80 protein-coding genes and 1 pseudogene (2 of these 81 cut by a window edge) are annotated in these 115,343 nt (G+C 35.8%); 14 read left to right on the top strand and 67 right to left on the bottom strand.

The genetic code is table 11. From position 1 onward, the window contains the following. The 5 genes in view from C8N46_RS06805 to C8N46_RS06785 are tightly spaced (at most 47 nt apart) and all read right to left on the bottom strand, a layout consistent with a single transcriptional unit that may run on beyond the window. Positions 1 to 1,295: the 5' portion of a TolC family protein gene (locus tag C8N46_RS06805; RefSeq protein ID WP_108114113.1), read on the bottom strand. Its footprint begins 121 nt before the window's first position; 1,295 of the gene's 1,416 nt are visible here — the first part of the coding sequence; the start codon lies at positions 1,293 to 1,295; its stop codon lies beyond the left edge, outside the window. Positions 1,296 to 1,342: 47 nt separating this feature from the next. After that, the gene (locus C8N46_RS06800; RefSeq protein ID WP_108114112.1) at positions 1,343 to 3,754 is read right to left on the bottom strand and encodes an ABC transporter permease; all 2,412 of its coding nucleotides are present in this window, start codon (positions 3,752 to 3,754) and stop codon (positions 1,343 to 1,345) included. 10 nt (positions 3,755 to 3,764) lie between these two features. Then, entirely contained in the window at positions 3,765 to 4,442 is a 678-nt protein-coding gene (locus tag C8N46_RS06795) for an ABC transporter ATP-binding protein (RefSeq protein ID WP_108114111.1), read from the bottom strand. Between the two features lie 38 nt (positions 4,443 to 4,480). Beyond that, complete coding sequence (locus C8N46_RS06790; RefSeq protein WP_108114110.1) at positions 4,481 to 4,876, bottom strand: hypothetical protein; 396 nt, start codon at positions 4,874 to 4,876, stop codon at positions 4,481 to 4,483. 26 nt (positions 4,877 to 4,902) lie between these two features. After that, positions 4,903 to 6,150: an efflux RND transporter periplasmic adaptor subunit gene (locus C8N46_RS06785; protein WP_108114109.1), complete on the bottom strand. Its 1,248-nt coding sequence runs from the start codon at positions 6,148 to 6,150 to the stop codon at positions 4,903 to 4,905. Positions 6,151 to 6,350: 200 nt separating this feature from the next. On the opposite strand from C8N46_RS06785, the gene C8N46_RS06780 reads away from it, so the two are divergent. Both C8N46_RS06780 and C8N46_RS06775 read left to right on the top strand, forming a co-directional pair. Beyond that, positions 6,351 to 7,709 (top strand): sigma-54-dependent transcriptional regulator, encoded by a 1,359-nt coding sequence (locus tag C8N46_RS06780; protein WP_108114108.1) that lies wholly within the window; start codon positions 6,351 to 6,353, stop codon positions 7,707 to 7,709. Beyond that, positions 7,699 to 9,078, top strand: coding sequence for a sensor histidine kinase (locus C8N46_RS06775; protein ID WP_108114107.1), 1,380 nt, complete (start codon positions 7,699 to 7,701; stop codon positions 9,076 to 9,078). The genes C8N46_RS06780 and C8N46_RS06775 overlap by 11 nt, the downstream gene beginning before the upstream one ends. Here the strand turns inward: C8N46_RS06775 and C8N46_RS06770 are convergent. The 36 genes and pseudogenes from C8N46_RS06770 to C8N46_RS06595 all read right to left on the bottom strand — a co-directional run bounded on the left by C8N46_RS06770 (position 9,065) and on the right by C8N46_RS06595 (position 62,652). Further along, positions 9,065 to 9,871 (bottom strand): galactosyltransferase-related protein, encoded by an 807-nt coding sequence (locus C8N46_RS06770; protein WP_108114106.1) that lies wholly within the window; start codon positions 9,869 to 9,871, stop codon positions 9,065 to 9,067. The genes C8N46_RS06775 and C8N46_RS06770 overlap by 14 nt on opposite strands. A 211-nt stretch (positions 9,872 to 10,082) precedes the next feature. Further along, positions 10,083 to 10,844: a thioesterase II family protein gene (locus C8N46_RS06765; protein WP_108114105.1), complete on the bottom strand. Its 762-nt coding sequence runs from the start codon at positions 10,842 to 10,844 to the stop codon at positions 10,083 to 10,085. 69 nt (positions 10,845 to 10,913) lie between these two features. Next, on the bottom strand, positions 10,914 to 12,305 hold the full coding sequence (locus C8N46_RS06760; protein WP_108114104.1) for an FAD-binding oxidoreductase: 1,392 nt from the start codon (positions 12,303 to 12,305) through the stop codon (positions 10,914 to 10,916). A 6-nt stretch (positions 12,306 to 12,311) separates the two neighbouring features. After that, on the bottom strand, positions 12,312 to 13,424 hold the full coding sequence (locus tag C8N46_RS06755; protein ID WP_108114103.1) for a VOC family protein: 1,113 nt from the start codon (positions 13,422 to 13,424) through the stop codon (positions 12,312 to 12,314). A gap of 22 nt (positions 13,425 to 13,446) precedes the next feature. Beyond that, positions 13,447 to 14,721 carry an aminotransferase-like domain-containing protein gene (locus C8N46_RS06750; protein ID WP_108114102.1) on the bottom strand — a complete coding sequence of 425 codons (1,275 nt, stop codon included), beginning with the start codon at positions 14,719 to 14,721 and terminating at the stop codon, positions 13,447 to 13,449. Between the two features lie 39 nt (positions 14,722 to 14,760). Beyond that, positions 14,761 to 18,123, bottom strand: coding sequence for a non-ribosomal peptide synthetase (locus C8N46_RS06745; RefSeq protein WP_108114101.1), 3,363 nt, complete (start codon positions 18,121 to 18,123; stop codon positions 14,761 to 14,763). 479 nt (positions 18,124 to 18,602) lie between these two features. Continuing rightward, the gene (locus C8N46_RS06740; protein ID WP_108114100.1) at positions 18,603 to 19,127 is read right to left on the bottom strand and encodes a UpxY family transcription antiterminator; all 525 of its coding nucleotides are present in this window, start codon (positions 19,125 to 19,127) and stop codon (positions 18,603 to 18,605) included. A gap of 994 nt (positions 19,128 to 20,121) precedes the next feature. After that, on the bottom strand, positions 20,122 to 22,326 hold the full coding sequence (locus tag C8N46_RS06730; protein WP_108114098.1) for a peptidase domain-containing ABC transporter: 2,205 nt from the start codon (positions 22,324 to 22,326) through the stop codon (positions 20,122 to 20,124). A gap of 19 nt (positions 22,327 to 22,345) precedes the next feature. Further along, positions 22,346 to 23,602: a radical SAM protein gene (locus C8N46_RS06725; RefSeq protein ID WP_158269098.1), complete on the bottom strand. Its 1,257-nt coding sequence runs from the start codon at positions 23,600 to 23,602 to the stop codon at positions 22,346 to 22,348. A 69-nt stretch (positions 23,603 to 23,671) separates the two neighbouring features. Next, a complete protein-coding gene (locus tag C8N46_RS06720) occupies positions 23,672 to 23,860 on the bottom strand; it encodes a hypothetical protein (RefSeq protein ID WP_108114096.1) in 189 nt (62 codons plus the stop codon). 94 nt (positions 23,861 to 23,954) lie between these two features. Next, positions 23,955 to 26,330 (bottom strand): outer membrane beta-barrel protein, encoded by a 2,376-nt coding sequence (locus C8N46_RS06715; RefSeq protein ID WP_108114095.1) that lies wholly within the window; start codon positions 26,328 to 26,330, stop codon positions 23,955 to 23,957. 251 nt (positions 26,331 to 26,581) lie between these two features. Beyond that, positions 26,582 to 26,923: pseudogene (locus C8N46_RS06710) on the bottom strand (transposase); the annotation flags it as partial. A 119-nt stretch (positions 26,924 to 27,042) separates the two neighbouring features. Further along, entirely contained in the window at positions 27,043 to 28,581 is a 1,539-nt protein-coding gene (locus C8N46_RS06705; RefSeq protein WP_108114094.1) for a YifB family Mg chelatase-like AAA ATPase, read from the bottom strand. A gap of 363 nt (positions 28,582 to 28,944) precedes the next feature. Next, positions 28,945 to 30,249 (bottom strand): ATP-binding protein, encoded by a 1,305-nt coding sequence (locus tag C8N46_RS06700; RefSeq protein WP_108114093.1) that lies wholly within the window; start codon positions 30,247 to 30,249, stop codon positions 28,945 to 28,947. Between the two features lie 115 nt (positions 30,250 to 30,364). Next, the gene (locus C8N46_RS06695; RefSeq protein WP_108114092.1) at positions 30,365 to 33,160 is read right to left on the bottom strand and encodes a patatin-like phospholipase family protein; all 2,796 of its coding nucleotides are present in this window, start codon (positions 33,158 to 33,160) and stop codon (positions 30,365 to 30,367) included. An 80-nt stretch (positions 33,161 to 33,240) separates the two neighbouring features. After that, entirely contained in the window at positions 33,241 to 34,113 is an 873-nt protein-coding gene (locus C8N46_RS06690) for an Imm49 family immunity protein (RefSeq protein WP_108114091.1), read from the bottom strand. Positions 34,114 to 34,118: 5 nt separating this feature from the next. Further along, positions 34,119 to 38,450 (bottom strand): hypothetical protein, encoded by a 4,332-nt coding sequence (locus C8N46_RS06685; protein ID WP_108114090.1) that lies wholly within the window; start codon positions 38,448 to 38,450, stop codon positions 34,119 to 34,121. A gap of 27 nt (positions 38,451 to 38,477) precedes the next feature. Then, positions 38,478 to 40,232: a contractile injection system tape measure protein gene (locus tag C8N46_RS06680; RefSeq protein ID WP_108114089.1), complete on the bottom strand. Its 1,755-nt coding sequence runs from the start codon at positions 40,230 to 40,232 to the stop codon at positions 38,478 to 38,480. A 15-nt stretch (positions 40,233 to 40,247) separates the two neighbouring features. After that, positions 40,248 to 45,461, bottom strand: coding sequence for a hypothetical protein (locus C8N46_RS06675; RefSeq protein WP_108114088.1), 5,214 nt, complete (start codon positions 45,459 to 45,461; stop codon positions 40,248 to 40,250). 188 nt (positions 45,462 to 45,649) lie between these two features. Beyond that, a complete protein-coding gene (locus tag C8N46_RS06670) occupies positions 45,650 to 48,463 on the bottom strand; it encodes a hypothetical protein (RefSeq protein ID WP_108114087.1) in 2,814 nt (937 codons plus the stop codon). Next, a complete protein-coding gene (locus tag C8N46_RS06665) occupies positions 48,457 to 51,681 on the bottom strand; it encodes a baseplate J/gp47 family protein (RefSeq protein WP_108114086.1) in 3,225 nt (1,074 codons plus the stop codon). Before C8N46_RS06665 ends, C8N46_RS06670 begins: the two co-directional genes overlap by 7 nt. A gap of 2 nt (positions 51,682 to 51,683) precedes the next feature. Next, a complete protein-coding gene (locus C8N46_RS06660; protein WP_108114085.1) occupies positions 51,684 to 52,097 on the bottom strand; it encodes a GPW/gp25 family protein in 414 nt (137 codons plus the stop codon). A 4-nt stretch (positions 52,098 to 52,101) separates the two neighbouring features. Next, positions 52,102 to 52,389, bottom strand: coding sequence for a PAAR domain-containing protein (locus tag C8N46_RS06655; RefSeq protein ID WP_108114084.1), 288 nt, complete (start codon positions 52,387 to 52,389; stop codon positions 52,102 to 52,104). Between the two features lie 12 nt (positions 52,390 to 52,401). Further along, positions 52,402 to 54,144 carry a type VI secretion system tip protein VgrG gene (gene vgrG, locus C8N46_RS06650; protein WP_108114083.1) on the bottom strand — a complete coding sequence of 581 codons (1,743 nt, stop codon included), beginning with the start codon at positions 54,142 to 54,144 and terminating at the stop codon, positions 52,402 to 52,404. Beyond that, positions 54,141 to 54,896 (bottom strand): CIS tube protein, encoded by a 756-nt coding sequence (locus C8N46_RS06645; RefSeq protein WP_108114082.1) that lies wholly within the window; start codon positions 54,894 to 54,896, stop codon positions 54,141 to 54,143. The genes vgrG and C8N46_RS06645 overlap by 4 nt, the downstream gene beginning before the upstream one ends. 2 nt (positions 54,897 to 54,898) lie before the next feature. Then, the gene (locus tag C8N46_RS20395) at positions 54,899 to 55,054 is read right to left on the bottom strand and encodes a hypothetical protein (RefSeq protein ID WP_158269097.1); all 156 of its coding nucleotides are present in this window, start codon (positions 55,052 to 55,054) and stop codon (positions 54,899 to 54,901) included. A gap of 5 nt (positions 55,055 to 55,059) precedes the next feature. Further along, on the bottom strand, positions 55,060 to 55,518 hold the full coding sequence (locus C8N46_RS06640) for a phage tail protein (RefSeq protein ID WP_108114081.1): 459 nt from the start codon (positions 55,516 to 55,518) through the stop codon (positions 55,060 to 55,062). An 8-nt stretch (positions 55,519 to 55,526) separates the two neighbouring features. Further along, positions 55,527 to 55,958 carry a phage tail protein gene (locus C8N46_RS06635; RefSeq protein WP_108114080.1) on the bottom strand — a complete coding sequence of 144 codons (432 nt, stop codon included), beginning with the start codon at positions 55,956 to 55,958 and terminating at the stop codon, positions 55,527 to 55,529. Positions 55,959 to 56,010: 52 nt separating this feature from the next. After that, the gene (locus tag C8N46_RS06630; RefSeq protein ID WP_108114079.1) at positions 56,011 to 57,978 is read right to left on the bottom strand and encodes a phage tail sheath C-terminal domain-containing protein; all 1,968 of its coding nucleotides are present in this window, start codon (positions 57,976 to 57,978) and stop codon (positions 56,011 to 56,013) included. 89 nt (positions 57,979 to 58,067) lie between these two features. Beyond that, a complete protein-coding gene (locus C8N46_RS06625) occupies positions 58,068 to 58,622 on the bottom strand; it encodes a hypothetical protein (protein ID WP_108114078.1) in 555 nt (184 codons plus the stop codon). Then, positions 58,615 to 59,181, bottom strand: a complete 567-nt coding sequence (locus tag C8N46_RS06620; RefSeq protein ID WP_108114077.1) for a Pvc16 family protein — start codon at positions 59,179 to 59,181, stop codon at positions 58,615 to 58,617. Before C8N46_RS06620 ends, C8N46_RS06625 begins: the two co-directional genes overlap by 8 nt. Positions 59,182 to 59,422: 241 nt before the next feature. Beyond that, complete coding sequence (tmk, locus tag C8N46_RS06615) at positions 59,423 to 60,052, bottom strand: dTMP kinase (RefSeq protein ID WP_108114076.1); 630 nt, start codon at positions 60,050 to 60,052, stop codon at positions 59,423 to 59,425. An 84-nt stretch (positions 60,053 to 60,136) separates the two neighbouring features. After that, positions 60,137 to 60,817, bottom strand: a complete 681-nt coding sequence (locus tag C8N46_RS06610) for a response regulator transcription factor (protein ID WP_108114075.1) — start codon at positions 60,815 to 60,817, stop codon at positions 60,137 to 60,139. Positions 60,818 to 60,828: 11 nt separating this feature from the next. Further along, positions 60,829 to 61,623, bottom strand: a complete 795-nt coding sequence (locus tag C8N46_RS06605) for a sensor histidine kinase (protein ID WP_108114074.1) — start codon at positions 61,621 to 61,623, stop codon at positions 60,829 to 60,831. Positions 61,624 to 61,631: 8 nt separating this feature from the next. Next, the gene (locus C8N46_RS20800) at positions 61,632 to 61,955 is read right to left on the bottom strand and encodes a hypothetical protein (RefSeq protein ID WP_146169748.1); all 324 of its coding nucleotides are present in this window, start codon (positions 61,953 to 61,955) and stop codon (positions 61,632 to 61,634) included. A 322-nt stretch (positions 61,956 to 62,277) separates the two neighbouring features. Continuing rightward, a complete protein-coding gene (locus C8N46_RS06595; protein WP_108114072.1) occupies positions 62,278 to 62,652 on the bottom strand; it encodes a hypothetical protein in 375 nt (124 codons plus the stop codon). Positions 62,653 to 62,884: 232 nt separating this feature from the next. Here C8N46_RS06595 and C8N46_RS06590 point away from each other — a divergent pair, with 232 nt between their 5' ends. The 3 genes from C8N46_RS06590 (at position 62,885) to C8N46_RS06580 (ending at position 65,145) form a co-directional block, all read left to right on the top strand. Continuing rightward, a complete protein-coding gene (locus C8N46_RS06590) occupies positions 62,885 to 63,463 on the top strand; it encodes a phage tail protein (protein WP_108114071.1) in 579 nt (192 codons plus the stop codon). Between the two features lie 46 nt (positions 63,464 to 63,509). Beyond that, positions 63,510 to 64,088 carry a phage tail protein gene (locus C8N46_RS06585; RefSeq protein ID WP_108114070.1) on the top strand — a complete coding sequence of 193 codons (579 nt, stop codon included), beginning with the start codon at positions 63,510 to 63,512 and terminating at the stop codon, positions 64,086 to 64,088. 82 nt (positions 64,089 to 64,170) lie between these two features. Next, complete coding sequence (locus C8N46_RS06580) at positions 64,171 to 65,145, top strand: T9SS type A sorting domain-containing protein (protein WP_108114069.1); 975 nt, start codon at positions 64,171 to 64,173, stop codon at positions 65,143 to 65,145. 270 nt (positions 65,146 to 65,415) lie between these two features. On the opposite strand, the gene C8N46_RS06575 is transcribed toward C8N46_RS06580, so the two are convergent. The 9 genes from C8N46_RS06575 to C8N46_RS06535 all read right to left on the bottom strand — a co-directional run bounded on the left by C8N46_RS06575 (position 65,416) and on the right by C8N46_RS06535 (position 80,572). Then, positions 65,416 to 67,248 (bottom strand): DUF885 domain-containing protein, encoded by a 1,833-nt coding sequence (locus C8N46_RS06575; RefSeq protein WP_108114068.1) that lies wholly within the window; start codon positions 67,246 to 67,248, stop codon positions 65,416 to 65,418. Positions 67,249 to 67,265: 17 nt separating this feature from the next. Beyond that, a complete protein-coding gene (locus C8N46_RS06570; protein ID WP_108114067.1) occupies positions 67,266 to 69,710 on the bottom strand; it encodes a protein-disulfide reductase DsbD family protein in 2,445 nt (814 codons plus the stop codon). A 45-nt stretch (positions 69,711 to 69,755) separates the two neighbouring features. Next, a complete protein-coding gene (tilS, locus tag C8N46_RS06565; protein WP_108114066.1) occupies positions 69,756 to 71,066 on the bottom strand; it encodes a tRNA lysidine(34) synthetase TilS in 1,311 nt (436 codons plus the stop codon). 121 nt (positions 71,067 to 71,187) lie between these two features. Beyond that, the gene (gene pabB, locus C8N46_RS06560; protein WP_108114142.1) at positions 71,188 to 72,495 is read right to left on the bottom strand and encodes an aminodeoxychorismate synthase component I; all 1,308 of its coding nucleotides are present in this window, start codon (positions 72,493 to 72,495) and stop codon (positions 71,188 to 71,190) included. Positions 72,496 to 72,820: 325 nt separating this feature from the next. Beyond that, on the bottom strand, positions 72,821 to 75,091 hold the full coding sequence (locus tag C8N46_RS06555; protein WP_108114065.1) for an aconitate hydratase: 2,271 nt from the start codon (positions 75,089 to 75,091) through the stop codon (positions 72,821 to 72,823). A 244-nt stretch (positions 75,092 to 75,335) separates the two neighbouring features. After that, positions 75,336 to 76,289, bottom strand: a complete 954-nt coding sequence (locus C8N46_RS06550) for an AAA family ATPase (protein ID WP_108114064.1) — start codon at positions 76,287 to 76,289, stop codon at positions 75,336 to 75,338. A gap of 3 nt (positions 76,290 to 76,292) precedes the next feature. Next, positions 76,293 to 77,726 (bottom strand): peptidylprolyl isomerase, encoded by a 1,434-nt coding sequence (locus C8N46_RS06545; protein ID WP_245896747.1) that lies wholly within the window; start codon positions 77,724 to 77,726, stop codon positions 76,293 to 76,295. Position 77,727: 1 nt separating this feature from the next. Beyond that, on the bottom strand, positions 77,728 to 78,576 hold the full coding sequence (locus C8N46_RS06540) for a peptidylprolyl isomerase (protein WP_108114062.1): 849 nt from the start codon (positions 78,574 to 78,576) through the stop codon (positions 77,728 to 77,730). Between the two features lie 7 nt (positions 78,577 to 78,583). After that, positions 78,584 to 80,572 carry a peptidylprolyl isomerase gene (locus C8N46_RS06535; protein ID WP_158269096.1) on the bottom strand — a complete coding sequence of 663 codons (1,989 nt, stop codon included), beginning with the start codon at positions 80,570 to 80,572 and terminating at the stop codon, positions 78,584 to 78,586. A gap of 250 nt (positions 80,573 to 80,822) precedes the next feature. Here C8N46_RS06535 and C8N46_RS06530 point away from each other — a divergent pair, with 250 nt between their 5' ends. The 3 genes from C8N46_RS06530 (at position 80,823) to C8N46_RS06520 (ending at position 84,555) form a co-directional block, all read left to right on the top strand. Further along, on the top strand, positions 80,823 to 81,563 hold the full coding sequence (locus C8N46_RS06530; RefSeq protein ID WP_108114060.1) for a T9SS type A sorting domain-containing protein: 741 nt from the start codon (positions 80,823 to 80,825) through the stop codon (positions 81,561 to 81,563). Positions 81,564 to 81,728: 165 nt separating this feature from the next. Then, complete coding sequence (locus C8N46_RS06525) at positions 81,729 to 82,997, top strand: amidohydrolase (RefSeq protein WP_108114059.1); 1,269 nt, start codon at positions 81,729 to 81,731, stop codon at positions 82,995 to 82,997. Positions 82,998 to 83,004: 7 nt separating this feature from the next. Then, positions 83,005 to 84,555 (top strand): FMN-binding glutamate synthase family protein, encoded by a 1,551-nt coding sequence (locus tag C8N46_RS06520; RefSeq protein ID WP_108114058.1) that lies wholly within the window; start codon positions 83,005 to 83,007, stop codon positions 84,553 to 84,555. A gap of 132 nt (positions 84,556 to 84,687) precedes the next feature. On the opposite strand, the gene C8N46_RS20385 is transcribed toward C8N46_RS06520, so the two are convergent. Both C8N46_RS20385 and C8N46_RS06515 read right to left on the bottom strand, forming a co-directional pair. After that, a complete protein-coding gene (locus tag C8N46_RS20385; protein ID WP_158269095.1) occupies positions 84,688 to 84,843 on the bottom strand; it encodes a hypothetical protein in 156 nt (51 codons plus the stop codon). 190 nt (positions 84,844 to 85,033) lie between these two features. Then, positions 85,034 to 85,513 (bottom strand): hypothetical protein, encoded by a 480-nt coding sequence (locus C8N46_RS06515; protein WP_108114057.1) that lies wholly within the window; start codon positions 85,511 to 85,513, stop codon positions 85,034 to 85,036. A gap of 90 nt (positions 85,514 to 85,603) precedes the next feature. Here C8N46_RS06515 and C8N46_RS06510 point away from each other — a divergent pair, with 90 nt between their 5' ends. Then, positions 85,604 to 86,128 (top strand): DUF7935 family protein, encoded by a 525-nt coding sequence (locus C8N46_RS06510; protein ID WP_108114056.1) that lies wholly within the window; start codon positions 85,604 to 85,606, stop codon positions 86,126 to 86,128. Positions 86,129 to 86,493: 365 nt separating this feature from the next. On the opposite strand, the gene C8N46_RS06505 is transcribed toward C8N46_RS06510, so the two are convergent. Both C8N46_RS06505 and C8N46_RS06500 read right to left on the bottom strand, forming a co-directional pair. Beyond that, on the bottom strand, positions 86,494 to 87,411 hold the full coding sequence (locus C8N46_RS06505; protein WP_108114055.1) for a T9SS type A sorting domain-containing protein: 918 nt from the start codon (positions 87,409 to 87,411) through the stop codon (positions 86,494 to 86,496). Positions 87,412 to 87,502: 91 nt separating this feature from the next. After that, on the bottom strand, positions 87,503 to 89,683 hold the full coding sequence (locus C8N46_RS06500) for a M1 family metallopeptidase (protein WP_108114054.1): 2,181 nt from the start codon (positions 89,681 to 89,683) through the stop codon (positions 87,503 to 87,505). 197 nt (positions 89,684 to 89,880) lie between these two features. Between C8N46_RS06500 and C8N46_RS06495 the strand changes: the two genes are divergently transcribed. Then, positions 89,881 to 90,729, top strand: coding sequence for a hypothetical protein (locus C8N46_RS06495; protein ID WP_108114053.1), 849 nt, complete (start codon positions 89,881 to 89,883; stop codon positions 90,727 to 90,729). A gap of 17 nt (positions 90,730 to 90,746) precedes the next feature. Here C8N46_RS06495 and C8N46_RS06490 read toward each other — a convergent pair whose 3' ends face one another. The 3 genes from C8N46_RS06490 to C8N46_RS06480 form a co-directional block, all read right to left on the bottom strand. Continuing rightward, entirely contained in the window at positions 90,747 to 92,372 is a 1,626-nt protein-coding gene (locus tag C8N46_RS06490) for a PQQ-dependent sugar dehydrogenase (protein WP_158269094.1), read from the bottom strand. Positions 92,373 to 92,395: 23 nt separating this feature from the next. Continuing rightward, the gene (locus tag C8N46_RS06485; protein WP_108114052.1) at positions 92,396 to 94,693 is read right to left on the bottom strand and encodes a TonB-dependent receptor domain-containing protein; all 2,298 of its coding nucleotides are present in this window, start codon (positions 94,691 to 94,693) and stop codon (positions 92,396 to 92,398) included. A gap of 100 nt (positions 94,694 to 94,793) precedes the next feature. Next, positions 94,794 to 95,066, bottom strand: coding sequence for a hypothetical protein (locus tag C8N46_RS06480; protein WP_108114051.1), 273 nt, complete (start codon positions 95,064 to 95,066; stop codon positions 94,794 to 94,796). A 56-nt stretch (positions 95,067 to 95,122) separates the two neighbouring features. On the opposite strand from C8N46_RS06480, the gene C8N46_RS06475 reads away from it, so the two are divergent. The 4 genes from C8N46_RS06475 (at position 95,123) to C8N46_RS06465 (ending at position 98,195) form a co-directional block, all read left to right on the top strand. Next, positions 95,123 to 95,902: a HipA family kinase gene (locus C8N46_RS06475; RefSeq protein WP_108114050.1), complete on the top strand. Its 780-nt coding sequence runs from the start codon at positions 95,123 to 95,125 to the stop codon at positions 95,900 to 95,902. Further along, positions 95,892 to 96,275 (top strand): DUF3037 domain-containing protein, encoded by a 384-nt coding sequence (locus C8N46_RS06470; RefSeq protein ID WP_108114049.1) that lies wholly within the window; start codon positions 95,892 to 95,894, stop codon positions 96,273 to 96,275. Before C8N46_RS06475 ends, C8N46_RS06470 begins: the two co-directional genes overlap by 11 nt. A 411-nt stretch (positions 96,276 to 96,686) precedes the next feature. Continuing rightward, positions 96,687 to 96,920: a hypothetical protein gene (locus C8N46_RS20855; RefSeq protein WP_245896745.1), complete on the top strand. Its 234-nt coding sequence runs from the start codon at positions 96,687 to 96,689 to the stop codon at positions 96,918 to 96,920. Positions 96,921 to 96,977: 57 nt separating this feature from the next. After that, the gene (locus C8N46_RS06465) at positions 96,978 to 98,195 is read left to right on the top strand and encodes a M20/M25/M40 family metallo-hydrolase (protein ID WP_245896743.1); all 1,218 of its coding nucleotides are present in this window, start codon (positions 96,978 to 96,980) and stop codon (positions 98,193 to 98,195) included. A gap of 39 nt (positions 98,196 to 98,234) precedes the next feature. Here C8N46_RS06465 and C8N46_RS06460 read toward each other — a convergent pair whose 3' ends face one another. The 10 genes from C8N46_RS06460 to C8N46_RS06415 form a co-directional block, all read right to left on the bottom strand. Next, positions 98,235 to 99,518 (bottom strand): McrC family protein, encoded by a 1,284-nt coding sequence (locus C8N46_RS06460; RefSeq protein WP_108114048.1) that lies wholly within the window; start codon positions 99,516 to 99,518, stop codon positions 98,235 to 98,237. Between the two features lie 5 nt (positions 99,519 to 99,523). Next, entirely contained in the window at positions 99,524 to 102,124 is a 2,601-nt protein-coding gene (locus tag C8N46_RS06455) for an McrB family protein (protein ID WP_108114047.1), read from the bottom strand. 32 nt (positions 102,125 to 102,156) lie between these two features. Next, positions 102,157 to 105,432 (bottom strand): type I restriction endonuclease subunit R, encoded by a 3,276-nt coding sequence (locus C8N46_RS06450; protein ID WP_108114046.1) that lies wholly within the window; start codon positions 105,430 to 105,432, stop codon positions 102,157 to 102,159. A 534-nt stretch (positions 105,433 to 105,966) separates the two neighbouring features. Next, the gene (locus C8N46_RS06445) at positions 105,967 to 107,133 is read right to left on the bottom strand and encodes a restriction endonuclease subunit S (protein ID WP_158269093.1); all 1,167 of its coding nucleotides are present in this window, start codon (positions 107,131 to 107,133) and stop codon (positions 105,967 to 105,969) included. Between the two features lie 14 nt (positions 107,134 to 107,147). Further along, positions 107,148 to 109,307, bottom strand: coding sequence for a type I restriction-modification system subunit M (locus tag C8N46_RS06440; RefSeq protein WP_108114044.1), 2,160 nt, complete (start codon positions 109,305 to 109,307; stop codon positions 107,148 to 107,150). A gap of 356 nt (positions 109,308 to 109,663) precedes the next feature. Then, entirely contained in the window at positions 109,664 to 110,800 is a 1,137-nt protein-coding gene (locus C8N46_RS06435) for a PD-(D/E)XK nuclease family protein (protein ID WP_108114043.1), read from the bottom strand. 52 nt (positions 110,801 to 110,852) lie between these two features. Continuing rightward, a complete protein-coding gene (locus tag C8N46_RS06430; RefSeq protein ID WP_108114042.1) occupies positions 110,853 to 112,247 on the bottom strand; it encodes a hypothetical protein in 1,395 nt (464 codons plus the stop codon). 306 nt (positions 112,248 to 112,553) lie between these two features. Then, positions 112,554 to 113,807, bottom strand: coding sequence for a DUF6161 domain-containing protein (locus C8N46_RS06425; RefSeq protein ID WP_108114041.1), 1,254 nt, complete (start codon positions 113,805 to 113,807; stop codon positions 112,554 to 112,556). 144 nt (positions 113,808 to 113,951) lie between these two features. Continuing rightward, positions 113,952 to 114,335, bottom strand: a complete 384-nt coding sequence (locus C8N46_RS06420; protein WP_108114040.1) for an HU family DNA-binding protein — start codon at positions 114,333 to 114,335, stop codon at positions 113,952 to 113,954. Between the two features lie 993 nt (positions 114,336 to 115,328). Beyond that, a protein-coding gene (locus C8N46_RS06415; RefSeq protein WP_108114039.1) for an NAD-dependent succinate-semialdehyde dehydrogenase crosses the window boundary here: on the bottom strand, positions 115,329 to 115,343 show its end. It continues 1,353 nt past the right edge of the window; only the last 15 of its 1,368 coding nucleotides appear in the window; its start codon lies off the right edge, out of view; the stop codon is at positions 115,329 to 115,331.

The raw sequence follows: 115,343 nt of genomic DNA, 5'->3' as shown, positions 1-115,343 counted from the left end.
GACACACCTGCATTGAATTTAACTTCATTGATTCTAAAGGATTCTTCAGCGTATTCAATTTGTTCTTTTAGCAAGTTGTAACGTTCATAAGCCGCCTTCATGTTATTAAAAGCCTGATTGATAGCTTGTTTTAATCTATTTTTGATATTGGTAAGCTCTGCACTTCTTTCTTCTTTTTTTATTTTTTCTAACTGTACGTTATTTTTTGCAGTAAATCCGTTAAAAATAGGAATCCTAACAGAGAGTCCAACCACCACATTAAGGTTATTTTCAAATTGATTAGAGAAGGTGAGTCTTTCTGGAACCAATTGAGGAACATTACTAAATACTGGCAAATCGCTCCCATCTACGGTTACAAAAGCTCCTGTATCTTCTACTGAAACTCCCGTTTCTCTAAAGATTCGGGCAAGACTTGAATAGTTGGTGTTTAATTGTCCAAAAACGGAAATCTCTGGAAAGTAATTCGCCCTAGCCACCTTGATTCCTTTTTCTGCTGCATCTAATCGTAATTGCCTAGCTTGAACAGAACCTTGATTTTCTACGGCCTGATTGTATACTTCAGAAGGAGTTAATTGGTATTTTTCAAATGTGGTAGCATCAATGATATCTTCAAACAGAAAATTGACCTCATCATCAACGTTCATCAACTCAATTAATTTTGAGATATTGATATTTAAAGCATTTTTAGCTTCCACTAACGATATTTTGTTCAGTTTCATTTGCCACATGATATCGTTGTAATCTAATGGATCGCCTGCTTCTTGTTCTTTTAACTTATTTAAGCGTTGCAATTGTTTTTCTGTGGATTCCAGTTCTCTTTTCGCTAGTTCTAAGATTTCTTGTCCGTTAAGAATTTGAAGAAATAATAGCGTCACTTGTAAAACGAGATTTTGTCTTGCTTCAACAATTTCCATTTCGGAAGCTTCTTTATTTAACCGCATTTGCGCAAGGGTGTTTAATAATCGAAAGTTGTTAAACACTGTTACATTCAAATCGAGTCGGGCATTCGAAAATGTCAATTCCTGGTTGATAACATCATTTGTAAAAGGATCGATACTTCTACCATTGTTAACTCCATGCGTAAAATCTAAATTCATGGTAGGAAACATGTCCCATTTAGCTTGACGGTGATTGATGGTTTCGGAAGCGTTGTTGAACTCAGATTTTTGAACATCCAAATTGTTTTTGATAGCAATTTCAATACATTCTGATAATGTTATTCTTTGTTGCGACGCTTCTTGTCCGTATCCTGTTATAAAAGATATTAAAAAGATATGTATGATATATTTTTTCACACGTGTAAGCTTTAATAAAAATGTTAATGATAAGTTTTTCGTTTCTTTTATTCTGTTCGTAAGCTGTCTATAGGATTTGCATTTGCTGCTTTGACACTTCTAACAGTAATTGTTAATAGAGCTATGACAATAATTACGAATGCTGTCAAAATAAACATCATGACGCCAATATTAACTCTGTATGCAAAATCTTGCAACCACTTATTCATAAAGTAATATGCAATAGGAAATGCTATGACGAGCGATATCAGTATTAGCTTTAAAAAGTCACTTGCCAAGAGTGTTACTATCTGCGTAGTACTAGAGCCAAGTGTTTTCCGAATCCCGATTTCTTTAAATCGTTGTGCTGCTGTAAATGTTACCAGTCCAAATAATCCCAAACAGGCAATTATTATTGTCAGTAACGCAAATATTTTTAGAATGGTGCCCATTTTTTCTTCTATTTCATACTGTTCACTAAACGAATTTTCCATAATTGTATAGGAAAACGGTTCCCCTACTTTGAATTCGCTCCAAGTATTTCCTATTTTATTGATAAGACCTGATAAGTCACTTGTTTTAGATCGTATAATCAATCCGCCGAAAGGTCTATTCACCATGATTAATGGATCAATTTTTTTGTGTAACGATTTATAGTTAAAATCTTTAACGACACCTACAACCGTTAGCGTTTCAAGTCCAAAAGGCGTTTCGCGAGAGAGTGTTTTATTCAATGCTTCTTTTCCAAATCCTAATTCGGAAGCGGCTGTTTCATTAATGATGATGTTGAGAGAATCGGCAAAAGATTTGGAGAAATTACGTCCTTCTACCACCTTCATTTTTAGCGTAGGAATATAATTTTCGTCCACATTATACACATCAATAACACGATTGAATTTTTGATTTATAAAAATACCTGAACTACTGCTATTGGTTTCTCCCACAGGAACATACGACGAAATGGTCACATTTTCCACTCTAGGATCGTTTAATAGCTGATTTTTAAAAGCTTCTAAACCTGTTCTAAGATATTTTGCATTTCTGATAACAATGAGGTTTTCTTTTTCATATCCTACATCTTTGTCTTGAATGTACTGCATTTGCTTTCCGACCAGAATCGTTAACAAAATTAATCCCGAAGAAATCACAAATTGAAGTATCACTAAAATGCTACGAATTCCTTTTCCTTTTCCAGAGCCAGAAAATTTACTTTTCAATGCTTTGATTGGTTGAAATGAAGACATATAAAATGCTGGATAACCGCCTGCCATTATACTAACTAACACTATAAGCATTAGTACTATAAAAATTACTTTTGGAGTAAACATGAACGATAATTCTAGTTCTTTCCCCGAAAGATTATTGAATAAGCCTAGCGTAGCCAACACCACAACATAGCCTATAATTGTAGCAATTAATGTGATGATGAACGATTCGGCTAAAAACTGCAGTACAAGCTGTTTTTTATTGGAACCTAATACTTTCCTGATTCCTACTTCCTTAGATCTTTGTGTTGCCGTTGCAGTAGATAAGTTCATGAAATTTATACATGCCACCAGAAGCATAAAGAATGCGACAGAACCAAAAATGTAGAGCTTTTTAATATCTCCTCCAGATTCCAATTCTGTTTCTCCTGAAAAATCTGAGTATAAATGTATTTTTTCTAAAGGCTGCACAAAGAGTCCGAATTTGTTACCTGACTTTATAAATTCAGAAAAGGTAATTCCCATTTCTCTTTCCATTTGTGCTCCCATATATTTTTCTACAACTTTAGGAAGTTTTGATTCAAATGCTTCCGCAGAAACATCATCAGATAGTAATACATAGGTATGAAAATCAGAACTTGTCCAATTGTCATTGCTAGCATATTCTACTCCTGTTGTTGTGATGAAATGATCAAAATGAAAGTGAGAGTTTGTCGGTATTTTTTCAAAAACACCCGTAACTTTAAATGACTGTCCTGATTCTCCGTATTTTACAATTTTATTTAAAGGATTTTGATTTCCGAAATATTTTTTTGCTTGCTCTTCGTCAATAACTATTGAATTTGGTTCGTTGAGCGCTGTAGCGGCATTCCCTTTTACAAAAGGAATGGTAAATATTTGTAAAAAGCTAGGATCAATCATCGCTACTTTTCCATCTCTAAATGTATTGTTGCCATATACAATTTTAGTAGCTGTAAGCTTTCTAAGTCGCGCCGTATTTTTTACTTCTGGAAATTCTCTTTGTAATACATCAGCAATCGGCCCTTGTGTATGTGCCTGATTCATAATGTTGTCTCCAATTTTACCACGAGTTACAATTCGGACGATATTATCTGCATTTTCATGGTGTTTATCGTAGCTCAATTCGTCTACTACATAGAGCATTAAAATAAGAAAAGAAGCAATACCGATAGCCAATCCTAAAATATTGATTAAGAAAACCTCTTTGTTAGAGCGTAAATTTCGCCATGCTATTTTTAAGTAATTACCTATCATACCTCAAATTTTATACAAGACTGTTTTCAATTACTTTTTTACCATCAAGCATTCGTATGATTCGATGGCTGTATTTGGCGTCATTTTCACTGTGAGTTACCATGATAATGGTTGTTCCCTGATTGTTTAACTCGGTAAGCAAATCCATAACTTCATTACCATTAGCACTATCTAAGTTTCCTGTAGGCTCATCGGCTAAGATTAGTTTTGGATTATTCACTACTGCTCTCGCAACAGCAACTCTTTGTTGCTGTCCTCCAGATAGTTGTTGTGGAAAGTGATTTTTTCGGTGAAGAATTTGCATTTTATCCAAAGCTTCTTCCACAATTTGCTTTCGCTGGTCTTTTTTGAGTCCAACATATACCAAAGGAAGTTCTGCATTTTCAAAAACGGTTAATTGATCTATTAGATTAAAGTTCTGAAAAACAAAACCGATGTTCTTCTTTCGAATATCTGCTCTTTTTCGTTCGTTGTAATGAATTACTTCTTCGCCATTAAATTTATAGCTACCTCCATCGGCATTGTCAAGCAATCCAAGAATATTTAATAGTGTCGATTTACCACATCCTGAAGGTCCCATAATGGTTACGAATTCTCCTTGTTTTACTTCAAAAGACAAATCGTTCAACGCAATGGTATGGAGTTCTTCGGTTTTATAAATTTTCTTTAAATCTGTTATTTGTATCATAATAGCTATTGTATTAATTGCGAGAAATTGTTCAATTTTTAGTTATTGTCTTTTGCAACAAAATTTCCTTTGTCATCTTTTACCAACCATGTTCCATCAGCTTTTGCATAGTATCTTACTTTAGAACCATCACTTTCCATGCTTCCATCCAATCTGTACACACCATCATCGTTTACTGAAATTTTTTGAATATATGCATCAGGATATGTTTTCATAAGCGCTGATAATAATGTTCTTGGAACTTTTTCAGGTGCTACTTCTTTAAATCCATCACTTTCTTGCACGGTATTTTGAGCAGTGGCTTCACCAGCTTTATTTTTGGTAACTTCTACTGTTTTTTCATCATTTTTGACAGTATTTTTTGCTTTTGATTCTTCACAAGCTGTAAAGAAGATGAGTGAAGCAATTACGGTGTACAATACTTTTCTTTTCATGTTATTTATGTTTAAAATTTGTTTTTTTATTTGATTATAAGTTCTTCTTTATCTCCAAAATTGGCATAGCTCGAAGTAATTACTTTGTCTCCTGGCAACAAGCCTTCTAGCACTTCGTAGTATTCTGTATTTTGACTTCCTAGTTGAATAGGAACTCTAAATGCACTTTCTCCATCTTGACTAACTTTAAAAATCCAGTTTCCGCCTGTTTTTTGGTAAAAACCACCTTTTGGTATTCTTACGGTTTGCTTTTCAGCACTTAGTGCTAACAATATTTGTATTGTTTGTCCTCTTCGAATTCCTTCTGGATTTTCTCCAACAAATCCCATATCGACTTGAAATTTTCCGTTGGTTACTTGTATATATATTTTCTTTATTTCTAGTTCATAGTTTTTTCCGTTTAGTAAAAACGATCCTCTTTGTCCTATATGAACTTTAGAAACATAGTGTTCATCAATGTTTGCTGTTATTTTATAACCACTTAAAACATCTATTTGTCCTAAACGTTCTCCTTTGTTTTTTGACTCTCCAACTTCAGCATCTAATGAGGTTAACTGCCCATCTAAAGGAGCTCTTACTAACAAGTCTTCCACTTTTCTACGCATTAAATCCAAAGCTCTTTGCGTTCGTGCATACGAACTTTTAGCTTGACTCAATTCATTTTTATTGGAAATAGAATCTTGTTTTAAAATTTGATCTGATAATTCTTTTCTTCGCAATTGATATTCATAATCATTTTTTGACGATTTAAATTCCTGTCCACCAATAGCATTTTGCTCGTACAATTTCTTATTGAGTTCATAAATACGTTTAGCTTCTATCAAGGCATTTTCAACATCTGTTTGTTGATTGAGTCTACTAATGGTATTTTGTCGCGCTGCATTTTGAGAAATTTGCATTTGCGTAAGTAAATTGTAAACCGAAGTTTCTTGGTTAATCAAACTCAGTTCTAAATCGGTATTTGACAGTTTCAAAATAGGATCTCCTTTTTTCATAATAGCTCCATCTTCTACAAAAATTTCTTCTACTCTTCCACCTTCTAGTGCATCAAGAAAAATAGTTTTTATAGGAAGTACTGTTCCTGATACAGGTATATTTTCCTGAAAAGAACCTTCACTTACTTCACCAATTATAATATGTTCTGAATCAACGTTCAATTTAGAGCCCGTTCCAGACATAATAGCCATTACTGTAATAATGAGCAGTGCTATTATTGCCATGAGTATGAATAGGCGTTTTTTGTTAAATTTTTTCTTTTCGATTGGGATATCCATGTGTACAAAAGATTTTTATATGTTACTGTATAAAAGGATAATCGTGCCAAAACCATAAACACTTAACATCCAGATAATTAAATATTACTCAAACTTGCAAAGTGTTCGGTTTTGAGACACAATGTGTTCGGTTTTGGAACATTTTAAAAAAATTACTATGCTAGCTTTTAAGGTCTTCATTAATTTTGTAATATTACCTAATGAAATTGAAAAATGCTTCCATACTGGTTATTGATGACGATATTGATGTCCTTACTGCCATGTCAATGTTGTTAAAAATGCATGCTAAAAAAGTCATCACTGAAAAAAAACCAAGTGCCTTATATTCCATTTTACGCGAAACGCCATTTGACTTGATTATTTTGGATATGAATTTTGAAAGTCCAGTAAATACGGGGAACGAAGGACTTTATTGGTTAAATGAAATACAAAACATTAATGCAGACATTCCTGTCATTTTAATTACTGCGTATGCAGACATAGATTTGGCTATTAAATCACTGAAAAATGGTGCTAGTGATTTTATCGTTAAACCTTGGAAAAATAATCATCTTTTAGCTTCAATTCAAGAAATTTTAGACGGTCAAGCCAAGACAATACCTACAATTATACATAAATCAAACACGTTAAACGATTCTGAAATTATTGGGGAAAGTCCCGTTATGGAATCTCTTTTTGTAAAGTTGCAAAAAATTGCTCCAACAGATGCCAACGTCCTTATTCTTGGAGAAAATGGTACTGGTAAAGATTTAATTGCCAAAACCATTCATCAAAATTCGCTACGTAAAAATCAACCTTATGTAAAAGTTGATTTAGGAGCACTGACACCCAATTTATTTGAAAGTGAAATATTTGGGAGTAAAAAAGGTGCTTTTACCGATGCGCAACAAGACAGAGAAGGCCGATTTCAAATTGCGAATGGCGGCACTCTTTTTTTGGACGAAATTGGCAATGTAGACCTTCAACAACAAGCAAAATTATTAACTGTTTTACAAAATCGTTTCATTACTCCTTTAGGAACTAATGAACAAATTCCTATTGATATCCGACTCATTTGTGCAACCAATCAAAAAATAGATCGTTTGGCAGATGAATCTTATTTTCGAAAAGACCTTATCTACAGAATTAATACCGTAGAAATTTGGGTTCCTCCGTTACGTGAACGTGGCAAAGACGTTTTATTATTAGCAAAACACTTTTTAAAAGTATATGCTGAAAAATATTTTAAACCTTCCATGAAGTTTGATGCTAGTTTTATTAAAAAATTACAAGCACATTCTTTTCCAGGTAACGTACGAGAATTACAATTTATCATTGAACGCGCAGTGATTATGGCCGATTCTCAGGTGCTTACGGAACAAGATCTTGTGTTTTCTCCTATCGAACAACATTTAGCAAGTGATACGCATCAAAATCAAACCGTAAATTTGGACGAAGTTGAAAAAAATACTATTGTTCGCGTTATTGAAAAAAATAGCGGAAATATTTCTCAATCAGCAAAAGAGCTAGGAGTTACACGATCTGCACTGTACAGAAGAATGCAAAAATATGGGATATAAAAAACTTCGATTACGATTGTATGCTCAAATTGGAGCACTACTGTTGTGTACAGTATGTTTGACCTATTTCTTTTTAGATGCGTCCCTTGAAAAGAATATTTCTTTTGTGCTGTTTTATGTAGTTCCTTTTGTGATTATTATCTTTTTTATTATTCGTAATATAATTACAAGCTCTGTTAAGCGCTTGCGTGAAACATATACTTTTCTTGATGCTATAAAACACCGTGATTTTTCACGCTGGTTTCCCGAAAATCAAGGTTCAAGAGGAATACGAGAATTGCATACAAAATTTAACGATGCTAATACAACGATACACGCACTCGATACCGAACGAGAAACCCAACATTTATATTTACAAAAAGTACTTTCTTTATTAGACTCAGGAATCATTGCGTATGAAACGGAGTCGGGCAAAGTGTTATGGATGAATGATGCCTTTAAAAGAATTCTCCAACTACCTACGCTTAAGAACATTGATTTTATAAAAAAGAGGAAAAAAGAGATTTACGATACTTTTTTAGAAAAAGACTATCCTTCTAAAAGTGTTGTTCCGCTCACGCAACATGAGGAAGAAGGCGCTATTTTAATCACTTCCACTATTTTTAAAATGGACAATAGTACTTTTAAACTCGTGGTGCTTCAAAATATTAGTGAAACACTTACCAAAAATGAGAATGAATCATGGAACAAATTATTACGAGTGCTTACGCATGAAATTATGAATTCAATTGCTCCAATAGCTTCTCTGACAGAAACACTCCAAAATAAAATTGCACTTAGTACCGATGCTCCACAAGAGTATCCATTAGATATGGAAGATGTTACATTGATTCTTGAAAGTATTCAAAAACGCAGTGAAGGACTCATGCAATTTGCTAAAACATACCGCGGACTCAATAAAATAAATAGTATCAACCTCAAAAAGATTCAAGTAGCGGACTTATTTTCTTCTATCAATAACATATTACTACCATCGCTTAATAAAAAAAATATAGAACTCCATTTTTTCGAAAAAAACGCCAATGTTTACATCAATGCAGACGCGCATCTTTTAGAGCAGGTTTTAATCAATATCATATTGAATTCGGTTGAAGCCGAAGCAAGCGACCGACCATTGGTTATTAACGTCCATGCTGAAAAAACTATTGAAGGCACTACGGTGATTCGCATTCAAGACAACGGCAAAGGAATTGCTCCTGAGGTTATTGACAACGTATTTATTCCTTTCTTTTCTACCAAAAAAAGTGGCAGTGGAATTGGATTGAGCTTATGCAAACAAATTATGTTACTGCACGGTGGAAAAATACAGCTTAAAAGCGTTGAAAATAAAGGAACAACCACAAGTCTTATCTTTATTAATTCCTTCTAAACAAGTTCTTTAAGTCTGATAAGATAGCAAATGGTTTTCTTTTCCCCATTCCAGATATTAGGTACTTATGGTAATCTGCCACGTGTTTCATATACTGGTAGTTTTTATTTTCATTTTCAATTCTAATCAGTATGTTGGTGTAAAACTCGTGTTCTGTTTTTTCTAGTACTGTGTACTTTGTCGTGTTTAATCCTTCTTTTTTAGTTTGTTCTGGATGAATGGTTGAATTATCAAAGTGTATTTTATTTACTTGCGCACTTAATTCCTTCGATTTTCGAGTCATATCACCATGATTTTGCTTATCGAGTTCTTTATAGATTTTAGAGCGGAATCTTTCGGTAAAATTCTCTCGCATCAACTTAATTTTATGATAGTTTGCTCTAATTAAGAATTCAGTATCTTCATAACCCCATTTCCAAAACTTAGTAGAAAATCCATTTAATTTGAGATAAGTTTCTGGATTGATTACAATAATATTACTCAAACAATGCCAATGTCCATACGGATGAATGATACAATCTTTTGGTGGTTTGTTGTAATTGGCTTCGGTAGTTTTTGGAACTACATCTACATCGTGCAAACAAAAATAATCGCCTTTGGGAAGATCTTTGTTAACTTCCATAAAGCCTGCGTTTAGGATACAGCCTTTGTTAAAATCTTTTTCTTCGTTCTGTTCAATAACATAAATGTGAAACGAATCGTTTAGGTTTTCAGTTAAAAATTTATGCAATGTTTCTGTAAGAATCTTTTTTTGTCTTTCCCTGTTTCTGTAAGGTACAATAATGTGAAGCATGTTAAATCTATTTAGTTTTTGTTTTCTTTTTGTTTGCAGGAATTAATCAGCTTGTCTGCATCAAGCTATAGGATGTTTTCAGATTAAAATCGGTAGTCAACTACTTACGGGCAAGCCCACAAAGCATCTCGTAGAAACTATTAAAAGCATTTCGACGCAAGGGATTATTTGACTAAATAATTACTTAATACTAATTTTGTAGTGTAACTTTTTAAAGAGGAACTTCTGTTTTCTTGAATATATTAAATATGGTATTGATAATTTGTTTTGGATGCTTATGAATAAAAAAGTGATTTCCTTTAAAAAGTTCAAAACTACATTCTGCAATGGAATATCGGCTCCAGTTTTCAATATTTACGGATTCATCTTCATCAGATCCCATCATTGCATATATTGGACACAAGAGTTTTATGTTTAATTCGTTTGAAAGTGTATCTTTTTCTAAAATTTCAAAATCAGAGCGCATAATAGGTTCGAAAAAAGTGTACAGTTCCTCATTTTCCAATACTTCTTCAGGAATTCCTCCCAATTCTCGTAGTTCGTTCTTAAAGGTTTCATCATCCATGAGATAACGTTTTTCCTTTTTTGGTTTTCCTTTTATTTGTGGTGCTCCTGGTCCTGAGTTTCCAGATACGACCAAAAGTTGCGGTTGATCTTCTAAACGTTGCATTTCATAAGCAACCGATAATCCCAACGATGCTCCCATACTATGACCAAATATGATATATGGCAATGCTTGGTTTCTTTTGTTGTTTATTTGAGAAACATAATCATGAACCGCTTCTGCCCTCGATTTGATGAAATTATCATTGAACCTTCTTCCTCTTCCTGGTAATTCTAAAGGAATAAATTCAACATTATCGTGTAAATACGGTTTTAAGAATTCATAAGAATATGCATTTCCACCAGCAAAATGTAGTAAGAATAACTGTACTTTTCTTGTCATAGCTTTTTCTTCTCTGTTCTTATTCATTTCCTAATTTTCTATTTCTAGCTTTAATTTTTTTATTCCTAAAATTATAGTCCAACGAAGATCTAACTCCTAATTATTTAAAAATAGGTTGTTCGTGTTTAGAATATTTTTAGGGTCAAATACTTTTTTTATGCTTTTCATAAGATGCAAGTTTTGCTTTGCCGTAAATTCCTCAAAATAACTTTTATTTTGTGTGCCAACACCATGTTCTCCTGATATTTCTCCACCTAAAGCAATTACTTTTTCATATAAAGAAGAAATGCATATATCTATTTTTTCCATCCATACATTGCTGCTCACATTTACATCTTCAAAGACGTTGATATGAAAGTTTCCATCGCCAATATGTCCCACAACTATATATTCTAAATTAAGAGAAGAACAGATGTAATTTACAATGGTATAAATGTCACTACTTTTTGAGCGCGGTACAACAATATCTAAATCATGAAAAGGCTTGTGATTTAAGGCTGCTTCTCCAATTTTTTTGCGATATTTCCAGAGATTTTCAATGTCTTTTGGCGATTGTCCTATTAAAATATCCTGATTCGTATAGTTTGAGAGAATTGCATATAATGCTTCAATCTTTGCTAAATTTTGTGCATCTGTGTTAGATTCAAACTCAATCCATAATACACCTTGTATGTTTTTTTCATCAAATTTTTCATTCAAATATTTAAATACTAAACGACAGGCATTTTTATCTAAAAACTCTAAACTAGAGGCATTCATTCCCAACTTGAAAAATTCGTGTACGAAAGAAAATAATTTTTGAAGGTTATCAAATGGCACATATACAAGTGCCTCTTTTTTTATAGGAATTATTTGCAAAATCACTTTAGTAATAATCCCTAAAGTTCCTTCGCTTCCTACAAATAGTTGTGTTAAATTGTATCCTGTGGCATTTTTTTTAACGTTTTTCCCTGTCCAAATCACTTCTCCATTGGGCAATACCACTTCCAAATTAATCACATAATTTTTTGTGCTTCCATATTTGAGTGATTTTGGACTTCCGCTAGATACCGCTACATTTCCACCAATAAAACTCAAACTAGCACTGCTAATATTTTGTGGAAAACATAGTTTTTTATCAGATAGGCTATTTTGAAGCTCTTGCGTCACTACACCAGCTTCTGCAATTACATAACGATCAATTTCATTAATTTCAAGAATTCGATTAAGACGATCTAATGATAAGATAATGTTTGAATCATCTACCAAACAGCCGCCACTGACGCCACTTCCACCGCCTCTTACCGTGATTTTAAAACCCTGATCGTTACAAAGTTTTGCAATTTTGGAAACTTGGGCTGTAGATTCTGGTCGTACAATACATATTGGCGTCGCTACTCTTCCACTACTATAATCTTTAGTATATGTATAGAAATCGACTACATCAGTTATTACATATTTTTTTCCAACGATTACTGCTAACGCTTCAATAAATGTTGATACTTCCATCTATTACTATGATTTATTCATCATGATTTCTTCTTCCATAGCCGCAAATAGTGCATGTATATTATCTAAACCGAAACCTTCGTAGTAGTTGACTCTTTGTATGATTTCGTAAAAGAATGTTGCTCTATCGCCAATAGGTGCTGTAAATACTTGTAGTAAAAACGTATCGTCAATAACATCACACAATACGCCGTGTTTTTGCATTTTATCAACATCGAGCTTTGGATATTTTTTACGCAAATTGTTGTAATAAGAATCTGGAAACGATGTGAATTTCACACCGTTTTTACGAAGTATTTCTACCGATTTAAAGATGTTTGACGACGAAAATGCAATGTGCTGAATTCCCGAACCGTAATTTTGGTCAATGAATAATTGTACTTGTGTGTTTTTGTGTTGATCAGGTTCTACCAAAACGTTATTGACTTGTTTGTCATCCGTTTGTAACACTTTTAGATACATTCCTATTTTGTTTTCGCCATCTTTTTGGCGTTCGTCAAAACACGATACAGTTTTGGATGAGAAAATGTTGTTAAAGTAGGTTTCCCAAATTTTAATTTCATTGATTCGCAATGCGCTGGCAATATGGTCAATATCTTGCAAATAGGACTCTTCTTTGTCAAAATCCCACTCGCCGCTTTCTACAGGTTCAAACCCTGGCATAAAAACGCCGTCGTACTTATCATAATCTACAAAGACAATTTCGTTATCATCAAAAATCTTTACAGACGCCATATCAACTGAACCATGCGCATCTGAAATGGTGTACGGAAAACGCATCGGAACTGCGCCTTTTTCTAAAGCATTTTGATAAAAAGTTGGCACATCTTTAATTTTTACGCCAATTCTTTTGATTCCGTTTCCGTGCAAATCGACAAACGATACAATTTGATACGATTTTGGATTGGAAGCTGAGGTGATGACCAATTTGATGTCATTTTTTACGATGTAATACGAACATTGTTCCGGATAGCCAGTTTCTGGTCCGCAATAGGCTACGACTTCAAATCCGAGGGCTTTTACGTGCCAGTAGACGACCATTTTCGCCATCCCGACATAGTATTCTATAAAGTCATATTCGACTTTTAAGAAGTCTGATTCAATTAAATTTTTTTCCATGGTGTAATAAGGTTAATAAGTATTATGTATTGGTAATTTTTGTAGCGAGAAAATGTACCAAGTTTTCAATCGCTGTTTCTATTTGATTTATTTTGACATAACTGTATGCTATTCGGATTTGATTTTCACCTCCTTTAGAGAGATGAAAGAAAGACATCGGTGTAAAGATGACGTGATAGTTTTTTGCACAAGCAGTAACGTCTTCTTTGGTGATTTTAAAAGGTAATGTCAAGGTTAAAAAGTAGCCGCCTTCAGGAACATTCCATGTAACTGATTGCAGTTTTGTTTCTTTGGAAGCGTTGATATACTTGGTCAATGATGCCAATACACTATCTCGTTTTTGACGTACGTTGCGACACTTTTCTTCGTTGTATTTTTGAAGTGAATAGTTATTTTTTAATAGCACTCCCGCTAAAATTGCTTGTGGAATTGCAGGTGAATTTACGGTTGTGTAGCCTTTTATTTTGGCAATAATATCGCTCAGTTTTGTACCGTCTTCAAACACTTTGTCTGCAACCATCACGCCCATTCGCAAGGATGGATGCAAACTTTTAGAAAACGAGTGCAGATAGATTACATTTCCTTCTGTATCAAGCGATTTCAACGTTGGATAGGCTACGTCTTCAAATACAAAATCTCCGTAGGCATTGTCTTCAATAATCATGAAATTGTGCGTTGCTGCCATTTGCAACAGCTTTTTACGCTTTTCAATCGGTGTGCGAATTCCTGTAGGGTTTTGAAAATCGGGAATGACATATACGGCTTTGACGCATTTTTCTTTTTGTTTGGTTGCTTCAATGGTTTTTTCCAATGCTTCCAAATTGATTCCTTCTGCATCTACAGCTATTGGAGCGGTTTCGTAACCGTTAATCAACGCAAAGTGACTGATTCCCACATAGGAAGGATCTTCTACACAAAACACATCTTCATCACGATTCATCAGCGAAAGTAACGACAACACCATACTTTCTTGCGAACCTACATTTACAACGATATCCGCTGGTGAGCAATCAATTTGATAGTCATTTTTAAGATATTTGGCTACAATATCGTTGATGATTCCTTTGGTTCGGTTGTATTGTCCCAAACTTCTCAAAAAGGCTTCGGTGGAAACGTTCGTCTCCTTACTTCTAAAATTTACAAACGTGTTGATATATTCTTGAAGGTTTTGCAAATCGAAAAAAGATTCCTCGGGTCTTCCAGAAGCCATCGAAATAGCTTCTGGAAAATTGAGTTGTACTTCGTTTAGGAAGCCCATTACATCTTCTTCGAGCTTGTTGAGTGATTTGTTTGTCATTAGTAAAAGTAAGCTTTGTTTGTTTGCAAAATGCCGAAACTAAGGTTGTACCGTTAGTTTGTGTTGGTTGGAAATTGCTGATGCTAGTGATGTTATTGTTGGTTGGTGAAAAAAGAATCCTACGTTTATTTTGACACCGTATTTTTTATTGATATCCGAAATGATTCGGATTGCTTTTATACTATCGCCTCCTAGACTAAAAAAATTGTCATTGATACTCACTTTTCCGTGATGATGTAGTATGTTTTGCCAAAGAGTTGCCAGCGTTTCTTCAATATCGTTGGTAGGTGCTATATATTTCGCAGTAGCATTTAGGTCTACATCTGCTGGATTTGGCAATGCTTGCTTGTCTAGCTTTCCGTTTGCTGTTTGTGGAAATTCTTGTAATCTTATAAAGTACGAAGGAATCATATAGTTGGGCAACGTATTCGATAAGAAACTTCTTAATTCTAAAACATCTATGGTTTCTGAACTTACGATGTATGCTACCAATTCTTTTTGTTCCTGTATTCCTTTTACAAGTACAATTGCTTTGTCAATTTCAGATTTCGATTGCAAGCGTTTTACAATTTCTTCTAGTTCAATTCGATGTCCTCTGATTTTGACTTGATTGTCTCTTCTTCCCACGAAAGTGATATTTCCATCAGGAAGCCATTGAGCTAAATCGCCTGTTTTGTATATTTTTTCTGTTGGTTGAAAAGGATTTTGAATGAATTTCTCAGATGTTAATTTTTGATTGTTCAAATAGCCTTTCCCTACTTGAAAACCACCTATACAGAGTTCGCCTGTAACTCCAAATGGAACCGCATTTTCGTAATCGTCAAGAATGAAAATTTTAGAACAGATATTCGGAGTTCCAATTACAGCACCTTTAAAGTTTGTATTTTTGCGTTCGTAGTTTTTGGTAGTCACAAAAACGGTTCCTTCTGTAGGGCCATAAAATACATGAATGGTGGCATTGGGAAATACTTCGTACATATCTTCTAAAACATGCGTTGGTACTTCATCTCCACCTATGTATAATTCTTTTACATTGGCATACTTGTCTTTAATTTTATTTCGCTTTATGAATTGCACTATTTGCGTCATCAATACGGGAACTGCATGAAAAGCCGCGACATTTTCTAATACACTTAGCAAATAGTCTAAGTCCCTAACTTGTGTATCTTTTAGCAATATTGCTGTTCCTCCTGAAAGAAACGGATTAAATAATTCAAATAAGAAAATATCAAAGCCACTTGAAGCCAAGAGTGGTTGACTAGAAATATTTTTGAAATGTTCTTCCACATTCATCAAAAACGTTCCTAAGTTTTGATGACTTAAAACAACACCTTTCGGTTTTTCTGTAGTTCCTGATGTATAAATAATATATGCTTCTGAATCGCCTGATATTTTTTTGTTTGGATACCCTGAAGATATCAAAGCCAATTGTTCAAAATCAACATGTAAAATTTGCATTTCGCTTGATGGAACTATGTTGTTCTCCAGCGCGGGTTTTGTGACCAAATAATTTGCTTGAATATCATTCAGAATATATTGCATGCGCTCTTTAGGAAGGTGAACGTCAATTGGAATGTAAACAGCACCCGATTTAAAGATTCCCAAAATGCTTACAACCATTTCCAACGAACGCTCTATATACAACGGCACATAATCTCCTTTGGAAACTCCTTTACTGAGTAAATAATTCGCAAATTGATTTGATTTTTCATCAAGTTCTCTGTACGTAAGTGTTTCGCTTCCAACTGCTAATGCAATGGAATTGCTATGCTTTCGTGCATTTTTTTCAAAAAGTGTCGTAACGAACTCAATTTCAGGAAAAGCATTGGTTTGTTTGTTGAATTCTTCAATGTATGTTGTGGTTTCGCTTTCAATGAGAAAGTTTATTTTTCCTAATGTCTCCGTGGTTTGACTTAGTAACACTTCTAGCAATTGACAATAATTCGTCATTAATTGCTCAATAAAATTTTCTTTATAGATATCTTTATTATATGTTATACCAAGACGTAAACGTTCTCCTTCTACTTTGCGTATTTTGATATCCAAATCATACTTAGAAAAACTTGTTTGAGTTGTTGTTTCGTGGATTGAAGTTTCTTTTTCTGGAGTAATGGCAACTGATGCAGGAACATCTTCATCTAGTGTAAACATGACATCAAATAGTGGATTTCTGCTCACATCTCTCTCCAATTTCAAATCGCTCACCAAGTCATCAAACGGATAACTATCATGTAAAAAATCTAACAGCGTATGTTCCGTTATTTGTTTATATAAGGTTTTGAAGTTTGTCTCCCAATTTATTTTGGTACGTAAAGGCAATGCCTCCATGTAAAAACCAACCTGATTTTTTAAATCAACATGATTTCTATCTGACACCGTAGTTCCAATAATGATTTCATTTTGAGAAGCATATCTTGTCAAAAGCACATTCCATGCACTTAGTAAAAACAGAAAAAGTGTTCCGCCATTTTCAGCAACAAATTCAGTTGCTTTTTGCGTAACACTAGTATCGATTAAGGTATGTAAAATAGCTCCGTTATTGGTTAAGATTTTAGGACGAATATTTTTCGAGCCCAAATCTAACACGGGCAAATCTCCAGAAAACCGCTTTAACCAATATGATTGATGGGTAGTATATGTAGAAGATTCTTTATGATTTAGTTGCCAAACTGCATAATCTTTGTATTGAATTGGTAAAGGAGCTAATTGCGGAGTTTTGTTTTGTTGATAAGCCGCGTAGCACACCATGACATCATTCAACAATATGTGCATCGAAATAGCATCACTAATGATATGATGCATGTTGATATGAAACAGGAAATTTTTCGAGGAAAGCTGATACAGAGAAGTGCGCATTAAAGGCCCATTTTCTAAATCAAATGCCTTGTATTTCTCGGTTTCAATATGGTTTTTAGCAACATTTTCCGCAATATCTTTTGTTGTACAGTCAATAAGCGAAACTGTAAAATGTATGCTGCCAAAAGGCAAAATCCACTGACGGATTTCTCCATTTTCATCTTCCTTAAAAACAGTTCGTAGTGATTCGTGTCGTTCTATCACACTTGCAACAGACTTTTTAAAGATTTCAAAATCTACATGTTGTAAAAATTCTATGCTCGAAATAGTGTATGCTTTGGAATTATCGTCTATTTGACAAACTGTCCATAAACGTTTTTGTGCGTTTGTAAGCGGATAATTTTTTTGAATTTCAACAGGTATTAACTCGTTTTGAGTTCCTTCTACATTGTATTCTTTAAGAAGATGAATCAAGTCTTGTTTGTGCTGTTTTATCTTTTGAATAAATGCAGTATCCAGCTCATCTTCTGATATTACTTCTAACTCACCATCAACAACAGCTATTTGAATAGCCCTTGATTTAATTTCTGCAATAAGTTCTTTCATGATGGATGTTATTGTAAATACGATTGGTTATATTGTAGCAGTGAAGCTTTGATTTTCTTTACACTTAGTTGTTACTTTTACATGTAAATTTTCTTCAATAATTTGACTGTAGATATAGAAATAAGCCTTTTCAAAAAGAAGGAGATTTTTAATTTTACTTGATAATCTAAATTAAAAATGCTCTGACGCTTGCATGAAATGTTTTTAATCGTTTCTGCTAAATGCTTCGTGGGCTTGCCCCAAAGTAGTTGACTCAATACTTCCAATGATGGTTATCTGCTTTAACAGATTGGTTCCTGATTTAAAATAATCTTAATTTGACAGGAAAACATTTTCGAGTAATGAAATTATTTTTCATAGAAAAAATAAAACGCTAAAGCTTTATAGGTATGACTTCATTATTTCACTAATTGACCGTGAAAATTGTGATTTCAACACATCTCTTCCGCTATTTTCACAGCGTAAGACCTCACTCAAAATTAAGCACTAACAGGTTCTTTTTCAAAATAATACGAAGGAAGAATCGCAGTAATGTTTTGTTTTAATTGTTCTATTCTTACAACTATTTTATTGATATTATTTACTTTAAGAACTTCACATCGCAGACCACTTAAAGAGCCAAACTCAATTTTCCTAAATTCTCCAACTCTAGGAACTCGATCATCTACTTCCAAATTCATCACGTCTTCAGAGCCAACCAAAAGTTTTATCTTATTGATTTCCCTTTCAGGAACTTTTGCGTACGAACTTCCAAATCGGATATAAGCACATGCTCCATTGGCTGATAATGCCTTATGGAAATCCTGCGGTGATTTTAAGTTTACGAATATATAAGAAGGAATGAGAGGCAATTGGACAATCTTTATGCGATCACTCCATTTCTTCTTTGTTTTTACTAACGGTAGAAATGCTTCAAGAGACAATCTAGTTAAAGCATCTAAAACTTTCTTTTCATGACGAGACTTCACATACAAAACATGCCAGCCAGAATATTTGCAATCCATTTTTATAAACTTTTCTTCTGATTAATTTAATTTTTGAGCAAAGCTTCGCTTCCCTCAGTCACATGAGGTGCTCTTATTTTAAAGTTTTAAGCGGGGGGAATTTCTAAAATTACTTTTAGATCAATTCTGTATAAGCTGAATTGATGTATCATTTTTCATATACAATTATAGCTGTTTTTTTTATTGAAAAATATCTAAAAACGTATAAAAAAGGCAGAAAGGTAAAATGATTACGGTTAAACCATAAACTATTTAACTTGTTAATATTTAAATAACAAAAAAGCCATAAAACGTTTAAACTATGTGAAAAAAGTTAAAACACTTTAGTCTACTAATTTGATATACTTTTAGTCTTTAAAACAAAAAAGTAATCTTTTACACTATATTTAGTAAGTTTTTTATTTCAAAAAATATAATTATTCGTGAAAAATGATAGCATTGTGAATTTTTTAATTCTTAAAAAGATACAGTAACTCGATAATATGTGAATGTAATTAGAAAAAGTGTGTTAGATGTATTTTATGATTATCAATGCTACCCCAACCAACCTTCTCTATCCAAACTTCGGTATTGAATTGATTAGAAAAATTCTTTAAAAATTAATTGAAGGATATTTTTTTTTACTATGAATTTTATAGCGTTATTCTCTGATATTAAGTTTAATTGATGATTATGTTCTTGTAATTTTATGTAGAGATTTTTTTTATCATGGCTTAGACTTACATCTACAATCGGAATCAAATTGTCATTAAATTTGATATACTTTAAATTTTGATAATCATTTATAGAAGGGTTTACTATATTTAGCTCGGTGTTAGAAATGATTTTAGTACTTGAGTTTATCTTTTGATTAAAATTGAATTCAATTGATGAACTAAGAAAAAAGATAATTACAATAAAAAATGACAGTATTAATATACCATAACGTAACAAAAACCCCGGAATGTTTTTCATTCGATTTTTTACGTTTTCAGATCTATTTTCTAATAATTTATTAGTTTCCAAGTTCTAATTGATTTTTTATAAGTTCAAAATATTTTCCTTTTTTATCGATTAATTCTTTGTGATTTCCGATTTCATAAATTTTACCGTTATCCAAAACAATAATTTGATCTGCATTTCGAACAGTACTCAATCTATGCGCTACTACTAAAACGGTTTTTCCTTTAAAAAAAGAATTCAAGTTATCAACAATCACTTTTTCATTTTCAGCATCTAAAGAATTAGTCGCTTCATCAAAAAACAAAAAATTCGGGTTTTTATATACAGCTCTTGCAATTAATAATCGTTGTTTTTGCCCTTCACTTAAACCTTCTCCATTGCTACCTACTTTTGTTTCATACTTTTGTGGAAGGCTTTCAATAAAACGGTAGATATTTGCAATTTTAGCTGCTTTTATTATCTTTTCATCTTCAATATCGTTGTTATCTTTTTCGCACAAACCGATATTATTTTTTATAGTGTCTGAAAAAATGAAACTATCCTGTAGCACTGCTCCACAATAATCTCTCCAAGTTGACACATCGACATTTTCAAAATTGTTTTCTCCAAGGGAAATTTTTCCTGAAAATGGAGCATAAAACTTTAAAAGTAATTTTAGTAATGTAGTTTTACCGCTTCCACTCACGCCAACAATCGCAGTGGTTTTTCCTTTAGGAATATTCAAATTTATATCTTTTAATACCAATTGCTCATCACTATGTGAATATGAAAAATTCACGTTTTGTAGTTTTATATCATCATGAATTTTTCCATAATTTTTTTGTGTGATTTGTTGTTTTATTAAAACTTCATCTTCCTTTCCATTATGAATTTCTGTTAATCTTTCTAGACTCAACTTTGCTATTTGCCCTTCAACAAACAAATTTATTAGTTGCTTTATTGGTGAATTAATTTGTCCTAAGATGAATACTATTGCTAGCATAATTCCCAACGTCATTGAGCCTTTAATTACAAAGTAAGCGCATAAAAATATGATAAAAATGTTTCGTGCATAGGAAAAAAATTGTTCTCCACCTTCCCTAGATTGATCAAGTTTTAATCGAGCGATTGACAAATCCATTAATTTTACTTGTATTTCTTCCCATTCAAATCTTTTTTTAGTTTCAATATTATTAAGTTTTATTTCTTGGACACTTGATAATAATTCGAAAATTTTTTCTTGATCTTCTGCATATAAAGCGAAGCGTTTATTTTCAAATATAGCTATCTTATCTAAAAAATAGTTTGTCCATAATATTTCGATAGATGCTCCTGCAAGCAATACTAAAAATATGACTTTATTAAAAATGAAAAGTACTAGACTTAATACAAATAACTTGAATAGAGAGAAAAAACTTGACAATAAATTTTGACTTATAAATCGTTCTATTTTTTCATGATCGCGTATGCGCTGAGATAAATCTCCTATAACTTTTGTGTCAAAATATTTGATAGGTAGTTTGAATAGTTTTATTAAAAAATCAGAAATTATCAATGCATTCACTCTAGCACTAACATGGAGTAAAATTCTACGTCTCAAAAATGCAATCAGTACACTACTGATAAAAAAAACTATTTGAGCTAGTAATATAATTTTTAAAAAACCGATATCCTTATTAGCTATTCCGAAATCAACTATTGATTTTGTGAAAAAAGGAAATAAAATTTCAAGTATTCCACCGATAAGTAAACCTATAATAACTTGATAGAGATGAACTTTGTAAAGTTTAAAATATTGAAATATAAATTTAAAATTATATTTAAACCTTTGATTATTATCTTTTAAATTATAAAATTCTTCTGTAGGTTTTAAAAGTATTGCAACACCTTTATTTTCTTCGATTGTCCATAATTTCAAAAATTCTTCTTTATTATACGTTAGCAATCCTAAAGCAGGATCCGCGATAACTACCTTTTTTTTGGAAATTTTATATAGTACTACATAATGATTCTGTGTCCAATAGAGAATTGATGGTTTCGGAGATTGTAAAAGCTTTTCATAGTTTACTTGTACTGGAATTTGCTCAAAGCCAAATTTCTCAGCAAGTTTTCCCATATTTTTTACTGATATTCCTGTTCTATCAACAATTTTATAATCCAAAAAATCATTTGTTAAAAATGTTTTCCCATAATATTTACTTATCATTCGTAGGCATGTTATGCCACAATCAGCTGTATTTAGCTGTATATACAAAGGAAACTTTTTTTTAAAAATCATCAACGCTTTCTATACTTTATTAAAATGTTTCCAAATCTTTTTTATATTCAGGAACAGTCAAACTATCTAAATCCAAATTATCCATATATTCTCTTACTTCTGAGTAGCTAACCTTTTCAAATTCATTTTTTTCCAAATATTCATCAGAAAAACTATCAACAAGGGCATTTTGAATATGCAAAATTAATTTCATAAAATCATTACAATATATGGATGGATTGTCAAATCCATTTTCTTTACTGTATCTATGTGCAATGTGTCCACCTCCACAGACTTCGTTTATTGGACATGCAGTACATTTTTTTGGCAACATAAGATGTGCTTGATGATATAGTTTTGCCAAACTTGTTTCAAGAGCCTGCGCAAAAGTATGAGTGTTGATATTTGCACCCTGTTTGGTAAATCCATTACCACATAGTTTTAGTGCTCCAATAGATTCAATTCCTCCATCGGTTTCAATTAATAATACTGAATTTTCGGTATTACCAAAATTATCCGAACTTGAGTCTTTACCCAAAATCAATTTTATTAATGTATTAAAAACTTTAATGTTTAAACGTTCATCTATTGATTCTTTTCTCCAAATATCGAAAATTCTAATAAGCCAATCTGCATAAGGAGTTGCTTCAGAGATACCTAAAACTTTTGATTTTTTTTGAGGTGGTTTATCCGTAGTTGCATACGGAATTAAAAAATCTCCTGGAATAATATTTAATTCTTTAAAATGGTGATAAGTATCCTCTGGATCAGCATCAATATTAATTACACACAAGAATCCAGGTCTTTTCTTTGAAAATTTCTTTGCAATATCAAAACCTTTTAAAATATCGTCGTATGAACCTTCTCCTTTATGACCCACTCTGTACTTATCGTTATCTTCTCTTCTTCCATCCAGACTGATTCCCATGGAAATGTCTAGTTCGTTAAATATTTCACACCATTCTTGGGTAAGCAAAATCCCATTTGTTTGAAGTTGAAAAATACATGTAATATTATTTTCATCTCTCAAACGTTTATTTGCATTTTCTATGAAATAATAAAAGAACTCTTTTTTCATCAACAAAGGTTCTCCGCCATGAAAAACAAAATTAAATTGCTTTAGTTTTTTTCTTTTATGGTGGATTATAATCTTATCTAATATAGCATCTACAGTTTTATAAGACATAAATTTTGGTTGTTTCAAGTAGGTATTATCTCCTACATTATACATATAACAGTATGTACAATTGAGATTACATCTACTAGCCACTTTTAAAACTAAGGTATTGACTTTCATGATAGTGATTTTTAAGAGAGAAATCGACCCTCTAATAGAAACGATTTCTCTCATTTAATTTAATTTTCTTTAGATGTCTGATCTAACTGGTAGTCTGATAGACTCTGCCCAGGATTCTCCCCAAGACTCTCCCCAAGCTTCTTCCCAAGCTCTAATTCCTCCTTTTAAAGAGCCACTTAAATCTTGAATCGCATCATTTTTGAATGCATTCAAATCCAAAGACTCATCTTTGATTTTTAGTCTAAATTTGTTTTTCATAATAAAAAAATTTAAAGTTGATTAATTAATGTCCTGCGATTTGACACCCACAGGTAGATGCTTCTGCAAAAGGTTATTTATATCGTATATGTTTTTAAATTCGTTCTTTTTCATTTTGAATATCATCTCTTCTTTGAGATTCTTTATTTCTTTTAGAATTTCCGAATCTATACGAAAATCCAAATCTCAAAAATTGATTTTCTCTATCATCAAAAAAGACTTGATCTTGATCTTCATATCTAGTTTCCAAGTTAAAATCTGAACCATTAAAAATATCTCCAACGTAAATCGATAATCTAGCACGATTCTGTAAAATTTTGTGAGAAACTCCAAATGAAACTTCGTGTCTGGATTTTAATTCAAAAGCTCCTTGTATTTTGGGGGATAAATATCTCGTAAACAACTCTAAAGATGTTTTCTCTGATACATAGAAATTATTTGTAATGAATATGTCTAAATTCCAATTTGAATTGTTGATTGTTGTATTTTGTTGTGAAATAAAACTGTTTCGTTTGTAATATGAATTCCACTGCAAATTCAAAATCCACCATTTTTTCATATCAATTTTTGAAAATACTGATAACCCAGTGGAAAGGTTATTATTTAGATTTACCGCAAAATATCTATATGTTTCATTTTCTCCATCTTGAAATGATATTTGTGTAAAAGGATTGTCTGTATAATTGAAATAGTATTTAAAAAAATGTTTTCCCCTGTAGGAATAAGTAAAGCTAAAATTGTCAGTAAATGAAGGTTGTAGAAATGGATTTCCTTCAATAAAACTAAAAGGACTATAGTAAAATCTAAAAGGATTTAACAATCCAAAATTGGGTCTAGAAATTCTTCTTCCATAGGCAAACCGCAAAGAAGATCTTTTCCTTAAATTATAAGTTATATAAAATGTAGGAAACAACCTGAAATAATCAAACTCATTGACTTGATTCAATGTTTTAGAATCTCCCTCGGTTTCAGTAAATTCACCACGTAGTCCTAACTTTATAGAAATTTTTTCAAAATTCCTGGCATAGCTAAAATATGCTGCATAAGTGTTTTCACTATATAAGAAATCATTACTCCTTAAAGAGTCAAAGGTTTCCGCTGAACCATTTATATTAAAGTAATTAAGATTATTTTCTGAATCGGTAAAAGCTGCTTTAATCCCCATTTCTATTTTAGAAGCACTAATAATATTTACATAATCGATTTTTGCTGACGTAATATTTATTTTTTGTTTGGAATCTGACCTGAAATCATCTGTAGCGAAAAAGTTAGAGCCATCTGTTATGACTTTTTCATTAGATTTAGAATTGTAATTTGTATTTTCAATCTCAATGTTTAAACGATCTCTTTTATCAATTTTGAATTCATAAAAAAGACTATTAGATATATTCTCTGAAGTTGACAGTGTATTATTTAATGTATTTAAAAAATCGTTTGAAGAATTGGATACATTTAAAATATCTGTATTTGTAATGGTTCTTCTATCGGAATCAGGAATATTTCCATATGAGGTAAAACTAAGACTACTTCTTTTAGTTAATGCTAAATCTATAACCAACCTGAAATTATGTGTATTATCTCTGGATTTTATATTTGTATTTTCATCCCAAATAGAAATCAAATCACTTTGTTGGAAATAATTAGTTTCTCTTTCTTTTCTACCATTATTAGTACCTGATCCATAATTATAGGTTGAATAAATTCCAACTTTCCTTTTAAGATAATTAAGAGAAAAGCCATTATTAAATTTAGGGAAAATAGAAAATTTAGCTTGAGAGTTTATACTTCCATTAATACCAAGATCATTTTTACGTTTTGTCTTTATGTTAATAACTCCTCCACCCTGAGCATCATAATTAGAAGGTGGCGTATCTATAATTTCTAAACTACTTATATTGCTAGCACGCATACTTTCAAGCATGTTCATCAATTCTTCACCACCTAATCGAATAGGTTTGTTATCAATGTAAATTAAGACATTGTTTTTTCCGAACATTTGTATATCGCCATTATTTGAAGTCACAATACCAGGAGATTTACTTATGACATTCCATAAACTGCCGTCTGTAAGTACTGAATTTTCTATGTTGAATTCAATCCTATCTACTTTTTGTATAATTCGTGGTTTTCTTACTAAAATTTCTACTTGCTTTATTAGGTCTTTATCTCGGAAGATGAAAATCTCTCCTATATTGGTATCTTCTTTAATAGTAACCTTTTTCGTTAGAGAAACATACCCAATATATGAAATCATAAGCTCACAATCGACTTTTGATGTGGTCAGCTCAAATATTCCATTTTTATTAGTTGTTGTTCCTGAAATGATTTTTTTATCAGTATCATATAACACAACATTGGCAAATTCTACAAATCCCAAAGAATCTTTGACAACTCCAAATATTTTTTTTTGAGAATGTACAACAAACGGAAAAATTAAAAGTAATAATATAAGGTTTAGCTTGTTTTTCATTAAATTCAATATCAGAATTTTATATATAACACACTTATGTTTTTACCGTATTTTTTATAAGGTTTTATTTCAAAAAAAAAGCGTAAAAACCTATTTACTAGACATAATTAACCTACTTAAAACTTTTAAAATGTTATCAAAACTTGATTTGTTAGGTATGAACAAAATCATTATAAACAGATCTTCCATATATGAAATTCGTTACAGAATGACTTCAGTATTGTAATTTAGTTAAATAACCCGTTGTGCATTTAGGTAATATTAATTTTTAGATTATTGATATTTCTGTTAAACTCAAATTTATTAATGCATTGAATAACGGTCATTGCAGTAATTTTAGATAGAACTCTGTTTTTAAATCCATCGAAAGATTTAGCGTAGTTGCTTATTATCATGAATTGATCACACAATTGCGAGAATAGCGTTTCGATTCTTTTTCTAGATTTTCTAAAAATATAAGGTTGCTCTCTATAATCATTTTGATTCTTTCTCTTCGGTGTTTCTAGTCTAATATTTTGACTCTCAAACAAATTGATTTGATATTAAGCAGATAGGTAGCCTAAGTCGCCTAGTAACAAACAATTCTTCAATTGATATTTATTATCGTTAGGATTTCCAATTGTGAGTTCCTTTCTATTGGTCGAAAAAAAATAACGATTTTCAAAAGTCCAAACTGAAATTTATGAAGGGAAATACCCTAAGTATTCTTTAATTATCCCAACCAACCTTCTCTATCCAAACTTCGATATTGAATAGCTTCTGCAATGTGATTGGGTGAAATATCTGTTTCTTGAGCTAAATCGGCAATGGTTCTTGCTACTTTTAAAATTCTGTCATATGCTCTTGCGGATAAACTCAATCGTTCCATGGCATTTTTGAGTAAATTCAAGGCTTCAGCATCCAATTTGCAATACTTCCGAATTTGCTTCGTGTTCATTTGTGCATTGTAATGTAGAATTTCTGAATCTTGAAAACGTTTCGTTTGTACTTCTCGTGCTTTGATAACGCGTTGACGAATTTCAGCACTGGTTTCGCCTTTGCGTTCTTCTGAAAGTTTCTCAAAAGGAACTGGTGTCACTTCTATGTGAATGTCAATTCTGTCTAACAAAGGGCCAGAAATTTTGCCCATATAGCGTTGCATTTCCATCGGAGACGCTGCCATTGGCGAATTTGGATCATTGAAAAATCCACTCGGACTTGGATTCATACTTGCCACCAACATAAAACTACTTGGATAGGTAATGGTGAATCGTGCACGCGAAATCGTGACTTCTCTATCTTCCAACGGTTGCCGCATAACTTCTAAGACGCTACGTTTAAACTCAGGTAATTCATCCAGAAACAACACACCATTATGTGCTAACGAAATTTCTCCTGGTTGTGGATAGCTTCCTCCGCCCACTAGAGCAACGTCGGAGATTGTATGATGCGGATTTCGAAATGGTCGTTCGGAAATCAATCCTGATTTATCTTTAATATTTCCAACCACTGAATGAATTTTAGTTGTTTCTAAAGCTTCGTGTAACGTTAGTGGCGGTAAAATAGATGGCAAGCGCTTTGCCAACATCGTTTTTCCCGAACCTGGTGGTCCAATCAAAATGATGTTATGTCCGCCAGCCGCCGCAATTTCCATACAGCGTTTGATGCTTTCCTGCCCTTTTACATCTGAGAAATCAAATTCGGGAAAGGCTAAGTTTTTTAGGAATTCTGCGCGTGTGTCAATAATCGTTTGTTCTAAGGGTTCGCCAGCATCAAAGAAATTAATGACTTGCTTAATGTTTTGTACACCATAGACTTCCAAATTGTTGACGACAGCGGCTTCTTTGGCGTTTTGTTCTGGTAGAATAAAGCCTTTAAACCCTTCTTCACGCGCTTTAATTGCAATTGGTAACACGCCATTAATGGGCTGTAAGCTTCCGTCTAGCGATAATTCGCCCATTATCAAATAGTTTTCCAAATTTTCAGACTGAATTTGATTGGACGCTGCTAAAATTCCCAACGCTAAGGTTAAATCGTACGCGCTGCCTTCTTTTCGTAAATCGGCAGGCGCCATATTAATGGTGATTTTTTTTCCAGGAATTTTGTAGCCGTTATTTTGCAGTGCAGAAGCAATTCGGTAATTGCTTTCACGAATGGCATTATCGGGCAAACCTACCAAGTGATAACCTATTCCTTTTACCATATTCACTTCCACAGTGATTGTGGTAGCTTCAATTCCAAAAACGGCACTTCCATAAACTTTTTTAAGCATTTTAAAACAGTTTTGTATAAAACTATCTTTTTGTTTGTTGAAAGTGAAAAATTACTTTGTAAGCGTTGTGATTTTTTTGTGAGTGATGATTTCTAAGGTTCTATCTCCACAAACCCACACCGAAACGCATACGACACCAACTCTGAAACGGAATAATATTCAACTTACTAACAAGTTTTTTATGCGATTGTACCGTATTGACCAAAATGAACAAAGTATCTACGATTTCTTTGGTCTTGTTTTGTGAAGTAAATTAAAAGCATAAAAAAGACACAATCTCTGTTATATGTTGAAATTGCGTCTACTTTAATGTTGATTTGAATAACTTCCGTTAGAAGTTTTATTGAGAGTTTAGTTAGTTTTCTATACCATTCTCCCTTCCTTGATAAATTCCCTACGAATTGCATTCTCCAAAATTTCATTGGTCAATTGCGTGCCACCTTCTGCTAAGACTTGCAAACAAGCATATTGCACAATATTGACAATGTTTGCACCTGTAACTTCATAGGTTTCTGAAAGTTCTTGAAGATTAATTTCTTCCGACATAAACGCTTCTGGAATGTATTTTTGCCAAAGTTCTAAGCGCTCCGGAATTCCTGGACTTTCAAAATCGATGATGGATTGAAATCTTCTCGTAAATGCTTTGTCGATATTACTGCGATAGTTAGATGCTAAAATCACCAATCCTGAATGCGATTCAATGCGTTGTAGTAAGTATGATACTTCTTGGTTGGCGTATTTGTCATGCGCATCGCGAACGCCTGTACGTTTTCCAAAAATGGCGTCTGCTTCGTCAAAGAAGAGAATCCAGTCTTTGTTTTTGGCTTTGTTAAAGAGATTGGAAAGATTTTTTTCGGTTTCTCCAATATATTTTGAGATGACTAATGACAAATCGATGCGATAGACGTCTTTTCCTGTGTGTTTTCCCATCAAACTGGCAGTGAGCGTTTTTCCGACGCCTGGTGCACCAAAAAACATGACTTTGTAGCCTGGTTTTATTTTGTCAACCATATTAAAATCGTTGAGCAGCGTATTGTTGTGTTCCATCCAAACGAGCACATTGTTGACTTCTTTGAGTGTTTTTTCATTCAGTACTAAATCGTCCCATTCGAGTTGCGTTTCTAACAATTCTGCTGGGAAATTTTGGCTGAGTTTTGGCTTGGAAATTGAGCCGTATACAAATAGTTCTACGTATTCAAAATCTAACAATAACGTTCCGCTGATTTTCGGTTCGCCTTCAGGCACATCACTCAAGCGTAAAATTGATTTTTTAGCAAAAGCATGTTCTTCATTAAAAATAGAAATGATAAAATTTCGCGCTCTATAATTCGTCCCAACCACAATAAAAATAGCCGTTTCGCCCGTTGGAAGAATACCGCGATATTGTTTGCCTTTTACACCTCCAAATTCAGGAAAATCACTTCCTTCTGGAAAGTATTCGGAGAGAATGCTGGTTAAAAAACCTGGTGCAATGTATGGCAACATGGCAAGCAGCAAAATCAGTATTTCATAGATTTGAAAGTTGTTTTCCGTTACAAATTTGGAAAATTCCGAATCGTCATTGGCAAAGTCAAACGTTGGGAAATCAATGGTTTCGTCGCTTCCTGAAACTTCTGCCAAACGAAATCGCACCGCTTGTTTTATATAGTCTATGAGTTCTGTAGTCATGATATTGAAATTATGATACACGCAGATGCTGCGCGTTATAGCAGCATAAATAAAAGAATACTTGTGGATTTATGAAACCGTTGAAATCCTTTTTTTATGGGTGTTTTTCCCCTTTTTATTTTTTGTTTAATTCATCTTTGAGTTCTTGAATTCGTTCAATAATTGTGTCGTTATTTTTGAGAATTCTATCGTAATACTTAATGGTACTTGGGCTTAAATGTCGCGCCAATGTCGGTTCGTAAGTCTCCCAATTGCCAGATTCGGAAATATTTTCAGTGTCGTCGTATATTTCTTTATTTCGCTCTTTTAGAAATTTAATGAGACTGTCTCTCGCATGAATTTCTTTTCCTTTTGAATTGATAATCAACTCTTTAACATCTCCACCTACAAAACTTTCCACATCGTCTAACGTGATGACTCTAGGCAAATATATTGGAATGTATCTGATACTGAATTTATTGGCGTTATAAATAGAATCTTCTTGAAATTGAATTTCCTCTAGCGGTTTTCTACCTCGCTTTTCCAAACGTCGTATCAAATCACTAAAGTAATCTGGATTTTTGTCTAAATTCACGCCTGCGCTGATGACTGCTGACAGATTTCCTTGTTCTTCTTCTTCAAATTCTAAAAAGTCAATATCATATTTTTCTTTAAAAGCTCTTAGTAGATATTTGATATAATTCGATTTTCCATTGATGATTTCCACAAAAATGACGTTTGTTTCTGGCATAATCACTGGTTTGTCGCCGTTTTTAAGTCGGTCGTACCAATCCAAACTTGTCAATAATCCACTGTTGTCAATCGCGCCCGCGTCAATATAATGTCCATAACCCGAAATTTTTGCTGCGGGACTGAATCCAGGAAAACGGTTGGTACACGACAACGCTTGATAAAACGATACTACAGGACGCTTGCCGTCAACAATAGGTTGTAATTGCGCTAAATTATCTGCATTTAAAAATAAATCTTCATCATCATCATAACGAACGGAGCTAAAAACACCTCTTCTCCCGTTGGTTTTTGCGGTATTGACCAAAATTGCTGGAAAATAGTCGTTTTTCTTATAAATATTGTCATACCAATATCCCTGAAAAGATACTGTATCTAACATACGTGTGTCGCGTTTTTCAAGTAAGTTTTGATAGGTAACCATGGAATAATACGCTCTATCTTTGTGTTTGCTGACTTTTCGAAGCAGTATCATTTTTCGGATAAAATCCCAACCCAACATATACGATACATCGCTGGATGCGTAATTTTCTGAAGCAACTTTATTGATACGGTTTTCTATATTTTTAAATCTATTTTTAGTTTTATTATTATATTTTCCAGATAAGACCGAATACATGCCCAATCCCATCATTCCGCCAGAAGCACCTGAAAACGAAGCTGTTTGGTCTAAGAATTCACCTTCTGTTTCTTCTTGAATATGATTGAGTAACTTCATCGTCCAAATATTTGCTTTTAAAGCACCACCGTGAGAGGCAACAAAAATTAGCGGTTTTTTATTATTTTTTATTTTTTTTCTTAACGAGTCCATATAATTGTTCAAAGGCAATACGCTATCATCTCTACGAACACTATCGGTGTCTAATTCATGCACATAACTTTCATTCCATTTTGGAGAAATGACCGCGATTAACGAGCAAAAAAGAATAAATCCTAATACAATAAGTGTGATGACATTTCCGCCTTTTACAAAGCTTTTTTGGTCTTTTAGTTTTACCAAACGATTGATTCCTTTTGGCGTCAATCCTGAGTAATCTTCATAGACTTTTTTGGTAATTTTTCCTTTTTCGTAAGCGTTACTTTGTCTTTTAATGGCTTGAATAACGAATAACGATTTTAACGCACAGGTTAAGATGTAATAGAATATGAAAAAATAGGCAAACAATACCGCCATAGCATTTGGCAATGGTTTTCCATACGCTACGCCGATGTTACAATACACCAACATTCCAAAGAGCAATAATGCTATGACAAAGAAAAAGCTCACGTAATTGTAGCTAAACGCAATTTTTTTAATAAACGGAATGGCAAGATACACATCTAACTTTGAGCGGAACAAACGAAAACTTATGTAAGTTACTGAAAGTAAAAATGTTAGTAATTGTAATAAATAATACGAAGTAAGATTGAATTCAGAGAGAAAAGCTGCCCAAAGCAATAACACGATTGAGAACAGCATTAACATGTAAAATGACAAAACACCTTTTTTGTAAAATGTATCATAAACCGCAGCATTGTCATTTGTATCTTCTTGCTTTTTATAATCACTGTTGAAGTTGTCTGTTTTTTGCTTCTTTCGAAGAAAAATAATGAGCAAAATGTACGGAATCAGGCAAATAATCCAATTAAAAATAATGATACCAGAAACACCTTCGTACACATAATAGAGTTTGGGCTCGTACGATTTATAGATGTAATACGCCCATATACTAAAGATGGAAATTCCCAGCGCATGTCTAAAAAACTTTGCTTTATAATCTTGTGAATATGCTGCTTTTTGGGAAGGTTTGGCTTCAATTGGTTTTTTACTAAATGTAAAAATGTTGTAAAACCATAGTTTGTGAATGTACCAAAAGTTTTCATCTTTACTGTCGTTGATGTCTTTTGCGTAGTAAATATAAATTGGATAGTGTGAAATAACTAAGGCAAATACTGAAATAATCGTGTAACACAGCAACAACGAATAGGAATTCTTATCTTCAATCATATCAACCAATAAGGTGTATGCCTGATCCAATCCTTTCACTAACAGTAACATGATGATAAGTATGATAATACTTAAAAATGAAGAGCGGCGAAATTTGTTGAACGCTACAATAACATCATAAAACCATTGCAATATTGGATGCAATGTTGCTTCTTTTTTCTGCTCTTTTTGTTCTGAATTACTGATAGATTCCATACGATTTTACTTTTGTTTTTTAAATATACAAAAATTGAGGTGTACAATGAGTACCTACGTTTAGGGATATTTATTTGTCATTATGGTGCCAAATTTTCAACATTGCACTTACCTTCTACTAGAAACATCAACAATCGACTATCATTTACGGTAATATTCCAACCTTTGTCATGCGCTCTGCATGCAAAAGCATTGATTTCCCAAGGAATCCAATTGTCTGGATTGGCATAACGTCCTTTTGCATCGTCGTTAAAAGCCCGGTCTTTGTCTAAAGCAATTTGTAATTTTTCATTGAAAGACGCTTCATTTCCTAAGTAAAATGCATTGCGCAATGCACTCAATGGAAGATAGATAGCTTCATACCAATCATTCCATTCGTCGTCATCTTTAAAAAAGTCTTCCGCACTTTTGTCCATCTTATCCAACTGACGCTGAATTACAGCATCGTCAATTTTATGCAATGATTTTTCTAAATAGTAATATGGATAATGATACGAACGCGCCAAATTCACATTATGAAAAAACGGTCCCGGATCGGTTTGTCGAAAGATGGCTTCTTTCACTTTTTCACAACGGCAAATGCAGGTAATATCATTGATTTCCATCAATGTAGCTACGTTCGTTTTGTGAGTTGAAGATGTTTTTTGCAAGCTTACTTTTTCATTATCAATCCAAAGTTCTTGTGTTGTTCCTAAATTCACTTCAGTTTGTATATGAGCATAAGCAGCTTGCATTGCTAATTTCATATAATAAGACAACTCTTCAAAAGAAGATTCGTTATGGACATATTTTATGGCAAACCATAAAATTGCCCGTTTAAAAAGACTATGTGATGTATTGGGATTAGATTTAGCTGCGTTCAGCATTTTTTCTTTAAATCCGTTAAAATTTTTATCGTAATCGTCTTTAAATGAGTTCTCATCCCAATTATTAAATTCTAATGTATTAGCCATTCTTTTTATATTGAAAATTCAGTAAGTATAGTGTTTAATGCCTGACCATTAGCGTCAATAGGCGTTTGTGCTTTATAGAATTTTATTTGTGAAAAGCCTCCATTGAGATCATAGTTCTCCATAATTTCATCCGCTAATTTCTTTTTGGCTCCTCCAGAATTTCGCATTCGTTCAATAACATACTCAAAATATTCTGCTGTTCCTTGCTCTACTCTAAATCCATTATGTTTTGCTGAACCTAAGGTAGAACTTCCTCCTTTAGCCTCCACAATGATATATTCACCCGATTCCGTTTTATGAACTTGATCAAATACGCCTGGGCCTTCATGCGTGTGAGTTTCAGAGATATTAGTATGTTTCTTTTTGATAGCATCTTCCGCTCCAATATCTCCTATTTGTTCACTATTCTTAACTTTTTTATTGGTTACTTTAAAATGCTCGTCTAATAATGCTTGCTCTTCTGGTGTTAATTCTTGCTTCGCTTTCTTTTTAGCTAATGCTTCTTCTACACCATCAACTTTTCTACTATCAGCAATTTCATCAACAATATTTCCTCGTTCTACTTGTGCTTGATGCATTTTTTTGTCTAATGGATCTAACGCATCCACATCTGCAGGATTGTTCGGATCTTTCGGTCTGGTACGTGTATACGTATCTTCAATAATGTTTCCGTTAGCATCAGTTTTGAATTTCGCAGGAACGTCAATCTTATCGTCCATTTTTGTAGCACTCTCCCAAGGAGAATTTGCATCTACTTTTACTTCATAAGTTCCATCAGCATTTCTACGCCATTGTGCTTTGTTTTCAGGTGTGAATCTGTTATCTGCTTCTACTTTAATACGTTCTCCTGTATCAGCATCTTCTCTGGCTAATAGGAATTCAGGATTAAATTCTGCCCAAAGCTCAAACCATTTTCCGCGCTTCTCAATCCAAATTCGCTTGAATTTGAATTTCTCCAAAATCTTCTGACGTAAGTTACTCAATTTCTTGGTTCCTTTGCCAACCATTCCTTGAATTCGGATTCCTAAACGCGTGTTTTTGATTCTGGCAACTCCTTTTTTGATGATGTTTCCAGTTTTGGTTACACCTTTGCGAACAAAGTTGACACCTTTCATCACTTTTTGTCCAATACGAGTCGTTTTGGCTGCTGCCATGACACGCTTGAAGACTTTCCCCATTCCTAAGAGGATTTTATCCAACAAGAATTCCATCACAATAACCGCCATTGCCATTGCTAAGGATTTTCCTGCACCAACAGCATCGCCAGCCCACGCTTTTTTCACGTAATCCCATATATGTCCCATCGCTTGGAAAACCGCATACGCACCAAAGATGATAACCAAAGCTTTAACAATAATGTCTACTGCTGCCACCAATCCGGCACCACCTGTAAAAAACGCTATGAGTCCCGCAGCAATTAATGCTGTGACTAAAGCAGCGATAATCCAAACTTTGTTTTTATTCCAGAATACTTGCAATCCTGTCATCATTTGACGTCCCATAAATGCCAAACGTGTTGCGATGTCTAAACGGCCTGTTTTGGTAATAAGCGTGGCAGGATCGTTGTCCATATTTGGTGTCGACGCTACTTTTCCTGGAGTTGGCTCGGTATTTCCAACTTCTTCGGATTCTACCAACATTTGGTTGTTGTAATGATCGAGTTTTTCAGGGTCGGACATGTTTATCCAATCTGGATTTGGCTTTTCAGCTGCTTCATCTACAGATTGAGTTGCCGATTCTGCATTTTCTTCTACGGATTCAGTGACTTGTTGTGGTGGCAATGCATAGCCTGCATCAGCTGCAGCCGAAGCTTGTAGTTGTTGAGCTGTAACGGCATCTGCACCAGCACCTCCAAGTTCCATGGTTCCGCCATCTTGCATTGGTGGTAAACCAGCGAGTAATTCAGGTTCTAAGGTTACCGCAGGATATGGCTCAATAGTAACATCGTCATTACTTAGTTGTGATTTTGTCAATACCGATTGTAAATGCTCTGGAATTGGTTGCGTAGCACTTGTAGCATCGGCAGTTGCTTCACCTGAACTTTTCCCCATCGCAGCAGCCCACGCTTCTTCTTGTCCAATCGGTACTTCAAAGTTTTTTAATGGTTCTGCAGGATTTCCGCCTAAAGCGACTTCTGCCAAGGCTCCAAAGAATTGTCCTGGCGCATGCCACGCTCCTACTTGTAAATTCCATAAGAAACGTATGATTTGAATCAAGCCAGATACTAAGAATTTCATCGCATCTAACAACAAATTGTAGAATGCTTGATACGCCGCTAAAATGGCATCGAGTGCTGCTCCGAGAATGTCTAGCAACGCATTTACCGCTTTTTTGAGTCCTTCCGCCAAGGTATTTACGACGTTTACCGCAGCATTGACGGCTTTGTCAATAGCAGCGTTGAATTTATCGCGAAGTTTCGGAAATGCAGCTAAGGCAACGTTTACTAAGGCTTTTAAGGCTTCTCCAAAGGCTTTGATGAGTCCCACAATCGCATCACGTGCTAAATCGATGAGTTTGTTGGCTAGTTTTTTCGCAGCTTCTATCAAGCCTTTTACAAGCGCGCGCAAACCGTCAAAGAGTTTATTGAGTCCTTCTTTGAGTTTGTCAAAGAAACTACTTACGGCGTCAATAGCTCTGTCCCACCAGCTTTTATTTTCCGATTCTTTTTTCGCTTCTGCTTTTTTAGCTGCCGCTTCTTTATCGGTCTTTTCAACTTCTTTATCCGCTTCTTTTTTGGCTTTGTCATATTCGGTAGCAATTTTGGTATCGGCGTCTTTGACTTGCGTGTCTATATCGCCATCAACTTTTTTCTTTTCTGCTTCCGATTTTTCGCTATATTCTTTTTTGACGTTTTCGTTTTCTTCTTGCCATTCGGTTCGTTGTGCTTCTACATCCGCTTTTGCGGTACTTTGCGCAAGTTCTTGTTCTTGTTTTACACGTTGTGTTTCCGCATCAATGTCTTGCTCAGATTTTAACCGTTCTTTTTCTTGATCGGTCTGCATTTTGGCATATTCCTCATTTTGCTTTTGCATATCAGGTGCCATTTCTTGATCAATGTACGATTTTGCTTGTGTGTCAAAACTATTTTTAACCTCAGCAGATACGTTTGGAATTTCTTCGGAAAGTCCTGTAGTTTCTGGCGGTGGCGCAAACTCAACCGTAGGCGACATCATTTCGAGTTCCATTTCTGGATAGATATCATCTTCGCCTTTGTAGAGTTTGCTTTCGGCGAGATTTTTAGCTTGTTCTTTGTTGGTTGTTTCGGTAGATTCGTCTAAGTTTTGCTTGTTTTTTTCAGGATCTGCCTGACCTGTCAAGTCAACTTTTGGCTTTTCACCAGGATTGGTATTCACACTTTCCGAAGTTGGCAAGTTATTGATACCGCTTTTTATTTGCGATTTTTTATCTTCATCACTACCACTTCTTCCCCAAGTAGAAATACTACGCAATTTTGCCATTGCCGTACTTGCTGGCTGTTGGCTTACTTCTGGAATTTTTTCGCCTTCTTTTTTTCCTGTCGGAGCCAAATCGCCCAAGGTATTTTTATCACTTTTTATTTGCTCACCAACTTTGTCAGACGCTGCTTTGGCTTTGGCTTTTTGCGCAGCCGATTTGGTAGGAACGCCCGTAGGTTGTTCTATTTCTGGAAGAGATTCTTGTAATGTTTTTTGCTCATTTTTTTGAACTTCCGAAGCCGTTGTACCCGATTCTTTAACACCTCTCATAAAGTTTGATGGTGTTTGACTCATCAATCCGTCGGCGTATACTTTTCCATTTTCTGTTGGCAATACCAATGGCGCTTCTTCTTCTTTGACGTTTTCTTTTTCTCCAACGCCACCCTGTGGTCCATTTGGAACTGCATACGAGTTTCCGCCACCGCCACCAGCGCCACCACTTCCTTTAGCACTTTTTCCAACAGGTGTGTTTCCTGTTTTTGCGTTTACTGTTGCTTTTGCTTCTCCATTTTCAGGCGTTGTCACTGCTTTTTGAGCTTCAGGTGTTGCTGGTTGCGTCTTTTCAGCAGTCGCTTCTTTTGAGGTTTCTTCTTGTGCTTCTTCTTTTTGTTCTTCTAGTGTTGTAGTATTTGTGGAAACACTGCTTTTTGGTAACGTTTGATTGATAAATGAGGAGCTAGAAGCTTCTGTGGTTGATTGTGTTTCTTGATTTCCTCTCGTTTCTTGTTGACGCGATGGGACAATAAATAAATCAGGCGTTTCGCTTTCTTTGGAGTTTTCAGATTTTTGTTTGAGTTGCGTTGGCGCAATAAATAAACTTGACCGAGAAGAATTTCCACTCGATTGCTCCGTTGTATTTTTTTGTACGCGTGCTGTACTCATGTGTTTATTTATTGTTTATGATTTGAATTACCATTCCACATGCATCATCTGTTCCATCCATTTTAATCGGATGAGACTGATGTTCCACGGAACTTTGTCAAGTAATACGTCTTGTGCTGCCCGTTCTATTTTGAGTTTGATACTGTTTTCTGTTTTTGTAAGTGCTCCATCACGTTTTAAGAACATATCACGCAAGGTGTTTATCGTACTTTTTTTGAGAACAACCCAATGTTCCAAAACTGCTTTGAGCAATTCTTCGCAACCTTCTTTGTCTTTTGATGTTAGTGGTGTTTGGTAGTTGATGACTGTTTCTAGCGGAATTCCTAAGAGTGTTTTTTCCAGCGTTAATTCTACATCAGTGACGTCTTCTGTTTCCGTTGCTAAGTAATGCAATAACATACACGCTTTGCCAACGTCATTGATTTCATTGTTTTCTGTGAGTACTCCCAAACCGCCGAAAAATCTTGAGAGAAACGGATGCAATAGAATCAATCCCGCTTTTTCCGTGGTGAGATTGATTTCGTTTTCGATGGTGTTTTTGTAAATCGTTGGTGTTTCTCGGATTGTACTGAATTTCTTTTTTATTTTTTCGTCAGCTTCTATGGCTGCATTCGCTTTTGCGAGATGTTCCGCCAGTGCAGTTGAACTCTCTGCACTAGCTTTTTCATCGTTCGCTTTCGTTTTGTGGTTTTGTTGTTTTGCTTCAGCATGAACATCATTGTCTTGAGATTGATTTTTGACGCTTTTTTGCTTTTGTTCTGCTGTTTTTGAAGAAGTTTCAGAGGTTATTTCTTCTTTTTGCGAACGTTTATTTTCCTTAGTATTTTCTGTCTGATTTTTATCAGATGTTTTTTGTTTGGAGCTTGATTGTTGCGCTGATTCTTTAGTAGCAGTAGCTGAGGATGATTGCGTATCTATTTTTTGAATTGTGGCAATGTTTGAAACGTCAATGGATATACGATTACCTTTTTCTTTTTGCGTGATGGCTTGTAATACTGCTATTGTGAGTTGTGCTTCATTGCTTTTACGCAATCGCTTGTGTTCCTTTGCTGCTTTAGAGGTTAACAATAGCAGCAATGTTTTTGAGAATTGCGGCAAGCTGTTACTTACGCCAAGTGTTTGATACCATATAGCTGCTTCTTCGTTGTTGTATTGTAATTTGAATTGTGTACAGAGTTCCTTCAAGAATTCTTGAAAGAATGCTTTTTCCAGCTTTACGTAGTGTGCTGTAATTTGCTGTTGCGTTGTAATGATGGTTGATAGTTTCTCATATTCATTCCGCAGCAGCGACAACATGCGTTCAATGGCTTCCGACTTTGTTGAGAATAGCGTTGTTAACTCGTTTTTTTCTTCATGAGTAAATTCCGCCACAGCGCCCAACCATTCTTTAAATGCTTTTACAGAGATGTTTGCTGGCAAAATTCCATCCGAAAGATACACTAACAACGCTTCAAACGGCGATGCTTCTTTAATGATAGTTGCGACTATATTTGCGTCCGTACTTGTACCATTTGATTGAATGCTGCGCAATTGCTGATGAATTTGCTGCGTGATTTCTTTTTGCAGCGTTTCCAAATCCTGCTGTTGCGTATCTACATTCACATCAATTGCATCTATAATACATTTTGAGTTTGGATGTTTTTTATCCCAATCGTTGCACAATCGTTCTATATGTGGCAACAATCGTTCTTGAAAAAAATCTATATAATACTGTTCCCAAGAAACTCCCGAATTGCTATAGTTTACATCTACTTCAAATGTTATGTCGTGAATGGTGTGCATATTGATTTAGCGGTTTCACTTTGTAAACGTACTGGTTAAGTTGTTTTTGAACGCGTCATCTTTGGTAGTGAAACTGTCTAAATAGCTTTGCGTAATGGTGGTTCTTGATGTTCCGTCATATTCAGATGCTCTACTACTTGATATCGTAATCATTTCATTGTAAAGACCTCCCAATTCGGCATTATTTTCATTGACACAACGAAGCAATTCTAACGACATGATTTCCATAAGCTCATCTAGTGCTAATAAGTCTTGCTTATCGGCTGGTATATTTGGATTCCCCAAGTATTTTCTGCTCAAACCATCTCTCATTACATTTAGTTGACTTAATGCTCCAATAGAATCATTGATAATGTCTGTACTTCTTGTAATTTGAGATATAATACTTTCCATTGGTGATAAAATATCATTCGTGATGGCGTCATTGAATGTTGTGGCTTTAAATGTGTTTTTTAATCCTGTATATGTAGTTCCAAATCCTAAATCGCCCAATCGTGTATTGTATGCCGTGTTACAGTTGAGTCTTTCAAATGTCGTTGGGGTGTCTGCTGTTCCTCCTGGATCAAGCATATCCATTACCGTGATTGTTACTTCGTCTGTGGTACATAAATTTGGCACAAAAACGCGCACGCTGTAACGTCTGTTAATGGCATTATCAGCAGGAACTTTAAATACGCCTTGTGCTACAGGCTCAATACGCTCTCCTGTTTCAATGTCTATTACTTCGTAATCAAAGTACGTTTTATCATCAAAAGTATGACTCAATTTGAAATTATAGCTTCCATTTTCCCATGAAGAACCATTCACATCATGCGCAATACTTTGTTCTGAAGGTAATTTGAAAACCCTTGTCGTATCTACCGTAGTGCCGTTTATTTGAAATTGAATCAATTCGCCTAAAAGCGCATTCGCAATGGAAGAAACTCTAAATGTGTGTGAGTTTGTATTTTGTACTAAGATACTACTTCCTACTTGCGGTGATGTGATAATGAAATCACTTGGTGATATTCCGATGTTTTCACTAAACGTTGGGTCACCTTCTTTCCAGCAATATCTATCTGAGATGCCTAAATCCGTTGGTAATTCTGGTGCTGGCGCATCTTCGTTAATGGTTACTGTGATTGGAGTTGTTTCACAAGGAGCAGCATCCATTAAGCTTGATTGTACACAAACTACAACCGTGTATGTTACATCTACATTATCGCCGCCAGATGGAATTACATGTCCCGTAGTTGTTAAAATTGGGTTTCCGTTTTCATCAAACCATTTGGTTTCTAGATAATTTTCTGGATTGCTAACACCAGGTACTGTATATGCTGCTGAAAGATTGACAATTAAATTGTCGCCTTCCCAACGAACAAATTCATAATTAGCATCTACATCTGTATTGGCTGGAACTTTGTAAACTGTAGTTGTCGCCGCTGGAGAACCGTTTACAAATAGTTCAATTTGTTGTCCGATGTCGCCGTCTGCTACTAGGTTTGAATCAAAATCGATTGTGCTTGTGCCTCCGATAATCATATCTTCGCCTATGGATGTTGTTACGGTATCATCTGGATTTACATCCAATCCAATCGTTTGCCCGAAACAGATGCCTCTAGGAATGTTTAAGGTTGGTCGCTCAAGCGTAAAGCTGACATCAAAACTTTGTGTACAGGAATCTTCTAAACCAACAACACTCATCGTGACTCTATAATTTACAGAAACGATACCTTCTCCAAAGTCTTCAATTCTATGATTCATGAGGATTCTGTCGGTTCCGATTTGCGTATTGTCGTTATTCAAATCAATCCAGCTATATTGAATGTATTCTTCGTCTTGGAAAATATGCGCTGCTCTTACGTGTACAATAGCGCCTGTTTCATCCCATTCTACCACAGTATATACTGGTAAATCATCCGTATTGATTGCAAAAGGAAGTTTTGCTACACGCGTAGAAACACCGTCAATAAGTTCTCCGTTGACACTAAAGGTAATGGCATCTCCTGCCAATTCATTTGGTACATTTACTGGATTGATAAAGTAGTTGCCATCTACATCTTGCTCTATAAAGCTTATTCCGTCTACAGGAACTTGTGGTGAGGTAAGTGTTGCATCAGATGGTGTTACTGTAATGGCCGTCCATGAAGGAGATGTTTCCATGAGTCTATGACAGATAATTGGTGGAACTTCCACATTATTTTCTATCGGTCTTGAAAAATCTAGGATCAAATCTGTGGTAACCGTACACGGCACTAAACTTCCAGTGACACTAATGGTAACTGTCACTGTTTCTGAGAATGCTTCGCCTGCATTTGCAAAGAAAACCGCAGCCAAATCTTTCGTAGTTCCGATTTCAGAACCGTCTGCTCTATTCCACACATAGGAATAATACGAAAGTGCTTCTAATTCGTGGTTTACGCTTAAATCTAAGTTGATGCCAGCTTCGTTCCACGATAAAAATTCAACAGTCGTCGTAATATCCGATGGTAATTTATACACACAGATTTCTAATGGTACAACTGGCGTTGTTCCGTTGACTAAGAATGTGAGTGGTTGTCCTAAAAGCTCATCTGTAACGCCTGTTGGATCAAAAGCATATCCAGTATCTGTTTCCACAATAAACGTATCGCCTTGTGGTGAAGTGATAACTCCATCCGTAATGCTTGTAATGAAATCTTGTTGTCCTTCATCGGTTGGCAAACAGTATTTTGTTTTTGCGATGGTTAAGGTTACATCAGGTTCTACATTGTACACAATCGTTTCTGGTGGACAGTCTGAACAACACATGTATGGCAGTGCAAAATCGAATTGTACTATTCCGTTGAAACTACTTAAAATACTATCGTCTTCTAGCAATTCTTCGGTTCCCCCGAGATACACCATTAAAAATGTTCCTCCTTTTGGTACACCTGCCATGTGCTCTGCGCCTGGATGTTTTTCGATGAGTCGCGATAAAATGAGTTCTCTGTATAAATTGTCTCGAATTTCATCTAATTGTGCTTTTAACCATGCAAATTTGCCTTTTAAACAGCAGAGTTTAGACAATTCATAGATGAAATACTCATACATTTTATCATGCGTGCGTGTTCCAAAAGTACTGTCGTCTCCCGCTTCTGAAATCGCAAATAACACTTGGTCAATGTGAGCGCACAACGCTTCAATAGCATTGTTGAGTGCTGTCCATTTTTCGGTTACATATACTTCGTTTAGCGACTCTAAAAAGTTGTTTTTAATGTCTGCCAATCCTGCAATGATTTTTATTGGTGCTTCTGTGTAGAAAAAATAATCGCTTCCTCTATCCACAGTTCCTTGTGCTTGGTCGATGATGCCAAGTGCAACTGTTGCTAAGTACAATCCCGCTACGTTTTGCGTTCCTACATACGAATACGCTTCATCAATGGCATATTGCAACGACTGACTGTAACGCGCAGATTCTATTTGTTGTCCAGCATCCAACGCTTCCATATTGGTATTGATGGTTCTGCTCGAAATTTTTTCTGGATTCGTTGTGTCTTCCGTTGCTTTCTTTTTACCAAACAATTGCAATACTTGTTGCTGTTCTTGTGTGGCAAGTGAATAAATGGTGGTGCTTGTATCGTTGTTTCCTAAATCGTCAAATTGGTATTTTGAAAAGAATTCTGTGGCACTTTCCGACACACATAAAAATTCTTGTTCCCATGTTTGCAACAAAATAGCATAGTCTTTTGTATCACATTTGTCATCGTCGAGAGAGACTTTATTTACTGGAAAACCTATGCTCACGGCTTTTACGTCAAAAGCAAGATTGTATTTTGCTTTTAAGGTGTTGATTTTTCGCAACGCCAAGCGGAAATCTTTTCCTATGTGACCTTCTATTCGATAGAAATCTTTATCTAAGTGACTGTATTCTAACGGTTTTTGAATACAATCGATGTTTTTTAAGTTTTGAACGTGATAGCCTAATTGATTTTTCGCTTTGCGTAATTGTACGGACCACGGACTCCAATTGGAAATCAACGAGTTTTTTGTTTCGTAATAGTATGGAATGGTACGTTCACTGAGTTTAAATTCATATCCTTTTGACGGCGTTACTTTGATGGCTGCCGTTGGAACGTTTGGTATTTTGTATTCTTTTAATTGATTGAAAAACTTGATACACAACGTTCTGATTGCTATGAGATTGTCCTCGTTTTCCGCAGCTACCGTTGGTGACGGATAAAAATCGTGTCGTGTTTGTAAGCGCGATGCTTCATCCAACGTTCCTAAGAGTAAATGTTTTGGAAAGGCATTGATATTGGCAACACATTCAAAACGTGTAAAAAGGATGAGTTCTCTAATTTCACGATAGGTATCAATCAAATCCTTCATTAAATCGTATTTGTACTGTACATGCGATTCGTCTTGCACAATAAAAATATCGTCAAAATAGGTAGTGATTTGCGGAATATTTACACCATACTTCGCAAAGTTGATGCGATGGTTGAAACGATTGATAATCGTTGTAATTCCTGTATATAAATCATTTTTTAACGCATAACTGTTGGTAAACTGATCTTGAATATCTATTCCTGATAGTGTATTTTCTGCGGTCAGCATCACGCGTGGCATGCACAATTCTGGCAACGTATCGTAATACGCAAGTACGTTGTGACTGTTGTAGATAGTGTCTTCCGAAACCAACGCACTTTTGTTGCTTTTATGAATTAAGAGATATTTGATGTTGCTGTAGACTTTGTTTCCAGTTTCATCACAACCAGAGCCACCGCATAAACCTTCGTCTTCGGTGTAATCTTCTACATATGCAACTACAATGTAATCTTTGAGCGAACCAGGCTCGTTACTTGTAAAAGAGGAAAGCGGAAGCTCGTCCGTCGGACGCCCCGCCTCCTCTTGTTCGTAAATCTCATATACCTGTAGTCCATCAAATAGTTCGTAAGACGCTCTATCAGTCAGTACCGAATAGTAGTGAAATCTACGTGTTTCTGTTTTTATAATGTCGCCATCGGTTGTTACGCCAACACCTTGACCAATTTCTATATGTCCATTGGTTATAATGCTTCCTTCCGAGTATGAAACAATATTCAATCCGCAACCAACACCCACACCAATTAGGTACACACGACTCAGTCGGTCTTGATCTTCGAAGTAATTTACAACTTTATTTAGATTTTTATGTGTTAAAACTTGATCTGGCAAAAATTCTTCATAGATATTGCCGCGTGTGTTCAAGGTGTGTAAGTACGGTTCTTTTTTCTCTATTGTTTTCATCTCTGTATGTTTTTTGTGGTCTTAGGTTTTGGGTGTTAGGTTTTGGGATTTAACTAATCCCAAATTCCTAATGCCTAATTCCTTTTCCCTAAATCATCATTTTTTATATGTTTTTTAATAGGTTTTGGTTCTTAGCTTTTTTTGGTTTCGGTTTGATAAAAACCTAAGACCCAACACCTAATACCTAACTACAGTGAGCCTAAGGCACTTCTGTTGAGTATGATTCTGTTTTTGTTTTCGCCATCATCGTCATTGCAATCGTGTAATGTTCCTGTGGCGTAAATGGTGTTCATTTGGTTCATAGCGCAAAGCAATTGTTTGCTACTTTCATGCGATGCCATGTATTGTGGCCCTTCTTTTTTGGATGCTAAGAATTGTTTCCACGCTTTTTGAATTTGTCGCATGTCATAATCTTCTGCATTGTCTACAATTTTGTAGAGGTCTGTTTCTGATGTTTCTTTTTCAGCATCTATATGTACTTCTACAGCTTCCGATACTTCTATATCTGAGATTGAAACTTCGGTTATATTGATATCTGTATTGGTCATTTCTTCTACTTTTTCTATCTGCGAAAGCGCACCATCAATGTGTCCAACCCAACAAATTCGTGGTAGAATGTGCGCTGGCAATTCTCTTCGGATTAAATCTTCCATGAAAATTCGAAAATCAATATTGGAAAATCTGGACGTGTATCCTGGAAATATTATCGTGACTTGATACGAAAATGGATCCATCGTTTTACACGTGTTACAACCATCCAAACACAACGGCAAACAATCGGTTAAATCGCCCAATTCTTTCGTGTGATATGGCAACGTCAAAATATTTTCAATCAGATAGAAACCTTCGTCAAACAGTAAATTATTGATATAGGCAATGGTTTCTGCTAATTTTTCTTTGGCTGTTTCTTCGGTAGCGTAATAGTGATTGTATTGTCTTCCAATTACTTCGCCTTCGTCATCTAACAGCGCCACATAATAGCGTTGCGATGGGGTTTCCGTTTGACGCAATACGTAGTTATTCTGATTGGTCACCAATTTTAAGACTTCCAACAATTCATTGATAGCTCTTTGCTTAGATGTAAAATCTTTTTGCGATGAAAGATATACTTTGTCATCACTTTTAATCAACCAACGATATTCGAAATGAATTCCGTCCGCGATTGTATCGCGCTCTAGCGTTTCAATGCTGATGAAATCGTTGAATAAATCGCGGCGAGAATAATCGTCCAAACCAGATAAGAGTGCAATTCGTTTTTGGAAACCTGATACATTTTCAGTATCCCATTGCGTTGGCAGTCGGTAATTAAACGCCAATCCACGTTCCGAACTGATGATATCGTATTCTTTGATAAAACGATTTTTCGTGGTGATGATATTTGCTTCTACACTGTCTTTTTCTTTGCCAAAAAGCTTGTACATCGTGTTCGTGTAATTTTCAAACACTTCCGCAAAACGCGCGATTAAATGGTCTAACAATTCGTTTCTACGCTCGTTGAAATCTTCCAGTTTGTCAATGATGTTTTCTACATTGTTTTGGTATTTTGGATAGTTTTCCAACAAAGTTTCGATTCCGTTGATGCCTTCTACTGCTTTGAAAAAGTAGGTGCGTTGTAAGTTTTCGTCAGACGCTAATAATGTTTTTACATGTTCTAAGTGTGAAAAATATGTGCTCAACACTTGATCGAAAAAGAGTAAGTATGCTTGTAATTGCTTGGCTTGTACTTTGCGCTCGTCAGAAACCGTATTGGACAACCCGTATTTGGAGATTCCGTAGTTTTCTGGCAAGTGATGTTGTACTGTGTCGTATTTTATTTTGCTGTATACACCTTGTGGCATTGGCAAATCGTCAAATGATTTTTCAGTACTTGCTTTGTATTCCGCTTCTAATTCTTCTGTAAATTCGGCTACCATTTCTTGGTTTAAACCTACTGGTAAGAAGCCTTTTTTGTATTTGAATGTACTTTGATCGCACAGTACAGGCAAATGATTCGGTTCTACACAAATCAACCAAGGATCACTTTTTGCCGTGATGTTTTGATTGCAATCGCCATCTTCACTATTTACTTTCGGCGGACAGTTGTCAATGCTGATGTCTTCAATGAGTTTGACACCATCAATTTTCATGATAATGTTCATGATGTCCGACAAACGAACTTGTGTGCGAAGCTCCGATTTTTCTAGTGCTTCTGGCGTTAGGAATCCGTTTTCTAAGATTGGTCCTTCAAATATTTCATCTGACGAAAGTCCCATATCCAACATTTCCGTTAACGAATTGGCACGAACGCTTGGCGATAGGTATTGTGCTACGTTCCACTGAATAGTCGCGTGTACTTTTTCTTCATTGGCGTCGTTTTCCAATTGTACTTCTGCGCAGACACGAATGCATTGTTTTGATACTTTTTTTACCTCAACCAAATCTTCGCAGAGATTTCTGTTTTCGTGATATTTGGTGAAAATCGCCGCAATAATATCTTCTTCTACATATTCTTCTTCCTCGTCAAAATCGACTAAAATAGTGTACAATCCTTTGATGTTGAAGCTTTCTGTAGTGTATTCCGAACCTTCAAACGGTTCAAAGCTGATTTGCGGATTTGCTTGGTTGCATTCTGCATACATCGGTAATGTGTGAATTGCCAACCAACAGTTTTTAACACCTTTAATGTCAATAAATAATTTTCTGTAATCAATTGCCGTTACAGGTCTGCACGTTAAAATATTTTTTGCCGATTTGAATTGCTCGTGCATTTTTTTGAAGTTGTCTTCTTCGGAAGCAACTAAGTTTTCAATTGGTTGGTCAATGCGTAAGCCTAAGTCTGTAATCGCATAGCACAACAATTCCATCATCGTAATTCCTGGATCGCTGATGTTGTAATCTGTCCAGAGTTTTCGACTGAGATTTTCAATGTATTGCTGTCCCGCGTCTCTTAGATGTTGAAAATCCAAGTCGTTTTCATAGCTTACATTGCTCGGTATGGTGATATGTTCGTCTACGTTTAACATTCTACTGTGGTTATGGCATTAACAGTATGTGACGCTGGCACAACTGAGGTTAGTATACTTTTTTGGTCGGTTGGAATGATTTCATCTTTTTCGTCTCCATCATGCAGCATTTTGAAATCTTTGATATAATCGACATATTCTAAATTTTCGATGTAATAGATAACTTCACTTCCATAAAGCGCATTTCCGAAAGAAATTGGCTGATTTTTGTCAAAAGCCCACGGCGCTAAGTATTCGGCTAAATCATCTTTGAGTTTTTTGGCATAAAAATTAGCGTCCAATCCTTCGTAAAATCGCGCACTGAGCATAATTTTCACAGGTTCATATACAGGTGAAACTACTTTCGCTTCTACATGCATCGTGTTGAGTTTGTTGATGTAATTTTCAATCGCGTTCAGTTTTGTTTGACTGAGTTTTGGTTTGTAAATGTCATACACATTTTGATCGATGATGTTTGGAATGGCAACCAATAATACTTCTCCCGGAGCTTTAAAACTTGTGCTTGTGCTGTGATTTAAACACTTAATTTTGTGCAGGTAATTGAATTCTTCTAGTACTAGATGCTCATAATCCCATAGCGTAATCGCTCTGTTTTTATGACGTAGTCGTTCGCTAACTCTTCGGTAAAAATCCAAGTCACTTTCTTTTGGAACGCCATCGAAAGAAGCATATGGTTGCATTACTTTTTTTACAGTTGCCAAACGGTCTTCCAACTTCGAAATGGTTTCTGCTGGCATGCCTTTTTCTAGGTGTTCTAAGGTGTTGTCATTGTTTACAAATTGCACTTCTGCCGCTTGCGCATGTATGTTTGTAAATTTTGAAACCGTATCAAAAGGTTTGTCAATTGTAGCACGAATCCATAAATAGTCTTCTGCAAAAAGGGTGTTGTTGCCATATTGCTTTGGCACTGTAAAGGCTACCAATCCTGCTCTTAAAAAATCATCAGTTTGATCTTTGAGTAAATAGGAAGGTTTTAAATTGTTCCACGTATTGTTGTATAAATATTGCCATGTTACGGTGGCTTTGTCATAGGTTTCGATGGCATCTGGATTTTCCGAACCTTCTTCTATCTGACATAACAATTGAATGTTTTGATCAGCCACAGCTTCCTCAATACCAATGTACAGTTGTCCTCCATTTTCTGGCGTTGGCATGAGCGCTAAGTTGGAACGATTCACGCGGTCAATCCCGAAAGGCAATTCGTGATAGAGTTGAATATCGTTTCTCGTTGTACCAATTTTTTCTACGGTGGTTATCGTTACTTTTAAATTTTCTGCAAATGGTGTGTAAGCGGCATTTGGTAACGCTAATTTTTCCAACGCATGATAGGTGTACACTTTTGGAAACGCATCGTGCAAAAAGTTGTTTTGTAAGGATAGTTGAATGACATAATCATCGGACTTTCGTGGAATGTACGTTGTATTTGCTGGTAAAAAGTTGTTAAATGTTACCGTAGAAAAACCATTGAACATTTGCTGACCGAGTCCGTTAGTAGCAGCTGCTCTTCTCGCGGCTTCGGCAGCTTCTGCTCTCGCCTGTGCTTTTGCTTCTTCCTTTGCATCTCTGTGTTGATGACGCATAGCGCGCATTTCATCTTCTGTGCGCTTTTTGGAGCGTTTGTCTCTTCTGCCAAATATTCTGCGGTCGCGACTGCTTCTTTTGTCTTTATCAGAAAACAAATCTGGTAATCCTTTTTCACGAGCTGCTTCTGCTTCCGCATCTTTTATTACAGCATCTGCAACACTTTCGGTACGTGTTTTTGTAGCTCCGATATAACTGGCATCCACCAAGAAACGATTTTCACCATCAACACCTGTAACGAGTTTTGTTCCTGTTCTGGTTCCTGCTTTTATTTCGTTATAAATTTCTAAAAACGTCTGCGTTGGTTGTAGATTTACATATTGTTGTAAGTATTGCTCGTAATGCGTTTGAAAACTGTCCGGTCTGTCTTTCCAATCTAAAGAAACCTCAACATTGCTAATGCGTTTTCCAATCCATTCGTCAGAAGAAATTCTGAAATTGGCACGTTTTTTTGCTTGTGTACCAAATGGATAAAATGGATTGTCCGTTTTTATTTTTCCTAAATCATTCTTTACGGTTATGTTTTCAGCATATTCCCCTGTAGTTGTGATTGTGATTTGTTGCAGTTCCGCATTGGCAAACAATTTATAGGTGTCGAATGTAGCTAAAGAAGTATCTTCTTGTGAAAATAACACACGAATGATTGGATGTGTGGTATTGTACTTTCCTTCATGAATTTCCGCATCGTAGTTTGCTATTTTTTCATCGTCTTCCGTCAATTCAATCACGATTTCTAAAGCGTTGTTTAATGTTTTCGCTTTTGAGATTGCTGAAAATGGTAAGGTGATCCATTCTTTTTCTCCAGTGTGTTCAATGGTGATGAATTCACTTAATTCTTCATCATTGGGTACGAATGTAAAATCTGCTTTGATGGTAATGGTTCGTACTCCTTCTGATAGTAATAGTGATGGCGCACTGAGCGAGAAGCCTTTTTTAGCTAATTTGCGGTCTGTATCGCCGAAAGGCAACCAAGAAGTGGTTCCATCTTCTGCTTCGCCACCTTCTCCATCGGCAGAGTTTGCTATGTCAGACGCATGCCAGTTGGATTCGTCATTGTATGCATACGTATTTTTTATGGCTGAAATTTTAGCTTTGTTGATAACGATTTCATCTTCTAGTTGGTAGTGAATGTCGTTTCCTTCGCTGTCTTTCCCAGCCTTTACAAGCGTTTCATCACTTAAAAATTGTTCGTTGGCATTTTTAGCCAATTCAAAAATAATGTATGCGTGGTCTGCTTTTTCGTCATTTTTTTCGAGTTGTAATACTTCTTTGTAATAGAAATCGAGATGACGTTGGGTAATGTCGTTGAATCGTTCTTTGCTTTTGTTCAGCAGTTTTAAGAACGCTATAAATAGTGCCAATTGTGGCGTAATGTCTCCTTCTGTATAGGTTTCGATGACTTCCTTAATTTCTGCAGAAGCATTGTGAAACGGTTCCCAAGTGCCATTTGGGTTTTTATAATCTTTGCCATCGAATAATTGTACATGCTTCGAAAACTCTTCCGCAAAACGCATCCAATCTTTGACTTCAAATCCCATGAGCTGTACGTTCTCAGGATTGAGCATAGAAAGATACCGCTCTTGCTGTGTAGTGCCTTCGCGTGACTTAATTAGTGTATTTTCTGTACAATCGCTCATGATTAAATGTCTGTTGCTTCTGTGATATAGTAAGGAAATACGATGTTTCTCCTTGTGTTAGTGGCTCTGATTAAATAGTCTATTTTGATTAAAAACTTTCCTTCGAGAAAATTTTGTGTGTCTAAAGCTATTTTGATGACTTCAATGCGTGGCTCGTAAATGATAATCGCTTCTTTGATTCTGTTTTTCATGATGGTCATTTGCGTTGCGCTCAAGTTTTCAAAGATTTGATCGGTTAAATCGCATCCAAATTTTGGGCGCATCACACGTTCGCCTCGTCGTGTGGTGATGATGATTTGCAGACTACTTTCGATGTCTTCGATGTCTGAAATCATTTTGATTTCTCCTTGATTTTTGAGGAATTTCGGTGGAAAATCCCATCCTTTCCCCAAATATGTTGCTACTGTTGAATCCATAGTATTATCCAATCATTACGGTTGGTTCTCCTAAAACAATGCTTCCTCCGTGTGCTGTAGAATCGCCCATTCGCGCGGCGGGCATGCCTTCTATCATTACCGTTCCAGAGCCAGCAATAATGCTATCTGGCGGTCCTGTACATACACACATATCTCCTACTTTTGCCGCTGGCAATCCTCCAATGAGTACGGTTGGTGCGCCTGGTGGCAATATTGGTCCGCCTACGTGTGGTACAACTCCTGTGACCATTGGACAAACGTGCATATCTGTAATTCTAGCTGCTGGTGGCATGTTTTTTCTTTTTTAGTTTATTTGTACTATTCCTCCTTTAATGGTGGTTGTGGCTGAACCTTCTACCGTTGATGAAACGCCTTCTGCGGTAAATTCTGCGGAAGCGGCAATCGCGATATTGATTCCTTCCATATTAATGTCTCCTGTCGCTTTCATGTTGATGTCACTTCCCGATTCAATCGTGATTCCGTCTGAATTCATGGTAATGATGTTACTGTTTTCATCTTGAAGCGTTATGACGCCTTCGTCATCGTCAATGTTGATGATTTTTTCGCCTGGTGTTTCTAGTTTGATGCTTTTGAGTTCGTCATTCATCGTGATTTTGATTTCACTTTTGGTCATGATGACTTTTTCAAAATTATCGTCTGAATATGCTACAGGTGAAAGATTCGTGTTGCTAAATAAAGAACCTAATACAATCGCTTGATTGGGATCGTCATTTAAGAATCCTACCAAAACTTCATTTCCAATTTCTGGTAAGAAGTGTACGCCGTATTCTTCGCCTGCATGCATGGTTAGCACACGCGCCCAAACACCTTCTTCTTCTGCGCTGATGATTGGTAGTTTTACTTGAATTCTGTGTTCTTCTTTCGGATCGCCTTCTAGGGCAGAAACTACTCCAATTTGCAATCCGCTAATAGCTGGCAACATTCCTGAAGCTGGTAATTGACTGACTTCGTAGGTTTCTGCAAACCATTCTGGATTTAATCCGAATTCTATCGTGGTGAGCCAATTTCCGTCTGTAATGGTGTGATGTACACCTCGCACAAAAACATCTCCGTTGAAACGGTCGCTCATTCCCGCTAAGGTTAACATCGTGCCTGGCAATACGACTTCAGTTCCTTGTACTTTTACGGTTCCGCAGATTTTAGCGAGTTGCTGATACATACTTTTAGATTCTGCCCAAGACGTTAGGATTTCATCTGGAATGTCTCCTGTATGTGTGAGCATAATGCTGTTGCCTCCTGCGGCTTCCGATAAAGCGCCTGAATCTAAGTTTCCTGCCGTGTTGAGTCCGCTATTACTCGCCGTTTTGGTGACTACTTCCTGATTGGAGTAATTCCACGCAGAAGCTTCAAACGCATCGTATTGGTTTCGTGCGTCAATTTCCGCATCAAACGAGAATACATTATCGCCAAAAGTTGCTGTGAATACACTACCGCTCAGCGTTGGTTTTTTGATATTGATTTCGCCATCTTCCACAAAACACAACATGTTATTGATTTGCGCTCTGCACTGTACAAAATCCCAATCGGTTGCTTGGTATTGCACAATTTCATGATGTGTGTGTGACGTTGTTTCCATACTTCCACTCAGTCCGTTTTCTTTGATGATGTCGCTAACCGCATCACTTTCGGTCGTTTCGTAGAAGATTTTGTTTTTACGCGCTTGTGTCATTTTGAACGCTTCGTCTTTACACTCAATGATTAAATAATTGGTTTTGTTGTTCGATTTGATAGCGTGTTTGGTGATGATGCCTTTAAAAAGCGTTTTGTCATCAAACTCGTAGCCGCCTTTGATGTGAATTTTTTCTCCTGGCGCGAATGATGGAGCGTTACTCGCTTCAAATTCTTGCGTTACACTATCACCGTCAACAATGACTAGACTTGCTGTTGGAATGCGATTGCACGTACGTTCAACCGTGATGGTTTTGATGCCGTACGTTGCGCTCACTTCTTCTTCAGCATCTCCAATGAGCACTGTGAATGTGACTAAGCTTTGTGTATCTGTCGATATGTCGCCGACTAAACTCATGCGCTTTGCGTTTTGTTTAATGGTGGAAAAAATAATTCCGTTCCAGGTTCTAGGTTTCTAAAGTTGAGCAGATTGTTTACTCTGGCTACTTCTAAGTAATATTTTGAATCACCGTAAATTCTGTACGCCATTAAAGGCAAGGTATCGCCTTCTTTTACTTGTCGCACGTGCGTTAAATCGGGTGATTGTTTGTTGACCGATGCTTCTCGGAGTTCGTCTGCTGTGCTATCTTTACACGTAAGTGTTGCCACCGCTCTGATGGGATAGCCTTTTGTGTTGAATAGTTTGTAATCGATGTCTAACTTCGTCAAAAAACATTTGAGATTTAACGATCCCCAAGCGACTTCCAATTCATACGGTTTGTGAATGTCGCCTTTGTATGTAACGAGTTCTTTGATTTTATTGATTTCGTCGACTACATTTTTTTCACTGGCTTCATCATCTTGAAATGGATTGAATCCTGCAATGTCTGCTGCAATACTGTTGAGCGTTTCCGTGATATCTAAGTCTACAATTTCGAAGATTCCCGTAGCATCAAATAGCAGTTTAAAGGTAAAGTCGCCAGGTTTTACTTTGACAAATTTTGGTTTTTTACCGCTAGAGTTTGCTTCTTGATCTTGATTATATTCAACCGTAAACGTTTCTTTGTATCCTTCAGGATTGATTGTAACCTTAATCGGCTCTCCTTGTCTAGCACCTTTGTCATCTAGTTTGTAGATGAGCATTTTTTCTAATTCTCCGAGTATAGACATGATTAACGTTCTTTTTTGTTAGCAATCATTTTTGAAACAACTGTCATGATTTCGTGGGAAGTCCAATTGGAGCGTTCTTCCTTAACCAATGACATTTCTTCTTCTTTTTGAGCATTGACATTTACTTTGATACGCAAGTTTTTGATTTCGATTCCCATAGTGTTTATAGTAATAGTTTAAAATAGTCATACTTTAACTCTAAGGTTTCGATAAGTATGCTTTGCGTTTCTGCATTGAATTCACCCAATTCGTATTTTATAGGATAGGCGCCAACCACATTCCATGTTTTGATAGGAAGATGATTTTCACTGAGCAATACGATGATGAGATTTAAGCGTTTGAATTCGAATTTTTCATACGCGTCTTCACACCATTTTGCTACCGATGACGGCACACTTTTGAGTCCTCTTTTGAGCGTAAGCGTACTGAATTTTAATCCTTTTGGTATTTCATGAACAAATCTATTTTCTCCACCTTCTGCATAGCTTTCGGTTTCCACCGTGACACTCAATCCAGATACGGACTGAAAACTCATGTCCACAGGGTTTGGAAGTAGTCCATTGAAATAGACTACAAAATGAAAGCCAGAAACTGGATATTTAAAACTGTCAAAAAGTGCCATGTGTTGGATTATCCTTCATTAGTAATTTCAATACGCTCGTGCGCTAGTGTTAAAGTTTCGATAGCGACTTCGTTGCTTTCTCCTTTTAAGTCTGTTGACTGAATTTTTAACGGCCAAGCATTTAATACTTTCCAAACTACCACAGGTGCGTGCTCTTCATCTAGTAAACTAATGGTGATATCGCGACGTTCTGTTTTGTTGAGTTTGTTTGTTTTCATCCAATCGAAAAATTCGTTGTCACCTTTAAATACGCCTCTTTTGAGTACGATATCGGTGTACTTTACCATTCCTGGCATATTAATTTTGCTGTATTCTGGACTTGATCCTTCACGATATTCTAACTTTTCAACTTCCGCATCGAGACCTGATACTTCTTGAAAACCGATTTTAGTTCCTCCCCATTCTACTTGGAAGTGAAACTTTGGTAATGGATATGACATAGTTTTATGTTTTTAATGATTTATGATCTTCTTTTACGTTATAAATGGTCTATTATGATTCTTGCATTTTGTGAGAGAACTTCAATACAATGAATTCTGCTGGACGTACTACTGCCATTCCAATTTCCACATTCATGATTCCGTTTAAGATGTCGTCAGCTGTCATGGTTTGATTGAGTCCAACTTTTACATAGAATGCATCGTCTGCTGTTGCGCCTGCTAATGCGCCTGCTTTCCACTGATTGGTTAAGAAGTTTTCAATCATTGATCGAATACGTACCCATGTGTTAGCATCATTTGCTTCAAAGACAAATTGATCACTTGCTTTTTTCACAGATTCTTCTACCATGTTAAAAAAGCGTCTTACCGAAACATAACGCCATTCGTTGTCGTTTCCTGCCAACGTACGTGCACCCCAAACAATGATTCCTTTTCCTGTAAATGAGCGAATTGCATTTACTGATTTTCCTGCTGTGGTGTCTACATTTAAACCATCTTGGATGTCGTTTGTTATACGAACCGTTGGTTTTACCACATAGCTTAGTCCTACGTTAGCTGGAGCTTTCCAAACACCTCTAGTGCTATCTACTCTAGCATATACACCTGCTACTGCTGAACTTGGTGGTAATTCCATTGGCAAGTTGTTGATAGCCGTTTTAATTTTGTTGTACGTAGCATTGTCAAGCGTTTCTACTTCTGCAAGCGTTTTACCGTTTAAGATTCCTGCGCCACCTCCTGCAGTAACTATATCATCAATTGCAGTAATGATAGCTGCTATTCTTGCGTCGATTTCAGTTGCGATGTCTAAATCGCCTGTTGTTGCTACTGCAGCAGCTCCTGCGGCATCTGCTTCTGTTTTGTCGGAAGCAGCATTTAGACTGTCTTTATCTCCTTCTAAGTTTACTATTTCTGTACGTACATGAGACGTGATTGCAGCATCTAGCGCATTTACCGCTGAAGTTACCGCAGCAATATCAGCAGGAACCGATGAAGCATCTGCCGCATCTCTACCAGCATCTACGAGTTTTTCAGCTTCAGAGATTACATTTTCTAAGTGTGCAATGATAGCATCTACTGCATTGACTGCATCTGGCACTTCTGCCAAGGTTGCTGAATCACCCGAAGCTCCTGTAATTTCTCCAACAGCAGCTGTTAAATCAGCAATTAAATCTGTTAATACGCCATCTGTAGTGTAGCCTTCTAAGGTATCTTTTGCTGCATTTGCTTTTGCTTGTGCAATTGGTGCAGGAGAACTTCCTCCAGAGTGAACAACTGAGATTCCAGTTTCACTAATGGTATAGTTAAGAATCGTTTCTAGGTGCGGATAATACGCTGCTCCGTATTTTACAAAGTCTTTTCCTAAGCTGATTCCATTACGTAAGTTTGTAATGTTTGGATCGGTAGATGTTGAACCATCATAGCTTAGCGTATCAATAATAGTAAATCGGTCTTGCAGTTTGTTACATTGACTTAACGCGTCGTTGTACAATCCATAAAATGTAGTGTTGTCTACTGCATCAATTCGTGTTGCATCTGGAAATAAAAGTAGTGTTGGTTCGTCTACTTTTGCAATTTCGTCCAATCCATCTTTTAGTGCATCAGCATCGGTAATACTTGTTACAGCACTTTCTCCATCTGCCAATTCGCTTCCATAGCGTCCTACTGAAACCACATAGCATGGTCCTCCACCATTGGCAAAGTATAGTTGCATGGAATAGTACATTATGAAAGGTTGCTTTGCCGACGGTTGCGTAACGGCAATAGATTTGTTATTGTTGGAATCTTCAGTGACCGTAACACTGATAGTGGTTTCGGCTTTGGCACCACCAAAAAAACGTTCGTATTCTAATAGTGATGTAATTCGTGTAGGAATGCTGTTTAGGTCGCCTGGCAATTTATTGGTTGCTTTTTCTGTATATCCAATAAATGCAGGAATAGCCGTTTCAACTTGCGCTACGGAAGGTGGAAATTTTACGATTTCCTCTACGTAAACTCCTGGTGTTTTTAATGTACTAGGCATAATATTTATGATTTAAAGTTTTGTTAGTGTTTGATTCATTTTTTTGGTGCTACTTCTTGATGAAGTTTGTTTTCTATTTGTTGATTGTATTATGGATTTAAATTGACTTCGAATGTTAGTGATTCTGGCGTGGTTATATTTACTTCTTGTATGTTGAGTTGCAAGATGGCATCTGGCTTTGTACGTTGTTTTACCGAAGTGTTTTCTGTGATGGTTCCTTCCAAATCGGATGCGCTGTACATTACAAAATCCGTAAGTGCTAAGTTGTCCCAGTCAGTATCTGTTTTATAGGTTTTATCCGCTATAGCGTAAAATTCCAAATCAATATCGATTACTTCAGGCAACCAATTTGAGTATATTGGATCAGGTGATGCGGATGCATATCCGACAATTCGTTGGTCTGTTACTTCTTCTTCACCAATTAAAACGACTTCATCGACTGTTTGCGCCACAAATTCTTCCTGCTTTTTGTAAAGCACTACAAAACCTTCTGGAATCATTTTTACCACAAGCTTGTGTTTTTCAATGAGCGTTTTGGTAGCATCATTTGGATAAATTTTCACATGATTTTGAGCTTCAAACTCGCTTTCATGAAGAAGTTTTACCGTCGTTAATAGCGTGTATGTGTAACTAAATCTACTCATAGTGCTTTTCTTCTGCTCCAATAGTTGTAATTACGGCTGACAAGTTTTCAATACCTCTTTCGAGTGCTGATACTCTTGCTTTGTATAGGACATTTGGTATTTGCTTTCCGCCCAACATTCCCCAAATATTATTGAGCTGTTCAAAACTTGGTGAACACAATTCCATATTGAGTTCGATATCGTCTTCATCTGCTGAAAACATGAATTTTCGCTGATTTTGAAAGAACTTGATGGTTTTATAAATCACTGCTACTGCTTTGTCATATTGCAGTGTACAGGAAAACATGAGGTAATAGTTGAGATGGATTTTCGGAAAACGTTTGTCCATTTTAAACGTACCGCCACTTTCCACCAAGCGTTGATTTGGAAAGTTTTTTAGCGTACTTTCTTCTTCTATACGAACAATAGTTATGAGTAGATTGTCGCCATCAATATCGCTTTCTTCCGAATCGATATCCGCTACATTTTGCGCACCTAGTTTTACCGAAATCCCTTCCAAGGTATTGATGTAGGTGGCAAGTCCGTCAGCATTTAGCTTATCTACAAATTTATTGATCATATTTCCCCTTATTAATTATGAAAACAAATCTATGTATCGTAGTGACGTTTTTATAGAGTCTATTCGCTAATTTGCCACAGGAAAAACACGGTTTTTATTTTGGGTGAAAAAACTTCTGTGCTACAGGAAAAACACGGTACTTTTGTGTTGTTATTTTTGTAGGAATTTTGAAAAATGAATTTCATGTAAATAGAAAAGTCGCTTTGTTTAAGCGACTTTGAAGCAATTTTGTCTGTTCTTTTTAGGAAGTTTTGAGTTCGTTTTGGATGACATCCCAAAGTGCTGCTGTGACATTTTCGGGAGATTCATCACCGTTTACTTTGACAATATGTTCTTCATGTTGTAATTTTTTAAACGCGCGCAAGTATTGTGATTGTACTGCTTTGAGATTGTCAAGCGTTTCGTAGATTTCTACGGTTTCTCTATTCGCATTGATGCGTTTCATGGCAACTTCTGGAGAAACATCTACAAAGATATTTACCGAAGGTTTTAGAATGTTTGCCGCCATTTGATTGGATGCAATTACCCAATCCATATCTACATGTGCACCGTGATAGGCATACGAAGAAAAGTAATATCTATCGGTAATGACAATATATCCTTCTGCTAGTTTTTTGAGAATTCCTTCCGTTTCGTGCAATACGTGGTCGAGTCTGTCGGCAGCAAATAAAGCTGCAATGACTTTTTCGTCTGCTTTTTCTTTTCCACCCAAAATACTTCTAATCATTTTACCAATGCGCATGTCGGTTGGTTCAAAGGTAAGATAGACTTTGTGCCCTTCAGCTTCTAAACGTTTGGCAATGTTTTTGGCTTGTGTGCTTTTACCGCTTCCGTCAATTCCTTCTATGGCAATGAAAAGATTTTTCTTCATGAATTTTTAATATGCCGTCAAAAGTAAACATTATCTAGCAGATTCTTAAAAAGCTGCAAGATTTATACTAAAGATTTCAACTTTTTAAAAATCGGGCGACAGTTCAATGAGCTTTTTTTGAATGCCATAAATGACCAAACCAGCTACATTTTTGGACTCGGTTTTGAGTAAAAGGTTATTACGATGTCCTTCAACCGTCCGTGGACTGATAAATAGCTTGTCAGCAATTTCGTTAGTAGTATATTGATTGCAGATGAGTTCTAAGATTTCTTTTTCGCGTTTGGTGAGTAGATTGTTGTCTAAATCACTTTTGATACGTTTGCTCTTGGCAGAAAGTAGATTTTCATGAATGATTTTTAACACACGTTCATCGTAATAAAAACCTTTGTCATATACTTCATTGATAGTGTGTACAACCACTTTTGGAGAGGTATTTTTGAGTAAATACGACGACGCACCAACATCTATCATGTTTGTAATGAACGATTTTCCATCGTAACTCGTTACTGCAATGACTTTGATTTCTGGATATTCTTTTTGCAGTATTTTGGTAGATTCTACACCATTGAGTGAAGGCATTTTTAAATCCATCAGAATTACGTCTGGTTTTTCGGGTGCTATTTTTAGTTTTTCGAGCAAATCGGCACCATTTTCTGCTTCAAAGATGATTTCAAAGTTTTTTACACGCGTTAGTATGAATGACATTCCTGCTCTAAACAGTGCTTCATCGTCTGCAATGGCTATTTTTATGATTGGTGTATCCATGGTGTTGTATTTTATATGGTAATTTCTACTTCTACTCCTTTTTCTTTTTCGCTGCGATAGTGGATTTCTCCTTGTAGCAACGAAACCCTACTTTCAATATTTCGCAGTCCAAGCCCTTTTTGAACGCCCATTTTTTCAATATCGAACCCTAATCCGTCGTCTTTGTAGTGTAAAAATAAGTTTTCTTTGGTAGGATTAAAATTTAATTCGATGCCTTTTGCCTTTCCATGTCGCATGGAATTGTTCATGAGTTCTTGTACAATTCTAAAAACATGAAGCTCATTGTCTTGCGAAAGTCGCCCAGGCTCATACTCAATTTTGGAAGAAACGGTTACTTTTTTACTATTGTTAAATTCGTCACACAATTCTTCTAATGCTGCGCCAAGTCCGAATTTTTCAAGAATTGGCGGTAATAAGTTATGCGCAATTTTTCGAGAACTTTCAATCGTTTTATTCGTCACTTTTAGCATGTGATGAATGATTTCGTCTGTTTCTTGCGGTGTGATGTTGTCTTCCTCCAAGAGAAAATTCGCGCTAAGCGACACCACATTTAGTTTTGCGCTAATAGCATCGTGTAAATCTTGTGCAATACGATTGCGTTCTGCTTCTTGGGCTACAATGGTCGCTTTGAGCATTTCCTTTTGGTGATTCAGTTCTAGTGTTTTTTTCTCTAATTCTTTTTGGATAATTTTTTTTCGCGATAAGTAAAAAAATAAAATTAATGTCAGCGCCATAATCAACATCAATATAGCACCGAGAATAACAATTGTGATAAATTTAGTATCGCCTGAAAAAAGTTCGTCCATATGTACTGTTAGATTGTTTTTTTCTTAAAATTACGAAACCATTCAATTGTAATCAGTATTTGATATACCAAATACAGCACTACATTCATAAACCAAACCAAATGATTGATAGATGGATCTAATTCCGTCATAATATTTCCTGAGCAAAAAATTAGCGTACTACTCAGTACGTAAATAAAAATTCCTGAATTGATATAAGTAAATTTTTTGACTTCACTCAACGAATTGTAAAAATGAATAATGCTATAAAAAACTATCGTTAGCGATGTTAGTAGAATTTCCGTCAAATTGAATCGATACAACAACTGCGGCATTAGATACGATTGAATCATAAGAACTAGTACTACTGTGACTAGAATGATAGAAACCAATAGTTTTTGCGCCTTACTTTTAAACAATGAATAATAGAACAGACTCAGCAAGATAAATTGTGTAATGAGATAATAATGTGTCAGATGTAAATTATTCACACTATTATACCACAACCAAAAAGTAGCTACTTGAATAATACCCATTCCCAACAAGTACCATGAAAACAGTTTAGCACTTACTCCAGTTGAAGAATAAGTGCTAAAAAAAAGTATGATATTCAATAACAATATCAAATATCCTATATATGCAAGAATATCTTGAATGACTAGTTTACTTTAAAAGTTAGGAACCTTTCTTCAGTCCATACAACGGACTATTTATATCACAAGTAGTTGGACATGGTTGTGAAAAGTCATATAACCCAGTATTTACAGAGCCATCATTATCGTCACAGCCATCACCTGCTGCTTTATAAATAATATCTTCTCCTGCGGCATTTACTCCAACAATCACCAAATGTGGACGATGTCCGTCAGTATCATCAACTCCAATATAGGCTCTAATATTTGCAACGTTTGGTTCTGCAATAACTTCTTTTAAATCTGCAAGTGGAATTAAAAATCCTTTTAAATCTTCATAATCTGTAAAAGTCCCACCTTGGGCTCTCCATGCTGTAGTCCATTCGACAGCTTTCTGTAGACAAATAGTGTTTACCATAATAGTTAAATTTTAGTAGTTAGTTTGGCTTAAAAATAGTAAAATATATCTTTTTACATTCTATGACTTACGTCAAAAATTTTCTTTTCATATAGAATTACGTATTTCTACCTGATTTTAATTTTAAGTAATAAAACCATGATGATATTGACGCATTACTTTTATTTTTGAGACATTGGCATTAAATAAAAAGTGCTATATTTATTCTTTTAACCTTATAAACTATATTATTATGGATCCATTTATCGGAGAAATTGTTATGTTCGGAGGAAATTTTGCACCAAGAGGTTGGGCATTTTGCCAAGGACAATTATTAGCTATCTCATCGCACACTGCGTTGTTTTCTATTTTAGGAACCACCTATGGTGGAGATGGTAGAACAACATTTGCTTTGCCTGATTTGCGAGGTAGAACCGCTATTCAGCCAGGAACAGGACCTGGATTGTCTAACATTAAGCTCGGACAAAGAGGAGGTGCTGAGTATCATACACTAACTGTTAGTCAAATGCCTAATCACTCGCATAATGTTTCTTTTAGTGGAGGTGGTGTTAATGCCGCAGTAAGCTTACCAGCTGTTGCTGATGAGGGTACTTCAGATGAAGCTTCAGGAAATATTTTAGCAAGTGGGATTACAAATTTATATGCTTCTCCTAGTGCTGCTGATGCTACATTAGCTCCAGCTAATGCTGCAATTTCAGGTAGTGTTAATACAATGGCTACTGGTGGAAATCAGTCTTTCTACATTAGAAACCCATTTGAGGGAATCAACTTTATCATTGCTATGGTTGGAGTGTATCCATCTAGAAGCTAAAAAGTGACATAAAAAATCGAATTAATTAACATTAAAAAAATATATTATGAATCCATTTTTAGCGCAAATAGTAATGTTTGCAGGAAATTTTGCTCCTAGAGGATGGGCATTTTGTGAAGGTCAATTGTTACCTATCAATCAATACCAAGCCCTATTTTCTCTTCTAGGAACGACGTATGGTGGAGACGGAAGAACAACGTTTGCTTTGCCAGATTTAAGAGGAAGAAGCCCAATTCAACAAGGTCGTGGTCCGGGTCTTTCTGACATCAAATTAGGACAAAGAGGTGGTATGGAAACCAAAACTCTTACAGTTATTGAATTGCCAAATCACTTTCATACGGTATCCTTCGCAGGGTCTTCTGTAAGTGCATCAGTAAGCCTTCCTGCTGTAGCTGATGAAGGTACTTCAGATGAAGCTTCAGGAAATGTTTTAGCAAGTGGAATTACAAATTTATATGCTTCTCCTAGTACTGCTGATGCCACTTTAGCTCCTGCTAATGCTGCCTTATCAGGAAGTGTAAATTCTCAACCAAGTGGAAACCAACAACCATTCAACATTAGAAATCCTTTTCTAGGGATAAATTATATCATAGCTTTACAAGGAGTTTTTCCTTCTAGAAGTTAACTTTAATTGCATTAAGATATTGTAAACAGTATCTTAATGCAAACTTTTTTTCGTACTTTGCGAGAAAATAAACTACTCAATTATGAATAAAAAATTACTTTTTATAGCCTTACTTTTGGCTTCATTTACTCAAACAACTTACGGACAATGGGCGCTTGGAGATATTGCTTTCACAGGTTATCAAGGTGATAATTCTGGAAACCCAAGCGGTGAAACCGACCAATTTACTTTTGTTTTGTTAAGAGATGTTGCTGCTGGAGAACTCATCAGTTTTACTGAAAACGGCTGGTTTGCTGCTGGAGGATTTAGAACAGGTGAAAGTACTGTTACTTTGGAATTTACTTCTGCATTAAATTGTGGAACTCAAATTTCAATTTCTGCTACACCATTTGTAGCTATTGAAGACGGTGGTGGTATGAGTGCTGGAAATTTAACTGGAACGGGGATGGCTTTATCTGTAAGTGGAGATCAAATTTTTGCTTACGATCCTGGCAATACGCCTAGTGCTGGAAATGAATCTGGATTTATTGCCGCTATTCAAATGAATGGTGGTTGGGATGCAGATGCTACAAGTACTACTACTTCAGCACAGCCAGCGATTTTTACAACACTAGCTTTTTCATCGATTGCCATTGATCCTGAAATAGACAATGCGGTATATAATTGTACAGATTTAGAAGATGATGATGTGAATGTATTAAGAGCTGCTATTCACGATCCTGCAAACTGGAATACAAACAACGATACTCCGTTTGACCAACCTGCATGTGGAGCAATTTCTTGTACTACACTTTCAAGTGAAGTTTTTGGTACTAATGATCCTAAGTCATTCGTAATTTTCCCAAATCCTTCAAATGGAAACATCACAATTAAAAATCCTGGAATTCCGCTACAAAGTGTTATTGTATCTGATCTTAATGGTCGTACACTTAAAACATACGAGTTTGGTGGAATTAGACAAAGTAAAGATATTCAGTTAAATTTAGGAACTGGAGTTTATTTTGTTCAAATGAATTCTGATACAACTACCGTAACTGAAAAAGTTGTCATCAACTAATTTTTCTTGATTATAAAATATTTGAAAGCCGTTTCTGTTGAAACGGCTTTTTTTATGCGTTTTTAATTATTTGTTTCTTGGTAGTATAAAGTTTGATGCTTTCTGAGTTGGTTCAAACCTTACGGTAACAAATAATGGTTCTTCTGTTATGCAATTTTCCTGTAGATATTTGATTTTACTTAGAAGCGACTTCTATATCTTACGGAAGTGTAAACACAAAAAAACGAGTACTTTTTGATACTCGCTTTTGTATATTTATAGAAAATTGAATTACTTTTTACTAGCAATCCATGTGTCTACCAAATCGCTTAAAACATTGAGCGGAACGGCACCGTTACTAAGAACGACTTCGTGAAATTCGCGTACGTCAAACTTCTCTCCCAACTCTTTTTTGGCATTCTTGTGTAAATCGACAATTTTATTCATTCCGACTTTGTAAGCTGTTGCCTGACTCGGCATTACAATGTGTCTTTCCACCATTTTAATAGCATCCGATTCCGCGTTTGGTGTGTTTGAGGTATAGTATTCAATTCCTTGTTCACGCGTCCATTTTTTGGTGTGAATTCCTGTGTCAACCACTAAACGGCATGCGCGCCATAATTCCATCGCTAAACGTCCAAAATCTGAATACGGGTCGCTGTAAAAGCCCATTTCTTTTGGAATGAGTTCCGAGTACAATCCCCAACCTTCTACGTATGCTGTATAACCGCCAAGTTTTCTGAACATTGGCACGTTTTCTAATTCTTGTGCGATGGCAATTTGCATGTGATGTCCCGGAATTCCTTCATGATATGCCAACGCTTCCATTTGATAACTTGGCATGGCTTCCATTCTATACATGTTTGCGTAATACGTTCCAGGTCGCGAGCCATCAATGGCAGGTTGTTTATAGAATGCTTTTCCTGCAGATTTTTCACGAAATGCTTCCACAGCTTTCACCTGAATATCTGCTTTGGGTTTTGTGATGAATAATTCATCCAAACGCGATTTCATGGAATCAATAATCGCCGTTGCTTTGTCCATATACGCTTTTCTGCCTTCTGTTGTGGCAGGATAATAAAATTGCGCATCATTTTTCATAAAAACAAAGAATTCCTGTAACGTACCTTTAAAACCGACTTGTTCTTTTATCTTCTTCATTTCGTCGTGAATTCGAGCGACTTCTTGGAGTCCGAGTTCGTGAATTTCATCCGCTGTCATGTCTGTAGTTGTGGTACGTTGCAGCGCGATATTATAGAATTCATTTCCGTTAGGGAACTTCCATACGCCATCTTCCGTAGTAGCACGTGCTTTTTGTGCTTTCAATAAAGAAATTAACGAAGTATAGGCAGGAGCTACCGAGTTTACTAGTGCCTCTTTTGCGGCTTCTTTCAACTTTTCATGCTCCCCTTTTTCTAACGCTATATTGCTGATTTTAGTAGTGAAATCGTTCCAAAGTGTGTTGTTTTTATCACTATTATCAAATGGTTTTCCTTTGATGATATTTTCACAATCGTTGATGACATGCGTAAACACAAATTTTGGCGGCATAATGCCTGCTTTTTCTTGTTCTTTTAGAATTTCCTCAACTTGTGCAAATACTATTTTTAAACCGTTTAAACGCGAAATATACGCTTCTGCATCACTTTTGTTCTTAATTTGGTGCATGTTGATAAGAAACGCTGGAATTTCCGCTTGCATTCCGTGCATTTGATTCAACGGATAGTAATACAATCGGTGTTGATAATCGTCAATGTGATTGGTGAGTTTTTGTTTGTATAACTTCAAACTCAACGCTGTAGACGCATCCAAAGCGGCTTCATCAATAGTATCATGCAGCCATTGCAAACGGTCTTTTGCGATTTGTAATTGCGTCGCTTCCGCTGCTGCCGAAATATCATCCCACTTGCCGTAATCCGTTTTATCTCCAATACTGGTTTGCATTTGTGGAGAGTTTTTCAAGTCTTGCTGAAATTGCTCATGAAACCAATCATTTAAGCGTTTGGAATGTTCGGTAACTTCGGCTTCTGTATACGTTTTTACAGCTTCTTTTTGTTTGCTTTCGCAAGAACTCAAAACTGCAACTACGAACAAGCAGATACTACTTTTTATGATTTTTTTCATACACTTTTTAAGGTTGATTATTGTTTTGCTTTGAATTTATCAATGCCATCTTGAAGCCAATTTCCATACTCTACTTCATCTGGTGTGTAACCTACTGGATTATTAAGCAGTTTCATATCTGGTGATAATAACACATAAAAAGGTTGAGAATTATTTTTAAAATTCAAGGTTTGCAACGTTGCCCATTTATTACCATAGGTTTTTATCTTCTTGATGTTACAATTTCCTTTGTCAAACTTGAATTGTTTATCTTTTGGTAATTGTTTTCTATCATCCACATATAAGGAAATGATGATGTAATTATCATTTAAAAGATTAAATATTTCAGGCTCACTCCACACCTGCTCTTCCATTTTTCTACAGTTAACACATGCCCAACCTGTAAAGTCTAACATTATAGGTTTGTTTTCTGCTTTCGCTGCTGCTATTCCTTCTTGAAGGTCTTTATAACATGGTAAACCAAGTGGACAATCAGAATACCCTTCGTCTACAACAGCTTTATCCTTTTCATATACACTGTAAAAAAGTGGCGGTGGAAAACCACTAATTAATTTTAAGTTCGCATATTTTGAATTCGTCACACCAGGAATGAGATAAATAGTGAACGCTGCAACCAAAATACCCAATCCAATACGCCATTTGTTTAATTTTTTGATAGGGCTGTCATGAGGGAATTTAATCAAGCCAAATAAATACAATGCTAAACCTGCACTTAATATTATCCAAATTCCAATAAATATTTCACGTTTTAAAACACCCCAATGTCCTACTAAGTCTGCATTTGATAAAAATTTAAGCGCCAATGCTAACTCAATAAAACCAAGTACTACTTTAACCGTATTTAACCAACCTCCAGATTTTGGAAGAGAATCTAACCACTTAGGAAACATGGCAAATAATGTAAATGGCAACGCTAATGCCAATCCAAATCCGCTCATTCCCATGGTGAGTTTCATTGCTGTATCACCGCCTGACAATGCTGTACTACCTAGTAATCCACCAAGTATTGGTCCTGTGCATGAAAAAGATACAATTGCTAAAACCAATGCCATAAAAAAGACACCTACAACACCACCTATTGCACTTGCTTTACTATCTAGTTTTGTACTCCATGACGATGGTAATGTCAATTCGAAATATCCAAAGAAAGAAATAGAGAATACAATAAAAATTGCAAAGAATATGATGTTTAAAGTAATATTTGTTGAGATAGTATTCAAGATTTCTGAATCAAGAGAATCTATTAAATGAAAAGGTAAACTCAATAAAAAGTAGATTAAAAAGATAAAAAATCCATAGAGAATTGAATTTGCCAAACCTTTTTGTGAGTTTGCTGCACTTTTAATAAAGAAAGAAACAGTTAAAGGTATCATTGGAAAAACACATGGAGTCAGCAATGCAATGAAACCTCCTAAAAGACCTAATAAAAATATGAGTAAGTAACTTTTTTCTGGTGTTGAAAAATCGCCCTCTATTCCTAAATCCAATTCTTTGGAAAGTCGTATGTCCTTTTCTGTTAGTTCACAATCTGATTTTGATGCAGTTATCGCTGAATTGTCCAATGCAAACTTTATCTCCTTCGCCGTTGGCGGTAAACACTTTTCATCATCACAGACCATAAACACCACTTCTGCCGTAATAATTTTGGTGTTTTTGTCTTTTAATTTGATTTTTTGTGTAAAGGTTCCTTCGTTTTCATAAAAAGAAATGTTTTTCCCGAATACCTTATCAAAGACTTCTTTGGTTTCAGACTCTTCTACCTTTCCTACAGTTTCAAAAGTGTTGCCAGCATCCGCAAAAGAAAACTCTGTTGGAAAAGGACCATCATCACCATAACTACGCTGCGAGTATAAGTGCCATTTTGGCTCAATAGCAGCTTTCATCACCAATTCGTATTCGTCATCTGAAAGCTTTTTAACGCTGCCTGTCCATTGTACCGGATCAAATATTTTTGGCTGCTCGTTTTGAAACGGATTTTGAGAAACCGAAGTAGTTTCTGTTGCTTTCTGAGGAACTGTAAAACTGAATTCTTTATTGCCTAATACACATTTTTCATCATCACAGGTCTGATAATCGATGCTAGAAGTAATCGTTTTTACGTCAGGATTGATAAGCTCAATTTTCTGTGTAAAGGTTGCAGAATCTTCAAAAAAGGTCAAATCTGCCTGAAAAACTTTGTCAAATTTCGTGACCGATTTGCTTTCCGTAGTGTTTCCAACAAGTTTAAAATCTGAAATCTGTTGTATAGAATCATACGTAAATACCGTTGGATAGCCTGTATTATCTTTTAAAAATTGCGAATACAAATGCCACTTTGGTTGAATCTCAGCTTTGTAAATCAAATTGTATTCCGTGTCAGAAACACGTTCAATTTCTGTTGTCCATGATACAGGATCCATCATTTGCGCATGCAAGCTGAAACTTGCTACACATAAAAACAGGAGCGTAATTAGTTTTTTCATTTAGTAATAGTTGTTTCGTAATTGTCAATTGAAATTTGTTGAATTTCAATGCAATGTTAGCTTAATAATAGTGTTGGTTGGTTGGGTTAGTTTGTACCGATTGTCGGAGCGTTTTCCAATAATCCATACAATATTTTCGCCGCTGCACAGCAACCATTGATGCTCTTTGTCAATCAACGAGTACTTTTCATCTTTGAAGTATTTGCTTACTTTCTTTTTGCCTCGCATTCCCAACGGGTAAAAATAGTCTCCATTTTTCCATTTTCTTACGATTAGCGGAAATTTTAACAACTCTTTAGCAACATATAAAATGTTTTTTCCTGTGTCTGTAATGCGTGCTACTTCTTCAATGTGCAGCTGAATTGGTGTTTTTAGTTCTGTTGGTATTTCTTTTATGAGTATTTCTTGTTCTTTATCGTCTTTTGATTGCTTCTGAATGAGTAAATGTGTTCTATCTTTGATCAATCGGTAATGTGCTGAAAATAGCTGTTTTCCGCTTTGGGCAGACAACATATCAGATACATCTTCCCAATGGTGAAATCCAAACTCTTTTAACAACTCATATAGATACGCTTTCGGATTGGACAATTGTTCAATTGCCGCAATTTCAATTTGATAGTAATCTTTTGCAACCTTTTCTAGCAATCGTTCTTTTAATTGCTGAATACGGTCATGAATGATAGCGTTACTTCCGCGTAAATGTTGTTGCGTCATTTCAAAATTGTCCATAAACGTTGGATGCAATTCCTGTAATAACGGCACAATATCGTGTCTTATTTTATTGCGAAGGTATTTTGTGGAAGCATTGCTACTGTCTTCACGCCATTGCAATTGTTGTTCTTTCGCATACGCGTGAATGTCTTCTCGTGTAAACGATAACAACGGACGAACAATGTTTCCATTTCGTTCAGGAATGCCTGTCAAACCTTCAATTCCCGTGCCGCGTGACAGATTGATAATGAACGTTTCCAATGCATCATCTTTGTGATGTGCCGTTACAATATAATCGTATTGAAATGTTCTCGCCAACTCTTGAAACCACTCGTAACGCAACTTCCGAGCCGCCATTTGAATAGATAACTTCTCTTGTTTAGCAAACGCTTCCGTTTCAAACTTTTTCGAAAAGACCTTTACATTTAAGGTTTCGGCTAATTCCTTCACAAAAATTTCATCACCATCACTTTCCTTTCCGCGAAGTTGAAAATTACAATGTGCAAACGCCAGGGAATAGTTCAATTTATGCAACAATTTCGAAAGCACTACACTATCCAATCCGCCACTAATAGCGATTAGCAATTTTGCATTCTTTAAAAAAGAAAAATTGGCAGTAATATGTGTTTCTAATTTCTCTAGCAAACGAATAGATTAAACAGAGTAAAACCCTTATCATTGTTAACGTTTCCAAAGATAAGTAAATAGCAGCATTATCAAATAAAACGACTTAGAAATGTTGAAAAGAGATGTGTAAATTTGATACTTATTCCAACGCTTCACGCATGGCTTTTGCCTTTAACAAACACTCTTCGTATTCTTTTTCAGGAATGGATTTTGCCGTAATGGCGCCACCAACCGAATAGGAAACGTATTTTTGGGTACTGTTGTATAAAATAGTTCGGATAACTACGTTGAAATCAAAATCGTTGGTTGGTGTAAAATAACCAATCGCTCCCGAATAAATGCCGCGTTTGGTTTCTTCTAAGTTTTCTATGATTTGCATCGCTGAAATTTTTGGCGCGCCTGTCATGCTGCCCATGGGAAAGGTAGTTTGTAAAATTTCTATCGGATTTTGAGTTTCCGAAACTTCAGAAACTACTGTAGAAATCATTTGATGCACTTGGTCAAAGGTGTAGATTTTACACAATTCTTCAACGTTCACACTGCCTTTGACCGCTGTTTTGGACAAATCATTCCGCACCAAATCGACAATCATAATGTTTTCGGCACGTTCTTTTTCATCGGTACGTAAATCTTCTGCCATTTGTACATCCAATTCTGCATCATCACTACGCTTTGCCGTTCCTTTGATAGGTTGTGAAATAACTTTTGTCCCTTCTTTTTTAAGATATCGTTCTGGCGAAGCAGACAGAATGTATTTGTCTTCCAATCGCATGAAAGTTGCAAAAGGTGGCTTTGAAATGGCATTTAAGTGCGTATAGGTTGACAGCGGATCAATTTCAGCATTTTCCGCATAGAATTCCTGACAAAAATTGGCTTCATAAATATCGCCACGATGAATATGCGCCAAAAGAGTATTGACTTTTTCATGATATTCATCTTTGTGAATTCGGAGTTTTATTTTAGGACGATGTTCTTTGTTAGACGTGCTATGTGTAAAGATTTCTGAATCGATTTTTGTATTCATAATGGTGAACACATCTTCCTGTAATTCATCTTTCAAAAAAGATAAATAACTGACTTCTAATATATTTCCTTTTAAAAAAAACAATTTTTTCGGTTGCATGAAATACAATTCAGGAAACTGCAAACCGTCAAAATTTTCAGATTTTAAATCTTCGGTAGCATTCTTCAAATCGTATGACAAATAGCCAAAAATCCAATCGTTGGTCGTTTTTTGATATTCTGCCAATTTTTGAAATGCGTTTTGTGTATCTGTTTGCAAAACCGTCAGCGCATCAACGGCTAAAATAGCATCGTATTCACTGTAATTTGCTTGATAGTGATTAGAATCAAACCACACAACTTCATGGAATTGCTGACTCCATACCAACAGTTGTTGTTTGATTGTAGAGATATCTTCTAGGGAAAAGGATAACGTGACTCTCAAAGAATTCAAGTTTAAGCTACAAATTTCTTAATTAATGTCCGTACTGCCAAATGTTTTTGGGGTTCAGGTGTTGGGTGTTGGGTGTTGGGTGTTGGGTGTTGGGTGTTGGGTGTTGGGTGTTGGGTAAAAGTACTTTTTTATTTTACATTTTGAGTTTTACATTTTAAATTTCGTTATTCGTTATTCGTTATTCGCTAATTTTTCACTCTTAACTCTTCACTTATAACTTAGTAACTAGTTTCAATCTTTCAATCAAACAAAACAAAAAAGCTCCAAACAGATTGTTCAGAGCTTTTGAATATGTAAAAACATTTCACTTCTTCTATTAAGAAGCTGCGTTTTGTCTTTTAATCAAGTTTAACGCAGAACCTGCATTGTACCACTCAATTTGTGGTTGGTTGTACGTATGGTTTGCTTTGATAACGTCTTTGCTTCCGTCTGCATGTACCACTTCAATTGTCAATGGCGAATCTGGCGCAAATTTGTCTAAGTCTAAGAAGTTAAACGTATCGTCTTCTTGAATTAAATCGTAATCATTTTCATTTACAAACGTTAACGCTAACATACCTTGTTTTTTCAAGTTGGTTTCGTGAATACGTGCAAATGATTTTACCAATACCGCCGCTACACCTAAGTGTCTTGGTTGCATTGCTGCATGCTCACGTGAAGAACCTTCTCCGTAGTTATGGTCTCCCACAACAATCGTTTTAATGCCTGCAGCTTTGTACGCACGTTGTACATCTGGCACTCCGTTGTACTCGCCTGTTAATTGGTTTTTAACGAAATTCGTCTTTTTGTTGTATGCATTTACAGCTCCAATCAAGGTGTTGTTAGCAATATTATCTAAATGTCCGCGGAAACGTAACCATGGTCCCGCCATAGAAATGTGATCCGTTGTACATTTTCCAAATGCTTTGATTAAGAGTTTTGCTCCTTTGATTTCGTCACCAATTGGCTCAAACGGAGTTAATAATTGCAAACGCTCAGAATCTTCTGCTACATTAACTACGACACCACTTCCGTCTTCTACAGGCGCTAAATATCCATTGTCTTCTACATCAAAACCTTTTGGTGGCAATTCCCATCCTGTTGGCTCGTCAAGTTTTACTTCTTCACCATTTTCATTGATTAAGGTATCGGTAATTGGGTTGAAGTCCAAACGACCAGAGATTGCGATTGCTGCAGTAATTTCTGGAGAAGCTACAAAGGCGTGTGTATTTGGGTTTCCGTCAGCACGTTTTGCAAAGTTTCTGTTAAACGAGTGTACGATACTGTTTTTCGGAGCATTTTTTGGGTCACTGTAACGCGCCCATTGTCCGATACACGGTCCGCATGCATTGGTAAATATTTTAGCATCTAATTTTTCGAATACTTCTAAAATTCCGTCGCGCTCTGCTGTAAAACGAACTTGCTCAGAACCTGGATTGATTCCGAATTCCGCTTTTGTTTTTAACCCTTTGTCTAAGGCTTGCTGTGCAATGGATGCTGCTCGTGACAAATCTTCATAAGATGAGTTCGTACACGAACCAATTAATCCCCATTCTACTTCTAATGGCCAATCGTTTTCAATAGCTTTGTCTGTCATCGTTCCTACTGGCGTTGCTAAATCTGGCGTAAATGGTCCATTTAAGTGTGGTAATAATTCTGATAAGTTAATTTCAATTACTTGGTCAAAATATTGCTCAGGATTTGCATATACTTCTGCATCACCTGTTAAATAGTCTTTTACTTCATTTGCAGCATCAGCTACATCGGCTCTGTCTGTAGCGCGTAAGTAACGCTCCATAGATTCGTCGTATCCAAAAGTAGATGTGGTAGCACCAATTTCTGCTCCCATGTTACAGATAGTTCCTTTTCCTGTACACGACATTGCGGTTGCTCCAGGTCCGAAGTATTCTACAATTGCTCCTGTTCCTCCTTTTGCAGAAACGATTCCTGCTACTTTTAAGATAACGTCTTTTGGTGCGGTCCAACCCGAAAGTTTTCCAGTTAATTTCACACCGATTAATTTAGGAAATTTTAATTCCCAAGGCATTCCAGCCATTACGTCAACGGCATCTGCACCACCAACTCCAACAGCGACCATTCCTAATCCACCAGCGTTTACCGTGTGTGAATCCGTTCCAATCATCATTCCGCCAGGAAAGGCATAGTTTTCCAACACTACTTGGTGAATAATTCCTGCACCTGGTTTCCAGAATCCGATTCCGTATTTGTTTGATACTGACTCTAAGAAATTGAACACTTCACTACTGTTATTCATCGCAGATTGTAAATCGGCACTCGCGCCAACTTTTGCTTGAATCAAGTGGTCGCAGTGAACCGTTGTAGGCACTGCTACTTTGGTTTTTCCTGCTTGCATGAACTGTAATAATGCCATTTGTGCGGTTGCATCTTGACAAGCGATACGATCGGGAGCAAAATCTACATAATCTTTTCCTCTTACAAACGCTTTGCTTGGAGTTCCGTCCCACAAGTGAGCATATAATATTTTTTCTGAAAGTGTTAATGGTTTACCAGTAATTTCGCGCGCTTTGTCTACACGTTCCACTATTGTTTCGTAAACCTTTTTTATCATGTCAATATCAAAGGCCATATATTTGTTTTTTAGTGTTTTGAAAGTCCTGCGAAATTACGAAATAATCTGCATTTTTAAAAATCCACAGCATACCTTTATTTTGAGTGAATTATTTTTATCGATTTTTTATTTTTGTTGCATAAAATTTAAAATTGAATATAAAAAAAGCTTCAAATTATGAAATTGATAATTTGAAGCTGTGTTTTTTTAGATAGTCGTAAAATTGTAAAATTTTACGTGATTTTATTTGAACAGAAAAGTTTTAAAATAAACTCTCAATAATCTTTTCAATCGTAATTCCTTCCGCTTCTGCTTTATAGTTTCGAATGACTCTGTGCGATAGAATTCCAATGGCAACTGCTTGCACATCTTCAATGTCTGGAGAAAATTTTCCGTTAATCGCCGCGTGTGCTTTTGCTGCCAAGATTAAATTTTGCGAAGCCCTTGGCCCTGCGCCCCAATCTACGTATTGTTTTACGATATCAATAGCACTTGCTTCTTTTGGACGTGTTTTAGAAACCAAACGCACTGCGTATTCTATCACGTTGTCTGCTACAGGAATTTTACGAATAAGTTGCTGAATTTTAATGATTTCCTGCGCCGAAAATAGTGCTTTTACAGAGGCTTCTACGTCAGTAGTTGTAGTTTTGACTACTTGTACTTCTTCGTCAAACGTGGGATAGGTTAAACGAATGGCAAACATAAAACGGTCTAACTGCGCTTCAGGCAACGGATACGTTCCTTCTTGCTCAATTGGGTTTTGCGTTGCCAATACAAAGTACGGTAAATCGAGTTTGTAATGATGTCCCGCAACCGTTACAGCTCGTTCTTGCATGGCTTCTAATAAAGCGGCTTGCGTTTTTGGCGGTGTACGGTTGATTTCATCTGCCAAGATGATGTTTGCGAAAATGGGCCCTTTAATGAATTTGAACGTACGTTTTTCGTCCAAAATTTCACTTCCCAAAATATCGCTCGGCATTAAATCGGGCGTAAATTGAATACGCTTAAAGTTAAGTCCCAACGTTGTTGCAATCGTATTGACCATCAATGTTTTTGCCAATCCAGGAACACCAATCAATAACGCGTGACCTCCAGAAAATATGGAGAGAAGAATTTGATCGATTACTTTTTCCTGACCTACAATTATTTTGGCAATTTCATTTTTGAGTTCCTTGTGTTTTTGCACAAGATTTTCAATAGCAGCAACGTCTGACATATATTATTCTTTTTCTTCTTCTTTTAACCAATTGTTTGTAAATTCACAGTCGCGATTGTCGGAATTCACATTGATGTAGGTGTCTTTTATTTTTTGTGAAATCCACTTTTCTACTTCTTTTAACTGCTTTTCTTTAAGCGCTAAGTTTTTGATTTTGATGTAATCTTTGGAATAATCAGCAATATGCTCATCAAAACGATTGGTTACTTTGAGTATTTTAAATCTTCTTTGTCCTGTACGCGTTTCGTCAATTAATGGAATAGATATTTCTCCTTCTTTTAAGGGTTCAATTTGCGAGTATTGCTCTGGATCCATTTTTGTCAATTCGAAGTGTGTGTCAAACGTTGCAGGGTTGATGAGTTTCCCTCCATTGTTACGCGTTTCTTTATCATCTGAGAACGAACGTGCCGCTTCTTCAAACGTCAATTCGCCATCCATAATACGTGTACGCAAGGTATCTATTTCTTTACGTGCTTCTTCTAACTTTTCGTTGGTGATTTCTGGAATTAATAGAATGTGTCGCACATCGCGTTCCTGACCACGAACTTTGTCTACCATTACAATATGCCATCCAAAATCAGTTTCGAACGGATCGGAGATTTCTCCTTGTTGCAATGAAAACGCCACATCTTTAAATTCTTTTGCCAATGGTTGTCTTTTGTTGATTGGCATCAAACCTCCTTGTCGTCCCGAAGCTCTATCTTTCGAATATAGAATTGCTTTGGTTCCAAAACTAGAACCTGCTTCTACTTCTGCTTTGATTTGTTTCAGTTTTTCAATCACTTTTTCTACCGCTTCTTCAGATGGTTCTGGTTCTATAACGATTTGAGAAACCTCTAACTCTACTCCGATTCTCGGACGTTGGTCTACAGGAATTTTTTCAAAAAACTGACGTACTTCTTCTGGCGTAATTTCCACATCACGCACTACTTTTGATTGCATGCGTTGTGTCAAAATATTTATTTTAGTGATTTCCGTTAATCGCTTGCGAAGAGTTAATTCATCTTCCATGGCATAAAATTTCAACAACTTGTCCATTCCACCAATTTGCTCGCTGAAATATTCTATTTGTTGATTTACACGGTCGCTTACTTCCCCTGGCGAAACTTCAATACTATCTTGAATTGCTTGATGCGCGTAGAGTTTGTCTTCCATTAATTTTCCAAGCAATTTGCAGCGTGTAAATCCTTCCATATTCACACCTTGTTGCTTAAAATCTAACAATGTTTTGTCCACATCTGATTCTAAAATGACAAAATCGCCCACAACAGCGGCAACACCGTCAATTTTTACACGCTCTGTGTTTGTTTTTGTAGAGTCCTTTACTTGTGCTTTAGCTTCCGTCATGGTTTCTGAAACCATCGTTGCATCATCCTTTTCCTGTGCTTGCATTCCAAATGCTACAAGCAGCATCAGTACATATATACCTTGCTTCATGTTATTTATACGTTTCAAACTGTTTTTGCTTAATGGCATCTTTTGTGATGTCTTTTTCTAATTTTCTGATAAATTCAAGTTTGCGCTTGTTGAGAATGATTTGTCGTACTGTGGGGCGAACATACGCGAGTGGCGCACTATCATTCCTACCGATTTTATCAACAATTTGCACCAAATATACTCCTAATGAATCTTCTATTTGAGAAAATTGTGATTTTTTTAAGTATTTCTCTTTGTTTTCGTTTGTTATGACAGGAATTTTGTTGAAAACCTGTGTTTGTTTTACCCAAATGGAATCGTTGAGTGAGTAATTGTTGAATTGAATCGCTAACGAATCCAACACCGTTTTGTCTTCTGCTTCAAAACGTTTGAAGCGCTCAGTGATTTCCTTAATATTAGAGTTGTCCTTCGCAATATTGATGTAACGCAACTTGAGCAATTCCTCATTGAGTTTGAAGTTTTCTTTGTTGGTTTCGTAATATTTTGCTTCGTCAAACGCTGTAACAACGGTATCAATCGATTGTTTTACCAACGCTTCTTTGTAGGCTTCAATATATAAATCGTTGCGATATTCTTCTACCAACTCTTCAAAAGCATCTTGTTTTTCTTGCGGAAGGTTCAACTTGGCACGTTGAATGAATAATTCTTGCATTGCCCAACGATCAATATAATTATTGACAACTATGGCACTATCTTGCGAAGACATAGCATCAGAGAGTAACGACTCAATATCACTTTTGTACAAATAACTTTCACCTACTCTAGCCACAGGCTCGCCAACATTGGTCGATTGAAAGTATTCGCACGAAATGCATAGAAAAATAACTAGTATGACAATTAGTTTTTTCAAAAGGGAATTACTTAACGAGTTTTTTTAGTTTTTTATAGGTGCGCTTGTTAATGTCGATTTCGTATTTTTCTTTTAATCGTTTTATCCACTCTTTTTCGAGATATACTTGATAATCGCTAATGACTTTTCCTTTGATTTCTGACATTTCTTTGTAGCTCGCAGGCAATATTTCATTTACTTTGATAATGGTGAAATCGGTTGTTCCATCTTTGTAAATATCAGAAACACCTGTTGAGAACTTAAAATTTTCTGGAAGATTTCGATGTCCATCTTCAAATACGCCAGGCGAAAAAATCACGTTTACATTTCCTTCTTTGTTAATTGCTTCCTTAATCTCGTCCAACGATTTTCCAACTTTTAAAAGTTGCTGAACTTTTTGTGCTGCTGATTCTTTTGAACAGGAAGCAATCACGCCTTCTACGCGCTTATTCCATTTGTAATTTTCCTTGTTAGCGTTAAAGAAGGTTTCCAATCCGATGGTATCTATTTTGGCTTTTTCCCAGATTTCAGTTTCCATCAAATCAAATAATAGCAATCCATCGCGGTATTCTCCGTAAATCGCGGCAAATTCTTCGTTAATGTTTTCCAAATCACTTTCGTAAAAAGCAAGCAACTTTCCATTGACAAATTCTTTATAAGAACGATTAATAAACTCTTTCGCAGCTGGATTTTGCGTCATGACACGCGCACGATTTTTCAATAAATACGTCGCAAACTCGTCATACGTGATTTTGGTATCTTTAATTTGAAGTAATGTTTTGTTAAGAAAAGCCTCATCTGTAGGTTTTTGCCAATTTTTACTGAAAAAAGTATCATCTGCCAAAGCGTAAAAATCATTTTTTACTGCTTTATCATTTTCTTCAATGGTATATAGCTTTCTAATTTTCTTTAAAATTGAAGAATTAATCACGCTTGCACGCTTGTCGTTCTTTATTTTTCGCTCCAAATTCGGTTTTTCTTCCTCAAAACTTCTCATGGAATGCTTGGAAATCAATTTGACAATATGCCAACCGAATTCCGATTGAAATGGTTTGGAAATTTCGTTTGGTTCTTTCAAAGAAAAAGCAACTTCTTCAAAATCTTTGGAACTCAAACGGCCACGACCAAATCGTGGTAATTGTCCATTATTTACACCAGAACTTCTATCGTCCGAAAAACGTTTTGCCAATGTTCCAAAATCTGCTCCCGACTGGATTTGCGAATAAATATCTTGAATTTTTTGCGCAGGATCTTCTTTGTTTTCACCTTCTTTTTTATCCAACAATAAAATATGTGCTACGGTAATTTCTCCTGCATTGTCACGAATATCTTCCGTTTTAATGATGTGATAACCAAATTGTGTGCGAACAGGCATGGAAACCTCGCCAACTTTCGTATTATAAGCTGCCGATTCAAAAGGATAGACCATTCGGAATGCTGAGAAATAACCCAAATTCCCTAAGTTTCCTTTCATACTTTTATTCCCCATCGCAGAAGGATCGTCCGACTGTTCCACTGCCATTTGCGAAAAACTAACACCGTGTGTGACAATCGTATCACGAATTTTCATGATGGCATTGTACGCTTTCAGTGTATCTTCTGGCGAAGCATCTTGTGAAACTTTGATTAAAATATGACTTGCTTTTACTTCCTTTTGCAAACGTTCATACGCTTCTCTTACCAATTTTTCTGTGGCTTGTTCGTCTGTAAGATAATTTCTAGATAGTTGTTTGCGATATCCTGCGAGTTCTTTTTTATAGGAATCTTTCTCGTCTAACTTTAGCTGTTCAGCTTCTTTCAGTTTTAACTTATATTCAAGAAATAAATCGAAATACTCTTCAATTTCTTTTTGGTCTTTTTTATCAATAATGTCAAGATTCTTTTTGTAAACTCTTGAAAATTCGGAAACATACGTTGGTTCTCCTTCAATGGTAAATAATACCTTGTCTTTTTTCGATTGTCCAAAACTCACAAAGCTTACCAAAAGGAGTAAAAATAATGGAATGTTCTTTTTCATTGATACTTTAAATTTAGTTCTATCAGATGCAATTCGTTCACATACCGATGTGTCATGAACGCACATTTTATTAGAATGTTTTTAGCGAAAGACAAAAATAACAATTCATCAATATTTCACAACTAATTGCAAAGCTGATTCTACATACTTTTTAGTTTTTGGCGTAATTATTGTACTTTTTATAGAAATTTAAGAGCATACATCTTTGAAATATTTTAGATATCGCTTAATTTTACCTAAAATTGAATCTATGAAAAAAAATTACTTTATACTATTATGCCTGTTTTTAACTGCTGCCACTTATGCACAGGAAGTACTCAGTATTTCTGGATATAATGGAGCAGGCAGTACAATTACAGCAACCACTTCTACAATAAATGACGAAATTACAATTCGTTTTGAAGATAGTGACATTATCAACAATTTCTATACTGAAAATCAAACATTTATCCACACGTACTTAGGGTTAGAAACCAGTAGTGGAAGCTTTCAGGCTGTTCCTGGAACGTTTAATGATTTGTCGTGGCAACCTGTATTGAATTTGACCGATGGAGACGCTTCTACAGCTACAAACACGTACGAAATCACGTTTACGCCTGGACAATTGTTTCCTTCGTTAGAAAATGAAACTATTTTCGGAATCAACTTTTTATTTCAAAATCAATTTGGCGGCGGCGGAAATAACCAAACGGTAGATTTCTTTATCGATTTGGTTGATGCTACACTAAACAGTAGCACGTTAAGCGTGAATGACACTACAAAAACACAAATTCAAACAAGTTACAATGGTGGACGATTAGAAATTTCTGGAATCAATACTACATCCAATATTTCAATTTACAATCTCTTAGGCCGTCAAGTAGTTGATTTGAAAAATGTTGCGATTAACGGAACATTTAGTAAGTATTTAGATTTACCAAGAAACAACATTTACATCGTAAAAATTTCAGCTGCCAATTTTTCCAAAACGTTTAAAATTGTGGCGAAATAATCATTAATGTATCAGACTAGAAACAAGCAAAAAATACGCAAAAGCTTTCAGGAAACTGGAAGCTTTTTTAGTTTCCAATAATACATCGAAATTGAAATCGTGACTCAAAAATCAAAAATTTGAATATCTTTGAGAATACAATAATTTCCAACCATAACAATTACAATGAAAAAACTACTTTGCTGCTTTTCCTTAGTTTTCTTCGGATATGCCACCGCGCAACACGGACTCGAAAAAGATATTGACGCTATAGAATCAAAAGTCATCAAATGGCGACGCGATTTCCACAAAAACCCAGAATTATCCAACAGAGAATTTAAAACTGCCGAAAAGATTGCCGCACACTTACAATCGCTCGGAATGGAAGTAAAAACTGGCGTAGCGCATACAGGTGTCATAGGAATCTTAAAAGGGGATTTGCCCGGAAAAGTCGTGGCACTACGCGCCGATATTGATGCGCTTCCTGTTACCGAACGAACGGATGTTCCGTTTAAATCAACCGTACGAACTACATTTAACGGTGTTGAAACTGGCGTGATGCATGCGTGCGGACACGATACGCATACTGCGATTTTAATGGGTGTTGCGGAGATTTTTTCCAATCATAAAGATAAAATCAAAGGAACAATTGTTTTTATATTTCAACCTGCAGAAGAAGGCGCACCAAAAGGCGAAGAAGGCGGCGCCGAACTAATGGTAAAAGAAGGTGTGCTTAAAAACCCAGATGTGGATGCCATTTTCGGATTGCACATCAGCGCAGGATTTGATGTAGGTACGATTAGCTACAAACCTGGCGGAATTATGGCAGCCTCGCAGAGTTTTGAAATCAACGTAAAAGGAAAACAAAGTCACGGTTCGCGTCCGTGGACAAGTGTCGATCCAATTGTGGCAAGTGCTAAAATTATTGACGGATTGCAAACCATCATCAGTAGAGAATCCGAATTGACCAAAGAAGGAGCGGTGATTACCGTTGGAAAAATTACTAGTGGTGTGCGAAGCAATATCATTCCTGAAAAGGCACAACTCATTGGAACCATTCGTACGTTAGATTATGACATGCAAGCGTTTATCAATCAGCGCATGAAAGAAATGGTGCCTGCAATAGCGAAAGCCTATAGAGCAGAAGCTACTATTGAAATTGAAAAAGGATATCCTATTACCTATAATGACCCGAAATTGACAGCACAAATGCTTCCGTCCTTACAAAAAGTAGCTGGTGCGGAAAATGTTATTGAAATTAAAGCTATTACAGGCGCGGAAGATTTTTCATTCTTTCAAAAAGAAGTGCCAGGCTTGTATTTCTTTTTAGGTGGAAAACCTGTTGACCAAGAAGCGACTTCACATCATACGCCTGATTTTTATATTGATGAAAGCGGTATGAAACTCGGTGTACAAACTTTTGTACAACTTACGTTAGATTACCTCAACAACTAAAAACCTTATGGACGCAGTTTTAGACTTTTTAGGAAACATTTCGTGGTGGATGTGGATTTTGATTGTACTACTCATCATCGCTATAAGAGATATTTTACAACGAAAACACACCATTAGTCATAATTATCCTATTGTAGGACACATTCGGTATATGTTTGAAAGTATCGGTCCAGAAATTCGCCAATATTTTGTAGCAAACAATCGCGAAGAATTACCCTTTAACCGAATAGAACGCGGCTGGATTTATGCTTCTGCTAAAAAACAAAACAATTACGAAGGTTTCGGAACCGATAGAGACATTTACGCGCATCATCACATGTTTATCAACAACGCCATGATGCCGTACAAAGTCCCTGAAAATCATCCAAATGCTACAGATACGTCATTTTTACCATGTGCCAAAGTCATGGGCGAATTCAACAAAAGAAGACGTCCATATCGCCCTGCTTCCGTAATTAACGTATCTGCTATGAGTTTTGGTTCACTTTCCGCCAAAGCGATAGAATCGTTAAACAAAGGAGTTAAAATAGCACACGCCTATCACAATACGGGCGAAGGTGGTTTGTCGCCATATCACAGTCATGGTGGTGATGTGGTTTTTCATTTTGGAACAGGCTATTTTGGCGTTCGCGCAGAAGATGGAGGTTTTTCTATGGAAAAAATGATCAAATTGGTAGAAGACAATCCGTTTATCAGAGCGATTGAAGTCAAATTATCGCAAGGTGCCAAACCAGGAAAAGGCGGTGTGTTACCTGGAAAAAAAATTACACCAGAAATTGCTAAAATTCGCGGTGTGGAAGTTGGAAAAGATGTCTTATCGCCACCAAATCACAAAGCATTTTCAACCGTTCCAGAATTAGTCGATTTTGTAGAAGCCATTGCAGAAGCCACAGGATTGCCTGTCGGAATTAAAGCAGCGATTGGAAAACTAGACCAATGGGAAGAATTGGCAGACATCATGAAACAAACTGGAAAAGGTCCTGACTTTATTGCTGTTGATGGCGGTGAAGGCGGAACAGGCGCTGCACCACCAAGTTTTGCCGATCATGTGTCGTTGCCTTGGGTGTACGGTTTTGCCGATTTGTATAAATTATTTCAAGAAAAAGGCTTGACAGAACGCATCGTATTCATTGGAAGCGGAAAGTTAGGCTTTCCTGCCAAAGCGGCGATGGCTTTTGCCATGGGCGTCGATTGTATCAATGTGGCGCGCGAAGCCATGATGAGTATTGGTTGTATTCAGGCGCAAGTTTGTCATACCAACCGCTGTCCGGCTGGCGTGGCAACGCAAAGCAAATGGTTGCAAAATGGCATTGATCCTACGTTGAAATCGGAGCGTTTGGCACAGTATTTCAGAACGTTTCGAAAAGAATTTATCGAAATCACACATGCTTCGGGTTACGAACATCCGTGTCAATTTACGATGAAAGATGTGGTGATGAATGTAGACGACCACCATTTGTCAAAAGACTTGGACTTGGCATATAATTATCAAAAAACGCCGGTGCCTTTTCACGGAATGCAGTCGTTGAAAGATTGTGAATTTTTGGGTGGGAAATAGTTTTTTGGATGTTGGGTTTTGGGTTTTGGGTGTTAGGTGTTGGGTGTTGGGTTTTTGAATTGTGAATAAACTCTTTTTTTACAATAAAAAAACAAAAAACGAACCGAAGCTCGCTTTTTGTTTATAACCTTTCTATTTCTGAGAACCACAAACTTGAGGACATGATTTCGTTAAGTCGCCAATGGTAGTGAATGTTGTTGTCAACAATCCTCCTTTTACTTCATTTGAAGAAATGTTCGCAATCGCTTTTTTGTTCAGTGCTAATGATTTAAGATTTTTTGTTTTCATGATTAAAAATTTTGGTTAATAATCATAAAGATATCAAATTGGCGAAAACTATTTTTTTGGTGTTGGTGTTGGGTGTTAGGTTTTTGTTATTTTGAATGTTGAATGTTAAATTTTGAATTCTTTCATACGACAAAAAACAAACAACGAAAAACAAAAAACCAACCAACAACTGAAAACTGAGACAGAAAAACTACCGACTTCTCAACTCTTCAATTTCTAGATGAAAATCGTATTGTAAATCTTCATGCAAGGTACTGATGGCTTTTTTTGCCATGGTTAACTGTCGCTCGTACATATTGTGAATTTGCAAGTTTTGCTGATGACGTGGTTTTAATTCTTTGAGTTTACTGCAAAAGTGTAACAGCAATGCGGCTTCTGTTTCTTTCTTTTTGGAATAGCGAATGTATTTTTTGATGTTTCGGAGAATTTTACGCAGACTTTTCTTCACGTAATACACACTGGTGTGATTCAACCTTGAAAACTCAATATTCACTTCTTCATTCACTTTTTCAATATATGTATCTTCATCATGCGATTCAAACAATAAATACGTCAATAGCTCTTTATTTTCCTTTTTAAACTTGGCTAATTTCAAGCAAATCTCCATCAATTCTTGATGCGAATGTTCGTGTAGTTCTTTTTTAAGGACGGAAATAGTAACAGCTTTCATGTTTGTGAATGATTTCGGCGTAATTTACACAATAAATGTTTATTTGGCTAGTTAGTTAAAACGTATTATGTTTGCTAAAAATGCTAGTTTATGGAAGACAAAATTTTTGATTTGTTGCTATACACAATTCCTGCAATTATTACAGGTGGAATTGCGTATTTTTTCTTTAGAGATCACATGCAAAATGAAGATCGAAGAAGACGTTATTTATTACACAAAGATGCGCAAAAGGAAGCTTTGCCAATTCGCTTGCAAGCTTATGAGCGACTTTCCCTATTTTTAGAGCGCATGACGCCTTCTAAATTGTTAATTCGTGTATCGCCAAATTCTAGCAATAAAGAAGAATACGAACGTTTGTTGATTATGACCATCGAACAAGAGTTTGACCACAATTTATCGCAACAAATTTACATGAGCGACCAATGTTGGAACATCATCATTGCCGCTAAAAATACTACGATACAACTCATTCGAAAAGCTTCTTTATCTGACAAAGTGACTTCTGCCGATAAATTACGCGAAGTCGTACTCACCGAACTCATGGAAAATGAATCGCCAAGCAATACGGCTTTAGCGTTTATTAAGAAAGAAGTTAGAGATATTTTACAACCTTAACGTGAGTTCGACGTAAGAAATCACTATATAATTCATAATTCACTAAGAAATAACTAATTGTCAGTTCGAACTCATGGAAAATGAATCGCCAAGCAATACGGCTTTAGCGTTTATTAAAAAAGAAGTTAGAGATATTTTACAACCTTAACGTGAGTTCGACGTAAGAAATCACTATATAATTCATAATTCACTAAGAAATAACTAATTGTCAGTTCGAGCGCAGTCGAGAAAAGCTAAGAATTGATTATTTCAAAAGAATCTCATGAGCTATGCTCAGTATCTACGATAATGCTCGATTTGACATTGAGTATAATCTATTAGTAATCAGTTACATAATAAAATAGTTATATCGAACTCACGTAGCCTTAATTTTTTACAATTTTAAAAGTACTGCTGTTATTTGCGTTGTCAATAAGTTTTACAAAGTACAAACCGCTTTTCAACGGTGACATATCAACAGTTGTAAATTGATTTTTCTGTGTCAACATTAATTGTCCTTGTACGGAATACACTTCTATACTATTCAAATTCGTTGCGCTGCTAATATTCAAGGTGTTTTTTACAGGATTAGGATACAAATTCACATTAGACAGCGTGACTTCTGCCGTACTTAACAATTGAGATTCCACAGGCAAATTTGATACTGTTCCCGATTCTATGACGCTAGGATAATTGTCCAAATCAACTTTTAAAAGATTCGCATCACAATCGCACATTAAAAAATATGCACGAAGCAACGTATTTTGCGAAGAAGATGGAAATGCTTGCTCATAGTATGTAACATTGTGCGTGGTGAAAATGGCGTTCAACCCTGCATCATTCGTAGTTACAATTCCGTTATTCATCCCAGTATATACTCCAATAGTAACGTCTGCAACTCGCAAATAAAGTTGGTTGTATGAGTAACGCTCTATAAGTGGATATGCGTTTTTGATGACCGATGAATACGCGTTTAAATTTGCAGCCAATTGGTTGTGATCGCAATCATCACACACAACCAACGTCCAATGTGAAAAACCTGCTCCATAGACAAATGGACTTGGAATGGATTCAATTGTATCATACGCATACACATTATTTCCGTCTAAAATTGCGTTGAGTCCCGCATCGTTTGAATAATCTGTGGCACCGGGCGGCATGTCATAATAATAAGTCGGTGCGCCGACATAAGAGTTGATAATTGTAGTATCTACCAGTTCAATTTGAATGTATTTGTCATTTTGTCCGAATAAAGAAATTACAAAACACTGTAAAAAAACGGCACATAAAATTTTAATCTTCATAACAATTGGTTTTCAATAAATGTACTATTTTTTTTCGTGTAAGAAACCTCTTTAAAAAGAAAAGTCTAAAAATGCTATTGATGATACGCAGTTATTTTTCCATACGTTGTTGTAGAAAGTCTTTTTCTTTTTCAGAAAGCAATGCTGTTGCTCGTTGAATATTTTCTTTGTAACTCGGATTTTTGAGAATACTGTCTAATAAATCTCTGCAAAATTTCGCGAATCGCCAGTTGTGATGCATGGCTCCGTTGACCAAATCTGCCAAGTTTTGATCGGTAAAGGATTGCAATTCATTCAGATAGATAAACGCGTTTTGGCGCACTTCAAAATGATTATAAGCCTGTGTATAGTTTGATAATTCTTGAAAATAATACGGTGTGTTTTTTCCACTATACTCTTTGGTGACCATTGCCAACGTCAACCATAAAATTCGCAGACTTTTATCGTTAAAGCCTGTAACATCTTTGGTAGCGTCCAAATACGTTTTCCGTTCTGATGGAAAATTTGCCCACAAATTATACAAGGCAGCTTCTTTGGTAACATACGAAGCGTCATTGAGCAAGGTTTCGTAGTCTGATTTCAATTCGACTGGAATTTTTGTCAGTGTTTGTGCAATGGCTTGACGTACTTTGAGATTATCCGTATGAAATGCTTCCTTATAAGTATTGTTTCTTTCTGTAGAATTTTCTCTAGGCAAATTCTTAATAAGATTCACAACCAGTTCTTCTGTTATCGGTGCTTCAAGGTTTTCTCCTTTATTTTTTAAATTACGAGTAAACATTTGAATACTTTCACAAATCGCTTTATTTGTTCTTTTTTGTTGATGCAAGCGTCTAAACACATACACTTGAGAAGGAGCACCTTTGTATCCGCCTAAATAATTAAATATATTTTCTTTAGTTGGTGCTATTTTTTTCAAAGTGGAATCACTAGGATCATAAAACTCCTCAGGCAACTGTGGATTCACCAACCACGTTTTTACAAATTTCCTTAATCTTTTTCCGCTCTCTTCCTCTACAATATTGATAAAATCATCCGTTGTGGCATTGCTGAATTTATATGTATTCAAATAGCGTTGTACAGATTTTTTAAACGCCTTCTCTCCTACTTTGGTTCGTAATACATGCAATGCCCAAGCACCTTTTTGGTAAAACGTCAAACTACTCGCCTTCGGATTTAAAACGGCTTCTCCTTTTCCATCGTTTAACGCTTGTAATTGCATTGCCGATTTGTACAATTGCCAATAAAAATAATCGTCTCCAAAAATTTCTTTTTCAGCCAATAGTGCGTAATAGGTTGCAAAACCTTCCTGCAACCAATGATGTTCATCACTTTTTGCTGTCACTAAATTTCCAAACCATTGATGTGCCAATTCGTGTGCGTTGACGTTGACGTAGTTTTTATCTTTAAAACCGATACTATCTACCACAAAAGTATCAGAGAAAATAGTCGTTCCGGTGTTTTCCATTCCTGCATACAGAAAGTCTTTTACGGGAATTTGCTTGTAATTCTGCCACGGATATGCCACGCCAATTTCCGCTTCTAAAAAGTCAAAAATGCGTTTTGTATGTCGATACGTAGGTTCAAAATTGGCTTCGTCTTCAGGATAGTAATACAATTCAATTGGAATACCGCTTTTGGATGTAATAATTTTCTTTTGATACTTTCCAACCGCAATTGCCGCTAAATAACTGCTCATCGGCTGTTTCATGTCAAAATACCATTTGGTCAACGAATCGTTAGGCGATTCTTTTTTAAGCAATTTTCCATTCGCAATGACTTCATAATCCTTATCGAACGTAATGCTAAAGTCAAATTCTACCTTTTCATTTGTATCGTCAAAACTTGGCAACCAACTGCTCGTATATTTCCCCTGACCTTGCGTCCACACTTGCTTTCTGCCCTTTTCAGTATTCCAATCAATAAAATACATCGCTTTTTTCGGATGCGTAAACGCCGCCAAACCAACGGTATGCTTCTCACCTTTTTTGAATTTGTTTTTTAGAATGATTTTTTTATTGTGATACGAATTTTGACTCGTAAACGATTGCTGATACACTCTGTACGTATCCAGCGTTTGCATGTCAAAGTAAATGCTATCGACATCTTGCAACACTTCAAATTCGTACAACACATCAATGCCTACTTCCTGCAACGTTGGACGCAATACTACATCAACCGTCGCTTTTTTAAAATCGACATTATTTGTTTGTTGTGCAACAAGTGTCCAATTTGCCAGCAAAAAAAGTGCTAAAAAAAGAATTCTATTCATGAAAAGTTGTCTATGCTATTAAAACGGTTTCAAGGTATTATTTATTCAAAACATAAAAAATTCTTTTTTCGTATAATTTTTTAAGACACGATATGCGTCAAAAATAGTTGAGTATGCATTCATTTTCCTAGCACGCAAACTACCTAAGACCGCATTTATTATTGTATTTTTGCAATAATTATTCGTATTACGTTTACATGAAGCCGCTTAAAAAGTCTATTATCAAATTTTTAAAAAGTCGCGCGCGTTGGAATCAGAAGATTCAGTCGAACGCGATTAATGACGAAGATGTGGATTTGATTGTCAACACGTCTATTTTGGGCGAATTGTGCTACGAATTTCTTCATTTTACAAAACCGATTCATTTTCAGTTTTTAGACATTGGTAGTTTGCTGGAAACGGAATCGAATTTATTTTTTGAATATCTCTGTTTGGAGCGAAAATATCAAGCCGATTTTTACCAAGAAGCGCATGCCAGCATTGTAGAAGATTATCAAGACATTTCCAAAGATTTGTATAAAAGCAATCCGACGTTGGACACGTTTTCGTTGATTTTACTAATGTCGCTACTGCAGAAAAAAAATACGTTTCCAGCTCCGAAAGAAAACATAAAAATCACTGCGGAACTTATTGAAGACCAACCACGAGAAGCCATTGAATCGATTATCGATTATGTCTTTTTTTATACTCAATTCGGACTCAAAAGGAACAGCCAACTCAACAAAAAATCCATTGCCGCTTTGGAAGTCATTCTTCTAGAAGCCATCAACGACTTTGACTTTTTGTTCGTTTCACGATTGTTGCGCATGTTTGCGTACGTAGAAGCGCCAAAGTCAAAAGCGACTAAAAAAGCCGTGCGTTTTTTACGAAAATTTACCCCAAAAAGAAGAAATTTAATTTTGGAAGTCGTCACCGAAAAAGGGCGTCAAAAGCTAGACGAAGACACCGAAATGGTAAAACTCAACAAAAAAATCATCATCGCCGTATTGGAATGGAAAACGGATTTTCGTTTTTATCGGGATTTTGGAATTGCTCAAAAAGATTAATTTTCAAAAAATCATTGCTACTCCTTCTCCACCTTACTTACCACTTCTTCTGTATAAAAATTCTCCGTTTCGTTGCCCCATGTGGTTGATGTATAATTCATTACATCGGCAACTTGCTTGTCATTCAACCCGAGCGGCGACATAATACCTCTGTAGGTGACGCCATTTACTTTAATTTCTCCACGCAATCCGTATTTTACGGAACGAATGCTTTCTATTTCTTTCTCTGTTAACCAATCGGAACCTGCTAACGGCGGATAGACTTTTGCAACACCTTCTCCACTGCCCAAATGACATTGTGCGCAGTAATTGTTATACACCGCTTCTCCACGTTTGTAGCTTTCTTCAATATCTTTTTTAGAAACATCAGCGCGTTTTGCAAAGGTGATTTCTGTTTTGTTAGTTTCTATCGTTTCGGATGATTCTGTATTTGCTGTTTGTGTCGAAGTCGTCTTTTTAGCTTCTTTTTTAGCAGTATTCGGAATCATTTTTAAAACGCCTTTTCCATCAATTCCCACATAAATATAACCATCTGGACCTTGACGAACCGAACGCACACGACCGATGCCATCTAGCAATTTTTCTCGCTTGGCAACTTTTTCATCTCGCGTAAGCGTTAACAATTCCAAATATTGAAATTTTAACGAACCTACGACCAAATGTCCTTTTAAATCTGGATAGACATCGCTTGTTACAAACGCCATTCCGCTTGGCGCAATCGACGGAACCCAGTAATACAACGGTTGTTCCATACCTTCGCGAGCCGTTTCTTCCGTAATGGTTGTGCCGCTATAATTGATACCATAGGTAATGACTGGCCAACCGTAATTAAGTCCTTTGGTAATTGGATTGATTTCATCGCCACCGCGTGGACCGTGTTCGTGAACCCAAATTTGTCCTGTACGCGGATTGATTGCCATTCCTTGTGGATTTCGATGTCCGTACGAGAAAATCGCTTCTTTCGCATTTGGTTGTCCCACAAACGGATTGTCTTCCGGAATGCGTCCATCTTCGTGCAAACGATACACTTTTCCACCATCTTTGGTGATGTCTTGCGGATTGATATCGCGTTTTCCTCTATCACCAATGGTGAAATACACATAACCATCTTGAAAAACTATACGCGAACCAAAATGATGCGCCGTATTTACGTTGGGACTTCCTTCGTATAATGTTTCTATCGAAGTCAACGCGTTGTTTTCGAGTTTTGCTCGAATGAGTGCGGTGTGACTTCCTTTTTCATTTTTCTTCACGAGTGAATAGGTAATATAAATCCAGCCGTTTTGTTGGTAATTTGGATGCGCCGCCACATCTAGCAATCCACCTTGATTTTTGGCAAATACTTCTGGAACATTGTTGATGGCCGTTTTATTACCATTCAGTACATGATACAACGTTCCTTCGCGTTCGGTGACTAACATGCTTCCGTCTGGCAACCATGTCATTCCCCATGGAATATCAATGCCATCTACGACCACTTCGGTTTTGTAATCGTTTTGATCTTCAATAATTTCTTCCGTCGTTTTTATGGGCGTTAAAGCGTCAAACTTTGCGGGAGTTACTTTGGCAACTTCTTTTTGTTTTTCGCCACAAGACATGAAAAATAGACTGATGAACACAAGAAAACTGATAGATTGTTTCATAATATGATGGTATCGTTTTTAGTTTATAATTGATAATTTAATTGTACGCCGCCATACATGTTAAACGGCAAGCCTGGATAAAAATAACGCGCTGTAGCATCATTTCCAAAGGCGTTTACTTGTAATTGTGACACATATTTGGTGTCAAAAATATTATTCGCGCCCAACGAGATGTCATAACTAAACTGACTTCCAATGGTATTTTGATAGCCAATTTTACCGTTCAACAATTCAAAAGCATCGCTGTAGACCGTGTTTTCATCGTTTGCAGGCATTTCGCCCACAGCTTGAAAATCCAATCGTCCATAGAAGCCTTTTTGGCTCGTTAATTCAATTCCTAAATTTACAACAGATTTTGGAACTCCCGTTAGGTCATTCCCAGAAAAATTTGCGTTGGTTTCCGTAAACTCTTTAAAACGGAAATCGTTCAAACTTGCATTGACGTACGAACTTAGGGTGAAACTTCCGGTGTTTATCAATTCGTAACGCAGTGCTGCTTCTATTCCGTTATGTGTTGTTTTTCCAGCGTTGAGCGTGATGTTTTGGTCCGTTGCTGTTCGTCTGTTGACTAATAAATCGCTGACAGCCATCGCATACAAAGATACAGAACCTGAGAGTTTTCGGTTTTTTGTGTGGAATCGTGAACCAATTTCAACATTCCAGCCACGTTCTGCTTTGATGTCTGGATTAAACGCACCATTTGGAAATAAAGTTTCTGCCGTTGTAGGAGTCGAAAAACCATGCGCAACACTTCCAAATAGGTTGAAATTACTAGCAACTTCATAGTTCACGCCAAATTTTGGAGAAACAATCGCGTCAAAGGCAAACTCTTCTTTTGCGGATGCATTTAGTTGATTTTCGGCGGTGTATTTTGTTTGATTGACATGCAATCCAACACTGAACGAAAGCTTCTTCCATTCGTAAATAGCTTCTGCAAACAGATTGAAATAGTTTCTAGTTTCGTCAATATTCGATACAATATCGCCCGCAACACTGCCAGTTCCTGCTGGAAAATCTTGATACAGATTGTCATATTGCTTGGCGTTGTAATCGTCAAAAAACAATTCGCCTCCCACAGACCATTTTAGCGTGCTATTTTCAAAAGTGTTGGTTGCCAATAATCGTGTTCTGATTCCAAACGTAGTGGCTTTTTCTTCTAAAATATTGAACGGACGCGGTTCGTAATTGCTATTGAAACTTGAAAAGATGCTTGTTTTTTGCGTGTAATTGTCATTAAAATCATGTCGCCAATTCACACCAAAAAGTGTTTTTTTAAAGTCTTCAAATCCGCGTGCATTGTTCCAAATCGCAGCAGCACTTTGCGGTGCATTTTCATAATCTTCCCGATTTAGCGAGCTTGGAATGAATGCTTTTAAAGTTGTATAGTTCCCTAGAAATGTTAATTCATTTTGTTCATTTACCAACCAATTCGATGTAATGGTTGCAGTGGCTTTGTCTAAAGCATTGTTCTCGCGATAACCATCGGAATGTGTATTGCTATAGATTACATTTATGTTTGCTTTTTCGCCGCCATGCGTGACTTTTGCAACCGTTCGAAACAAGCCAAAACTTCCCACTGTAGTGAAAAGATTTGTATTGGTTTCATTAAACTTTGCATATTCGGGATAGAGTAAAATTGTTCCGCCCAAACCTACACCATAACTACTCGATGAAGGTCCTTTGTGAATTTCCATTCTAGAAATCGCTGCTAGTTCCAAATCTTCAATGGCAGATTCACCATTTCCATCTGTCAACGGAATATCCGCATAGTACGCACGAATATTGGCGGTAGCAAACGGACTTCGCGCGCCAATTCCCCGAATCGTAATCCGATTGGTATTGAGCGAACCACTTTGCATAAAAACACCAGGCACTCTGTTTAAAATCGGAGCTAATTGTACGGTGTTTTCACTATTAATTTCGCTTTTAGAAACAATACTTACTGTTTCGGTGGTTTGTTTTAATTGTTGTTCAATGGTAAGTCCGTTGATAATGACTGCATCTAAGGTATTGTTTTTGGGCTGTAAAGAAATTGTGATATTTTTTCCTGCAATTGTGTTGATTTTTTGAGACTGATATCCTTCTAGAGAAATTTGTAATTCTACATTTTCAGTGGTAGCAACCGATAACGAAAATTTTCCTCTGTAGTTCGTTTTAGTGGTTGTTTTTGAGAAAGTATCCGTCACAACGGCATTGAATACAGGAAGATTTGTATCTGCATCAACCACAGTACCGTCAATACGTTGTTGCGCATGAATTGTTATTGTAAAACACAAAAAGAAAAAAAGCAGTCTACGGTTTTTTGGGAGTTTTATTGGCACGAACTTGTTTTTAGTCCATAAAAATACAGAGATTATTTATCTTTAGTAGTAGCTATTTAAAAGTTAACATTTCTGTGATAAATTCTGAAGATGGTAAACACTATTTCTTTTTCGGCATTTTTTTAGCAGCATCTTTTTTAACTTCTTCATTGGCTTTTTTTAATAACATGTATCCAAAGTACAAAGCGGCAACGGCTATACAACCTATTAAAATTTTACCAATAGTGACGCCCAATTCATAACTTTCTGAGTTTTCAACTGTAACGGTTGCTGTTTCTGTTACGGTTTCTGCAACGCCAAAAAAATGCATCACTAATGAAATAAGGATGTAACCACCGACTGACAATAAAATAAAGCCTGCTATTTTTTTCATAATGCATCAAATATAAAGAATTTTAAGAATACCAAACTTTCCATATCTTCGCTGTAATGAATACACTTGATATTAGAACGGTAAACGTTGTACAATATATAAAACCTTTGCGCGAAGGTGGCTCGCTTCCTGCGATTGTCAAAGCGGACGACGATTTTTTGTATGTGTTAAAGTTTCGCGGTGCGGGACAAGGTAAGAAAGCATTGATTGCCGAGCTTATTGGTGGCGAATTGGCGCGTGCTGTCGGTTTAAAAATTCCTGAATTGGTGTTTATGCACTTAGATGATTCTTTTAGCAAAACGGAACCTGACGAGGAAATTCAGGATTTGCTAAAGTTTAGTGTGGGATTGAACTTGGGATTGCATTTTTTATCAAGTGCCATTACGTTTGATCCTTTGGTAACCACGGTTGACGCTATCATAGCTTCAAAAGTAGTGTTGCTAGACAGTATCATCAGCAATATTGACAGAACGGTGAAAAACACCAACTTGCTCCATTGGAACAACGAATTATGGGTGATTGATAACGGTGCGAGTTTTTATTTTCATCACAATTGGGCAACTTGGGAACAACATTTAACACGAACGTTTCCACTCATCAAAGATCATGTCTTACTGTCACAAGCTACAGAACTCAGAACTGTTGCGGAAGAATTCCTCATCAAACTTACCGATGAAAAGATTACGGAAATCATCAACACGATTCCTGAAGATTGGTTGCAGTATGAAGCTGATGATTTATCGCCTGACGAAATGCGAAACGCGTATACAACGTATTTAAAAGCCAAATTAACCATGGTAGATTCACTCATAAAAGAAGCGGAACATGCAAGATAAAGTCACTTTTGAATATGCCATCATTCGCTTTATGCCCAAAGTGGAGCGAGAAGAATTCTTCAATATCGGCGTGATTGTTTTCTCGAAACGAAAAAAGTTTCTCGCACTCAAATATCATATTGACGAAAAAAAACTAGCGGCTTTTTCATGCGAAATTACCCTCGATGAACTCACACAATATCTCAATGCTTGGGATGCTATTTGCAAAGGCGCACCTCATGGTGGAAAAATAGGAACCTTTGACATCGCCGACCGTTTTCGTTGGTTAGCTGCTTCCAAAAGTACCATGATACTCTGTTCGCCAACACATGCAGGTTTGAGTACGAATCCGCAAGAGGAATTGGAGCGTATTTTTGAGGAATATGTGCTTTGATTGGTTGCTGGTTGGTCGCTTCGCTCTTGGCTTTTGGCTTTTGGCTCTGTTTTGTGTTATAGGTTAGTTTCAATTCAAAAATCTAAAATCGTCAATCTACAATCGTTAATCTTTTGTTGTCAGTTAGTTTCAATTAAACATTCAACATCCAAAATTCAACATTCATTATTCGTTATTCGTTTTCGGTTTTCAGTTATTTTCTAATTCTAAAATCTAAAATCGTCAATCTACAATCGTTCATCTTTTGTTGTCGATTTGTTAATTTGTCTATTCGTCTTGGTTCTTGGTTCTTGGCTCTTCATTCAAAATCCAACACCCAACACCCAAAACCCAAAACCCAAAACCCAACACCCAAAATCCAACATTCATTATTCGTTATTCATAAATAATCTTTTATCTTTAGGATTGCTTATGAAAACACAATTTTACTTTAGTCTACTGTTCTTCTTTCTCTGTGGAAGTATCATTACAGCGCAAACCAATTGGGATGAAAAAATCAAACAGGAATTACCTAGCATTCTTCAAAAGCACCGCGATTTGGTGAGCATTCCGAATGTTTCTTCCGATACAGAAAACATGATGAAGAATGTGACTTGGGTTACGGAAGCTTTTGCGAAATTGGGCTTTGAAGTCTCCATTTTATAGACCTCAACATTACCTGTTTTTTTCGCTGAAAAGCACATCAATCCCAACGCTAAAACGATGTTGTTTTATTTGCATTTGGACGGACAAGCGGTGAATCCTGAAAAATGGCAACAGGAAGATCCGTTTCAACCTGTATTGAAACAACAAACGGCAAACGGTGATTGGGAAATTATTGATTGGTCAAATATTCAAGGTGACATTAATCCTGATTGGCGTGTATTTGGTCGCGCTGCTGCCGATGATAAAGCGCCGATTATCATGTTGCTCACTGCATTGAAGTTTCTGCAACAGCGACAAACACTACCTTACAATGTAAAGATTATTCTCGATTTACAAGAAGAAACACGCTCCCAAGGTTTTTTAAGCACACTAGAGAAATATAAAGAAACCTACGCTGCCGATTATTTAATCATCATGGACGGACCTGCGCATCCTACCAACAAGCCTACGTTGACGTTTGGTTGTCGCGGTGTCGCAACCTGTCAAATCAGTTTGTATGGTGCAAAGTTACCGCAGCACAGCGGACATTATGGAAATTATGCGCCCAATCCTGTATTTCGAATGTCGCACTTGCTTGCCAGCATGAAAGATGATACAGGAAAAGTGTTGATTGATGATTTTTATGATGGAATTACCTTAGATGCTGAAACGCAACAACTACTCGCCAACGTTCCTGATAATGACGCTGAAATTCAAGCGAGTTTAGGCATTGCCAAGGCTGATGCTGTTGGGAAGAATTATCAAGAATCGTTGCAATATCCGTCGTTAAATGTACGTCATATTGAGACTTCTTGGAAAGGTCCGGGATTGAAAACCATTATTCCTGAAATCGTGACAGCATATTTGGACATTCGTTTGGTGAAAGAAACAGATGGTGCTGCACAACTAGCAAAAATTAAGAAACACATTGAACAACAAGGCTATTTGGTACTTTCGCGAACACCGACCGACGCCGAACGATTGCAATATCCTAAAATCGCCACCGTAAAAACAAATGCGGGTATCAATGCATTTCGAACCGATGTGAATTCTGGTATTGGTCAAAAATTGCGACAAACGATTACTACTGCTTTTGGCGAAGAACCGATTCTGATTCGAACGATGGGCGGCACCGTTCCGATTACACCTGCCATTCAAGTGTTGGACATTCCCGCCATCATTGTTCCGATGGTGAATATGGACAACAATCAACACAACCCAAACGAAAACATTCGCATTGGGAATATTACACAAGGGATTAAGATGTGCTTGGCGATTTTGGCTATGGAGTTGTGATTGGTTACACTGAGCTTTTCATAGTGTTGTTTGTAAAGATTACTGAATTATACCTAACTGTTTTAAAATGTTTTGCCCTAATTCGTTATCAAATAGTAGCTTTTCCTTGTCTTTAAAAACTGATATCTCACCAATGGAAGCCTTTATTTTAGGATTGTCGTGGTCGTTTTCATAGTCATGAAATGTAAACGTTTTTGTTTCATTGCTAGGATATAGCAATGCTCCTACTTTGCTGTTCCAAAATTTACAATAGGTATAAATTTGTCGAATGTCTTGCGCATGAGGTGTTTTCGTATTTTTTAAAAGTTTCCATTTAGTATCTAGAATATAAGTCCTTTCATTCTCAGCATTTCCTGTACTAATGACTATATCTGATTCCAATATGTTGGTCTGCCAAATTTTCTTACTGTCCTTTGCTACTTTCAGATTAATGTTTTTGTGCTTGGGCATCTCTCTTTTTAAAGTTTTAATCACATATTTTTCCCACAGTGCGTTCATATCAAAAAGTAAAGCAATCATTTCTTGTTTTCCATCTGCTATATCTGGACCAAGGTTTAGAATGATTACTTTTGCTAATTGCACTGCTTTTTCATAATGAGCGTTTTTACGTGTAATTCGTACAGTCTCTAACTCTTTTTTTGTAATCAGTTTATCTTTAAAATGCGGAAAGTGTAGTAGCCATTTTTGACAACTTTTGTGCAATTCTGTTCCTTTATTTTTATCGGCAACTATTTGTAGCGCTCTTACCAAAACAAAATGTAATATATGTTCTGGAGTATATTGTTTTTGACTGGTATAAAATCTTGTTTTATTCAATAAGTTCTTAGTACAATGTTTTTCAAATTGTAAACGTCCTTTTAGTACACTTCTATTAGACTCAATTGTCACATATTTTTTAATTAACCCTTTTCTAACTAAGGTTTCAATTTCTTTAATGTATGCTTCAAAAAAAATATCTAATAAATGTACTCTTTGTGCGCGTACACTAGCTGTATCAGTTTTTTTTATGTTAAACTTTTCTGTGATTTTTAAAATATAAATCAACACATCTCGCCAGCTACTTTTATCTTCTGTCAGTTTGTCAATCTTTGGGAGAATCTCAATGATGATGTCTTCTATTTGAATAACGCCTACGTAACTGTTAAATTTTACAGCCTTCCCTTGTATTTTAAAAAAAGAAGTCTCGTTTCTGTTTTTAAAATCTTGCAACACTTTCAAGTGTTCTTTCGTAAAAACAACCTCAGATTTGTTCATATTTACATATGACTCTCCAACTCTAAGCGTTTGATGTTCAAAAACCTGTATGAGTTTTGTGGCTCTCAATAGTACTAAAGATTTATCGCAACGGCTAATAAGCCAGCACTAGTAAGAGATTCTCTAAACTCTTCTTCATCATGATGATATACAAGTTTATACGTTGGATTTAATTCATACTCTTCTTCGGAAGCATAATCTTGTGCAAATTTTACATCAGAAGTCAATCGTTTAATAAAACCATTTCCTAGTACCATTCCTATTTTATCATAATCATTGTAAAAGTACTCTTGTAGCAATGGAATGATTTTTTTATTAAATGTTTCCATCAATTCTGCAACTGTGTTCAATCCAATAAAATATGAATGTCCAATTTGGTGCTCTCTATCCAATAATGCAATGAGTCTTTTATTTATAGTTTCAAGTAAATGCTTAGTACTGATACCTTCTATTGGTTGTAATACTTCATAATCAGGCATCATTTCTACAAAAGCAAAACGTCTACGCAAGGCATTGTCTAAAGCTTCTACACTTCTGTCTGCGGTGTTCATAGTACCAATAATGTACACGTTTTTAGGAACACTGAATAGCTTTTTAGAATATGTTAAATGTAAACTTAGCTCGTTAGCTTCTCCTTTTCGCTTGTCTTTTTCAATCAATGTGATGAGTTCTCCAAAAATATTGGAGATGTTTCCGCGATTGATTTCATCAATAAACAATGCATACGGATTGTTCGGATCTTTTTCGGCAAGTTCACACAATTGCTTAAAAGCCCCTTTTTGTATTTCGTAGGCGACTTCTGTTTGCGGCTCATCTTCTGAAAGCATCACAGGTTTTATACCTTCCATAAAGTCCTCATAGCTAAACGATTGGTGAAAAGAGACGAATTTGTAGCGTTTTCTGTTTTCTCCACCCTGTGATGTAAAATTTTTAATATCACTTAAAATACCTTCCAAACTCTCAGTAAGTTCTTCTGCTTTTTCGACAATAAACCAGAAAGAATCTTCTGTTTTATCAAAAATTAGATTTGTTGAAGACCTTTTCAAAGTATTCACTGTCGCGCTTTCTTCAATGGTGTGTGTTTGTAGTTGTGACCAAAGACGAGCATTTAAACTTTTAATTTCAGAAAGACCGTTTTTAGTCTCAATAAATTCGTGTCTCTTAATCTCTGCTACTTTACTTGGTCTTCCCAAGTCTAATAATGCTAAAGCTATCACTTCCCACCATTTAAGTTCATCTATAATATTTTCTACATATTGCTGGCGAGTAACCTGTTCTTTTTGAGTAGTAAACAAAGGGAAATACTCATTCTGTAATTTGTAAGTTTTTCCAGTCCCAGGTGGTCCATACAGAATCGTATTTAAAGCTAAATCGCCTACATCTACTCCTAAACTTGGTGGTGTTGAAGATATCTTGCTTTGATTTTGGTCATGATTAAAAATTAAATCAATATTAGCAGTATCTTGAATTTTATTAATTGTTTTTCGGTAGACACCTTTCCCTATTAATTCATACGGTTCAAAGTTTTCTTGCCAATCTACTTTGACAGTTTTACCATCTTTAGGATTATCCGTTACTGTTCCTACATTGTATATTTTGGTAGCAGAAATCGTTTTTCCATTCTCTTTTTTTGTGTAGGCTGTTTTTAATGCAATTTGATCCCCAATTTCAATAGTATTAACAACATCTGAAAACTTATCATCATAGCCATTTTCCCAAATGCCTTCTTTAATGAAGCGATCGTACTGACTTTTATCTCCGTCCCAGTGGAAACCTACGCTGTAGTAGTTTTTATCTACATTAGTCCCTTCTGGAGCATGTAATTTTTTTCGATTTTCTCTTGTCACTACTTTTTTTATACTTTTCTCAATAGGTAAAGGACTTATCAAGTTTTTCTTTTTATTCTCTTTTTTCATACTCCAAGGTTTAGGATTTCCATCATCTTCATTTTTAAAGTTTTCAAGGCTCCAAGGCTTAGTTTCTTCTTCATTTATTTTTATTTGGTTCTTTATACCTTCATTATATTTCTGTGCTTCATGTGATATTACGTAGAAAGGCTTTTCAATATTGGAACTTAAATATTTAATATAGTTCAAATAATCATTTAGATTTTCATTCGGAAAACTTAAACCATATTTTTCACTCAAGTATAACTTTGTTTCGGGAGTTACAGGAAAATAGTATTTAGGAGCGTATAAAAAAAATGAATGTGTGAGCCTCTCAAAGCTAAAGTATTTTATGTTACATACATACGAAAATAATTGAGATTCAATTTTTTTAAGATGAAGTTGTTCAAATAATAACCATAGATTGTTTACATCATTAACTCTACGGTCATCTTTATACGGAAAAAACTTTTTGTTATTGATACTAATACTTTGTAAGCCATTAAAATCTGATGGACTAATAGCTTTTATATTCCATAGAGTTCTCAAAGTTTCAAACGCTTTTTTTCTTTTTTCAAATCCAGATAATAATATAATCTCTAAAAATGTAAAAGGATCCATTCTTTTTAATTCTATACTTTGACCTTTATACTTATCTTCTAGGTTTACTTCTACATCAATTTTTTCTAAAGTATCAATAAGTCTTTTATCTCTGTTTCTATATTTACGCAGATAATATATTTTTTGTTCTAATTCTTCAAAAAAAGGAATCCAAGTATATTTTTCCATTCTATTATTAACTTCTATAATCTATTTATCAATTAAGCTACCCATTCCCCACTACCATTCAACGCACTATTAAATATATGATCAAAGATGATTTCACTTTTCTCAGCAAAGATGTTCTCATCATAGCTATCTGGTAAGCCATTATCGTTATCATCTAATAAGTCTTTGATGGTATTTTGTACACGTACGCGGGTTTTGTATGATTTGTACCAATCTATCACAAAAAGCTTTTCCTTTTCTTGTTTTAAGCGTGCCAATACATGTTTGCTTGCCAATTTTACACGTTGCAATTCTGCTTTGGTGAGCTTTTCCCTGCAAAGTAAATCGTAGATTTCAAGTTCTTCCGGTGTAAGCCCTTCACGTATATGGCGTTCTTCTTCTTTTTCAACATCTTTTGTAAACTGGATTGCCTGTTCGTAAACTTCTTCTACGTCAAGACTTCCCGAATTGTACTCGTCCAATATTTCTTGAAAACGTTCTAAGAAACGTGTACGTGTTTTGTTTTCGCGAATCATGTGTTGCAGCTTTACTTCCAAAAAGTGGCGTAAATCTGTAAAAGCGATATTCTTTGTTTCGGTTTCTTTAAACTTTTCTCGCAGTGCGTCAATGTCTAACTTACTTAAATCTATTTGCTTGTGGTGAGTTATTTCATACTTGATGTCTTCTTCGCCAACGGCATCTTCTGATTTCAAGATAGACTCATCTAATAATGCATCTACGCGAACGCGAACATTGTCCATACGTGCATCACTTCCTGCATTACGATCTACCACATTCCTTAAGTATTCAAAAACTTCTTTTTGCTGTTTTATGATTGGGTAATTGTATATATCTGGCTTACAAGAATCGTATAAAGAAACGATAGAATTGGTATATAATTTAAACTGCTTCTTAATATCATCATTACGCAATAAAACGTCAGCATATTCAGCAAATAAACGAACCTCTCCAAAATCCTTTTCGCCAAGCTTTATAATTTCTTGTAAGTCGGCTCTGTTGTCCTTACAATACTGCATGCCTTCCGCAATGGCAGCTTCAAGAATAACGATTAACTCCTCAAATTCTTGAATTGGCATCTCATCGTCGTCCGAAACTGTACTGCTACTTCCTTGTGCATAGACGGCTAATGCTTTTTTCAAGTTTCTAAATACACCAAAGTAATCAATGACCAATCCGTTTTTCTTTGCCGAAAATACCCTGTTGGCACGCGCTATGGTTTGCATTAGGTTATGATTTTGCAAAGGTTTGTCTAAATACAATGTAGATACCGATGGCGCATCAAAGCCTGTAAGCCACATGGCGGTTACAAATACGATACGCAATGGATGATTGGCATCTTTAAAATAATCTTCTACACTTCTGCCATCACTATCTCTTGCATCTACCATGTTGTGGTATTTAGTAACATCCAAACCTTTCTTTTTAAAACGCGCTTCGTCACTTTTGTCTTTACTGATTACGACTGCCATATCCGTTTCTTTTATAAAATCTACTTCACGATAATAGCGTGCACGCGTTTCTTTGTGAAAGGTTTGTTTTATTGTTCGCTTTAATTCTTTAATGCGTTCTCCTTGATAATACTGTACCTTTTCATACATCTTTGCCGCCGTATATTTGTCTATACAAACCACCATGGCTTTCATGGGTTTTCGATTGCCTTCTTCATCTACCATGTCTAAACGCGACGGATAATGTTGTACAATGTCTTTGGCGACTTCATTTAAACGATCGTCGCGTTTTACCACTTCCATAATCGTGCTGTATTCACGATTCAACTTTTGTTCTTCTTCTTCCGAAATGTTTTCGTCTTCTAATATTTCCGCGGCAGCGGCTACCAAATCATCTTCTACATTTACCATAGACGGTACATGCTTTTTATAGAATAATGGCACGGTAGCTTCATCTTCAATAGCTTGAGCAAAGTTGTATTCCGACACGTAATCACCAAACCAACGTTCCGTAAGTCCTCCTTTAATAATAGGCGTTCCTGTAAATGCCATATATTGTGCGTTGGGGAGTCCTATGCGCAAGTTGTCTGCCAGAGTTTTGTATTGCGAACGATGCGCTTCATCAATCATGACAATCCAACTACTGCGATCGGTAATTTTTTTGAATTGTAAACCGCGTTTGATTCCAAATTTTTGAATGAGCGAAAAGACATAGCTTTTGTTTTGTGCTAAAAACTCCAACAACTCTGCCCTACTTTTAGGACGGTACGGATTGCTTTTAGGATTGCTTACGCCTGTAATGGCTTCGGTTTCTACAAAGTTTCTAAAGATTTGATCGTCTAAATCGGTACGGTCGGTTAGGATAAGAAAAGAGAAATCTCCGGGAATGGTTCGCTTTATTTTTTGCGAAAAGAAAATCATAGAATACGATTTTCCTGAACCTTGTGTATGCCAATAAACTCCTAACTTTCCATCGCGGTTTTCACGATCTTTAAATACTTTAATAGCATTGTTAACACCAATGTATTGATGGTTTTTAGCAATGATTTTAGCTGAATTATTATGATACAGTACAAAGTTTTCTAAATAATCTAGCAATGTAATTTTATTGCACAGATGCTCGCAAAAGTATTCCAAACTTAGGCGTTTCTGCGCTTCTACCTCAGCTAAGTTGAGCTGATTTTTGTTTACTGCCGTATCGTCTTTACGAATCCAAGGGAAAAAGTGTTCCCAATCGGCATTAAAACTTCCAATACGGGTTTGTATTCCATTGGAGATACAAACAAGTAAGTTATAATCAAATAGTTGTGGAATGTCGCGTTTGTAGTCGGTTAAGTTATCGTCAAAACCTTTGCGCACTTTTTCACTAGCGTTTTTGAGTTCTATAAATACCAACGGTAAACCGTTAATGTACAGTAATACATCTGGGCGACGATGACGTTCTAGGTCTCGGTATTGGATGGTTAATTGCGATACTACCAAAAATTCATTGGCTGCGGGGTTTGCAAAGTTGATTACTTTTACGGCTGCGGGCACATCTTTGCCTTCGGCATTGGTATAGGTAACGGGCACACCGTTTTTTAGGTATTCATAAACTTCTTTGTTTGCCTGTATGGCAGATAGGGAAGCACGACTTTCGGTAAGCTTCTCAAAGGCATCTGTTGTGGCAGCTTCAGGAAGTTCCGGATTGAGTTCTTTGAGTTTATCATACAAACGATCTCTTAAAACAACTTCTTTAAGGCTGTTGCGACCTAAAAGTTTATGACCACTTGCGTTGAGATGTTCGTCATAACCAAGTTTATTGATAAACAAGTCAATATCTGCTTGTTCTATGTCGTCTTCGCTAAGGTAGTTTGCCATCGGTTTTTATTCTTCAAGGTATTTATAAGACACGACTTGCATATTACATCTTCGTAAGATAAAACTTTCTGCTGAATTTAGCACATTTCAACTATGTTCAGTGTAATTTTTATAATGTATCGTTTGAAAATGTACCAATGCCGCAATTTATTATTTTGACAAATTAGTCTTATACACTCCAAACGTCACTTCGAGTGATTTTCGAAATGAAATGAAGAAAATTGTATCGAGAAGTGCTTCGATATTCGTAGCTGTTCTTGATACAAATTTGCTTATCTCGACTGCGATATGACAAATTCACTCCTTGCTTTTATCATAGAAATCGAACTGACGTATACGTATCATAACAAACAAACTGCCACGTCACAGACTCCTCGCAGTGACGTTTCTGATTTCTTTGTTACGTCATAGCGAACGCAGTGAAGCTATCTGTTACTTTTAATAACATATACGTTCTAAAATAAACAGATTACTTCGTCATGCTTCCTCGTAATGAAGTAAACTAATTCTGAATTCATAATTCCGAATTCTAAATTACAACTCCAACTTCCCACTAATCAACCGTGGTAACAGCAAATCACGGGTTTGTTGTAAGAAGTTGTTTTTATCATATAAGTTGTCTATTAATTCATGAATAGATACTACACTTTTATTAAAATCATCCATTATATCATCTGATGGAATCAAAAAAGATAATGAATGTATATACTTTTTATTTGCATGTGGAATAGCACTTCCTGTATTATTAGTTTTTATAGATTTATGATTTAATTTTAGGAAGTGATACAGCATAGTATTTTTTACAGTAATATATTCATCATCTGTAAATCTTAACTTTGATAATGTGTTACCAACCGCTCCTTCTTTTCCTCTAAAAACAAGACTTGAACGCGATCCGTCCATCACCATTATTACATCTGATTTATTAACTACAATTTGTTTTTCAATAGAAACCCAACTTTTTCCTCCTTTATCTATTGCATCCATATTAAGATAAGGCATACTATTTTCTACTTCATCTTCATAAATTTCTTTAGGATTTTTTCCTTTTTCAAAAACTATCAAATCTTTCAGACGTTTCTTCTCCCAACCCTCAGGCACCCCATTTTCAATACTAGTATCTTGATAGTTAGGAAAACGCAAGCGTACAAACCATTCTTTGTAAATTTCGGAAGCCATTTCTTCCAATAGCTGAATGCGTTTGTTGTTGTTTTCTATGAGATCATCATAAGCAGAGAGTATGGAGGCAATTTTTTGTTGGGTTGGTAGTGGTGGAAGGTTTATTTTTAAATCTAAAATTTCATCTTTATATATTCTTGGTACTGTGGCTCCATGTGAAATAGATTCAAAATATCTTTTAACACCTTCCGTAAGTAAGTAATAATAAATAAAAGTTTCATTAGCGACTTCTTCATTTACCTGTAATGCAAAAACTCTACGAGAAGTTAAATATGTTCGATCATCAGGAACTCTTGCTATTTCTCCAACAGGTGCTTCCGTTGTTATTAATATATCACCTGGCTTTATAAATCCTCTTGTAGTCCACTTTTCATAAAGATCTAAAGATAAATACTTTCCATCAAGAATAATTTTGCCTTTTTTAATATTTGCAGCAGAAACTACCGCCACTCCAGAATCACACTTTGGAGGTGTTTTCCCTCTATAATCTATCGTATCATTTATTAATTCTCTTAAAGCCATTATCCTATTTTCCATCAAAATAATTTAGAGATTGCACTATTAATTTCAGTTTCTAAAGTATTAGAATGTTTATTTAAAGCTTGTAACTCTTTATTAAACGTTTTCATTTTCTCTGAAAACTCTTCCTCCGTCAAGTGATCTTCTTCTATCTCCACACCTACATAGCGTCCTGGGTTTAGGGAATAGTCTTGTTCATCCACTATTTCTTGTTGGTCGGCTAGTTTGCAAAGTCCTACGACATCTTGGTATTCCGCTTTTGGAAAGCGTTGGTGCAACCATGCCATGCTTTCGTAGTAATAGGCAAGTTCATCAAATGGCTTTCTATATTCTTTTTGCGCTACTTCTAACACTTTTTTAGGTGCTTTGGCAAAGCAACTGTTCCAAACATTTTTCTTTTTTAGTTTGAGTTGTTTTTCGGCAAATACCAACAAGGCTTCTAGTTGTTTTACATAGTTTGCCAATACTTTTTGGTGTGCTTGGTGGCTTTCCACTAAGTTTTGTAATTCACTAGCCAATTGTTGTTGCGCCGTATTGGCTTCGGCTACGGTTTGTGTTTGGGTAGCTTCAACTACGGTTGTTATTTTCTTTTGTATGTCGCCAGCATACGGAAAAGTATCGGGGAAGGCAATGGCAGTTTGTTGCAAGGCTTTCCATTTACTAGTCCACGCAAAGGTTTCTTTCTTTTTAAGTTGCGCTTTGGTGTGTTGCGGTGTAGCTTCCGTGATGTATTTTTCTAAATACTCTGTTTGGTATTGTAGCTGTAAAATATAGTTTTCCAAACTTTTTTCACTCTCCATTACTAACGGCTGTGCTTTTTGCAAGTACTCGTTTACCAAGTTGATAAAACGGTCGTTTTGCCCACGGTATAAGCGTGTAATCATCCCAAGGTTTCGTACGTGTTCTTCGGTCCATTCGCGGTGCGCGCGAGTAAGTTGCTTATATACATTACGGGCATCTATAAAGAGAATTTTGTCTTTTCGGTCGGTGTTTACTTTTGCCTTGTCAAAAAACCATAGGGTGGCTGGCAAGGTTACGGTATAAAACATATTGGATGGCATGGTCACCATTACATCTACAATACCAGCATCAACCACTTGCTTACGGATATCATATTCCGAATTGCGCGCATCACTAGCAGAGTTTGCCATAACAAAACCTGCGCGTCCTGTGTCATTTAGTGAAGTAGCAAATAAGCTTACCCACAAGTAGTTGGCATCGGTTATTTTGTCTTCTTTTTTGCCTTTGTTTTTTGGCAATCCAAACGCAGTAAAACGTTTGTCGTTTTTTACCGTACTTTCTTTTACTGATTTTACATTAAACGGCGGATTTGCCATAACAAAGTCAAACGCACCATAGCTATCGTACGGATCGTCTGCATAAGAGTTGGCTTGTTTGATATCGCCCCGCAATCCGTTAACCATTAAGTTCATTTTCGCCAACTTTACGGTGTCGCCTGTTTTCTCTTGTCCAGAAACGTAAATAGCATCCGAAGCATCTTTATCTGTTCGCTTCCTAATAAACTCTGCCGATTGTACAAACATACCGCCACTTCCACAGGCGGGATCGTACACTGTACCGTGATACGGTTCTATGACTTCTACAATAAATTTTACTACGGATGTTGGCGTAAAAAATTGTCCTCCTTTTTGTCCTTCGCTTAGTGCAAATTTCCCTAAAAAGTATTCGTATATTTTACCAAACACGTCGCCTTCGGCATCTTCGGGAATGTCGGAAAGTGCTTTGAGCAATTCGGGCAGAATTTTACGATCACTTTTTTCAATACTCGCGTATTCATCTTTGGGAAGTATGTTTTTGTTTTTTTCTTCTTGTGTACGCTCTATACCCTCCATAGCGGCTTTGATGGCGCTTGCCATGCTTTCCTTTTCAGGAAGATTTAAAAGGTAGTCAAAACGTGCCGTATCAGGCAAGTGAAAACCACATTTGTCAATGGCAATTTCGTGTGCTTGCTTTTTATTTCGTGATGTTTTTTGCGCTTCTAATGCAGCTTCAATTTCATCTTCTACTTGTTTGTATTTATTATCGGCATATTTTAGGAATATGAGTCCCAAAACAGGCGTCGCATATTCGCTTGATTTGAGCCCGGAATTGGCTCTTAAATTATTTGCCGATTCCCATAATTTATCTTCCAGGTCTTTCAGTGCTGCTGCTGTCATTCGTACGGATTACTTTTGGTTGTAGTAAGGTTGCAATTTACGCAAGTAAATACAATATTTTATCTAATTTGCATACAATTGTATCTCTTGTTTACGACATAAAGATAGAAAAAAGTCTATAAAAAAGCATAAAAAACGCACAAACCTATCACTTATTTCCTAAGAAAGTATGTTATGCAATTGATTTTTATTAGTTTAGAAACTTACCTAATAGGAAGTTGTCGCTGATTTATTGTACAGATTCCTCATAGTTATAAACTACACTGATTCCGACTGAGTGTTGCGCCTATAGTTTGTTGTAAGGTAGTATTAAATCATCTTAAATTTTTATCAACAATTACTCAATCTTTTCAACTTTAAAAAAAAGCAGCCAACTTGTTGTATATAGCCAATAAATGATCGTCAATGATGATCTTGTGTATATATTCAGCCAATTTACCGATTTGCTGCGGAGTTGGTGAGTAATGCTTTATGGCAAAATGCGCCCAACCTTCTTGCGTTGTTTCAAAATGGTTGGCAAAAATCGCTTTTTCTTCATCCGCAAACTGAATTTTTTCTTTATATATATTTCTGTTTTGTAGCAAATCGCCCTGCATTTCTACCGCAATGTGCATGACGCGTTCGTTGGTTAAGAGTTTTTCATAAACTACAGTAATCATCAAATTTCGCTCATGCGGACATACATAATATACCAAACGCTTGTCGTTGAAACTATTGAGTCGTGGTTCGTATTTCTCTAAATTTTCCAACTCATTCCCAACCTTGACAACTTCACTCAAAATATGTTCTCGCAACTTAAATTTGTAGTGTACCAATTGATTAATTTTTTGCTGATGTTGATAATAAAAATTGATATTTTCTTGCTCCATATATGGTTGACTTAGATTGATGATGTTTTGATAAAAATCTTTGAGAAATACTACATATTTATCATTGGCTTTTAATAAATAGGTACCCAAATACTGCATTACACGTTGCATTAATTGTAAGTGTGTAATATTGATAAAACGCGGATGCTCAATTTTATCTTTGGAAATGGGCTCTAATGACAATACAATTCCGACTTTTTCAATTTTGTCCAATTCATTGTAGTAAATATCTAAGTCGTTGTTTAACATGTGATAGACTTTGTTTTCGATCAAAATTGCTTGATCATTGTTGAATAAGGCAATATCCATCCGTTTCTGTTCTTTGGCTCCGAGTTCTGTAACGACATCAAAATTTAAAAAGGTTTCAAATATCGTTTTGCTATCGGGCAGTGAGCTTTCTCTAATCAGCGAAATCAAACTTTTGATGAATAAATTATTTAGTTTATGACTCTCGCGCACATTAAAGTAAAACGCATAAATATTAGACCATACGTTTTCGTAATGCGGTTGCTTGGCAATGCTTAAAAACGTTTTGGGTTTACCTTTTACCGTTGGAATTTCATTTGTGTTTAAAAATGTTTGTAATACTTGTAAAGCTACTTCTGAGGCTTTGGGTTGGTTCATGTAGTATTTTAATGGTAAATTTAAGAATTTTCCTTAAAGAAGTTTACACTGATTATTGCACAAACTTCCCAAAGTTGTAACCGACACTAATTCCGACAGAATGTTGTGTGTTGATTTCGCGCCATTGAAGTTCAAAGTTTAGCGTTGGTTTGCCATCTTTATCTTTAAAACTTATGGGAATTCCTAATTTCCAATTCCTATTGTGTATTTCGCCTATAGTTTGTTCGAAAGCAACACTCAATCCTACCGTATTATTGAAAAATAAGCTTGATACTTCTCCTTTTACTGAACCCGCAGGAAAATCGTTGTAATTTCCTAGGAATACGGAAGAGGATGAACCTTCTACTTGACTAGACATATTATCTTGTATAATGTTTTGAAATGTGACGGCGCTATCATTATTAGCAATAAAATCGTTTGTATTAAAAACAGCAAACTGAGCAGTACCTTTTATTGAAAAGTCTTTAATGAAACAGGCGTTATTTCTATTATACAAATAGTTCATTTGTAGCGTAGTATTCCAATTAGTAAACTTATTATCTTGTGTTGTCAAGTTATCTGTACTAGACGTAATTATTTTACGGCTTAGAGGCATAAAAAACTCCAAACTGTACCAAAACATATGAGAAGATTTAATTAAATTATACTCTTTTGCATAGGTGAGTTCTTTATCTACTATAGCTTCGTAAAACTCACGGTGTTTTTTTCTGACTAACTTGCTTTCTAAATCACTTTCATTGTCGTTAGGGTTTCTTAATTTTTCTAACTCCAATTCTTTTGTAAATGCATCTGCATCGTAATCTGCAATTGCTTTTTCAATTTCTTTTTGTATATATTTACTTCTTATAATATCTATTTGAGCTCGTTTATCAGTTTTAATAGTTCCATTATAAATACGAGTATACTTTCCTCCTATTCCAATGCTGCTATTAAAATTATATTCTTGTGTGTCACTATTTTCTGAATATAAGTTTGAAAAGCCATCACTCAAATCAGAGCGTACATAAAGTGTCAGCAGATTTCCAACTTTTCGTAAAGATTCCAATTGTCGTGCTGCTTTTCTTTTACCTTTTTCTTTTTTAAAATTGTCCAATCGAAAAGATCCACCTATTGTCAATGTTTTATTAGAAGTATTGGCATTTACGATATAGTCTGTGAAAGACAAATCGTCCGTGCTTATAGCGTAATTTGTAATTTTATTTGCAAAATATTTGTTGAGCACAACATTATTATAAAAGACTGAATCTTTTTTAGGAGTAGGGTTTGGGTTTAATTTATTCATATCCTCTAAATATTTATCAAACGTATTTTTTCGTAAACTATCAATATCACTAGGCACATAATTAATTTGATTATTTTTAGCAACTTCTTCATATTCAGTTTGTGTTTGTGAATAGACATTACTAGCTAAAATAAACAATAGTATACTAAGAATTAATGACTTCATATTCAACAGTTTTTGATTGGTTATAGGTATAAAAATAGTAGAATAACAAAGAACATACATACGGAAAACCGTAACTATATTACTTTTTTATAAAATTATTAGTTCAAAAATATTTGAAAAACGCAATGTAAACCATACCTATAAATCGGTATATATTTTACACAAAAGCAACAATAGAAATGATATAAAAGAGTACTTATTTTTTACTCTTGAGTAAAAATATTTCTACACTTGAGCACAAAATAAGAGCACTTGAGTAGAATTTTTTCTACTCAAGTGCTCTTGGAATGTATAATTGAATTAAATTTATTTGGAAAGTTTTTCTAGAATGTTTCCTGGCATGGTGGGTGATGTATCGGACTTTAATAAACCAGAATCTGACCTGCTGAATAGTGATTGTAAAACTAAGTGGCGTTCTTTTTCATCAATGTTTTTATCTTCTTTTAGTGCAAGATAGACATAGGTGAGTTGTTTACGTTCTTCGGCATCACGTGCTAAATGATAGGTACTAAACATTAGTCTAGTAAATGTACGAATACCATACGCTAAAAAAGAGATGAGTGTTATAAATACTATAGACCAACGAATGGCAAGTCCAGTTTTTTCAAACATTTCTTTTAGTGTACCGTTAGAGATAAAGAATAAGACAACTGTAAGTAAAACGGTAGCTACTACAGAACAACCAATCAACCAATACATCCATTTTTCACCTTCCGCACGTAACTTTTCAGCACGTTCTTCCCAATATTTTATAGGAGCTTTTAATTGAAGTATTTTATCGTAGAGTTCTTCTTTATCTGTGATGGTTTGTTTGCTTTTTTTATCAAATTCTTCAAAAGATTTTTGAGTTTGAGAGATCCAATCTTTATATGCTCTTCGTTCATCCGAAAACCACGTTTGGAATTTTTCAGTACTATGGCCTTCAAAGTTGAGGAGTTTATTTTCAGCTTTTTTTACGAGTTCTTCAAACTCTTCTCGAACTTTTTCTAAGCTTATCTTTTCAGCTTCACTTCTCTTTATTAACTCATCTTCATTACGTTGAAACTCAAATATTTCTTGAATAAAGAAAAAGTCTGTAGAATAGTCAACTGTAATTTTTTTTCCTGCAAATAAGTTTACAGCTTTTATTAATTTATCTTCATCTTTTTTATTTATTCTCATAATGAATTCTGTTTCAGAGGCATCATAAGTAAATATGTATTTATTATTATCTGTGTTTTTTTCTAAAAAATTAATTTCATTTCTTGGAAAATCGTAATTCTCATATATTGAAAAACCTCTATCGTTAATGAGTTTATTTATATGATTATTGATTAATCTTACAGCTTCACCAAAATATAATTTAGAAGTCTCTAGATACTCATTAAGCTCACTCTCTTTTTCCCAACCTTTGTATTGCCTAAAAAAGAAGCTGTATATTTTAATGATTCCTGATAATGTTTTGTTTACACTTGCATGCGGATAGTTTACAGTTATACTCAATCTATAAATTTTATGAGTTTTTTCCTTTGGTAGACTTTCTACTTTTTCTTTAAGTTCTTCTACAGTATAATAATTCATTAGTGTTAGGGTTTACGAAATAAGTATTATGCACAGGTATTATGTTACAACTAAAGTAAACTATATCTTATATAAATAAAAAAACACCACTACAAAATACATTGTAATGGTGTTGTTGAATATAAAATCTCAGCTATGAAATGCCTAGCTTACTTTGCTATACGATAGTGTTTTTAACATGTTTCGCATTTCCTTTCCTGGACGGTAACGAATACGTGCGCTTTTAATGTTGGTCGCATTGACTTCTTCTGCGGTATCAGAAGGATCGCTACTTACACTAATGGAAAACATACCGAGTTTTCCTAATTGTACACTTCTTCCTTCTTTCAATTCGCCTTGGATCACATTGACCAAACCAACAATGACCGCATAGATATCATTTTGACGTACCGTTGAACCGTCACCCACCAACTCTGCGAGTCGGTCAATATCTACCGTTCCATTATTAATTGCGATTCCATAACTCTTGGGAGCTGCTTGTAAATCGCGTGGATTTCTACGTTGAATTACTTTGAAATTAACTGCCATTTTTTGTTTCGTTTTAATGTTAATATAAAATTCGAAAGCATGGTACCAATTGCTTTCTTAGTGTGAATCTCAATAAAATTTCCGAAACAATTCCTATGAACCGTGATAATACATAGAAAATTCAGGATAAACACGGGAAGGCAATTGTGGATTTTCTTACGAATGCTTCGCTACGCTCAATTCAAGGATTGTTTTCTTTGTTAATTTGTGGATTTGTTAATTTGTCGTTTTTTGTTGTTCGTTGTTTGTTCTTTGTTCTTTGTGAATTATTAATACAAAAATCAAATAAGGAAACTTATAAACTCCTAAACAAGCTACGATTCGTCTTTGCGAGGCGCAGACGCGGCAATCTCATACTTCAAAAAACGAAAACGTCACTTGGATAAACAGACTGCCACGTCGCCTACTCCTCGCAGTGACGTTTCTTTAGTGCACTAAATGTTAGATACTGAATGCTGAATTATTTTTTTGAAATTTATAGAAAGTTCACAACACAAAACCCACAACGGAGCAAAGCGACCGACCGAAAACGATTTACGATTGTAGATTGACGATTTTAGATTGTTGAATTAAAAATAACTGATTACTGAAAACCGAAAACGGAGCAAAGCGACTAACCGACAACAAAGAAAAGAGCCAAGAATCAAGAGCCAAGAATCAAGAGCCAAGAATCAAGAGCCAAGAATCAAGAGCCAAGAGCCAAGAGCCAAAAGCCAAGAGCCAAGAGCCAAAAGCTAAGAGCAAAGCGACCAACCGACAACAAAAGATTAACGATTGTAGATTGACGATTTTTGATTGTTGAATAAAAAAATAACTGACTACTGAAAACCAACAACGAATAATGAATAATGAATGTTGAATGTTGAATTTTGGATGTTGAATTGAAACTAACTGAAAACCGATAACGGAGCAAAGCGACCAACTGACAACAAAGAAAAGAGCCAAGAGCCAAGAGCCAAGAGCGAAGAGCGAAGCGACCACCCAACACCCAAACTACTCCACCCAAAC

The sequence above is a fragment of the Kordia periserrulae genome (assembly GCF_003054265.1).
Taxonomy (GTDB): Bacteria; Bacteroidota; Bacteroidia; order Flavobacteriales; family Flavobacteriaceae; genus Kordia; species Kordia periserrulae.
The sequence above is the reverse complement of the archived record's forward strand: the minus strand, read 5'-3'. Positions and strand labels throughout refer to the sequence as shown.

Excerpts from the sequence above, each read along its gene's own strand:
- C8N46_RS06785 (WP_108114109.1), bottom strand. The coding sequence starts at position 6,150 with ATGGATATCCCAATCGAAAAGAAAAAATTTAACAAAAAACGCCTATTC.
- C8N46_RS06440 (WP_108114044.1), bottom strand. The coding sequence starts at position 109,307 with ATGACAGCAGCAGCACTGAAAGACCTGGAAGATAAATTATGGGAATCG.
- C8N46_RS06690 (WP_108114091.1), bottom strand. The coding sequence starts at position 34,113 with ATGGCTAATACATTAGAATTTAATAATTGGGATGAGAACTCATTTAAA.
- C8N46_RS06655 (WP_108114084.1), bottom strand. The coding sequence starts at position 52,389 with ATGCCACCAGCAGCTAGAATTACAGATATGCACGTTTGTCCAATGGTC.
- C8N46_RS06645 (WP_108114082.1), bottom strand. The coding sequence starts at position 54,896 with ATGTCTATACTCGGAGAATTAGAAAAAATGCTCATCTACAAACTAGAT.
- C8N46_RS20385 (WP_158269095.1), bottom strand. The coding sequence starts at position 84,843 with ATGAAAACAAAAAATCTTAAATCATTAGCACTGAACAAAAAAGCGATT.
- C8N46_RS06675 (WP_108114088.1), bottom strand. The coding sequence starts at position 45,461 with ATGAAAACAATAGAGAAAAAAGAACCGTACTTACACACCTTGAACACA.
- C8N46_RS06490 (WP_158269094.1), bottom strand. The coding sequence starts at position 92,372 with ATGAAACAATCTATCAGTTTTCTTGTGTTCATCAGTCTATTTTTCATG.
- C8N46_RS06720 (WP_108114096.1), bottom strand. The coding sequence starts at position 23,860 with ATGAAAAACAAATTTAGACTAAAAATCAAAGATGAGTCTTTGGATTTG.
- C8N46_RS06635 (WP_108114080.1), bottom strand. The coding sequence starts at position 55,958 with ATGTCATATCCATTACCAAAGTTTCACTTCCAAGTAGAATGGGGAGGA.
- C8N46_RS06495 (WP_108114053.1), top strand. The coding sequence starts at position 89,881 with ATGAAGCCGCTTAAAAAGTCTATTATCAAATTTTTAAAAAGTCGCGCG.
- C8N46_RS06570 (WP_108114067.1), bottom strand. The coding sequence starts at position 69,710 with ATGAAAAAACTAATTACGCTCCTGTTTTTATGTGTAGCAAGTTTCAGC.
- C8N46_RS06750 (WP_108114102.1), bottom strand. The coding sequence starts at position 14,721 with ATGACAAACAAATCACTCAACAAGCTCGAAGAAGATGTAATGGGCTTC.
- C8N46_RS20800 (WP_146169748.1), bottom strand. The coding sequence starts at position 61,955 with ATGATTCAATCGTATCTAATGCCGCAGTTGTTGTATCGATTCAATTTG.
- C8N46_RS06505 (WP_108114055.1), bottom strand. The coding sequence starts at position 87,411 with ATGAAGATTAAAATTTTATGTGCCGTTTTTTTACAGTGTTTTGTAATT.
- C8N46_RS06780 (WP_108114108.1), top strand. The coding sequence starts at position 6,351 with ATGAAATTGAAAAATGCTTCCATACTGGTTATTGATGACGATATTGAT.
- C8N46_RS06420 (WP_108114040.1), bottom strand. The coding sequence starts at position 114,335 with ATGGCAGTTAATTTCAAAGTAATTCAACGTAGAAATCCACGCGATTTA.
- C8N46_RS06555 (WP_108114065.1), bottom strand. The coding sequence starts at position 75,091 with ATGGCCTTTGATATTGACATGATAAAAAAGGTTTACGAAACAATAGTG.
- C8N46_RS06745 (WP_108114101.1), bottom strand. The coding sequence starts at position 18,123 with ATGAAAGAACTTATTGCAGAAATTAAATCAAGGGCTATTCAAATAGCT.
- C8N46_RS06630 (WP_108114079.1), bottom strand. The coding sequence starts at position 57,978 with ATGCCTAGTACATTAAAAACACCAGGAGTTTACGTAGAGGAAATCGTA.
- C8N46_RS06725 (WP_158269098.1), bottom strand. The coding sequence starts at position 23,602 with ATGAAAGTCAATACCTTAGTTTTAAAAGTGGCTAGTAGATGTAATCTC.
- C8N46_RS06665 (WP_108114086.1), bottom strand. The coding sequence starts at position 51,681 with ATGAGCGATTGTACAGAAAATACACTAATTAAGTCACGCGAAGGCACT.
- tmk (WP_108114076.1), bottom strand. The coding sequence starts at position 60,052 with ATGAAGAAAAATCTTTTCATTGCCATAGAAGGAATTGACGGAAGCGGT.
- C8N46_RS06515 (WP_108114057.1), bottom strand. The coding sequence starts at position 85,513 with ATGAAAGCTGTTACTATTTCCGTCCTTAAAAAAGAACTACACGAACAT.
- C8N46_RS06610 (WP_108114075.1), bottom strand. The coding sequence starts at position 60,817 with ATGGATACACCAATCATAAAAATAGCCATTGCAGACGATGAAGCACTG.
- C8N46_RS06660 (WP_108114085.1), bottom strand. The coding sequence starts at position 52,097 with ATGGATTCAACAGTAGCAACATATTTGGGGAAAGGATGGGATTTTCCA.
- C8N46_RS06695 (WP_108114092.1), bottom strand. The coding sequence starts at position 33,160 with ATGGAATCTATCAGTAATTCAGAACAAAAAGAGCAGAAAAAAGAAGCA.
- C8N46_RS06545 (WP_245896747.1), bottom strand. The coding sequence starts at position 77,726 with ATGAAGCAAGGTATATATGTACTGATGCTGCTTGTAGCATTTGGAATG.
- C8N46_RS06775 (WP_108114107.1), top strand. The coding sequence starts at position 7,699 with ATGGGATATAAAAAACTTCGATTACGATTGTATGCTCAAATTGGAGCA.
- C8N46_RS06445 (WP_158269093.1), bottom strand. The coding sequence starts at position 107,133 with ATGGCTTTAAGAGAATTAATAAATGATACGATAGATTATAGAGGGAAA.
- C8N46_RS06700 (WP_108114093.1), bottom strand. The coding sequence starts at position 30,249 with ATGACTACAGAACTCATAGACTATATAAAACAAGCGGTGCGATTTCGT.
- C8N46_RS06790 (WP_108114110.1), bottom strand. The coding sequence starts at position 4,876 with ATGAAAAGAAAAGTATTGTACACCGTAATTGCTTCACTCATCTTCTTT.
- C8N46_RS06530 (WP_108114060.1), top strand. The coding sequence starts at position 80,823 with ATGAAAAAAAATTACTTTATACTATTATGCCTGTTTTTAACTGCTGCC.
- C8N46_RS06475 (WP_108114050.1), top strand. The coding sequence starts at position 95,123 with ATGAATACACTTGATATTAGAACGGTAAACGTTGTACAATATATAAAA.
- C8N46_RS06760 (WP_108114104.1), bottom strand. The coding sequence starts at position 12,305 with ATGGAAGTATCAACATTTATTGAAGCGTTAGCAGTAATCGTTGGAAAA.
- C8N46_RS06740 (WP_108114100.1), bottom strand. The coding sequence starts at position 19,127 with ATGGATTGCAAATATTCTGGCTGGCATGTTTTGTATGTGAAGTCTCGT.
- C8N46_RS06575 (WP_108114068.1), bottom strand. The coding sequence starts at position 67,248 with ATGAAAAAAATCATAAAAAGTAGTATCTGCTTGTTCGTAGTTGCAGTT.
- C8N46_RS06435 (WP_108114043.1), bottom strand. The coding sequence starts at position 110,800 with ATGAACCAACCCAAAGCCTCAGAAGTAGCTTTACAAGTATTACAAACA.
- C8N46_RS06500 (WP_108114054.1), bottom strand. The coding sequence starts at position 89,683 with ATGAATAGAATTCTTTTTTTAGCACTTTTTTTGCTGGCAAATTGGACA.
- C8N46_RS06685 (WP_108114090.1), bottom strand. The coding sequence starts at position 38,450 with ATGAGTACAGCACGCGTACAAAAAAATACAACGGAGCAATCGAGTGGA.
- C8N46_RS06470 (WP_108114049.1), top strand. The coding sequence starts at position 95,892 with ATGCAAGATAAAGTCACTTTTGAATATGCCATCATTCGCTTTATGCCC.
- C8N46_RS20395 (WP_158269097.1), bottom strand. The coding sequence starts at position 55,054 with ATGGGAATCGAAATCAAAAACTTGCGTATCAAAGTAAATGTCAATGCT.
- vgrG (WP_108114083.1), bottom strand. The coding sequence starts at position 54,144 with ATGAGTTTAGTCGGCGACATATCGACAGATACACAAAGCTTAGTCACA.
- C8N46_RS06535 (WP_158269096.1), bottom strand. The coding sequence starts at position 80,572 with ATGAAAAAGAACATTCCATTATTTTTACTCCTTTTGGTAAGCTTTGTG.
- C8N46_RS06430 (WP_108114042.1), bottom strand. The coding sequence starts at position 112,247 with ATGAAGTCATTAATTCTTAGTATACTATTGTTTATTTTAGCTAGTAAT.
- C8N46_RS06620 (WP_108114077.1), bottom strand. The coding sequence starts at position 59,181 with ATGATCAATAAATTTGTAGATAAGCTAAATGCTGACGGACTTGCCACC.
- C8N46_RS06520 (WP_108114058.1), top strand. The coding sequence starts at position 83,005 with ATGGACGCAGTTTTAGACTTTTTAGGAAACATTTCGTGGTGGATGTGG.
- C8N46_RS06465 (WP_245896743.1), top strand. The coding sequence starts at position 96,978 with ATGTTGTTTTATTTGCATTTGGACGGACAAGCGGTGAATCCTGAAAAA.
- C8N46_RS06680 (WP_108114089.1), bottom strand. The coding sequence starts at position 40,232 with ATGCACACCATTCACGACATAACATTTGAAGTAGATGTAAACTATAGC.
- C8N46_RS06755 (WP_108114103.1), bottom strand. The coding sequence starts at position 13,424 with ATGGAAAAAAATTTAATTGAATCAGACTTCTTAAAAGTCGAATATGAC.
- C8N46_RS06590 (WP_108114071.1), top strand. The coding sequence starts at position 62,885 with ATGGATCCATTTATCGGAGAAATTGTTATGTTCGGAGGAAATTTTGCA.
- C8N46_RS06605 (WP_108114074.1), bottom strand. The coding sequence starts at position 61,623 with ATGGACGAACTTTTTTCAGGCGATACTAAATTTATCACAATTGTTATT.
- C8N46_RS06625 (WP_108114078.1), bottom strand. The coding sequence starts at position 58,622 with ATGAGTAGATTTAGTTACACATACACGCTATTAACGACGGTAAAACTT.
- C8N46_RS06455 (WP_108114047.1), bottom strand. The coding sequence starts at position 102,124 with ATGGAAAAATATACTTGGATTCCTTTTTTTGAAGAATTAGAACAAAAA.
- C8N46_RS06705 (WP_108114094.1), bottom strand. The coding sequence starts at position 28,581 with ATGCTTAAAAAAGTTTATGGAAGTGCCGTTTTTGGAATTGAAGCTACC.
- C8N46_RS06800 (WP_108114112.1), bottom strand. The coding sequence starts at position 3,754 with ATGATAGGTAATTACTTAAAAATAGCATGGCGAAATTTACGCTCTAAC.
- C8N46_RS06525 (WP_108114059.1), top strand. The coding sequence starts at position 81,729 with ATGAAAAAACTACTTTGCTGCTTTTCCTTAGTTTTCTTCGGATATGCC.
- C8N46_RS06585 (WP_108114070.1), top strand. The coding sequence starts at position 63,510 with ATGAATCCATTTTTAGCGCAAATAGTAATGTTTGCAGGAAATTTTGCT.
- C8N46_RS06580 (WP_108114069.1), top strand. The coding sequence starts at position 64,171 with ATGAATAAAAAATTACTTTTTATAGCCTTACTTTTGGCTTCATTTACT.
- C8N46_RS06670 (WP_108114087.1), bottom strand. The coding sequence starts at position 48,463 with ATGTTAAACGTAGACGAACATATCACCATACCGAGCAATGTAAGCTAT.
- C8N46_RS06450 (WP_108114046.1), bottom strand. The coding sequence starts at position 105,432 with ATGGCAAACTACCTTAGCGAAGACGACATAGAACAAGCAGATATTGAC.
- C8N46_RS06640 (WP_108114081.1), bottom strand. The coding sequence starts at position 55,518 with ATGGCACTTTTTGACAGTTTTAAATATCCAGTTTCTGGCTTTCATTTT.
- C8N46_RS06730 (WP_108114098.1), bottom strand. The coding sequence starts at position 22,326 with ATGATTTTTAAAAAAAAGTTTCCTTTGTATATACAGCTAAATACAGCT.
- C8N46_RS06795 (WP_108114111.1), bottom strand. The coding sequence starts at position 4,442 with ATGATACAAATAACAGATTTAAAGAAAATTTATAAAACCGAAGAACTC.
- C8N46_RS06715 (WP_108114095.1), bottom strand. The coding sequence starts at position 26,330 with ATGAAAAACAAGCTAAACCTTATATTATTACTTTTAATTTTTCCGTTT.
- C8N46_RS06595 (WP_108114072.1), bottom strand. The coding sequence starts at position 62,652 with ATGGTAAACACTATTTGTCTACAGAAAGCTGTCGAATGGACTACAGCA.
- C8N46_RS06765 (WP_108114105.1), bottom strand. The coding sequence starts at position 10,844 with ATGAATAAGAACAGAGAAGAAAAAGCTATGACAAGAAAAGTACAGTTA.
- C8N46_RS06510 (WP_108114056.1), top strand. The coding sequence starts at position 85,604 with ATGGAAGACAAAATTTTTGATTTGTTGCTATACACAATTCCTGCAATT.
- C8N46_RS20855 (WP_245896745.1), top strand. The coding sequence starts at position 96,687 with ATGAAAACACAATTTTACTTTAGTCTACTGTTCTTCTTTCTCTGTGGA.
- C8N46_RS06770 (WP_108114106.1), bottom strand. The coding sequence starts at position 9,871 with ATGCTTCACATTATTGTACCTTACAGAAACAGGGAAAGACAAAAAAAG.
- C8N46_RS06550 (WP_108114064.1), bottom strand. The coding sequence starts at position 76,289 with ATGTCAGACGTTGCTGCTATTGAAAATCTTGTGCAAAAACACAAGGAA.
- C8N46_RS06425 (WP_108114041.1), bottom strand. The coding sequence starts at position 113,807 with ATGAATTATTATACTGTAGAAGAACTTAAAGAAAAAGTAGAAAGTCTA.
- C8N46_RS06480 (WP_108114051.1), bottom strand. The coding sequence starts at position 95,066 with ATGAAAAAAATAGCAGGCTTTATTTTATTGTCAGTCGGTGGTTACATC.